Origin of the sequence: Elizabethkingia occulta, assembly GCF_002023715.1 — a bacterium.
In the GTDB taxonomy this organism is placed as follows: Bacteria; Bacteroidota; Bacteroidia; order Flavobacteriales; family Weeksellaceae; genus Elizabethkingia; species Elizabethkingia occulta.
Window position 1 is genome coordinate 230,685 of sequence record NZ_MAHX01000016.1, and the last position, 115,343, is coordinate 346,027.

Sequence of the window (115,343 nt, forward strand, 5' to 3'; positions counted from 1 at the left end):
CTCTTATTTCTTCAGCAGATAATCCTGTTGTGATCCTAAACCTCATTGTACCACAAATATTAAGGAACAATAACATTAAAGATATAAGCGACTAAACTTACTAATAATACAACTCCGTAATGGAGGTTGGTTTTTCCCTGATTAAGCGAAAGCATTACAATAAAGAAGGACAATGCCAGTAATACCATAGACTTCACATCAATACCCAGTACAAGATCTATATCGTACATTAAGCATACCACCACAACAGCAGGAATAGTTAAACCAATACTGGCTAATGCGGACCCTAATGCAAGATTAAGACTGGTTTGTAATTGATTTTTCCGGGCCGCTTTAATAGCAGAGATTCCTTCCGGAAGCAATACTACAGCTGCGATAATTACCCCGACCAATGATTTTGGTGCACCAATATCGATTACCATTTTCTCTATACTTGGAGAAAGTGTTTTGGCAAGCAGTACAACGATTCCTAAACACAGTACAAGAAATACAAGGCTTAAAATCATCTTTTGCGTGGTAACCTTCTCATGTGGCTGGCTTTCGCCTTCGGTAACAAAGTAATCTTTATGTCTTACGGTTTGTACCATAATAAAGGAGCCATATAGAATCAAAGAAACAACGGCTGCAAAGATTAGCTGTGAAGTATTATAATAAGGGCCACGTACACTTGTTGTGTAATTAGGGAGTACCAATGTAAGAACAAGAATAGAGATAAGTGTAATAAGGGCTGTATTTGCAGATTTTTTTCCAAAATACTGCTCATGGAATTTGGCACCACCGATTAGTAAACATAAACCAATGATACCATTCAGAATGAGCATAATTGCCGCAAGGACTGTATCTCTTGGTAAGGTTTCTGCTTCAGGGCCTCCTGCTACCATTAAAGAAATAATAAGAGCTACTTCTATAACGGTGATGGCTATTGCCAGAATGATTGTTCCAAACGGCTCTCCTAATTTGTGTGCAATTGTCTCGGCATGATGTACCGCAGCAAGTACAGAACCGATAAGTAAAACTCCTGCAAAAATTTCTGAAATTATATTATTATTGATTCCGAGCATATAAATTCCCCACGCAAGAAGAGGGAGAATAAATGCCCAGAAAGGCTGAAAGATCTTAATAGACATATTCAATTTGTTATAGCCACAATATACAAAAAATCTATGAATTTAGATGCCTTTTTTGCCGGAAATTATCATGTCAATTAATTTTGACTTTCTGTTTTCCCGTGTTTCCGGTTTCTTAGCATCTGTAATCCAGCGCATATATTCTTTGCGATGTGTATAAGACATCGCATCGTAAAGTTCTTTAGCTTCAGGATGCTTATTGAAAAGTTCCGCAATATCCTCCGGAATTTCCACAATACGCTCTTCCTTGTCTTCCCATAATATGACGGAAACACTGTCTCCGAATGTTTTATTCAAACTTTTTCGTACTTCCTGTGTTAGTCCAAGCATATGACAGGAAGACTTCATTTTGGCAAGGCTTCCACGATATTCAACGGCATCATCAAAAAGAGCTTTTATCTTTACTTGTCCTTTCTTGCCGAATAACTCTTCTGTACTAAAAGGAAAGTCAACATAAGCAGCATTCATATCCTCATGCTGAAGAATAATAGCATCAAATTTTACCTTACCTGCCATAAGAGTCATAAGTGTCTTTCGCGTACTTTTCCATTCTGCTTAAGAGTTGCGCATTTTCTTTTTCCAGAGGTGAAAGTTCTTTGTCTACGTTATTGCTTACAGGTACATACCAGTCTGTATATTCAAAGAAGTTACGGTAGGTTTGTTTCTTGAAAGAATATCCATGACGTGCAAAAATGGTATTACGAAGAATTTCTAAATCCAGTTTTCTTAGATTTTTCAGCTGTTTCTCAGTAAGTTTTTGAGTAGAAGAATTGATTTTGTAAACATCATCGGATGCTGAACGATAAACCTGCTGGGTATAAGTTTGCATTTTGCCGTCATCATCTTTATAAGTTTCCTTTTTCTCTTTAGGTGTTGTCCAGTCTACAAACTCTGTATCCTTACTCAGCATAAAGTTGGGATTGTATACAAACTGCTTTTGGACCAGATCCAGTTTTTTATACGGGGATTTTACACTTGTAGTACTATAGGCTGTCCATTGACCAATTAAAGAATCGTTTCGTGTAAATAGTTCGAATCTCCCATCATCTTTACGATTTCCAGGCTCATCCAGAATAAAAGATATTTTATTGCCCTGATCACTGGTTTTCCCGATTAACGGACGCTGATTTCCCGATACAATACTTTGTGCCCAAACAGTATCTGCTGTAATACGGTCTATTTTAATACTTATTTTTTTGGTCTCTCCGCTTTCATCATCAGGATTTCGTTTGTAGTCCGGATAGAAAGACCCGGTCCAGATACCATACAATTCCTTATGGAACTCCGGAGCCATAACCTTTTCCGGAGCTGCTTTGACAGAATCTTTTTTATTCTCCAAGGAAGTAACCTTAGCTTCCTTTTTGCACGAAAACAGGGAGAGCAAGACTCCGAAAATAACGAGCTTTTTCATATTTATATTTTTTTAGTATTAATAATTCGATGATTACTAAATTGGGAACCCATCCTAGCCATGCAATAATCAGATAGACTTCCATGGGATTGGGCTGAAAAAGATAAACCAGAATAACCTTCCACATTCTCAGGGTTAAAGCAGAAACAGCAAGCGCATAACTTCTGTTCATCCATTGCTGATGGCTCTTAATATCTTTTTTGAAAATTTTTACCATTGCCATGAAGGTGGTAAACCACCATAAACAACCTAAAATTACGAAAGACAATTGTGCCCAGAAGCCTCCGTTGGCACGTATACCCATATATATACCTGAAGGAGCAGAAAATAATAAAAGTCCCGCCACATATACATATCCTGAATATTGGTGGATGGTTTTATGATTCTTACGGGTAGTAAAAAACTGAATGAATCCAGCGAGCAATACGAAAATGCTGCTGTATACATGCATGTAAAAAATGGGCAGATAAAATGGGAGAGTTGTAACCTCAGTCTGTTTAATATTCAGAAAAGAAGCTGTAGGTGAAAAGGGTACATAGAATAATGTAATCCTACACATGAGTAAGAAAAACCAGATGAACAGTCCTATTAACGTCCATTTTGTGATATTCTTAGCAATAAGCATCTTTTTCAATCAGGTGTAACGAATTTACACAAAAAAACCTCACAATATTGTGAGGTTTATATTTTATTTGCAAAAGAACTACTTTACTAAAGTTAATTCACTAATTAAGTTTTTAGCACCTGCAAACTTGTCAATTACCCAAAGTACATATCTAACGTCTACGTTGATTGTTCTTTGTAGTTTAGGTTCAAAAACAATGTCACCGCTTAAAGCTTCACTGTTTCCATCAAATGCAAGACCTATAAGTCTTCCGTAACCATCGATAATTGGAGAACCTGAGTTACCTCCTGTAATATCGTTATTAGAAAGGAAGTTTACATGAAGTTGTCCGTCTTTGTCTTTGTACATACCATAATCTTTCTTTTTGTAAAGATCAAGAAGTCCTTGTGGAAGATCGAATTCTTCGTCACCTTTCTTGTACTTCTTAATCATACCTTCCATTGTGGTATAGTAATTCTGTTTGATACCTGTGTAGTCTCTGTCAGCTCTTTTAGGAAGCGTTTCAATCTTACCGTAAGTTAATCTGATAGTAGAGTTAGCATCCGGATAGAATTTTTTTTCAGGCATAGCTTTCATTAATCCGTCCATGAATAAACGGCTGTCTTTCTGGAAGCCTTCATCAGTTTTAGCATATTTTTCAGCTAATACTTTGTTGTCTCCGATATAGCCTGCAACAAACTTGTAAAGTTTATCATTAGCCAATTTTTCAGCGCTAGGGTTGTTCAGGAAGTTAATTACTGAAGCTGCATCTGCAAAAATTGAAGATTGCGCAATATTCGCAAGTTCTGATGCATTTACAGATTTTACAGTTGCAGAAGCAACATCTGCTGCTACTTTTGACTGATATAAAGATGCCATCTGAGATAGCATTTCTGCTTCAAGTTGAGTATTGAAACCTTCATAAGCCTGCTTAACAGCTGCTTCTAATTTAGGTTTCATAGCCGCCTGAGCAGACGCATCCTGCTTCATGTAGCTTGTTAAAGCATCTCCGATCTGGAAAGAATTTCTGATGTATTTAGCATTTCTTTGGAACTGCGCACCATAATTTTTCTCAATATTTCTGTTAGAAATCTGCTTGTAGTATGCGTCAGTATTTGCTAATACATTTGCATAAACAGCTTTGTTTTCAGCTTTATCAGCCCACTGTTGGTATTTCTTCTCAACCTCTTTTTTATCCCCAATTGTTCCGTTTTTGTAAACAGCTTCAATTGTTCCGGCTCTGTTTTTCCAGTAGTTAGCAACACTTGCATAGTTAGAAGCGTAGGCTAATCTTGTAGCATCGTCTTTATCCATGTGTTTCTTCATAACATCCATAGCTGTTTTAGAAGCCTCAACCCATGCCGGGTAATCTTTGCTTACCATCTGTTCGATCCCGAAAGAAGTAAGGTATCTGTTTGTTGTTCCCGGATATCCTACGATCATTGCAAAATCACCAGGCTTGTTTCCTTTTAGTGATATTGGTAAATGATGCTTAGGCTTTAAAGGAACATTGTTAGCTGAATACTCAGCAGGGTTGCCATTTTTATCAGCATAAACACGGAAAACAGAGAAGTCTCCTGTGTGTCTTGGCCATTCCCAGTTATCTGTATCACCACCATATTTACCAATAGATGAAGGCGGAGTACCCACCAGACGAACGTCTTTGAAATCCTGGAATACAAAATAGTAAAATTCATTTCCTTTGAAGAAATCCTTCACCACTACAGTGTATTTTCCGTTTTCAGAGTTTTCAGACTGGATAGCTTTGATCTCAGCATCGATAATAGCCTTTCTCTGATCAGCACTCATATCATTGTTCAGTTTAGACGTGATACGTTTTGTAGCATCATCCATTCTTACAAAGAATCTTACTGATAAGCCCTTAGAATTAATTTCTTCACCATTATTTTTTGCCCAGAAACCATTGGTAAGGTAATCTTTTTCTGGGGTAGATGCTGCAGCAATAGCGCCGTATCCACAGTGGTGATTAGTGAAAATAAGACCTTGCGGAGATACAATCTCTGCAGTACATCCTCCTCCAAATTGGAGAATAGCATCTTTCAAGCTGGAGTTGTTTACGGAATAAATTTCTTCCGGTGTAAGGTGTAGCCCTTCTTTTTGCATATCTACACCATTCAGTCGCTTAATGAGCATCATTAGCCACATTCCCTCGTCGGCTCTCATTTGTACGAAACTCACCATAAAAGTGAGTAAAAGGAATAATCTTTTCATTATGGTTTATTTTTAACCCCGCTAAAATACGGATAATGAGAAGGAGCAAAAAATTTTCTCCGATAAAATCAGATAATATTTACTTTTGTCTAAACTCTAACTCTAAGTTGATATGAAGAAAATATATATATTGCTTTTTATAAGTATGGCATTTGCACTTTCCGCTCAAAATTACAGAGCTATTTATGAACTGAAATTTAAACCTAACAAGGATAAAGATTCTGTTTTAACAGACTATTATTCGCTGGATATCTTTCCAAAGTTAGAAAAGACAAGCTTTTATAACCACAGCTATTATAAAAATGATTCCATTATGAATGCTTTAAGTGAAAAATCGGAACGGGAAGGTGGTGTTAATATTGATCTTAATTCACTCCCAAAAGCAAAATACCCTTTGGTCTATATAAAAGAAAATACTAAAAAATACTCACTTAAAACTATAGATGGAGATTCGTATAAGTTTCCTGATGAAAGCAAAATGACATGGAAAATACTAAAAGAGTCTAAAAAAATTAAAAACTGGAATTGCCAGAAAGCAGAGACAGAATATTCAGGACGAAAATGGACAGCATGGTATACTACAGATCTTTTATTCCCTGAAGGTCCTTATAAGTTCTCCGGACTTCCCGGGCTAATTGTTGAGATTTCTGATGACAAGAATGATTTTCATTTTGCACTTGAAGCTATTTATAAAAATGCTGAAAAGGTATACTTGCCCTCAGCCTACGAAAAATCTATTGTGGTGGACAAAAGCAAGTATGAGAAAGCTTTGTCTAATTATATTAAAGATCCTGCTTCCAAACTCAGACAAGGAACTATGGTTGACGAAAGTGGAAATCAGTTTCAGATTGCCGGTGGATTTAGCAAAGATTTTATAGATCAAGCTGTAGCAGAAAGACAGAAAAAAATGAAAGAATTTAATAATCTGTTGGATTAAAGATGTGAGATAAGAACAACAATTATTTTATTACTGAAAGAGATTGGGTAATGGAATTTAATACAGCTTTTAAAGCTGATGTATTTCTTAAATATTCTAAATTCTGTAGTAGAAGTAATTATAGAATACTGTACTACAATAAAGTATAATGCAATATTGATAAAATTCAGAAAGGTTCTAAAAATAAAATTTATCGAAAATTAAAGCTCTGTCATTTTGGCAGAAAAAGCGTAACTTTGCAAACTGAACTTAATCCGAAACAGGAGTTGATATTTTTTCAGGCTGTACGATATTGCACTGGACAACAGAATTCATGTTTCAGATTCTCAAATTATAAGAACCGTGCAGGAAAAATATATAGACGAAACCAAGCAAGGGGAAGCCTTTGCAATTGCTGAAAGACCGGAAAACGGTAAGAAGTTGTTTCTGGAAAGCTATGGATGCCAGATGAATTTTTCTGATTCCGAGATTGTAGCTTCGATTCTTAATGAACAAGGATATAATACAACACTAAAAGTTGAAGAAGCAGATCTTATCTTACTAAATACCTGTTCCATTCGTGAAAAAGCAGAACAGACTGTACGTATGCGCCTCTCTCAGTTCAAAAAACAAAAAGAATCCAATCCTAATTTAACGGTTGGAGTACTGGGGTGTATGGCGGAGCGCCTAAAAACTAAATTTTTGGAAGAAGAACATTTGGTAGATCTTGTAGTTGGGCCAGATGCATACAGAGATTTACCCAATCTTTTAAAAGAAACAGAGGGCGGAAGAGATGCAATTAATGTAATTCTTTCTAAAGAAGAAACATATGCAGATATTAACCCTGTACGTTTAGGTGGTAATGGTGTTACTGCTTTTGTAACAATTACAAGAGGTTGTGATAATATGTGCACATTTTGTGTGGTGCCATTTACCAGAGGACGTGAAAGAAGCCGTGATCCTCATTCTATTATAACTGAATGCGTGGAGCTATTTAACAATGGCTATAAAGAAGTAACCCTACTAGGACAGAATGTAGACAGTTACCTTTGGTACGGGGGAGGTCCTAAAAAAGACTTTGCAAAAGCCTCTGAAATGCAGAAGGCTACAGCAGTCAACTTCTCTAATTTATTGGCAATGGTTGCTACAGCTGTTCCGGATATGCGTATCAGATTCTCTACATCCAATCCTCAGGATATGAGTCTGGATGTATTTCATACCATGGCGAAATACGATAATATCTGTAAGTATGTTCACCTTCCCGTACAAAGTGGAAGCGACAATATGCTGAAAGCGATGAACCGTCAGCATACGCGAGCAGAGTATCTGTCTTTAATAAAAGAAGCTAAGAAAATTGTGCCTGAGATCTCTTTTTCACAGGATATGATTATTGGTTTCTGTGGAGAGACAGAAGAAGACCATCAGGATACACTTTCCTTAATGAGAGAAGTAGAGTATGATTATGGTTATATGTTTGCTTACTCCGAAAGACCAGGTACACCAGCACATAAGAAAATGGAAGATAATATTCCTGCCGATATAAAGCAAAAGCGTTTGGCAGAAGTTATCGCATTACAGGGAGAATTATCTAAAAAACGGATGAAATCCTATGTTGGCAGAAAGCATGATATTCTGATTGAAGGAACTTCCAGAAAGAATGAAAATCAATGGAAAGGAAGGAATTCACAAAACGCAGTATGTGTATTCGATAAACTGGAAGGGCAGAAGATAGGTGACATGGTGTCTGTTTTTGTGTATGATAACACTCAGGGTACACTTTTGGGGAGAACAGCCGAGTAAAAATTAAATGAGAAGTCTTTCATACATTATCATTTTAATGTCTTTGATTGGTAGCTACCAGTCAGAAAGTTCTTCTTGTGTACCTGCTTCATTCGGAAAGTATTGTAAAAAGCAACAGGGTGAATGTTTTAAGACAGATCAGCCGTCAGCTCATATCGAAAAGCTAAGACGATTCGTTTCACTCACCTTTTTCAAATTAAAAGAAAATCAACAAAAACAAGATTTTTGCTTCAGAGATGAATATGCTGTTAAAGCCCTTGTTTTTGATAAAAATAACAGAACCGTTTTTTTAAGTTCACCTTTTAAAATAGAAAGTAAGATTTCGAAGATCAGAAATAAAGATTACCTGGATTCAGTGTATAAAATTTAAAAATTGAACACTCTATTTAGCTAAAACATGGTTTGTAAAAAACCAAAAATCTTTAATCTTAAATTAAAATGTCAGAACTTCAGAATATAAAAGCCCGCTTTGGAATTATCGGAAATTATCCGGCTCTAAACAGAGCTCTTGAGAAATCCATGCAGGTAGCACCTACCGATATATCAGTTTTAGTAATTGGTGAAAGTGGTGTTGGTAAAGAATTTATTCCTAAAATTATACATAGCCTTTCGCATCGTAAGCACATGCCATATATTGTGGTAAACTGTGGTGCAATTCCGGAAGGAACTATTGATTCCGAACTATTTGGTCACGAAAAGGGTGCTTTTACGGGTGCTACAACCACCAGAAAAGGTTATTTTGAAGTAGCCGATGGTGGGACAATTTTCCTGGATGAGGTCGGAGAACTGCCATTGCAGACGCAGGTTCGTTTGCTTCGTGTTTTGGAAAGTGGTGAATTTATGAAGGTAGGATCTTCTGTCGTACAGAAAACCAATGTAAGAATCGTTGCTGCTACCAATGTAAATATGATGAAGGCTATTCAGGACGGACGTTTCCGTGAGGATTTGTACTACCGTCTGAATACAGTGCAAATTGATATGCCACCTCTGAGAGAACGTAAAGGAGATATTCACCTTTTGTTCCGGAAGTTTGCAATAGATTTTGCAGAAAAATACAGAATGCCGGAGGTTTATTTAACCGAAGATGGAGTTCATTATATAGAAAATTACTCATTTCCGGGGAATATCAGACAGCTTAGGAATCTTGTAGAGCAACTAACAGTTGTAGAACAGAAACGAGAAATAACATCGGAAGCACTGAGTCATTATATTCCAATGGTGTCCAACGCGCCAATGGTTATTACCCAGCCGAATCAGAATAGTAACAATACTGACTTCAATAACGAAAGAGAGATTATGTATAAAATCCTTTTCGATATGAGAAACGATATTAATGACCTGAAAACACTGACTTCAGAACTTATAAAGAACAGAGGAGCATCGGATCTTAGTAATCAGGAAAAAACTTTGATCAACAGGATTTATACACCTGAGTCTCAACAGGCAGTTGTTCCGAATTCGTTATTGTATTTCGAGAATAACAGCAATACACCGCAGACTCCCACAATAATATCTAATAATGGCGACGATAACTATGAAGACATAGAAGATATTGAGTTGGAAGAAGCAAGACCTGAATCTTTATCATTACAGAATAATGAAAAAGATTTGATTATTAAAGCCTTAGAAAAACATAAAGGAAGACGTAACAAAGCGGCTGATGAACTTGGAATTTCACAACGTACGCTTTACCGTAAAATAAAACAATATAACCTGGAAGATTAAGTGGAGAATTTATCACAACCGAAATACATTATTAACCCTAGCTACCAGCTAAACATCGGAAATGCTTTTTCGGATGGATTGGCACTTTTCAAAAAAGATACTGGCAATATTCTGATTAATTATCTTTTAACGATTATTATGGGAATGATTCCACTATGTAGCCTGTTGGGACTGGGTAATTTCTATAAAGCCTGTCGTAAAATAGAAAATGGAGAGAAGACTGATTCAGGGGATATTTTTAATTTCGATGATGTGATCCCTTATCTTATCTTTGCCGGGATTATGATCTTCGGTGTTTTGGCTTTGCTAATACCTGTAGAGGTTGTAATTCTTGTTTCTGCTGTGCTTACTGAAAGAAATCAGGAACAAGCTCCGGTTTTTGTTTTGATTATGATTATTGCGGTGGTTATCATTATTGCAATTATGATGGTTGTAAGCTCTGTAATGTACTACTATGTTGCAGTGGTTGCCCTTTTCGGTGTAAAAGATTTTTCAAATGCTTTCAAGATTTCCTGGAAGTTGTTCAAGAATAATGCACTATCTTCCATCTTATTTAGTATCGTGATAAGTATGGTAACCTCTGTCGGAATTTTGCTTTGTGGTGTAGGGATTCTTTTAACTTTACCTTTAGCAATTTGCATGCGCTATGCAGCAACAAAAAATATTATGATTAGATTTGAAGAACCAAAAATTGATTATGAAGGCAGCCTTTAAAAATAGATTTAAAATATTGCATTTCGGAAGTTTGATTTTAATATCACAACTTTTGGTTTCCTGTTATTCCTTTACGGGATCATCCTTAAAGCCTGATGTAAAGACAATTTTAATAAAGAATTTCCCCAATAATACTTCTTTTAACCCTAATCTTAGTCAGCAGTTCTCAACAGATCTGCAAAATAGATTTTTACAAAGAACAAATCTGAAAGGTACTACAGACATGCCGGATATTCTTATTGAAGGTGAGATTGTAGATTATCAGCCGTCAACACCAACAGCTATATCAACACCTTCTACATCACAGGCGACAGGAAATGTTCTGATGGCTGCACAAAATAAGCTTACTATTACAGTCAAAGTGCATTATGAGAATGCTAAATATCCGACCGAAAGTTTTGACAGAACATATTCTGATGAAGCTGTATTCAGTAATACAGCTTCAATGCAGGAAATTGAAGGAACCTACGTAAAGGTAGCGACAGACAGAATTATCAATAAAATTTTTAATGATATTGTAGCCAACTGGTAATGATGAATGAAAGAATTTTACATATAATAAAGTTCCCCGAAAGTTTAAAAGCATCGGATATTGGTGAGCTCAGAAGAGAAATATCCAATTATCCGTATGTACAGCCAATCCGGGCTTTATTTCTGATGGCATTACATCAGTTTCAGCCCGAGGCCTATCAGAAGGAACTTGCACTAACAGCGGCTTATACAACTGATAAAAAGATTTTGTACCAACTGATTAATCCTATTTCTTATCAACAGGAAGCAGCAGCAGAAGTACCTGTTCAGAAAGGAACAGCAGAAGTAGCTGTTGCCTCTGTGGAACCAAAAGTGGATGAAATTGAAGAAACTTCAACTGAGCCGGAAAAAGAGCCTGTTTTTGAAGAAAAAATAGAGGGAGTTGTTTCCGAGAATATAGAGTCAGTTGCCGGAATTCTGGATTCAGAGGAAGAAAATATTATAGATCTCCCGAAAGAAATGGAACATACAGAAGAAAATTATCTGTCAGCTCAGACTAGTTTTGCGGGGGCAGATAATTTTCTTCCGGATGTCAAGTTCAGTATACCGGACAATCATACTGAGTATGCCAAGGAGAAAAAGCCGTCTGCTGTTCCTGGATTCCACCATTCATTTGTCACTACAATTACCCAACCGATAATTACAGATGGACCAAAGTCTGTAGACAATCAACAGGAAGAAGAGAAACATATAGACCACTCAACACTTGATTTTGCGGACAATACTCATTTTGATTTCCTGAGCAGACCAGTGGAAGAAAATATTTCTTCTGATATATCGGGTAAAGTTGAAATTCAAGAGACTGAAGATATAAAAGTAGAAGAAGAAAATACTCCTGTAATCATCGACGAAGTTATTGTAGAAGAACCGGTTTTAGCTGAAACTTCGCAAAATGCTCCGGTTATAGATGACGACTGGAAACCAATGAACTTTGATGTTCATATTCCTGATGCATTGATAGGAAAATCTGAAATACAGGTTAAAGAGGAAAAATTACTGGAACCAGAATTAGAAGAAGAGATCATTCCGGAACCTGAAGTTGCAGAAGTTCGTGAAGCAGCACCCGTAACGGAAGAGGTTACAGAAAGCGAAATTGTAGAAGAAGTTTCTGCAACAGAACCTTCTGCAACAGAACCTTCTGAAAGACCTGTAATCAACTATTCTTTCTTTGGTGCAACAGATGCTGATAAAGCACAAGAAGAAGTAGTAAAACCTGAGACTGTAACAGAAGATCTACAAGGTAATAATGAAGAAAAAATGGAAGAGGAAATAATGACTGAACCTAAACAAGAAACAATTGTAACAAGTAATGTTTCTTCATTTATTAACACCTGGCAAAACTGGCTGCATAAAGAAAAGCCTGAGAATGTAGAGGTTGAAAAAAAGAATAAGGCAATTGAGAAGTTTATCGAAAACAATCCAAGAATTAGTGCTTTAAAGGACGAGTCGGATTATGTGATAAGAGATAAAGGTGATGATATTTCGCATCTGATGACGGAAACTTTAGCCAACTTATACTTAGGTCAGCGTTTGTACAATAAGTCTATAAATGCTTTTGAGATTCTCCAGAAAAAATTCCCTGAAAAGAAGAAAGAATTCCAGGAGAAAATTAATTATATAAAAGATTTGAAGTCTGGTAAAATCCAGCAGGAAGATTAGATAAAACAAAAGTCCGGAAGATTTTCTTCTGGACTTTTTTATTGATATCAATATCAGATTATTTTATTTCCGTATCAGGACTTCGGAGCTGCTTTATTTTGCGCCATATTTTTTTTCCATACCGAATACTCAGAACAATCAATAAAATGGTAATAATAAAAGCTATAATAGGTGCAGCTAATGCTAGTATGGACATTAAACTTCCGCCGAATGTTTCCGTGCTTGCTACCATAAAATTACCGGTTCCGCCGGTAGTTGCTGTAGATGTAGCCCTTAGGCCTGCGAATCCTGAACTTATTACACTGGCTGTTCCGCCACCGGCAATTAAGGCCAATGCCCATTGTGGAAATGTACCGAGATGGGTGAATTGGCTTGCAAACAGTAGAGTTCCCGCAATAGAGGCTAAAGGAATATTGATAGTATCCAGTAAATGATCTATAAAAGGTATATAGTAAGCCAGTATCTCTACCATCATAGCAATGCCTGTTGCTATAAGAGTTGGCAATCCGGCTAGCCATTGCCAATTTTCACTCATAGGAATCCAGCCAAAATATGATGCCAGGCTTACTGCGAAAAGAGGCATGAATACTCTGAATCCTGAAGCAGCAGCTAAGCCTATTCCGATAAATGCTCCGAGAATATATTGTAAGTATGAAATATGTTCCGGCATACCATAAATTTTATTAAATGTATGCAAAAAACAAATAGGATGATTAATTTTTACGACAAAGTTTTTTGTAAAAATGTTTCACTTGATCCAGATTTTCAGGAAGTTGTGGAGATGTCCAAAATAACATAATGTGAAAATGTTCCCCAAATTTTTCGTGCAAAAGAGGCTTGTTTAGTCTGTAAACTTCACGAAGTAATCTCTTTACTCTGTTTCTGTATACAGCTTTTTTGAAGTACCTTTTAGAAACGCTTACACCTACTTTGGTTTCGGATTCACTGGCAAGCCATATAATGCGAAGATTACCTGTAGTAATCCATTTGCCTTCTTTAAAAAGGCGGTCTATATCTTTCTTCGCTTTTAACTTTTCCGAAGATGGAAACCCGAATTCTTTCATTTAATTTTTTTTGGCTGATTATTTATTCAGCTATTTTATCTTGTATAAGATATCTTATAACTTCTGATGCTGCGTACAGCCCAAATATAGCGGGCATATAACTAATGGTCCCGTAAAAAGATTTCTTATAATTGCTGCCATCAGTCATCTTCAGACTGTCTTCTCTCTGTATTTCAGTAGAGAAAACACAGCGGAAGCCTTTATTAATGCCTTCTTTTTTTAGTCTTTTTCTAACTTGCTTTGCCAGATAGCAATTACGAGTCTTGCTAATGTCGCGTACCATTACCTTACTTGGATCAAGCTTTCCGCCGGCTCCCATGCAGCTTATTATTTTTATTTTATTTTTTCTGGCGGCTTTAATTAGTGCAAGTTTTGGGCTCACACTATCTATACAGTCTAAAATATAATCGAAATTTCCTGCCTGAATTACTTCTTCCATTCTTTCCGGGTTCAGAAATTCGTTGATTCTGGTTAAGTTTAATTCTGGATTAATATCCAGAATTCTTCTTGCCATTAATTCAACTTTGTCGTCTCCTACCGTTGAGTGAATAGCGGGAAGCTGGCGGTTTATGTTGGTGATATCTATAATGTCGCCGTCCACAATGGTCAGATTACCAACACCTGAACGCGCTATAAATTCTGCTGCAAAGGAACCAACTCCCCCCATTCCTACAATTAGAATATTGGACTTTTTTAGTTTCTCTATACCTGCTTCTTTTATTAGTAATTCGGTGCGCTCCAGCCAGATATCTACCATCTGAAAATTGTTTTTAAATTATAATCTACTATATTTTCCAGTTCCACTATAGAAATATCTCGTATCATTGCAGCTTTTTCATAAAGCTTTTCAATGCTGATATCAGCGGCGTCTGTCTCTAATACGAAAGACTCTTTGGGGATTTGCTGAAAAATTTTTTGCAAAGATAAATTATTCAGAAGTGAAGCTCCAAAAGACAAGTAAAAACCATTTTGCAATAATTGTGTTGCAATGGTTTCTCTTTTATTAAATCCATGGATAATTTTTGGAATACGAATTCCCTTACAAGCCATTATAACCTCGTTATAACGGCGTACACAGTGGATGGTTAGCGGTTTTTGCAGATCTTCTGCTATTACAATTTGCGATTTAAACACTTTTATTTGCTCTTCGATAGATGCATTTACGAAAGAATCCAGACCGCATTCGCCTATGGATAAGCAGTTTGGAGCTTTTGCAGCAATATGTACTTTTTCAATTTCAGACTCCCAATCCTCATTGATATCCTGAGGGTGCAAACCTATGGAGAAGAATTCCGGGAAAAATTCTTCATTAATAGATTTGTTGTAAACTCCCTTATAATCAGGAGTCTTATGGTGATGATGAAAGTCAAATATCATCTTCCAAAATTAAAAAATAAAATAATTGAAAAAAAATTAATTAAACGTTTGTTTAATAATATAAAAGTGAATTAAATTTGCATCCGTAAAATGAGAAAAATAAAAAAACTTAGTGAAAAGCAACTGCATATTTTAGAAGTTGCGGAAAGCCTTATAGCAGAGAAAGGCTTTAAAGGAACATCAGTAAGAGAAATTTGTAGTCAGGCCAATATAAACGTTGCCATGATCTCATATTATTTCGGTTCGAAAGATAAAATGATGTTTCATTTGTATCAGTACAGAGTTCAGAAAGCAAAGGAAAATTTCAGCAATTTTACACAAACGATTTCATCAGCAAGCCCGGCTATGCAAATGAAAGAAATTCTGAATTTTATCCTTGGACAGATCCTTAAATTCAATTACTTCCATGGATTTGTAACTAATGAATGCCATACTGCGGAACCTAATAAAGAATTTCTTCGTGATTTTTACGCATTATGTGTAACTAAATTTGAAGAAGTAGTTCAGAAAGGAATCGTGGTAGGTGAATTTAAAAAGGCTGTAAAGCCTGAAAATCTTCTGGCAACTATTCTCGGGACGATCATATTTAGCATCAGAAACAGAGAATTTTATCAGGCTTACCTGCCTGAGCATAACGAGGAAGATTACTATCAGAAATTAGAAGAACGATTAAAAACCCATTTATACAACACCGTATTTTCATTACTAGGGTATGAAACAAATGACAACTAAAATTCTCCTGTTGGCTGCATTTAGCGCCGCAGGTTTGGAATTTGCGCAAACAGTACAGAAGCTAACCTTGTCCGAAGCTATAGTACTAAGCATGAAAAATAACTCTAAAGTTAAAATTGCTGAAGCGCAACTGAATACAATGGACTCGAAAGTCCAGGAGGCCAAGAATAAAAGATTACCAGATCTGAAACTAAGCGGAAATCTGATGAAGCCATTTAATACAATGGAAATAAAATCAGAACTTCCGTTCCTGAATGGTGGTGGATCATCTCCATCTGCTCCGGATTATGTGGCAATACAGCAGCTAAATCTTGGAATGCCTCTTTTTGCAGGATTCAAGATTAAGAACGGAATTGCTGTTGCAGAATACCAGAAAAGTATTCAGCAGTATCAGTTGGAGAATGACAAGCAGGATATAGCTTTAGCTGCAACACAGGGATTTGTAAATTTATATAAAGCCAAACAGGCTATTAATGTAATCAACGAAAACCTATCCAGATCACATCAGAGAAGTGTTGACTTCGAAAAGCTGGAACAAAACGGAGTCGTTGCGAGGAATGATTTGATGAGAGTGAAGCTTCAGGAAAGTAATGTTAAATTGTCTTTGGCAGATGCTAAAAAGAATGTTAATGTACTAAACTATAACCTTGGAGTTCTCTTAGGATTGGCTGAAGGAACTGAAATAGATCCTGAAATAGGTGGAGACGAGACTCAGGAATTTGTAAACGAGCAAAATCTTCAGGAGCAGTCTTTACAACAAAGACAGGAATATAAAATTCTTTCGGAGCAGGAAAAGGTTGGTAAAGCTAATGTAGAAATTGCGAAAGCAGCATATTATCCGACAGTTTCTCTTACTGCAGGATATATCAATGCATGGATGCCTAATATTTTGCAGATCAATCATATGACGATGGCTGGTTTATCTCTTTCCTATGATCTTGCCAACTTGTATAAGAATAAAGCAACTGTACAAACAGCAAAACTACAACAGGTAGAAATTCAGGAGAACAGAAAAGCGTTGAATGATAAGGTGAAAACGGATATTCATAATGCATTTGAAGATTATCAGCTGGAAAATGAGAAGATTAAAGTTTACGAAGAGGCAGTGGGACAGGCTAATGAAAACTATAAAGTTGTAAAGAACAAATTCGACAATGGTCTTGCAACAACAACAGATCTTCTTACTGCAGACGTAGAGCAGCTTCAAGCTCAGCTTAATCTGGTTTACGGAAAAGCAGATAAAAAATGGTCTTATTTCAATTTACTAAGACAAACAGGAGAAATAAAATATTAATAACGGCAAATAATAAACATAGAAATGTCTGAACAAGTTCCAAATAAAAAGAAAATTAATTCAAAATTTATCGCCATCCTTGCGGTTCTTATTATCGGAGGCGGGGCATTTGGATTTTATAAATATCAGCATGCGCAAGTGCACCAGACAACTGATGATGCGCAGATAGAAACCAATATAACAGCTATCACTCCAAGAATTCAGGCCTTTATAAAAGAGGTAAGAGTAAAAGATAATCAATACGTGAAAAAAGGAGACACTCTTTTAATTCTTGATGCAAGTGATATTAATACTAAGGTAGAAGAAGCAAGAGCCGGAGTTTCTCAGGCTGAAAGCGGTATTACTGCTGCACAGGCGCAGACTGAAGCGTCTACTTCTACATTGCCTATTACAAATAGCCAGGTCGCGGCAATGAACGCTAATATTGATGCTGCAAAAGCTAAACTTTGGCAGGCGACACAGGATTATAACAGATACAGTAATCTTTATCAGGATCACAGCATTACAAAACAACAATTTGAGCAGGCTCGTACAGCAATGTTAGAAGCTCAGGCAACTGTAAAAGGGTTGGAAAGTCAGAGACTTGCAACGCAGAACCAGACACAAGCTACAATTTCTCAAAGTCATGCAGTAGGTTCTCAGGTATCTGTAGCCAAAGCTAACCTGGAGAAAAGTAAAGCGTCTTTAGAGGCTGCAAAAATTAATCTTTCTTATACTGTAATTACTGCACCAGTTTCAGGTTATGTTTCAAGAGTAGATTTGCAACAAGGACAACTGCTTAACCCTGGTCAACAGTTATTTAATATTGTAGATGAGCACATCTGGGTAGTTGCTAACTTCAAGGAAACACAGCTGGAAAAAATGAGAATCGGACAAAAAGTAGAAATTAAAGCAGATGCTTATCCTAATCATAAGTTTGAAGCAAAAATTGGTTCTTTTTCTCCGGCAACAGGAGCTCAGTTCTCGCTTTTACCACCGGATAATGCATCAGGAAACTTTGTGAAAGTAGTACAAAGATTACCAGTATCTATCGAGTTTGTAAACCCGAAAGATCCTATGCTGAAATATCTGCGTCCTGGAATGAATCTGGATGTTGATGTGACTACTAAATAATTTATAAATAAAAGAAACGGAAAATTCTCCGTTCTAAATACCTTAATTGATTAATGGAAAATCCGGATTCTCTGGTAGAATATGGTTTTAGAAGGGCTATTATCGTTTTAATGGCGGTATTGTGTGCCCTTCTCGAAATCGTAGATACTACCATTGTGAACGTGGCTCTGGACTCTATGAAAGGGAGTCTGGGGGTAACACTGGAAGACGTTGCCTGGGTAGTTACAGCGTATGCTATTGCAAATGTAATTATGGTACCCATGACGGCATGGCTTTCTCAGCAGTTTGGTAGAAGAAATTACTTTGTAGCTTCCATCATTGTCTTTACCGCAGCTTCTTTCCTTTGTGGAAACTCTACTTCAATGGCAGAGCTTATTATCTTCAGGTTTATACAAGGGCTTGGAGGTGGTGCCTTACTGGTAACTTCACAAACGATTATTACCGAAATTTTCCCGGTGGAGAAGAGAGGTATGGCTCAGGCCATTTATGGTATGGGAGTTATTGTAGGACCTACACTAGGGCCACCATTAGGAGGATATATTGTAGATAATTTCTCTTGGCCTTATATTTTCTATATCAACATTCCGCTTGGGATTATTGCAGCACTGCTGGCAATGAACTTTGTGAAAAGTCCAAGATATGGTGAGAAACGTAAGCCAAGTGAAGTAGACTGGTGGGGAATTATACTGCTTTCTACATCTGTAGGGTCTTTACAGTACGTTTTAGAGCACGGTCAACAGGACGATTGGTTTAATGATAAGATTATACTTATTCTGAGTATTGTTACTGTATTGTCGGCAATCTTCTTTTTATGGAGAGAATTAACAGCAAAATATCCTATTGTAAATCTAAGAGTATTGAAAAATACGAACCTGGCTGTAGGAACAGTACTTACTTTTGTATTGGGATTTGGTTTATATGGATCTACATTTATTGTTCCTATATACACACAGTCTATTCTTGGATGGACAGCAACCGATGCTGGATTATTATTGGTGCCGTCATCCATTATGACCGGACTTATGATGCCAATTATCGGGCGGTTACTTCAGAAGGGAGTACCCCAGAAATATCTGGTTACCCTGGGGTTTGCAATATTCTTCTTATACAGTCTTGCGATGTATTATGAGATGACTCCATATACTTCTACTGAAGAATTCTTTTGGCCGCTGGTAATCAGAGGAGTGGGACTAGGTCTGTTATTCGTACCGATTACAACATTATCTCTTTCCTCACTGAAGGGTAAAGAGATTGCAGAAGGAGCAGCATTTACAGGAATGATGAGACAGTTAGGTGGTTCATTTGGTATCGCAATTATTACCACATATATAGCGAGAGATTCTCAAAAACACAGAGTAAATCTAATGGCTCATATTGATATAACCAAAGACATTGTTGCGCAAAGAATACAGATGTATCAACAAATGATGATGTCAAAAGGAGCTACGGCACAGGAAGCATTAGGAAGAGCATATAAGCTGTTGGAAGGACAAGTGATGAAGCAGGCAATGGTATTAACCTACGCAGATGTTTTCCTGTACCTTGGTATATTATTCCTTATTTGTATTCCGTTTGTGCTTTCCATCAAGCAGGGGAAATCAAAGATAAATCCTGCCGATGCGGCGCACTAAACAGGTGGCGGAATCGTAATAAACAGATAATAACAGTATAGTGGTTTCTTAAAAAGAGATTACTATACTGTTAAACTATCATAAAAACAATTCTATTGTAAAAAAAATCTTATTTTTGCAGATCGAATAGGCAAACTAATAAGGAAAAGATTCCTTAGGTAAAGCCCGGAAATATTTATGAAAAAGATTCTAACCTTTATTACTCTTGCATTGATCGTTGTTTCTTGTAACAAAGAGTTTGACAACGCAATGAAAAGCGCAGACAAAGAAGTTATTCTTAAAGCAGCTGACAAATATTACGAAAAAAAGAATTGGAAGCAGGCTCTAGCGCTTTACGACAGATTACCAAATCTGCTTGCAGGAACCGATGAGTTAGCCGATATGAGCTACAAACAAGCTTATGCTAATTACTATGACAAAAGTTATAAATTAGCTGGGCACCAGTTTAAAAGCTTTACTGTAAATAACCCGAGAGATCCACGCAGAGAAGAAGCTGCTTATATGTCAGCACTATGTTACCATCAGGATTCAAGAGATTATAATTTGGATCAGGAAAGTACAATTGCTGCGATTAATGAGCTTCAGGAATTCCTGAATACTTATCCGGGTTCGGAAAGATCCAAAAATATTTCCAAGCTTGTAGATGAATTGTCTTACAAACTAGAGTTTAAAGCTTACGAGAATGCCCGTCAGTATTATAAAATGGCGGAATATAAAGCTGCAGATATAGCATTTGAAAATGTATTGGAAGATTATCCTTCTACAAAACTTCGTCCGCAGATCTTTAATTATATGATGAGATCTAAAGAAAGACTGGCTACATTATCTAGCTATGATCTGAAATCAGACAGAATAGAGAATGCTATTTCTTTTACTAAACAGGTGGAACGTGAATTTCCTAACTCCGACAACAGTAAAGATGCTGTGAAAATAAGAGAGTCTCTGGAGCATGAGAAAGAAAACTTTGCTAAACTTAAAGTAGAATACGATAAGAGAAGAGCAGAGAGAGAAGCAAGAATTAAAAAACTTTCAGCTGAACAAGCTGCTGAAATGGAAAAAAAAGCAGAAAATAACCGCAAGGCTAAAGCTGTAAAAGAATATAAAGATAAGGTAAGAGGCTTGCAAAAGGATTCAGCTGTATTAAATACACCACCTCCGGCAGCGACTTTCAAAATACCTAGAAAAAGCAACTAAAATTTTAAATTAAAGTAAATCAGATATGAGCGTTAAAGATTCTAAAGCACCAGTAAACACCATCACTTACGATAAGAATAAGATCGAAGAAAAAGTAGGAAGCATCTACGAAGCTATCGTAATTATGGGTAAAAGAGCGGAGCAGATTAATGCTGAAATCAGAACAGAACTTCACCAAAAATTAGATGAATTTGCTGTTCATAACTCAACTCTGGAAGAAGTTTTTGAAAACAGAGAACAAATTGAGATTTCTAAGAACTACGAAAGATTACCAAAACCAACTTCAATCGCAGTTCAGGAATGGATGGATGGTGATATCTATTTCCGTAAGACAGAAGACAGAAACTAAGCGTTTTACAACGACTTTTATGAATATTGGCAGGAAGATGTTTTTTTAAGACATCTTTTTGTCGTATTATTACTTCAAATTTTTCAGCATGGCGAACAGCTTACACGGAAGAAAAGTATTAGTGGGCGTTACAGGTGGTATTGCTGCCTATAAAATCCATTTTCTGATAAGAGAACTGGTGAAAAACGGTGCAGAAGTGCAGGTGATTATGACAGAGGATGCACACCAGTTTGTTACACCTCTCAGCCTTTCAACCTTATCCAGAAATCCGGTATATACAGATTTTTATAATACAGAAGGAACCTGGAACAATCATGTTGATATAGCACTATGGGCAGATGTAATGCTTATTGCTCCATGTACTGCCAATACACTGGCAAAGATGGCTACAGGATTATGTGATAATCTTTTACAGGCAACTTATCTTTCAGCTAAATGTCCTGTTTTTGTAGCTCCTGCAATGGATCTGGATATGTATGCACATCCTACAACAACTGAAAACCTGAAAAAGATTGAAGGTTTTGGAAACCGGATTATTCCGGCCGAAGAAGGCGAACTTGCAAGTGGACTTACGGGACTTGGCAGAATGGCCGAACCGGAAACTATATTCAGACATTTACAACAACTCTTTAGTACAGAGAATTCAAATTCTTTGCTTAAAGGCAAGAAGGTACTGATTACCGCAGGACCAACTTTTGAACCAATAGATCCTGTGCGTTTTATTGGGAATCATTCTTCCGGGAAAATGGGATTTGCATTGGCAGAAGAAGCTGCAGATAGAGGAGCTGAGGTTATTCTTATTTCTGGCCCGAGCAGTTTGCATACTACGCATCCCAATATTTCATTACACGCTGTAATCTCAGCGAAAGAGATGCTTGAAGAAGTATTTAAGTATTATGAGAATGTAGATGTAGCTATTATGAGTGCTGCTGTAGCAGATTATACACCCAAGTACTATTCGGATCAGAAGATCAAAAAGAAAGAACAAGACTTTATGATAGAGCTTGTGAAGAACCCTGATATTCTGAAGACAATGGGTGAAAAGAAAACTCATCAGTTATTAGTAGGTTTTGCATTGGAAACTCAAAATGAAGTAGAATATGCTAAATCTAAATTGGTACAGAAGAATCTGGATCTTATTATACTGAATTCACTTCAGGATTCTGGTGCAGGATTTAAGAGAGATACCAATAAGATCAGTATTTTTACAAAAGAAGGAGAAAGTAAGGTATTCGACCTTAAAAAGAAGACAGAAGTAGCAGAGGACATCCTAAACGTAGTAGAAGAGAAATTACACTAAACAAATAGCGTAAACGAAGGAAAAATGTTATCTAAAATATTCATTCAGAATTTTGCATTGATAGATCGGCTGGAAGTAGACCTACATAAGGGATTACAGGTGATTACCGGAGAAACAGGAGCTGGTAAATCGATTATTCTTGGTGCACTGCGCCTAATGATGGGCGAAAGGGCAGATCTGAAGTCAATTGCCGATGCCGAAAAGAAAAGTATCGTGGAAGGGACTTTTGTACTGGATGAGGCGAAGTTTAAAAGCTTTTTTGAAGATAACGATCTCGACTTTGAGAAAGAAACACTTATACGCAGGGAAATTGCACCTGCCGGTAAATCAAGAGCTTTTGTCAATGATGTTCCTGTTACATTATCCGTATTACAAGAACTTTCTGAAAGACTAATAGATATTCATTCACAGTTTGAAACATCTAATCTTTTTTCAGAAGCATACCAGTTTGGAATAATCGACGGACTGGCAAAAAATCAGAAATTATTAGCCGATTATCAGTCGGAATTTAAAATTTATACACAGGCAAAAGCCAAACTTTTGCAGTTAGAAAAACGCCTGGCAGAAGGAAATAAAGAGGCAGATTACCATCAGTATCTTTTACAGGAACTGGAAGAAGCACAACTGGATCAGTTGAATCTGGATGAACTTAAAAATGAACTTTCTGCACAAGAAAATGCAGAAACGATTATAGAACAATTATCACAGACCTATCAGCTTTTGCAGCAGGATGAAGCCGGAGTACTTACTATTCTGAACGAAACTAAAGCAAGGCTTTCAAAGATTACGGGATATTCCGAAAACTATGAACAGCTCTCTGAGCGTATCCAGAGTCTATATTTTGAACTAAAAGATATAGCGGATTCTTGTGAAAACGAACTTGAAAAAGTACAAATGAATCCTGAAGCTCTGGCAGAGCTTAATACCAGACTCAATCTGGTAAATACGTTATTGATCAAGCATCAGGTGCAGACTGTAGAAGAACTTGTCAGTATCCGTGATGAGTATGCTAAAGAGCAAAATCTTGCAGAAAACCTGGAAGAACACATCAAAGAACAGCTTCAGTATATTGAACAACAAAAGTCGAAACTCAAAAAAATAGCAGCGGAACTTACTAAAAACAGAAAATCCGGAGCTAAAATTTTTGTAGAAAAAAGTCAGCATATTTTACAGCGCCTTGGCTTAGAAAAAGCCAGAATGGAGGTAGATCTAAGCGAAGATCCTGAGTTTAATGAATACGGGAGCGATACTATTCAGCTTTTATTTCAGGCTAATACGGGTTTCCCTATGAAACCTGTTCATACAGCTATTTCCGGAGGAGAGAGATCCCGAGTAATGCTCGCTGTTAAAAAGATTATGGCTGAAAATTCCGAATTGCCAACCCTGATTCTGGACGAAATAGATACCGGAGTTTCCGGCCGTGTAGCCGAAGAAATTGGAAAATTAATGCATGAGATGGGACAGGATATGCAGCTTATTGTTATCACCCATCTGGCTCAGGTTGCTGCCAAAGGAGATTACAATTATAAAGTAATGAAATCCGAAGTAGGTGGAAAAACGCAGTCGACTATTATTCCTCTGAATCAGGATGAAAAGCTGCATGAAATTGCCCAATTGCTTAGTGGTAGTAAGATCACTGAGGCAGCAATAGAACAGGCAAAAGAACTGATGCTGTAGTTTCGTTTTCCGAAAACTGGCAACGTTGCAGGGTTTTCTCTATTTTTGTACGAATTAATACCCATGAAAAATACTATTCTATTTACTTTCTTATTACTAGGATTATGTTCCTATGCGCAGGAGATTGAAGTTAAAAACCTGAAAAAGCATGTTTATTTTTTGGCAAGTGACAAAATGAAGGGACGTGGAACAGGGAGCAAACAAAATCAAGAAGCTGCAAAATACATCACTTCACAATTTAAAAAATATAAACTGGAGCCTTTAGGAGTAAATGGTTATTATCAGGATTTTGAGGCTAAAGTCAGAAAAGTTAAAGTTGCCGATAGTATCCGACCTGCCAGGAATGTGATTGGTTTTTTAGATAATAAAGCTGCTAAGACTGTTGTTATCGGAGCACACTATGACCATCTTGGAGAAGGAAAACAAGGAAGTTCTTTGGCAAAAGACAGTTATGGTATGATACACAATGGTGCAGATGACAATGCTTCGGGTGTTGCCGGGTTGCTGGAGTTAGCGCGTGTTTATAGCCAAAATAACATAAAAGAACCGGTTAATTTTCTATTTATTGCTTTCGGAGCAGAAGAATTAGGATTGGTTGGTTCACGATATTTTGTGAAAAATCCAACATATGACCTTAGTAAAGTGCTTTGGATGCTGAATATGGATATGATTGGCAGATTGAACAAAGAAAGAGGTGTTTCTGTCATCGGCTACGGAACATCACCTGAATTTGAGACTATTTTCAAAGAAATCAATTCCAATAAGTTTGTGAAATTCTATACGGGCTACGAAGGACGTGGCGGATCGGATCAGACATCTTTCTATGAAAAAGATATACCTGTCCTTTTTTTTCATACTGGGGGGCATGATGATTACCACAGACCTACGGATGATGCTGATAAAATCGATTATGAATCTTTAAAGGGTATTCTGACATTGGAGAAAGCTGTTATCGACGGAAGCTTTAAAGTTGGTAATATGCCTTTCAGAAATACAGATCAGAAAAAATAATTTTCTTGTAACATTTTTTGCAGACTGCTAACTAATTAGGTAAAGCTAATTAACATGTTTGCAAAACTAATTCGTCTGGAATTTAAAAGTTTTTTCAGAAGTCCGCAGTTAGGAGCCGGTATCCTGATGAAGATTGGTATGTTCTTCATCTTCGCCTATATGGCATTAATATTCTTCGGAGGAGCATTTGCCTTATTTTTTGGTGCCAGGAAAGAGGGAGTCAATCCTCTGATACTTTTCAGTAGATTTTTTCTCGTATACTGGGTACTGGACCTGTTGCTTAAATATTTCATGCAACAGCTGCCTGCCAATAATATAAAGCCATTACTTACCCTTAATATTCCTAAGGATAAAATTACAAGCTACACTTTGGTAAAGATTCTTTTATCATTCTTTACATGGGTGTTTTTATTGTTTATGCTTCCGTTTACAGTATTGCTATTAGTGGATGGAGGTTTTAGTGTATTATCAGTACTGGCTGTATTTATTTCTGTAGTGGCACTTATCTTTTCCAATGCTTTTATCAATACATTTATCAATAAGAATAATACATTATTGTATTCTGTTTTTGCGGTTATTATCGTATTAGGCGGATTGCATTATTTTAATGTTATTAATGTATTGAATATTTCTGAAATATTAATCTATTCCGTATATCAGAAATGGTGGTTGTTTTTTATTCCGCTGGTTCTGGTTCTGGTTTTAGGTAAAATGGCTTTTAATTTTATTAAACAGAACCTTTACCTGGATAAAGGTCTGGAAATGAAAAAAGCTGTCGGAAAAACAGAAAATATTGAATACCTGAACCGCTTTGGTGCTATCGGAACATTCATTAACAATGATATTAAACTTATTAAAAGAAGTAAAGCTGCCAGAAGTGCACTGATTGGTGGTTTTCTGTTTTTGTTTTATGGTCTGCTTGTCTTTAACAAAGGTTATTCTTTTAGTTTTATGCAGGTTTTTCTGGGAATTTTTGTTACTGGTGGATTCAATTTAATGTTCGGGCAAAGAGTCCCAGCATGGGATAGTTCCTATTACCCATTGATGATGACACAGAATGTTCCGTATAAAGAATATCTGAAAGCTAAATGGTGGCTTTTTGTTATTGTTACAGCTGTTTCTATGGTATTGGCTACATTCTATGTTTTTTTTACGAGCTGGACGTTCTATTTTACCATTTTTGCCGCAGGGTTGTATAACCTAGGAGTTAACTCTTATCTTACTTTATTAGCGGGAGCATACAATAAAAAACCGATTGATCTGAATTCCGCTTCAAAAGGATTTACCGCTGGACAAAATAATTTTAATATTAAAATTCTTATCATTATTATTCCGCAGATGCTGGTTCCTATGGCCGTATTTGGAATTGTAAAATATTTTGCCGGAATGTCTGCAGCAGTAATAAGTTTGGGTATTCTTGGACTTATTGGATTCCTTTTGAGGGATAAGATTTTTGATCAGATTGTAAAAATCTATAAATCCGAAAAGTATTCTACTCTTGCAGCCTTCAAAAAAGTAGACTAACAACATTATACAGTTTAGCGAATAACTATAAATTAATATCCAAATTCAATAAAATGATTTCAATTCAAAATATATCAAAAGTTTACGGTGCCAATAAAGTTTTAAATATTCATGAGCTTAGTATTCCCAAAGGTGAGACATTCGGGCTGGTAGGAAATAACGGTGCCGGGAAAACTACTTTATTCAGTGTACTATTAGATCTTATAGCTCCTTCATCGGGATTTATCAGTATTGATAATATTAAAGTTAACGAATCTGAAGCCTGGAAAACAAAACTTAGTGCCTTTATAGATGAAAGCTTTCTTATCGGTTACCTTACACCAGAAGAATATTTCTATTTTCTGGGTGAACTGAGAGGGCAGAACATGGCTAGTGTAGATGAATTTCTGAAGCAATTTTCGGATTTGTTTAATGGAGAAATTCTGAATGCCGGAAAATATATCCGGGACCTTTCTAAAGGGAATATGAAGAAAGTTGGCATTGTAGGGGCATTGATAGGGAATCCGGAAATTATTGTACTGGACGAGCCTTTTGCCAATCTGGATCCTTCTACACAGATTAAACTGAAAAATCTGATCAGAAACTGGTCACAGGATGCTAATGTTACATTTCTTATTTCCAGTCACGACCTTTCCCATACAACGGAGGTTTGCAACAGAATTGTAATTCTGAATAAAGGCGAAGTTGTGAGAGACATACAAACCAATCCGGAAACACTGCAGGATCTGGAGAAATATTTTGCAGATCAGATTGTATCCTAAAAATCTAAAAAGTAAATAAATATAAAAGCGGACTCAATACTATTGAGACCGCTTTTATATTTATTTCTTAATATCATTTATGGATAATGAAAGAGACAAACTAAATACTGGATTTATATACTGTCTCCAGATAGGTTCTGATATTATTTTCCATTTCTGTGGCATAAGGGTAGTTGAGTTCTTTTGCTAAATTCTTCCCAAGTTCTCCTACTATATCAGTCATACTAAAAAGAGCTTTCCAGTTTTCTTCAATATTACTTCCGGAAAAAGTTTGCTCAGTTTTAGACCAGAGATCCTGCGACAGATATTTTTTGAAAAGCCTTCCATGTTTATTGGTTGTAATATCCCAATTGTGCTGACTTGCGATATACCATTCCAATAGTGGAACCAAATATTCCGTTCTGATAATGTTTTCTGACATGAATTTTGCATAGAAGATCTCCCCACGTGCCAGGCATTTTGCAACATAAGTACAGTCCCACCAGAAATCAGAAATCAGTTTTTCAAAATCTTTTTCATCTGGTTTTTTGATAATTGAAACCCGATGTGTCGGAGGCTTCATATTTTGGGTAATACCATCTTTGTCCAGCAATATTTTATATCCGATATCCCAGTCTTCGGGAAGCTCTTTATGCTGTATTTCCTGTAGATAAGAAGATTTACGATAAAGCTTGAAATCTACCTTTACAGTGTCTTTATACAAAACCATTTTCATAGCATGTACTCCGTTAAAGCAGCTTTCATCCTCTTCAATCATAGAAATTGGCTGACCAAAAAGATTCAGCCATTTATGATCTGAGATATAAGCTTGGTTGTCTTCAAATATAAGTTCCACGTCCAGATCACTGAAATCGTCGACCGGAGCTAAAGGATTTACAAGAGAACTGGTCAGTATAACTGCCTTGATATCTTCGTTTCCATTAGCCCAGTCTAATATTTTCCGGAGCTTTTCATCCCGAATTTTCATGAGTCTATTGAATGATAAAATAAATTAACCTTATTTCAGGCTGCCCACCATGTCCTCTGGTTTCACCCATTCATCGAACTGTTCAGCTGTTACAAGCCCCAGGTTGATAGCCTCCTCTTTCAATGTTGTACCGTTTTTGTGAGCTGTTTTAGCAATTTTAGCAGCATTTTCGTAACCAATATGTGTATTCAGCGCTGTAACCAACATCAGCGATTTGTCAACCAGCTCTTTTATTCTTGGTTCATTAGGTTCGATTCCTACCGCACAATGGTCGTTGAAAGAAATACAGGCATCAGCAATAAGTTGTGCAGACTGTAGGAAGTTATAGGCCATTACTGGTTTGAAAACATTCAGTTCGTAATTTCCCTGCGTTCCGGCAAATGAAATAGTTGTGTCATTGCCTAATACCTGTGCACACACCATAGTCATAGCTTCATTTTGTGTTGGGTTTACTTTTCCAGGCATAATTGAAGATCCTGGTTCGTTTTCCGGGATATGAATTTCCCCGATTCCGGAGCGTGGACCGGAAGCCAGCAAACGGATGTCCTGTGCTATTTTGAATAAAGATACAGCAAGCTGCTTTAGTGCACCATGAGATTCAACGATCGCATCATGAGCCGCAAGAGCCTCAAATTTGTTTTCAGCAGTTATAAAAGGCAATCTGGTAAACTTAGCAATATATTCTGCTACTTTCACATCATAGCCCTGAGGTGTGTTTAGCCCTGTCCCCACAGCTGTTCCGCCTAGTGCCAGTTCTGCCAAATGCGGTAATGTATTTTTTAATGCTTTCAAGCCAAATTCTAATTGAGCCACATAACCGGAAAATTCTTGGCCTAGTGTAAGCGGAGTAGCATCCATTAGGTGTGTTCTCCCAATCTTTACGATGTTTTTAAAAGCTTCTGATTTTGCTTTTAGTGTATTTTTTAATGTTTCAACAGCCGGAATTGTATGTTCTACAACCTTTTTGTAGGCTGCAATATGCATAGCTGTAGGATAGGTATCGTTAGAAGACTGAGACTTGTTTACATCATCATTTGGATGCACTTCAGATTTCTCACCCAGCTGCCCGCCATTATTTACATGTGCTTTGTTGGAAACAACCTCATTAACATTCATATTTGATTGGGTACCTGACCCTGTTTGCCAGATCACAAGCGGAAACTGATCAAATAGCTTTCCTTCAAGGATCTCATCACAAACCTGAGAAATCATATCCCTTTTATCGGAAGGAAGGACTCTCAGATCTGTATTTGCATAGGCTGCAGCCTTCTTCAGGTAAGCAAACGCTTCTATAATTTCATGAGGCATAGAAGCCTCTGGTCCGATTTTAAAATTATTTCGGGAACGTTCTGTTTGTGCTCCCCAGAATTTATCAGCGGGTACTTTTACCTCGCCCATTGTGTCGTGTTCGGTTCTGTAAATCATTGTGATCTAATTTTTTATAAAGTTAGCTAAAGAACAGATTTTATGCAATTGATAATAATCATGATTGATAAAATAATACTACACGAAACAATGTGTCTATATTGTTGATTTATATTATGTTAAGTATTTATTTGCAATCTGATTCCGCAAGCATATTCCCGAGAAAGTAAGACCACTACCAAAACCTGCCAATACAAGAAGGTCACCTTGTTGCAGTTTCCCATCTTTTATTCCGTTATACCACGCAATGGGAATAGAAGCTGCAGAAGTATTTCCGTAGTCTGTAACACTTTGCAGACATTTTTCTTTTGGAAATTCAAGCTCTTCGCAGACATTTTCCAGTATTCTTATATTGGCACTATGTGGAATCATCCATTTGATATCCTGCAATGATAGTTTATTTTTTTCCAGTAATCTCTGGATTTCTACAGGTAATGTGGATACAGCCCACTTAAAAACAGTTCTTCCGTTTTGGTGTATTTTTCCGTTGTTTATTACGTTTTCTCCATTTATGGTGGCATAGCCTTCCGATTTATAGAGTTCCTTGCCGTATGATCCTTCTGTGATAGTTGTTGAAGAGAAAAGTTGCTTTTGCTTCGACGCCTCTACTATTACAGCGCCGGCTCCGTCTCCAAAAAGGATGCAGGTTGTCCGGTCTGTAAAATCACAAATTTTGGATAATGTTTCAGCGCCAGCTACCAGAATCTTTTTATAACTTCCAGTTGCAATAAGTCCCTGAGCCATAATAATTCCGTATACAAATCCAGCACAACCCGCGGAAATATCTATACAGCCTGCCTGCGGAATATTGAATCTGCTCTGAACCTTACTAGCAACACTTGGAAATTGCTGATCCGGTGTGCTGGTTGCTATAATTATGAAATCGATATCAGCAAGTCCTTTTTTATAATCCTTTTCCAGATTTTCAATGGCCTTGATACACATATCGCTTGTATATTCATTTTCCTTGCTGAAATATCTTGTTTTGATACCTGTTCTGCTCCTAATCCATTCATCATTGGTGTCAATGATCTTTTCGAAATACTTATTTGTGATTTTGTTTTCGGGGATATAAATCCCAATTGATTCAATAGTTGCTTCCATGATTTTATCTTTAAATTATTTAACATACCAATTGGTATGTTAATGATTAAAAAATTTTTATATACATATTTGTTTTATAACACTGTTGTCAATATGGTCGTTTATGTGGGTTAAAAAGCTTTTATCATCTTTTGTAATCGCCATGAATACAGCTCCTTCAATCATGGCATAAATAACCATTGATATTTTATCAGCATCTGTATGGGCTTTAATTTGTTTTTTTAGAATACCGGATTTGATGATTTCTGAAATACTTCGGATGAAAACTTTTGATATTTTTTGAGCTTCATCAAATAGTACTTTATTATTAAACTGAGCGTCTACACCAAGATTTAGCATCGGGCAACCGCCAATTTCTCGTGCGAAATCAAAATAATCGTTTCTAAAATATTCTGTAATTGCTTTAAGCTTCTCTATGCTGCTTTCTTTTGACCCTATTTTTTCTCTTAAAGGCTTTATAATCTTCTCTATATTAAAATGAAAGGCTTTAACGGCAAGATCCTCCTTATTCTTAAAATAAAAATATACAGCCCCTTTAGTAAGGTTAGTGGCCTTAGTAATTTCCGATAATGAAGTAGCTGTATATCCTTTCTTATTAAATACAGGAGCTACTTTTTCAATAATATATTCTGGCGTTTCTTTCATAACACACTGCAAATATAGAAATCTTTTCTTATTCTACATACCAGTCGGTATGTTTGTTTTTCCTAAATAGAATTCCTCCAATTTATAATCATTATAAATATGAGTAAAGCTGGTGATTTTACTCATGTTGGAGATAGTACAGCTTTCATTATTCTTATTTTTACGACTCTAATTTTTCAGAAAAATATTAAAAATGGAATTTCAGTATCAGGAACCATTTCCTATTCTAAAAGACGACACACAATACAAAAAATTGACTTCCGATTATGTAAAGGTTGAGAAGTTAGGTGAAAGAGAAATTGTAACAGTTGATCCTAAAGGCCTAGAACTTTTAGCAGAAGAAGCATTAAAGGATGTTTCATTCATGCTTCGTTCAACTCATTTACAGAAGCTTAAAAATATTATCGATGATCCTGAAGCGACAGACAATGATCGTTTTGTGGCTTATAACCTATTGCAGAATGCGTCTGTAGCAGTAAAGGGAGCTCTTCCTTCTTGCCAGGATACCGGAACAGCAATATGTGTTGCCAAGAAAGGGGAGAACGTTTATACAGGAGTAAATGATGCTGAGTGGATTTCCAAAGGAATTTATAATACTTACCAGAATCAGAATCTTAGATACTCTCAGGTAGTTCCGTTAACGATGTTTGATGAAAAGAATTCAGGATCTAACCTTCCGGCACAGATTGATATTTATGCTGAGGAAGGAGACGCCTATAAATTCTTATTTCTTGCAAAAGGAGGTGGATCTGCTAATAAGACTTTCCTTTACCAGAAGACAAAATCATTATTAAATGATAAGTCTCTGGAGGAGTTTGTTAAAGAAAGAATCATGGATCTTGGGACAGCAGCATGCCCACCATATCACCTGGCATTAGTAATCGGAGGTACTTCTGCAGAAGCTAACCTTGCAGCAGTGAAGAAAGCGAGTGCAGGATATTATGATAACCTTCCGACTGAAGGAAACATTGGTGGCCAGGCATTCCGCGATTTGGAATGGGAGAAGAGAGTACAAAAGATTTGTCAGGAAAGTGCTATTGGAGCACAGTTCGGCGGTAAATACCTTACACACGATGTACGTGTGATCCGTTTACCTCGCCATGCAGCTTCTTGTCCTGTTGGTATGGGGGTTTCTTGCTCTGCAGACAGAAATATCAAAGGAAAGATCACCAAAGACGGAATTTTCCTTGAGCAATTAGAGGTAAATCCTGAGAAGTTCTTACCGGAAACAGCACCACATCTGGAAGAGCCTGTAACGATTAATCTGAACAGACCAATGAGTGAAGTATTGGCTGAATTATCAAAATATCCGATTAAAACTAGGTTGAAACTAAATGGTACTTTAATCGTAGCAAGAGATATTGCCCATGCTAAGATCAAAGAATTACTAGATAGTGGGAAACCAATGCCGGAATATTTCAAAAACCATCCTATCTATTATGCCGGGCCTGCAAAAACTCCGCAGGGAATGGCTTCAGGAAGCTTTGGTCCAACAACGGCAGGAAGAATGGATGTTTATGTAGACGAGTTCCAGGCGAATGGTGGAAGTATGGTGATGCTGGCAAAAGGAAACAGAAGTAAAGATGTAACAGATGCATGTGCAAAATATGGTGGTTTCTATCTTGGTTCTATCGGTGGTCCTGCAGCAGTTCTTGCTAAAGAAAACATTAAATCTGTTGAAGTTGTAGACTTTGAAGAGCTGGGAATGGAAGCGGTAAGAAAGATTGAGGTAGTAGATTTCCCTGCATTCATCATTACCGATGATAAAGGAAATGATTTCTTTGCAAATCTTGCCCATTAGTTCTATATAAAATGAGTATAAATTAAAAATAGATGGTCAAAACCTTTGCTAAAAAGTAAAAAAAGTCTATTTTTGCCCTATAAAATATTTAAGAAATGATTTTATCATCTTTTTATCCATTCTATCAGTTCCTTTGGACAGTGTATTTCTTTACAATGTTTCTGGCTGGTTTTTGGTGTATCTTTATGTTCGCAACTTACATTGTTCCACTTTGGTTAACAGAAGGTTTGTTAGAATACTTCGGAAAGAAGAACAAAAACTTTGATCCCGAAGAAATTAGATACAAAAAGCTATATGAGCAGGAAGGTGTTGAGGTAATCTACCAAAGACCTGCAGGTGAGCGCCCTGCGAATGGACACCATGCACACTAGTTTAAAGCAAAACTATATAAAGAAAATCCGTTTCTCTTCTGAGGAACGGATTTTTATTTTTATACATAAATAGGATCAGCAATAAGCCCTAGAAGATATAGAAAAAATACATATTATTGTGAGATAGTATTCCTCTGGAATACTTACTTTTATGACACGTTTTTTTTTACACCGATTTAGCTCCTCCGGAGCTTTATTCTAATTTTTTATGGTTTTCTCTCATATGAATTTATACAGAAAATATAATACATCTTTATGAATATGAAGCTCCGTTAGGAGCGTTATCTTAATCAGGAAGCTAAAAATCATTCATATAAAAAATTAAAAACTTTAGATTCCTATTGGAAAGGAAGCTTTTATCTTCATATTTGCTTAACTTTTTACTTCACCTCCAACTTTTGTCCCTACTCCTATAGATCCCATGTTTTTTACTTTTTTCTTGTCTCCTGAAAATCCGTATCTTTGCAGCCTAAAATTCTATTATGTCAAAGAGTTTAATTCCGAAGCTGGAAGCTATAAAACAAAGATATAACGAAGTCGCTGATTTGATCATTCAGCCGGATGTTATCTCAGATCAGAAAAGATATTCTTCTTTAAACAAAGAATACAGTGATCTGGGGAAAATCGTTAAGGTTTATGATCAGTACAAATCGGCTTTAGATACGATAAAAGAGTCCGACGAAATTATTGCTGATGGATCAGATAAAGATTTGTCCGATTTAGCTAAAATGGAGAAGCTTGAAGCTCAGGAAAAAATTCCGGGTTTTGAAGAAGAACTGAAAGTATTACTAATCCCGAAAGATCCTGCTGATGATAAAAACATCATTGTGGAATTACGTGCAGGTACTGGAGGAGATGAGGCGGCTATTTTTGTGGAAGATATCTACAGAATGTATTCGATGTACTTTAAAACCAAAGGTTGGAGACATGAGGTAACCGATTCTAATGAAGCTACCAAAGGCTATAAGGAATTAATTATGAAAGTTGAAGGAGAAGGTGTTTATGGTATTATGAAGTTTGAATCCGGTGTTCATCGTGTACAACGTGTACCGGAAACCGAATCTCAGGGACGTGTTCATACCTCTGCTATTACTATTGCAGTTCTTCCGGAAGCTGAAGAAGTGGATGTGGAAATTAATCCTGCAGATATAGAAATGCAGACTTCCCGTTCAGGAGGTGCCGGTGGGCAGAACGTTAACAAGGTAGAAACAAAAGTACAGTTAACGCATAAGCCATCAGGAATCGTAGTTGTATGTCAACAAGCACGTTCTCAGTTGGCTAACCGTGAATTGGCAATGGAAATGCTTCGTGCTAAATTATATGATATCAAACTTCAGGAAGTGGTAGGTGATATTGCAGCACAGCGTAAGACGATGGTATCTACAGGAGACCGTTCTGCTAAGATTAAAACTTACAATTATCCTCAGGGTAGGGTTACAGATCACCGTATTAATAAATCGATCTATAACCTTGATGCTTATATGAATGGAGATATTGGTGAGATGATTGATGCTGTAATCATGGCTGAAAATGCTGAAAAAATGAAAGGAGAAGAAGAAGGCTTCTAAAGATATACTTTTCGAATAAAGATTAAGCGGGCTACATAGCCCGTTTTTTTGTATTCAATTTATACTTAAGTATATTATTTTTTTTATTCGAAGAAATATTGTAACTATGTCGTTCACCAATATGTGATATATTATGAAAAAAATTAACAGAAAAGAGTTAAGCAGTATTGTCGGTGGAGATCTTAATGATCAACAAGGATACTGCCTTATTGATGGGAAATTGCGCCCTTGGCCATGTAATCAGAGGTGCCCAAACAGATTAATTCCTTTATGCCCATATACTGAGGACTAAAAGATTAAACGGACTTTATAGTCCGTTTTTTTATTCTGCATTGATATATTATAAAAGGTTTATGTTTTTATTAATTGGAGAAATTATCGTACCTATGTAGTTCACCAATAAATGAGATATCATGAAAAAAATTGAAAGAAAAAAACTAAGCAGCATCCAGGGAGGCAATAATGTAGGAGGAGGACAGGCATACTGTCTTATTAATGGAAAATTGCGTGCCTGGGGAGGAGGTTGCGATGGCAAATGCCCGGATGGAATGACCCCTTTTTGTGATGTTAGTGGAAACTAATTGAAAATTTAAACGGACTGTATGGTCCGTTTTTAATTGATACTAAAATATTTTGCCAAATGAGCAAAATATTGTATCTATGTAATTCACCAAATAAAGATTTAATATGAAAAAAATTACTAGAAAAAATTTAAGTAATATCCTTGGCGGAAAGGATAATATAGAATTTAGACAAGGCTATTGTATTATCAATGGAACAAAATATCCTTGGGATTGCAATCAAAGATGTCTAAATGGAACAATACCATTGTGTCCTCCTATCGAGGAATAAAAAATTTAAACGGACTTTATGGTCCGTTTTTTTGTGATTTGCAGATTGAATTTCAGTGAAGTGATTCTCTTAGGATTGAATTAGGTATTAAGTAGTAAAACATATCCGGTAATCTGAGCGTGTATTGGTAATATTTTTTAAATTTACGGGCATAAACTTCATGAAATGAGAAGACCCATAACGACGCCGAAACCTGATTTTGATATTAAGCCTTCAGCATTTGAAAATTATAATTTTGAGAAGGACGGACTTCAGATGAAGACTTCGTATTCTGCAGACGATGCCCAGGCTTTGATTGATAAAGAATATTCGGCAGGGATTGCTCCTTATCTCAGAGGCCCATATACAACAATGTATGTTCAGAAACCATGGACAATCAGACAATATGCAGGATTCTCTACTGCAGAAGAATCCAATGCGTTTTACCGTAGAAATCTGGCAGCAGGTCAAAAAGGCCTTTCTGTAGCATTCGATCTTGCAACGCACAGAGGATATGACTCGGATCATGCAAGAGTTGTTGGTGATGTTGGAAAAGCCGGAGTGGCAATAGATTCGGTAGAGGATATGAAGATCCTCTTCAATGAAATTCCTTTGGATCAGATTTCCGTTTCCATGACTATGAACGGTGCTGTACTGCCTATTTTGGCATTTTATATTGTAGCGGCAGAAGAACAAGGGGTAAATCAGGAACTTCTCTCGGGAACCATCCAGAATGATATTCTGAAAGAGTTTATGGTAAGGAATACCTATATCTATCCACCAGCGCCTTCTATGAAGATTATTGCCGATATATTCGAATATACTTCACAAAATATCCCTAAGTTCAATTCTATTTCTATTTCAGGCTACCATATGCAGGAAGCAGGAGCCACACCTGTTCTGGAAATGGCTTATACGCTGGCTGATGGTTTAGAATATGTAAGAACCGGAATACAGGCCGGAATGAATATCGATGATTTTGCTCCACGCTTATCATTCTTCTGGGCTATTGGTATGAATCATTTTATGGAGATTGCCAAAATGCGTGCGGCCAGGTATATCTGGTCCGAGCTGATTGCGCAGTTCAAACCTCAAAATTCAAAATCTCTTGCTCTAAGAACCCATTCCCAAACTTCGGGATGGAGCTTAACAGAACAAGAACCATTTAATAATATTACCCGTACCGCTATCGAAGCCTTGTCTTCAGCATTAGGAGGAACACAATCTTTGCATACCAATGCACTGGATGAGGCTATTGCCTTGCCTACAGATTATTCTGCTAAAATTGCCAGAAATACACAGATTATATTGCAGCAGGAAAGCAAAATATGCGACGTGGTAGATCCGATGGGAGGAAGTTATCTTGTAGAAAGTCTTACCCAGCAGATGATTGATGAAGCCACGAAGTATATTGATGAGGTGGAGAAAGAAGGTGGGATGACTAAGGCTATTGAAGCTGGAATTCCAAAAATGAGAATTGAGGAGGCGGCTGCTAAAAAACAGGCAAAGATTGACAGCAGTGAAGAATTTATCATCGGAGTAAATAGCTTCAGAACCCAGCAGAAACAGCCACAATTTGAAATTCTGGATATTGATAATTCATTGGTACGCCAGAAGCAGATTGAAAGGCTGAACAGCATAAAATCAGGAAGAGATAATCAGGCTGTAGAACAGATTCTCGATGAGATTAAAGAATGTGCAAAAACGGAAAAAGGAAATCTCCTGGCGTTGAGTATAGAAGCTGCAAGAAGAAGAGCTACTTTAGGAGAAATTTCTGATGCTCTGGAAGGAGAATTTGGAAGATATAAAGCACAAATAAAAACCATTCAGGGAGTTTACGCTATGAATGCATCTAAAAATGAATACTTTGCTAAAGCTGTTGAGCTGACACAAAAGTTTGAAGAATACGAAGGACGCAGGCCGCGTTTAATGGTCGTGAAAATGGGGCAGGATGGTCACGATAGAGGTGCAAAAGTAGTAGCAACAGCTTTTGCAGATATGGGCTTTGATGTGGATGTTGCACCATTATTCCAGACACCGGAAGAAGTGGCGAAACAGGCCGTTGAAAATGATATTCATATTTTGGGTGTCTCTTCACTTGCTGCAGGACACAAAACACTGGTTCCACAGGTGGTGGAAGAATTGAAAAAATTAGGTGCAGACGATATTACCATTGTTGTAGGTGGTGTTATCCCTCAACAGGATTATGAATTCTTATACGCAAACGGAGCAGATCATATATTTGGTCCCGGAACCAATCTGCCGCAATGTGCATGTGAGATTCTGGAGAAACTGATTGCTGCGGAATAATTAAGCCTGAATGAAAAAGAGACTTTTAATAATGCTTTTGGTAAGTATATTCTGTTATTTAGCTGGTGGCTACCTGCAGAATATTTACGGATTAGATCCTCCTTACATCTTTTACTGGTCAGGATTTGTGTTGAGAATTTTAGCCATACTTTTTGTACTGACAACCCTTATTGTACACGGGATATCCTTTCTAAAGAATAGAAAGTAATATATCATAATAAAGAGCTGCTCTGAATAAGGGCAGCTCTTTTACTATTTTAGTTCTGTTTTTTTGCATTTGTGCTTACATAAGCAAGAACCCAGTTTTTCTCTTCATCCGTTAATTTAGCTTTTGGGGCCATCTGATCCATAATAGGCTTCCATTTCTCCGCGGTATGATCCTCAGGTTTTGGCAGATCATGACATTTACCACATCGGGTTTCAAAAAGATTTTTGGCAGTTGCAAATTGTTGTTCAGTCAGCTTGTAAACCGGCTTTACAGTACTGGCGGTACCTTGTGTACGTGTACTGCATGAAAATATAAACAACATTAATCCACCTGCTATTATCGCCTTTTTCATATCTTATTATTTATTAATTAGTTATTTAAATGTAAAGGTTTTAGCTTTAAAATCGCCTGAGAAAGCCTGTGTGACATGCATTTGTTATTTAGTCTGAATAAAAAATTGAGATGTATAGCACCTGATAATAAAAAAATATATTGGTTTTTATAAAAATTAATATATTTGCATCTCAAAATAAAGTTTAACCATTTAAAAACAACGAAGTAATGTTCAGATTTCAGAAAAACTCTTCAGCAGGATTGCCACTTATAGTGGTGAGGCTTCGTGGTTTGGTACATTCTTAGAATAACAGTACAATGAAATATCAAAACCCGGAGTCGTAGAGATTTCGGGTTTTTTATTGCGTAATATTTCAAACTTAGTTTCCCCGAATCTCTATTTCAAACTTAATTTTTGTCACAAATTTTAGTGTGATAAACTTTTTCGACTATGTATATAGTTGATTAAGATAATGCGGCCTTAAAATTTGTGGCCAGCATAGCTGATGCATAGCTTAAAGCATTTGCATCATGAATTTAAAGAACAAAACAATGGGAAATTTAAAACTTAAAGGAAAAGATATATTAAAGATTGGATATCCTAATAACCAGAGTGTTAATGTTGCTCTGGAAGTTATGAAAAGAAATTTTGCAACCAAAAACATTCATTATGTAAAATCTCTTTTAAAAGAAATTTTGCTGCATCCGGAAAACTATGAAAAAGACTTAAGTTTCGGACAAATAGCAGAAGCTTTATTATTATCTAAAAAAACTGAAAAACGAATGTTGAATAGCCAAAGAGCTGCATTTCAGGTTTTCGGACACAATATTTCAGAGGAGGCAAAGAATCAGCTTTATACAGCACTAAAATTGCCAATATCGCTTCAGGGAGCATTAATGCCCGATGCACATAGTGGTTATGGCCTTCCGATCGGTGGTGTTCTGGCGGTAGAAAATGCTGTAATCCCTTACGGTGTAGGGATGGACATTGGCTGCAGAATGAGCCTTAGCATCCTGGATACTCCGGTTTCATATCTGGACGGGGCAAGAGATAAATATGAAAAAGCACTGGCAGAACATACCAAATTTGGGATGTATGAAACCCATAAGTCTCATATTGAGCATGAGATTTTTGAAAGAGATACTTTCGGAATGATTCCGGTGCTGCGAAGACTGAAAGCAAAAGCTATTAAACAAATGGGAACATCCGGAGGAGGGAACCATTTCGTAGAATTTGGCGAAGTCGAAATCACGGAGGAAGATGACCAAATAAACCTTCCAAAAGGAAAGTATCTGGGGATTTTATCCCATAGTGGTTCCCGTGGTCTGGGCGCAGAGATTGCCCAGTATTACTCAAGAGTTGCTGTAGAGCAATGCCCGCTTCCTAAAGAAGCGCAGCAGTTTGCATGGCTAGACCTTAGTACTCACATGGGCTTGGAATATTGGACAGCAATGACCCTGGCCGGAGATTATGCTTCAGCCTGTCATGATGATATTCACCGCAGATTGGTTAAAGCCGTAGGTGGGAGAGTGAAAGCTAAAATAGAAAATCATCACAACTTTGCCTGGAAAGAAATTCATAACGGAAAAGAAGTGATTGTTCACCGTAAGGGAGCAACCCCGGCTAATGAAAATGAACTGGGAATGATTCCGGGATCTGTGACAGCGAAAGGGTTTATTGTTCGCGGTAAAGGGAATCCTGATTCATTGCATTCAGCTTCACATGGTGCCGGAAGAGCCCATTCCAGAGGAGCATGCAGAAGTCTTTTCACACAAAGTGATATCAGAAAAGAACTGCAATTAAAGAATGTAACACTAATGGGAGGAAATGCCGAGGAAGCTCCAATGGCGTATAAAGATATTCATGAAGTAATGAATGCACAAAGCGAATTAGTAGATATTCTGGGAACATTTCAACCAAGAATTGTAAGAATGGACAAGTAGCCTTGTGTGAATAACAAAAAAATAAAGAAATGAAAAAGAGATATAAACAACAATATTATGCCTACTACGAAGATTGCCTGGTTGTCTGTCCCTCTTGTGGAAAAGATACGACAGTAAAGAGCAGAAGTGGGTATGATGAAAAAGCAGTGTTGGAATGCCAGTACTGTAATCTCAGAAGGAAGAAGGAAGATTTGGAGTTTTATAAAGCAATCATAAAGCTCAATTGTCCTGCATGTGGTCATTTTATCCACCATATAAAAGGGGGACTGAAAACAAAGCCAGAAAGCCTGCCTGTAAAATGTGAGGCATGTGATTCTGTATTTCAGATTCAGCCCAAAACAGAAAAATATGTACTGAACTATTCTACGAAAGAGGCAGGCTTAATCCGTGATCTGGTGTTTGGATGCCCGTTTTATTTTCAGGAAGATTTCAAAGGAAAATTATTCTGGGCTAGAAATATGGAGCATCTCTTAGAAATGGAAAACTATATCTCTTCTGACCTGAGAACCAGATTGCCATACAAAATGCGTATGGTTGAAAGATTGCCAACATTTGTTAAAGAAGCAAAAAACAGAGACGCTATCTTAAAGATTTTACAAAAATGGAAAAACTCATACAAATAACATCAGGAAGAGGACCTTTAGAATGCCAGTGGGTAGTCGCTAAAATTTTGAAGGTTTTTCTGGAGGAAGTGAAACAAGAAAAAATAGATTATAAAATTATTCATCGTGAAAACGGTGATGAAAACCTGACACTAAAATCCGTAACCCTGCTTTTAAAAGATAAAGAATTAACAATATTTTTAAAAAGCTGGTTGGGGAGTATTTGTTGGGTCGGAAAGAGTACATTCAGGAAGCTGCATAAAAGGAGTAACTGGTATGTTGGAGTATTTGAAATTGAAGATGCAGAAGAAATTCATTTTGATGAAAAAGACATTCAGTTTCAGACAACACGCAGTCAGGGAAGCGGAGGACAGAACGTAAACAAAGTAAATACGGCAGTTCGTGCTACCCATATACCAACCGGAGAAAGTGTTTTTGTACAGGATTCCCGTTCACAGCTGGAAAATAAAAAACTATCAGTTACACGTTTAAAGGAAAAGGTTGTAGCACAGCATATTTTACAAATGCATCGCAGAATGCAGGATACCTGGAGCAATCATATGCAGGTTGAGCGCGGAAATCCTGTTCGTACTTATTCCGGAACGGATTTTAAAAAGAATCATCAAGATAGATCCTTTAAAAAACAAAGGCAATCCCTGAAAAATGAGCTAAAAAATTACAGAAATGAACTTAACTAAAAACAAATATTATTTTCAAGCTTTAGATCATTATCCTTACAGTATACCGGATTGTGTAGAGGCTCTTAATTATGCTTTGTCTTATGATCCTCAGGATGCAGATAGTCTCTGCCTTATGGCCAGAGTGTATTCCGAAATACTAAAAGATTATAATACTGCGAAGGCATACTTTGAGGAAGCCATGAAAAATGATGTAACCAGTATCAGTATACCTCATTTTTATATTAAATGTATGCTGCATAATGAAGACTATGAAGAAGCAGAAAAGCTTATTGCTTATAGTCTTACTCTAAAAGGAATCAATAAAGCAGATATTTTACTCTTAAGATCTATTTTGAAGGAACGAAAGGGGAAAATAAAAAAAGCTATAAAGATACTATCAGAGGTTAGGGAAAATAGCTTTGATGAGGGAATGGTGCATCAGCTTGAAGACCGTAAAAAATTTCTTAAAGGGAAAATATCCCGAAAAAAGAAAAAGAAAGCCTGACAGGCTTTAAAACTGACCGGAAGATTTTCTTCCGGTTTCTTTTTACAGACAGGATTCTGTAAATTACTGTTTCTTTAGTATTTTTGTTGTTCAGACTGAATATTAGTATGGCTAAAGCGCTTTCTACAGAACAGCTTATTAACGGAATCAAAAGCAATAATACCCGATTGCTGGGAAAAGCTATTTCTCTTGTTGAAAGCAAAAAACCGGAACACCGCATGCAAGCGGAAGAGCTTCTGAGACAGCTTATGCCTTTTACCGGGAAATCGGTAAGAGTAGGGATAACAGGAGTTCCGGGTGCCGGAAAATCTACTTTTATAGAAAGCTTCGGAAAATTGGCTATTGAAAAAGGAAATAAAGTTGCGGTACTGGCCATAGATCCAAGTAGTAGTCTGAATCATGGGAGTATCCTCGGGGATAAAACAAGAATGGAAGAGCTAGCTAAAGATCCGAATGCATTTATCCGGCCCAGTCCTAGTGGCGGATTTCTTGGAGGAATAGCTAATACAACATTCGAGACCATGCTAATTTGCGAAGCTGCAGGATATGATTATATATTAATTGAAACTGTTGGTGTAGGGCAGAGCGAAGTAATGGTTGCAGATATTACAGATGTCTTTCTGTTCCTGAAAGTTTCCGGTACCGGAGATGAGTTGCAGGGAATAAAACGAGGTATAATGGAGATGGTAGATATTATTTTCATTAACAAGGCGGACGAAGATAATAACCCGGCAGCGAAGAATGCTAAACTAGAGTTGATGCGTGCCCTTCATTTTATAACACATAAGAATAAAGTCTGGAAAGTTCCGGTTATACTCGGTTCTGCACTAAAGAAGAAAGGACTGGAAGAATGCTATGAAAGGATAGAAGACTATATCCTTCAGAAACATAAGGACAATACTTTTGAGGAAGAACGCCACCAGCAGGCAGAAAAGAGATTCGATTACTGGGTAAAAGAACTTATTCTGAGTAAAACAAGATCATCTAAAGAATTGGAAGATGCCTACAACGAACATAAAAAAAATGCTTCAGAACTGGCAGTAAATCCTATCTCTGAAGCAAAAGATTTTGTTAAGAAGCTATTTAACGAGTAACTTATTTCTCCGCTTTTGTAGCTTTGATATAACCGTCATAGCTGATAGGTTGTCTGTCGTTAGCATTTACAGAAAGAAATGCTCTCCCGTTGTTATAAACATCAATATACAAAGTCTGAATATTTTGTACATCATTAACATTTATAGTATAAGATATTTTCTTCTTACTTTCTTTTTTAGCAATCGTAAACTTTTTAGAACTAAACTTCAGTCCGTTTCGGGAAGTATCCATACTCGGTGTGAAGATTCGGCCAAAATATGGTAGATCCACACTCAGGTCATTTGGCTGTATTTTAAAACCATAACCATAGTTGAGGTCAAACAATGTTGCAGCTGCACCAGCTGGTCTCATAGCACTCATTACATTATTGATGGTTGACTGGTCCATGGGATAGGCTCGTGTGGCAATAAAAGTGTAGCTGTCCTGATTAACTAATTTTGCAACTTCTTCGGATTTAGCAATATCTGTCGGCTTGTTGGATGCAGCACATGAGATTACAGAAATAACGGTTAATGCTGCTAATAGATAGATGTATACTTGTTTTTTCATTTTTTTGGAATTTAAATGATCGTTGCTTTTATTAAAATACTAATTTTATACCAAATAAAGTTCTGATTCAGATTTTATTAAATAAAGTTACACAATTCCTGAATTGGTTTTTGTTTTTTGGAATAGAATTTGAATTTTGCGAAATCACGATAAATTTTACTGCTATGAAAATAACAAGCATTATAGGTGCAGCAGCTATTGCCGCAACTTTTACAGGTTGCGTAACCAATCCTATTACAGGAAGGTCGTCAGTGCAATTTGCTGACTCTAATCAGATCAATACGATGGCTTTACAAGAGTACAAGACCACTTTGTCTAAATCTAAAGTAATTACAGGTGCAGATGCAACACGTGTAAAAACTGTAGGAGCCCGGATTGCAAATGCAGCGAGAAACTATTACAGAAGTATAGGAAGAGAGCAGGATCTGGCAAATTACCAATGGGAATTCAATCTGCTTCAGGACAAACAACTGAATGCATGGTGTATGCCGGGAGGTAAAGTTGCTGTATACACAGGAATATTACCAGTAACTAAAGATGACAACGGTTTAGCTGTTGTAATGGGGCACGAAATATCCCATGCATTAGCAGGACACGGAAACGAAAGAATATCTCAGGCTACATTAGCCCAATACGGCGGACAGTTGGTTGGTGCTTCACTTAGTAATGGCCAAATGGCCAGTATCTTCAATCAGTTATATCCTATGGGGGCTCAGGTAGGGCTTCTTGCATATGGAAGAAAACAAGAATCTGAGGCAGACCAAATGGGACTTTATCTGATGGCTATGGCGGGATACGATCCGCGTACTGCACCAGCATTCTGGCAAAGAATGCAGGATGCTTCGGGAGGTGGAGCTGGTACCCCGGCATTCTTGTCGACCCACCCAAATCCAGTTAACAGAAAAGCAGCGTTGGAGGCAATGATGCCAAAAGCTTTGGAATATTACAGAGCGGCAGGAGGTAAATTATAATAATCACTAATTAATCCTCTTCAAATATATATATTTGAAGAGGATTACTAAATTACACAATATGAAAAATTTAACATTTGTCGGGATTATATTATTGGCCATTGGGGTAGTATTATTCTATCTTAATAATATGGCTCTGGATCTAAGAGTTGTATATGGTGCTTTATGCGGAATCGGTGTAGGTCTTATCTTCGGAGGAATTGTAGGTTATGTAAGCAAAGGATCTGCCGTAAAGCAGGAAAATAAAATGCGACAGTTCAAGCAGCTGCAAAAAGAAAAAGATGAGCTGGAAAAGAAACAGGCTCAGCTAATGCAGGATGCTACACAACAAGAGCAAGAACAACAAAGCCGGAATGTATAACAATCCGGCTTTTATTTTTATTAAATCTGCTTTAGATTAAAACTGATAACCAAGACCTACCATAAACAAGCTTGGTCTGTTGTCGTAGTTTACACCACTACCTGTAACATTGTTGATGAATTTACGTTGGTCTTTAGAGAAAGAACCTTCATAACGTGCATTTACAATCAATTTAGAGATCTTTACATTCGCACCAAACTGATAACCTACAGAAAAGTTCTTGGAGGTATCTTCTTTAAAGTTCTGAAAGGTATCGTTGCTGGATAAGTTTGTAGAGAATACAGGGCCTGTAAATACGCTTAATGGGCCAATAACATCAAAACCTACCATTACCGGAATATCTAATCTGTTACTTTTTGCAGAAAGTTCGACAGAGTTTCCGTTTGCCTCAACGTAAGTAGCCTTACTTTTGAAGTTTGTATAGTAAATCTCCGGCATTACAAATAAAGAAACGATTGGTAACTTTATTTTTGCAGAAAGACCTACATTGAAACCTGCAACATCTTTAGGATTATTAAGAGCCCCTTGTGCAGTAGAACTGATATCACTCCATCTTGAAGATGAGGTGTTGAATAATGCATTGGCTCTTACACCAAGACTAACCTGAGCATGAGCAAATGCTGCCGCACCTAGCATTACCGGAATGAATAATTTCTTCATTACAGAGGTCGATTGAATCTTTGACTTCATAACTTATAAATTTTGCTTTTTTTCTAATAGTGTCTTTCTTAGCTCTTTAAATAAAGCTGAAGAGTAGACGAAGTTTATTAAATGTTCATTATCAGCTGTCAGAATGTTGTGCATAGAGCCTTCCCATTCCTTCAGTCCGTTTCTCAGATAGACAATTTTTTCACCGATTGTCATCACCGAGTTCATATCGTGGGTATTGATAATAGTAGTTGTTTTGTATTCTTCAGTAATTTCTTTCAACAATTCATCAATTACTATTGACGTGTTTGGGTCTAGTCCGGAGTTAGGTTCATCACAGAATAAGTACTTCGGATTATTTACAATAGCACGGGCAATAGCTACCCTTTTTTGCATTCCTCCGGAAATTTCAGAAGGATATTTATTGTTAGCATTTTCAAGCTTTACTCTACCTATAACGTCGGTAACTCTCTTTTTCTTATCCTTAAAGGTCAAGTTTGTAAACATATCCAGCGGGAACATAATATTTTCCTCTACAGTCATAGAGTCAAAAAGAGCACTTCCCTGGAATACAGTGCCTATTTCCGAACGAAGACTTTGTCTTTCTTCACGATTCATTTTAGCAAAATCTCTTCCATCAAAATCAATAATTCCGGAAGAAGGATCGTAAACTCCCAATAAACATTTCAGGAAAACCGTTTTTCCGGATCCACTCTGTCCAATCACAAGATTGATTTTTCCGTCTTCAAAAGAAGTAGAAATGCCTTTTAGTACTTCTACATCACCGAAACTCTTTCTTAAATCTCTTATATCAATCATTAGCTCAGGAATAATTGGGTTAATATTAAGTTCGCTATAATAACAGCTACAATAGTCCATACTACAGCCTGTGTACTGGCACGCCCTACTTCCAGAGATCCTCCTTTAACAAAGTAACCGAAGTAGGCTGGAATAGTAGCAATAAGAAATGCAAATACAGCAGTTTTGAAGAATGCATACCAGATGAAGTAAGTCGGCATATACATTTGTATACCAGTGATATACTCTGCCTGTGTCCAGTTTCCTGTTAGTTCACCCGCCCAGTAACCTCCTACAATACCAAAAACAATACTAATGGCAATAAGCAGCGGATTGAAAACAACACTTGCTACTATCTTAGGTAAAATTAAAAAGTTAGGAGAATTAACCCCCATAATATCCAATGCATCAATTTGTTCTGTCACGCGCATAGTCCCAATACTCGATGCAATATATGAACCTACCTTTCCGGCAAGGATTACACTGACAATAGTAGGAGAAAATTCCAGAATCAAAACTACTTTGGTTGCATACCCGATAAATGAGTTCGGGATAGGAAAGGAAGAAGCACTGAAGTTATTATACATCTGTATGGCAACTACTGCACCTACAAATATGGAGGTGAAAAGTACCAGACCAAAGGAGTTAACCCCAAGATCGTAAATTTCCCGCATTAACAGCTTCATGAAAACCTTCATTTTCTGAGGTTTCTGGAAGGTCTTTCCCAGAAGCATAAAATATTCGCCAATAGCGCCAAAAAGTTTTAACATGCTGCGAAATTAATGTTTTTATTTAAATTAAGATTTTTTGCGTTTGCTGGTTCTATATTAACCGCTGAAGCAATAATCTTTGAAATGTCTTATTTATGGAATGTTCAGATACTTATGAGTCTGTACAGAAGCCTGCCATTCCGGATGTTCTAATATATAGTCCGTAATTTTAGGATACATTTCGTTTCTCTTACTCCATTCACTCTGAAGATAACGTTTACAGTTGTCAGAAACTTTAGCGGACTGCTCTTCTGCAAATTTGAAATCGTTGTTATTGAAAACAATAACCTTTAGTTCGCTGGCTTCTTTGTAAATATCTTCTAATGGTAAACCTGTTTTTTTCGGGGAAAGTGTAATCCAGTCCAAATGCCCGCTCATAGGATAGGCACCGGAAGTTTCAATATGGATCGTACAACCCAGTTCTTTTAATTTTGATGTCAGAATTTCAAGATTCCACATCAATGGCTCTCCTCCTGTTAAAACAATTGTTTTACAGTATTTTGCTGCGGTTTCTGCAATTTCCTCTGCATTCATTAACGGATGTAAGTTCGGATCCCAGCTTTCCTTTACATCGCACCAGTGACAGCCTACATCGCACCCGCCTAAACGAATGAAATATGCGGCTTTTCCTGTATGAGCACCTTCTCCTTGTAAAGTGTAAAAATGCTCCATTACAGGGAGCATTTTACCTTCTTTTAATAAAATATCTTGTTCTTTATTCATTTTCATTAATCATTATACACTGATGTTTTGTAGGCAATCAGGGTATTTTTCATCAGCATAGCTCTGGTCATTGGACCAACACCTCCCGGAACCGGAGTAATCCAGCTTGCTTTTTTCTCACAGCTTTCAAAATCTACGTCTCCTGCAAGGTGATAGCCTTTTTCTGAGTCATCATCTACTCTGGTAATTCCTACATCAATAATTACTGCACCTTCTTTAATCATTTCTCCTTTCAGGAAGTGTGGATCTCCAAGAGCGGTAATTACGATATCAGCTTTTTTTGTATATTCTTCTATATCTTTAGTATAAGAGTGTGTAAGGGTTACAGTAGAGTTTCCAGGGAAGTCTTTACGCCCCATAAGGATACTCATCGGACGTCCTACGATACGGCTTCTTCCGATAATTACACAGTCTTTACCTTTTGTTTCAATATTGTATCTTTCTAATAATGTCAGAATCCCGAATGGCGTTGCCGGAAGGAATGTATCCATTTCCAATGCCATTTTTCCAAAGTTTTCAGGGTGGAAACCATCCACGTCTTTTCTTGGATCGATTGCCATAATGATCTTTTCCTGATCAATCTGCTTAGGCAAAGGTAACTGAACGATAAAACCATCTACATGTTTCGATTTATTCAGTTCATCTATTTTCTCCAAAAGTTCGGCTTCAGGAACAGTTGCAGGAAACTTAACCAGTGAAGAGGAGAAGCCTACTTCTTCACAGTCTTTTACTTTACTGTTTACATATGCTTTACTTGCACCATTGTTTCCAACAAGAATTGCAACTAAGTGCGGAGCACGTCTTTTGTTGGAAAGAATTTTCTGAACTTCTTCCTTTATTTCCTGTTTTACTTCTTTGGATACTTTTAGTCCGTCAAGGATTTGTGCCATTTTTCTTTCTTTTTACTTTATTTAGATTTTTTTATATTTTTAACCAAGTTTACCTAAAATTTATTTATTTAAATCTGATATTGCATTATATGCAGCATTAGCATATTCTTTCATTATGTCTGAAAGTATTGGTTTGAAGTAATTTAAATGTTCATCTGAAATTAAATTTAAATCATCGTCAATCAATTTTTTATCAAATTTTTTTATAGGTGCAGGGTCAAACCTTTTCGAAAAACGATATTTGATAAAATCATCTTTTTTCACAGAGAAAATATTCATTTCCATAATACTATAGGCAAAAACACTTTTTTTTGCAAAACTAATTACTGTAATACCAAAATTAGTTTGGCTTTGTAATGCAAGCTGGGCTGGTGAGCCAGATTTATAAATTATTGGGTTTTGTAATACGATAAGAACGTCTAAATTATTTTGAAGGCAAATATCTTTTAATTGTTCTTTTTTTAAGTAAACATCTTTTTTAAAAGGCTTAAGCATTGCTAACTCTTTTATATCCAGATTTTTTTCAAAAACATTGATGACATTGATTTCAGTGGGTTTAATGTTTATTAATTTTTCTGAAATTATTCCTTTTCCAACTGATGATGTTATCATCGAATCAATATTATAAATAAGACCGACTTTTTGTGAAAATAAGTATGCAGAGGAAAATAATATAATAAAAAGGAATAACTTTTTCATTGCTATTTTTTCGCTTTATAAAAATTAATCAGTCCGTTCGTAGAGCTGTCATGTGATGTAATTTCTGCAGTATTCTCCAGTTCTGGAAGGATTTTATTTGCTAAAGCTTTTCCTAATTCTACCCCCCATTGGTCGAAACTGAAAATATTCCAGATCACACCCTGAACAAAAATTTTGTGCTCGTAAAAAGCAATAAGCTGTCCCAGAGTAAATGGCGTTAATTCTTCAAAAATGAAAGAGTTAGTAGGTGTATTACCTGTGAATGTTTTGAAATTGGTTAAAAAGGCAATTTCTTCTTCATTTTTTCCGGATGCTTTTAGCTCAGTAATTACTTCTTCTTTTGTCTTACCAAAAGCTAAAGCTTCCGTCTGTGCAAAGAAGTTGGACATTAATTTGTCTTGGTGATCACTAAGGTTATTGTTTGCTTTTACATATGCAATAAAGTCAGCTGGAATAAGCTCAGTTCCTTGGTGAATCAATTGGTAGAAAGCATGCTGTCCGTTTGTTCCCGGCTCTCCCCAGATGATAGGTCCGGTTTCGTAATCTACAAATTCGCCATTTCTGTCAACAGATTTACCATTACTTTCCATATCTCCTTGCTGCAGGTATGCTGCAAATCTGTCAAGATACTGGCTGTATGGTAATATCGCATATGAACTTGCATCGAAGAAGTTGCGATACCAAACTCCTAATATACCCATTAGTACAGGGATATTGTTTTTAAATTCTGTATTTCTAAAATGTTTATCCGTGTCCTGTGCACCACGAAGTAATTTTTCGAAGTTGTTGTATCCTACGGCTAGTACAATGCTTAATCCGATTGCACTCCAAAGTGAGTATCTTCCGCCAACCCAATCCCAGAATTCGAAGATATTTTCTTCAGCAATTCCGAAATTCTTTACAGCTTCAACGTTTGTGGAAAGTGCTACGAAATGTTTTGCAACATCTTCCTCTTTTCCTGCTTTCAGGAACCATTCTTTTGCAGAAAGTGCATTGGTCATTGTTTCCTGAGTTGTGAATGTTTTGGAAGCAATGATAAACAAAGTTGTTTCCGGATTCAGATTTTTGACAACTTCAGCAATATGATTACCATCTACATTGGATACGAAGTGTGTGTTTAATCTTGTTTTATAGTGCTTCAGCGCGCTGCAAACCATTACAGGGCCGAGGTCAGAACCTCCGATCCCTATGTTTACAACATCTGTGATTTCTTTTCCTGAAAACCCTTTATGTTCTCCTGAAATAATTTTTTCAGAAAAAACTTTCATTTGGTTCAGCACTCTCTGAACATCTTCATCGATGCTTTTACCATTAACTACAATCTTTTCTTCTCCAAAATTTCTCAGGGCTGTATGAAGTACAGCTCTGTTTTCAGTTTGGTTAATCAGGTCTCCGGTAAACATTTTTTCGATGGCATCCTTCACATGACACTCTTCTGCCAGTGCTAAAAGAAGTTCAAAAGCTTTTTTATCTACAAGGTTTTTTGAAAAATCAAACAGAAGGTTCTCCCTCTGGATAGAAAATTCCGAAAATCTGCTTTTATCTTCTGTGAAAAGCTGCTTCAGATCGAAATCTGTTTCCGCGAAATGTTCTTTTAGTTGTGCCCAGGCTTTGGTTTCAGTAGGATTGATTGTGTTTAAAGACATTTTCGTAATGGTTTTAAGACGCAAATTTACGCAATCGTATTGAATTTTTTACTTTTTTGAGTATGAATAGATTGTAAAGTAAAAGGACTGCATTTGCAGTCCTTTTACTTAGTCATTTACTGTTGGTTTTGGAGATTTTGGCCGTTTCAAGCCTTTAGCGCGAACAAACCATATAATTCCTGCTACTATAAGAGCAAATGGCCATAAATTTAGCAGAATGATAAAAAATTGTTGAATAAGGTAGAATCCGTTGATAATAGATAATTTAGCCTCGTAAAAGAAGTTGGTTTTATATTTTGCATCTATTGATTTGGTATTGGTTACAGCTATTTCTGCTACACGAACATTGGGCTCTTTTATGCTCAGATTCACAGTGCTGTAAGCAATGTTATCTTTCAGGTTGTAAGAATCTATAATATTCTGATTGTGATCTCTTTCGTTGTCATCGCCTTGTTCTACGGTTGTGGATGTAGGTTTAAGCTTATCGATATTGCCTTCTTTTTTCTTCATTCTTTGCTGTTCCAGCTGTGCCATTTTAATGTTTGCTGTTACATCTTCAGCATTGATGATTCTGGAATTTAAAAACAAATTCTGGCTGTTAATCTGTTGAAGGAAATCTGCCAGCTGCATGGTGGGTACTTTTACAACCATATCATTCTGCATAGTTGATTTTTTTACCATAACAGCTTTGTCATCACTCTGGTTATAAGTCTCCTCTGAGAGCAGATTGTTTTTGAGTTCACTGTTAATGACATAACCACCCATTTGCTTCAGCTGATTTTCTATTTTAATAGTTGTATCATAGACGTCTTTAACCTCCATATTTACTGTTGCTGTTTTTACAAACTCTTTGCCTTTTACCTGTGTAGAGGCTGCTAAAGATATGCTATCTGTTGTAGACGCTGAGGCTTCTGCTGAGACCGCTTTTGCGGATTCATAATTTGCATCGGACATAGAAGCAGATTCCTGTTTTTTGCAAGAAAAAACGCTAAGAATAAGTACGGATGCAAGGGTTAGATTTAATGTATTATTTTTCATAATTAGAATTTTTGATCGTTAGCTATTCCAAAGATCCAAAAGTTCTGATCTGGCCACTTGAAAATCAAGCGTAAAATTCTTGTAAATAGATTTTTACTTTTAATAAATTGATAATGAGTGTTTTGTAAAACAATATTTCTCTTCAGTGAGAGTTAAAATATTAAGTAAGCATAAAAAACCGCCCAAAAAAATTGGACGGCTAATTAAATATTTAGTGATTAGTGTATTTAGCTTATCAGGTTTTTGTATTTGCTGCTGTTGTCTATAAGCATCCAAAGGTTGATTAATGCTAAAGGAGCCGCAATAGGTAATCCAGTAGTGTCTTTAAGGTTATGAAGCAGGATGCCTACCATAACGGGAAGGATAATAATAGCGCCCAAAGCTCTTGTTTTTGGGAAGATAACTAATAGTCCACCAGTAATTTCAACAACGGCTACCAAAGGAAGAAGCCAGCCAATTTCCATAATAGCCCCGAATATTTTTTTCTGCTCTTCAGTTAACTGGGGAGTTGGCATAAAGTGAAAAAACTTATCCAATCCGGCCTGAATAAACATTAGCCCAAACAATAGGAAAATGATGAATTTTACGATTTTCATAATTTTGTAATTTAATAGTTTAGACCAAAGTTATAAAAAATAAACTTCACATATTTTGTGAAGTTTATAATTGTATAGGTTTTATGTTGTGAATGACTAAAGTGCTATTTCTATTACTTCTTTCATTTTATTTACATAATGAATGTTTAGATTTTTAAGATATTCTTTCTTTATTTCTTCAACATCTTTACGGTTGGCTTCACACAAAATAACATCTTTGATACCTGCACGTGTTGCGGCAAGTAATTTTTCTTTAATTCCACCTACAGGAAGAACTTTTCCACGAAGTGTAATCTCGCCGGTCATAGCAAGATTCGACTTTACTTTTTTGTTGGTAAAGCTGGAAACCATAGAAGTCAGCATTGCAATACCTGCAGAAGGTCCATCTTTAGGGGTAGCACCTTCAGGTACGTGAATGTGGATATTCTTATCCGTTAGCTGTTCTTCCGTCATACCCAGTTCTTCATACTTAGCTTTGATGTATTCTAAGGCGATAGTAGCTGACTCTTTCATAACATTACCAAGGTTTCCGGTCATTGTTATGGTTGTGCCTTTGCCTTTAGATAATATACTTTCAATAAACAGAATGTCACCACCTACACTTGTCCAGGCAAGTCCGGTAACAACTCCTGGAACATTTGTTGTTTCAGAAAGGCTTTTAGGGCGAGGTACTCCAAGAATTTCATCAATCTTTTCTACAGTAATTTTTGAATCATATTCCTGCTCCATTGCTTTTTGTAAAGCAACCCAACGTACAACAGAAGCAATGTTTTTCTCCAGTCTTCTTACACCGCTTTCCGAGGTATGTGCCTCAATGATATGGGCGATTTCTTTATTTCCCAGTTTTATAGCATCGGATGTCAATCCGTTTTCTTTTAGCTGCTTACTGATAAGGTGTCTTTTAGCGATTTCGATTTTTTCTTCCAGTGTATATCCGGAAATGTCAATAATCTCCATTCTGTCTAATAATGGACGCTGTACAGCACTAAGGTTATTGGCTGTAGCAATAAACATGGCTTTGGATAAATCATATCCATATTCTAAGAAGTTGTCGTAGAAAGAATTATTCTGTTCCGGATCTAAGACTTCTAAAAGAGCTGAGGACGGATCACCGTGTACACCAGTACCAATTTTATCGATCTCATCTAAAACAATGACAGGGTTAGATGTTCCTGCTTTTTTTATAGCCTGAAGGATTCTTCCGGCCATAGCACCAATATATGTTTTTCGGTGGCCTCGGATTTCGCTTTCATCGTGAAGTCCTCCCAAAGAGATACGGATATACTTTCTTCCCAAAGCATCAGCAATGGATTTTCCTAAAGAAGTTTTACCAACTCCCGGAGGGCCGGCAAGACATAAAATAGGAGATTTCATGTCATTTTTCAGCTTCAGGACGGCCATGTGCTCCAGTATTCTTTTCTTGATATCCTCCAATCCAAAGTGAGCTTTGTCCAGAACTTTTTGTGCCTTCTTCAGATCAAAAATATCTTTAGAATAGGTCGCCCATGGCAAATCTGTAAAGAAGTCCAGATAATTACGCTGAACATTGTAATCCGGTGAATTAGGATTTTGTCTTAATAACCTTCCTAATTCTTTCTGGAAATGCTGTTCAACATCCTCATTCCAGTTTTTCTTTTGTGCTTTTTCACGAAGTTCGTCAGCATCGCCTTCTGGACCACCTCCCAATTCTTCCTGAATAGTTCGGATCTGCTGGTTAAGAAAATATTCTCGTTGTTGTTTATCCAGATCGCGACTGGTTTTCTGATGGATCTGATTTTTTAATTCTATTTTCTGGAAATCTTCAGATAATAGCTCATAGCATTTGGCTGCGCGCTGGTATAGATCTTTAATTTCTAATAGCTGCTGCTTGGTCTCGGTTGGAAAACTTGCGTTAGAGCATATAAAATTGAGTAAGTCCGCTTCTCCGGTAATATTTTTTACAGCAAAGTTTGCTGCATTAGGTATATTGGGATCGATTTCTATAATGCGCAAAGAGATATCCTTGATGTTATCTATTAAAGCAGCAAACTCCTGCCTGTCTTTTTTAACTTCTGTATCTTTTAATCTGGTAATTTCAGTGGTAAAATAAGGTTCTTCGGTCAGCACCTTTTTTACTTTGCAACGGTCTACCCCTTTAATAATAGCTGTAATGTTTCCTTCAGGAAGGTTAATAATCTTCAGAATTTTACCAAGAGTACCAATTGAGTTCAGCGAAGATGGTGTAGGCTCTTCTTCTGACGCATTTTTTTGGCTTACTACTGCGATAAGTTTGCCCTGTTTGTGTGCTTCCTGCAGTAGTTTAATTGATTTTTCTCTTCCTGCTGTAATAGGCATAATTACTTTAGGAAAAAGAACGATGTTGCGAACTGCAAGTAATGGGAAGATTTTTTGGTTTTTCTCAGTTTCTTTGTCTATACTGTCTTTTATTTCCTCTTCAATAATGTTGAAACCGTCTTCTAAAAAATCTTCGATTTCTAATATTTCTTTGTCGCTCATACTATGTCAGTTTGTCATAAAAAAATAAACTCCGTTTCAGCTTCATAGATAAACAGCTGAATTTTCGAGAGTAGGTAAGATGGCACAATAGATATGCCATTGTGAAATATATATTTTTTTTAGGACAAAATTTCTGCTTTCAAATTTATTGAGGTATACTAAAAAAAATTCTTTATTCCATTAAAAATGTTTATTTTCGCACCTTGATATTCAATAAAAGTTTACAAATAATTTTAAAACGAAAATACATTATTAATGGCAGTTTTAAGTGAAATTAGAAAGAGGCCTTGGATCCTGATAGGTTTTTTAGCCATCGCGCTTTTGGCTTTCCTGGTTAATCCCGATAGCCTAAACAAAGTTTTTGGTAAAGACCCAAATGTTTTAGGAAAAGTAAACGGAGAAAAAGTCACCCGTGAGGAACTGGATGATCAGATTTTTCTTTTACAACAACAGTCTCAGGGACAGCCTAGAGAGGCTTTAGAAGAGCAGGCATGGCAAATGATTATTCAGTCCAAACTAATCAAACAACAGTTTGAAAAGATGGGGCTGAAATTAACGGACGAAATGTTCTGGAATCAAATCCAGTACGATCCGATGTTTGCTCAGAACCCTCAATTGGTAGACGAAAAAGGGAACTTTAAAGTTCAGGAGCTTAAAAAAGAAATCGAGGCTATGAAAGCCCAGAACCCGGAGCAGTATGCTAACTGGCTTAAAATGAAAAAAGGTATTGAATACCGTATCATGGCAAGGCAGTTTTTTGCAAACGTTACTGCCGGAGTTACTGCCAACAATAAAGAAGCGGCTGAAATCTTGAAAGAAAGAGATCAGTTAGCGAATATTGATTACGTGAAAGTAGATTATGCTGCATTTGGACGTGTCAATAATGTAAAAGTTACAACTCAGGATCTTGCAGACTATATTAAAAAACATCCATTAATGTTCAAAGCAGATCCAAGCAGAAATATTGGGATTGTATTGTTCCCGGCTAAACCGAGTGCTCAGGATGAAGCTGCTACTCAGACTGAAATTAACAAACTGAATACTCAGGGTGTTGATATGGGAGCCGGAGTTGAAAGTTTTCAGAATACCAAAAACGACTCAATGTTCGTTACGGTTAATTCTGATGTCCCTTTCAATTCTCAGTTCTTAGCATTGGCTCAGCAGCCAGAAGAAATCAGAAGTTTCTTAGGAGGTGCAGCTGTAGGACAGTCATTCGGACCATACAAAGTACAGGACCGTTACTATGTTGTTTCTAAATTAGTTGGAAAACAGCCTAGCGATTCTGTAAAATCAAGACATATTCTTATTGCTTTCAAAGGAAGCCCGGCTGATCAGGCAGGAAAAGAGAAAAGAACAAAAGAGCAGGCGAAAAAACTTGCAGATAGTATTGGCGTTGTTGTAAAAGCTAACCCTGCTAAATTTACTGACTTCCTTAAGTTTTCAGCTGATCCGGGATCTGCTGCACAAGGAGGTGAATTAGGATGGACTACTCCAGAAACTCCATTTGTTCCTGAATTCAAAGCTTACTTAGCTGCAAATCCAAAAGGAGCTACAGGAGTTGTTGAAACTCAATTTGGTTATCATATCATCAATATCGAAGATAAGAAACCTGGAGCTATGGGCTACAAAGTGGCTAATCTTGTAAAAGAGATCAAAGCTTCTGATAAAACAAATAGCACTGTATACACTGAAGCAAATAAATTTATTCAGGATGTACAAGGTAAGAGCTTCAATGACTTTAGCAATATTGCAAAGAAAAAGAACTATACTTTTGCTAACCCGAAAATGGCAAAACGTTTCCAGGGACAAATCCAGGGAATCAATACAGATAAAGATGCAGATGTATTGGCATGGGCATTTGATAAAAAAACAAAAGCAGGAGATACTAATATCTTTACGACAAGTAATGGTGATTATGTAGTGGCTTACCTGAACGGAAAACAAGATGCAGGTCTTGCTGATCCTGAATCTGTGCGTTCAGAAATTGAACCAATTGTAAAGAACCAGCTATTAGCTAAAAAGATTATTGAAAAGATCGATGCTCAAAAGCCTTCTTCATTGGATCAGGTGGCAAAACTTTTCGGAGTTGCTAAAGAAAGCGGACAAATTAATATCCTAAACCCTGCATTAAGTGGTGGAATGGAGCCTAAAGTTGCAGGTGCTGCATTCGGAGCAAAAGCAAACCAACTTTCTAAACCAGTTGAAGGTGTTGCCGGAGTATATGTAGTAGTTAAGAAATCTGTTGCTGAAAACAAACAAGGTGGAGATGCGAAGTCAATTGCTCAGGCATTGATGCAGCAGGGGGCACAGATGTACGGACAGGCTTTATTAAAGAGTCTACAGGACAAAGCTGATATCAAAGATTACAGAATCGAGATTTATAACAAGGCAGCTGCGGGCCAGCACTAAACAAATAAAGATATTCTGACAACATAAAAAGCAACCGTTATCGGTTGCTTTTTCTATTTATTGAATAATTTTTCATACTTTAAAAAACCTTATATTTGCTCATTAAAATATATATTCGTGAAAATTTCCAAAGAAGTTAAAGCAGGACTTATAGCAATTTTGGCCATCGTTGGTTTTGTTATTCTTTTTCAGTTTATGAAAGGTAAGAGTTTATTCTCAACAGATGATAACTACTATGTAAAATACGACAATGTAGAAGGCCTCGCAAAATCAAGCCCTGTATCCATCAATGGATTGAAGGTAGGTCAGGTTATAGAAATTAAGCCGATGACCCAGAGTAATGGTCATATTTATTTTGTGGTGAAAATTAGTGTTAATAATGATTTTGTGTTCTCAAAGAATTCAAGTGTTGAAATTTTTGAACCAGGCCTAATGTCCGGTAAAGAAATCAGAGTTAATCTGGCATATAACCAACCATACGCTAAAAATGGTGATACTCTGAGAGGAGCTTTCAAACAATCTATGATGAATAGCCTTTCATCTCAGGTAGGGCCGGTAAAAGATAAATTAACATCCGTATTATCCCGTCTTGATTCTGCTGTAGCAAGTACCAACAAAATTATGGATGATGAAAACAGAAGAGAGATCAAACTTCTTCTGAAAAATCTTAATGGAACGGTTGAATCATTCAGAATAACATCACAACAGACCAATAAACTTTTGGCTGGTAGTGAAGGAAGGCTGAACAATGTGCTGGATAATGCTAATAAAACAATGATTACAGCGAATAATACTGTAGATAAATATGGTAAGGTTGCTGAAAGCATTAATACAAAACAGCTGAATGATGCAGTTGCTAAATTAAGCGAAACATCTGATCAGCTTAACAAGGTTATTGCAGGGATAGAATCCGGAAAAGGATCTTTAGGAAAATTGACCAAAGACGAGGAACTGTACAATAACCTTAATAAGTCTGCCGCATCGCTTAATGCATTGATGGAAGACCTTAAAACAAACCCGAAACGTTATATTAATATTTCGGTATTTGGTAAATCTGCTAAATAATATTAAATTTAGATATGCAATATATTAGTAACATTTTGTTTCTTATCCTCCTGATAGTAGGTTTCGGACTTTTCTTTAAGAGCCTTAAAGAGCTTGTGCGCAATGTTAACCTGGGAAAGGATATCGATCGTTCAGATAATAAAAATGAACGTTGGGCTATTATGGGTCGTGTGGCGCTTGGCCAAGGCAAAATGGTTAAAAGACCTGTTGCAGGGATATTGCATATTTTGGTTTACTTAGGATTTATAATTGTAAATCTTGAGCTTATAGAGATTTTTGTAGACGGACTTTTTGGTACCCACCGTTTCCTTGCCGGAATATTGGGGGCTGGATTTTACAATGTGTTTACTTCAGTTTTAGAAATTATGGCTTTTCTTGTGGCGGTTTCTATTGTTATATTCTTTATCAGAAGAAACATTGTACACGTTCGACGTCTTAATATGAAAGAACTTCTCGGCTGGCCAAAGAATGATGCCAATTGGATTCTTGTTATAGAATTTGCACTGATGATGGCATTCTTTAAAATGAATACTGCAGATTGGGTTTTACAACAAAGAGGAATTTTACCTGTACATGGAAATTTCCCTGTGAGCTCTCATCTGTTTGCACCAATATTTAATAATTTTAGTAATGGTTTTCTAATCTTTACAGAAAAGGCAGCATGGTGGTTTCACATTATAGGAGTATTCTTCTTTATGAACTACTTGTATTACTCTAAACATTTGCATATTCTTTTTGCTTTTCCCAATACATGGTTTGCAAATCTTCAGAAGAAAGGGAAATTCAACAATCTTGATTCTGTAACAAAAGAAATAAAGCTAATGATGGATCCTAATGCAGATCCTTATGCAGCTGCACCTGCCGATGCAGATCCGAATGCTGTTCCGGATAAATTCGGAGCAAATGATGTGTTCGATCTGAACAAAGTACAATTACTTAATGCTTATTCGTGTACAGAATGCGGTCGGTGTACAGCTGTTTGCCCGGCAAATATTACGGGGAAAAAGCTTTCTCCACGCCGTATTATGATGGCGACGAGGGACAGGCTGGAAGAGGTTGGCAAAAACATTAATAAAAACGGGAAGTTTGTAGACGATGGTAAAAAGCTTTTGGACGATCATATCTCTCGTGAAGAGCTATGGGCATGTACGACTTGTAATGCTTGCGTAGAAGCTTGTCCGGTACTTATTGATCCGCTTTCCATTATATTTGAAATGAGAAGGTTTATGGTAATGGAACAGTCTTCGGCACCTCAGGAACTTAATCTGATGATGACGAATATTGAAAACAATGCTGCACCATGGCAATACAATCAGGCAGACAGATTGAACTGGGCAAACGAAAGCTAATATAACAATGTAAAATATAACAATGTAGCAATATTGGTAAACAGTTACATTGATAAATTGGTAAACTAAAAAAAATGGACTTCACTATAAAGACAATGGCTGATTATATGGCTGAAGGCAAAGCTCCGGAAGTATTATTCTGGGTAGGTTGTGCCGGAAGTTTTGATGATCGTGCTAAAAAAATAACAAAAGCTTTTGCAAAACTTCTGAATAAAATAGGAGTAGAGTTTGCTGTATTGGGACAGGAAGAAAGTTGTACAGGGGATCCTGCAAAACGTGCAGGTAACGAGTTTGTTTTCCAGATGATGGCTCTAACTAATATAGAAGTCCTAAACGCATACGAGGTTAAAAAAATTGTAACAGCTTGTCCACACTGTTTTAATACTCTGAAAAATGAATATCCGGAATTGGGTGGTCATTATGAAGTATTGCATCATACACAATTCCTAAAGGAGTTAATGGCTGATGGAAGACTGAAAATAGAAGGCGGAAGTTTTAAAGGAAGAAGAATTACTTTCCACGATCCATGCTATCTTGGTCGTGCAAATGATGAATATGAGGCACCAAGACAACTCCTTGAAAAACTAGATGCTGAGCTTGTAGAAATGAAGCGTTGCAAAACCAACGGGTTATGTTGTGGAGCGGGTGGTGCACAGATGTTTAAAGAGCCCGAAAAAGGTAATAAAGACATCAATATAGAAAGAACAGAAGAAGCACTGGAACTGAAACCAAATATTGTAGCAACGGGTTGCCCGTTCTGTAATACAATGATGACAGATGGTGTGAAGCATTTTAATAAAAATGAAGAAGTTCAGGTAAAAGATATTGTTGAGCTTATAGCTGAAGCAGAAGAATTGTAAAATTAAATTGTATTGTGATGAAAATTGAATCTTCAGAAGTTGTAGAAACAAACGATTACAGAGTTATTACTTATCCCGCAAGCAGAGCATTTACGGCTAAAGAAGCTAAAGATATTACAGAAAGAATTTATGATTTTTTAGGCGGATGGAAAGCTCATGGAAAAGAGCTTGAAGCTTCTTTTAAAATCGAAAAAAATCAATTTATTATTATCTGTGTAGACGAAGAAAAAGAAATGGCTTCTGGCTGTAGTATAGATGCTTTGGGTAAGCTAATGCATGAAATTGATGCAGATTATCAGTTAGGACTTTTCAACAGAATGAAAGCTTGTTATCTGGAGAATGGAGAAGTGAAGACATTAAAACTTACAGATTTCCGTTCCAAAGTTAAAAATGGAGAAATTGGTGATGACGTTGAAGTTTTTGATTTTTCTAAAAATACTTATCTGGATTTCTTAAGCAATTTTTTACTTCCGCTTAAAAAAAGCTGGGCAGGCCATATTGCCTAAACTATAGCTGTTAGTTTTGTATATGAAGAAATGGCAATTTTTTTTCGGGTTAGCATTTGTTTTTTTGCTTGTGACGGCATGCAGGCAGGATGATGGTGTACACCAGAATATTGATCAGACGATCAATTTTTATTTTCAGGATACTAAAGGCAATGATCTTATTATTCCGAATGATCCTACAGGATATGCCAGTAGAATTACCTTTATAGATAATTTGTCTGTTACGGGTAATACTGCAGTTTCGGGTATAACACCAGGAGTTGATGATGCCAAGAAGAATTATTTGCAATATATTGCAGGAGCAATAAGACAGGGATTGTCTGATTCAACTGCTACAAGTAAGAAGTATACATCTCAGATTCTTATTAATTATAATAAAGTCACTAATGATACAAAAGTGATGGCACGGGATACATTGGATATTGTCTATTTCTGGACCCCCTCACTATTCAATGTTTCCTCCATTAGTATTAATAAAAAAGTTGTCTTTAATGGATCCGGTGGCCAGCAAAAGAATGTCACAATTACCAAACAATAATTTTCCGTTATAATACACACATCTTTTCAGAATTTTATAATTTACAGCATGGTTTTTTTAACTTTGCAAAACAATTCATATTATGTTACAAGTTAATTTTTTGCGTGATGAAAAAGCACGCGTTTTAGAAGGTTTACAAAAGAGAAATTTCAAGAACCCTGAATTGGTAGATTTGGCTGTGTCCACTGATGACCAACGTAAGAAAATTCAGTTTGAACTTGACTCACAACTTTCCGAAATGAACAAAATCTCGAAAGAGATTGGTGCTTTAATGAAAGAGGGCAAAAAAGAAGAAGCTGAAGCAGCGAAGCAAAAGACTACGGACATTAAAGAAAGAAGTAAAGAACTTCAGCATGAATTGAATGAGGTTGAAAAATCACTTTTGCATATCCTTTACCAGATTCCGAATATCCCTAATGAGCTTGTGAAAGCTGGGGTGTCTGAAACTGATAATGAAATTGTATTCCAGAATTGTGATGTTGAAGGTTTAGGTGAAGGAGCAATCCCACATTGGGAACTTGCAGCTAAATATAACATCATCAATTTTGAATTGGGGGTGAAGATTGCCGGAGCAGGATTTCCTGTTTATTTAGGCAAAGGAGCACGTTTACAACGTGGATTAGTACAGTACTTTCTGGATAAGAATACTGAAGCCGGATATATTGAAGTAAATCCTCCACATGTAGTAAATGAAGCTTCTGGATACGGAACTGGTCAGCTGCCTGATAAAGAAGGCCAGATGTATTACATCAATGAAGATCAGCTATACCTTATCCCTACTGCGGAAGTGCCGGTAACTAATCTTTACAGAGACGAATTATTGGAAGAAAGACAATTGCCTATTCTTCATACAGCATTTTCTCAGTGTTACAGAAGAGAAGCCGGATCTTACGGTGCGCATGTAAGAGGATTAAACAGACTGCACCAGTTTGAAAAAGTAGAAATTGTAAGACTTGAAAAGCCTGAAAATTCTTATGCAGCTTTAGACGGAATGGTAGAGCATGTAAAAGGTATTCTTGAAGATCTTGGACTTCCTTACCGTATTCTTAGACTATGCGGTGGAGATACCGGATTTGGAGCTGCAATGACATATGATTTCGAAGTATGGAGTGCTGCACAGGAGAAATGGTTAGAAGTAAGTTCAGTATCTAACTTTGAATCTTTCCAGGCTAACAGACTTAAGTGTCGTTATAAAGCGGATGGTAAGACTCAGTTGGTACATACACTAAATGGTTCTGCTATGGCATTGCCACGTATTATGGCTGCAATCTTAGAGAATAATCAGACTGCAGACGGAATTGCTATTCCGGAAAAATTAAGAGCTTATACGGGATTTGATAAAATCTAATCAGATTCAATGATATACAGAAAGCGACCCGATTAATAATCAGGTCGTTTTCTTTTTATAATTAACAAAATAAATTTTAGTGTGAATGTTCTTCGGAACTGTGTCCCGGAGTATGACAGCTAGCAGCATCTTTAGATATACCCATAGCCTCAGAAGCAGGAGAAAGATATGGAATACCTATTTCCATACCACGGAGAATAAAAAGTCCGCCAAGAATAATCATAACGATAGGAATCACTTTTAAAACTTTTATTCTTAAAGCCTGATTCATTAAATTTCCAACCAGTACGACTGCAAACATAAACGGAAAAGTTCCGAGTCCGAAAATTCCCATAAAAGCAGCTCCCTGCCATACGCCACCAGCAGCCAGTGAAGCTGTAAGTGCCATATAGACCATACCACATGGTAAAAGGCCATTCAGCAATCCTGTAGTAAAACGGGATTTGTAATCTGCTTTCTGTAATAACCGGCCCAGATTAATCTTCACTTTTAACAATGCTTTATTGATAAAAGGTATTCTGGAAGCAAAGTCCTTTCCACCGAAAGAAAATAAAGCCATAATAATAAGCATAATTCCAACGGAAATGGTAAGAACCTGTTGGAACCCGGCCATTTCAAATCCTTCACCTATTATGCCCAAAATGGCGCCTAAAATAGTATATGTAAGTATACGTCCAAACTGGTAAGTCAGATTTTGCAAATAGAAATTGGTCTGCTGCTGTTTAGTCAGCCCCATAGAAAGAGCAATAGGACCGCACATCCCGATACAGTGAAACCCGGATGCAAAACCTAATCCTATAGCTGATATGACTAATGCGAAGTCCATATAAGGTTATAATCTATCTGATATGCTTTACCGGAATTTTCTTTCCAGTTAAGTTTTAATGTATAAGATCCATCTTTTAATATACCTGCTTTAGCCGGTATAAAAATAGAATTATTACTGTCTAATTCTGTTTCCTTTTTAATATCCAGATTAGAGTCCTCAGTTCTGAACAGGAAAAACTTGAATTTTGAATTAGCATTGCTAAACTGCTTTGGAAAAGTAATTCTTATTCCATCAGTATTCTGAGTATATACAGGTTTTTCAGTTAAACCAGCAGCAGCTGTTTTAGCGTCGATTACATCCTGGTATATTAATTCGTCTTCATAGTAGTTTTCGGATACCATTTCCGAGGTCTGATAGCCTCTTGTATAGAAGAATATCATTCCAAGTATAAAAGCAATAAAGCCTGCTAATGCAAGGACCATCCCATGTCCCCAAGTGAATTTAGATTTCATAATTACAACGTCATTTTAAATGGTCCCTCGAAGTAGGTTTCATAAGAGTCGATAAGGGCTCCTTTCTGGTCATAAACTCCGATAACTATATTTTGTTTTGAAAGGTTTATCTCTTTTGAAGGGAAGGAGATATTAATTGTTCCTTTAGTAGAAACATCTCGCTTCATAATAATTTTGTTAACCCCGCCGATTACTTCAATTTCTCCATTTTGTGGCGAAATTATTTTAATAGTAACAACCTTGTCTTCGTTACTTTTATTTAGAAGGGTATAATTGTATACATTGATAGTGCGGCTGTCTTTTACATAATAAGTAGATCCAGCAGGTTTTATAAATTTGCCTTCAACTGAAGAGCGGTTAAGAATTATGAATGAAGATCCTATAACAAGTAAAAGCAGAACTGCTGCGTAAGCTTTCATTCTCGTTGTGAATTTAAATTTCTCTCCTTTCTCTATTTCATCTTCAGAAGCATAACGGATAAGTCCTTTTGGAAGGCCTACTTTGTCCATTACTTCATCACAGGCATCAATACATGCTGTACAATTGATACATTCCAACTGCTGGCCATTACGGATGTCAATACCTGTCGGGCACACAACAACACATTGTCCACAGTCGATACAGTCTCCTTTTCCTGCTGCTTTACGGTCTTCACCTTTTCTCCATTTAGAGCGGTTTTCACCACGTTTAAAATCGTAGAATACGTTGATGGTTTTTTTATCAATCAATACTCCCTGTAATCTTCCGTAAGGACAGACCAGTGTACATACCTGTTCTCTGAACCATGCAAATACAAAATAGAATGCAGCAGAAAAAAGAATCATAACAAGGAAATTATCGTAATTTTTAACGGGTCCCTCTTTCATTATTGCCAAAACCCTTTCATACCCTACAATATAAGAGAACATTAAATGGGAAATAATCAATGAGATAAGAATGAAGATACTCCACTTCAGTCCGCGTTTCCAGATTTTCTCTGTATTCCATGGCTGTGCATCAAGACGCATTTGTTTGTTTCTGTCTCCTTCTATAAGGTATTCTATTTTACGGAAAACACTTTCCATAAAAATTGTCTGAGGACATATCCAGCCGCAGAATATTCTACCGAAAACAACGGTGAATAGTGTGATAAAGATTAATCCTGTAATAGCACCTATTGTCAGAATAAAAAAGTCCTGAGGGTAAAATGGCTGTCCGAAAATAAAGAACTCACGATCAAGAATGTTGAATTTCAGAACCGGGTTACCATTTATTTTCAGGAATGGTAAAACAAAAAAGACAATTAACAGGAGTGTACTTACAATGTTTCGGTAGTTGGTGTATTTTCCCTTTGGTTTCCTAGGGAATACCCATTTCCGTTTACCGGTGTTATCCATTGTACCTACAGAATCCCGAAATGTTTCGGCTTCTACAACGTAAGCCTGTTCAAAATCTGATTTTTGTTTTTCTGTTGCCATAACTCAGTCCTATATAAAAAATAAAAAGTAATAGCTGGGCTATTACTTTCTTGGTGTTCCTTTAACCCATGGGGCGACTTCTCCTTGAGGAGCGGCTCCTCCTTGTGCTTGCGTAATCGGAGGTATCTCCTGATTAATGTGGTAAATGTATGCTGCAATTTTTTCAGCATCTTTTCCTGTAATTACACCTTCTTTAATAAAGGCTCTCATCGCAGGGTTATTAGGAGATCCGTTTTCGTCCATCCAGAAAACATTGTGGAAAACGTCTTGTTCTTTAACGTTAATCCAGTAGTCATCTGTTAAGTTAGGACCAATTCCTCCTTTACCACCTTGTCCGTGACATGAAGCACAGTTAGAGTCAAATAACTGTTGTCCTTCAGGGATATTCGCAGGGTCATATTTTGCAGTTTCTACTGTAATCTTAGGAGCTGTTTTCTCATACTCTGCAATTGCAGCTAACTGTTCTTTGTATTCTTTTTCGTATTCTGCTACCGGGTGTGCATAGTCAGTAAATGCATAAGCAGAAACATACACTACGCAGAATATACATCCGAAGTAGAATAGACCTAACCACCATTTTGGAAGCGCATTGTCTAATTCTGTAATACCATCGAAACCGTGGTCGATGATCATATCCTGCTCTTCAGCATTAGATTGCTTTTTGAATGCAGAAGCCCACAATCTTTTGTAGTATGGAGTCTTCTTGTCTTCAAGATAAGCTTTCTTCTCTTCCTCGGATAACTTTTGAAAACGATTGTTTTCTATAAGATCACCAATTCCGTTTGCTATAAATACCATGATTCCGGCAATAATAATAGTAGCCCAGAAGTATGGAGAGCCAAAGAAAGAAGTGTTTTGCACAAACATATTGTAAACAATGATTAGCAAAGCCACCACAATTACAAAGTTTACAAATACGGGCGTTCTTGGTTTCATATCGTTTTTTTCTTAATGTAGATTATTATTGATTTCGTCACCATCTTCCAATGGTGCATTTTCTCTGTCCCTGTAGTATTTTTTAGGTTTTTTAAAAACCACATATACCAATCCTATAAAGAACAATACAAATAATATAAGCGCCAGAGTCTGGTATAACCCTACATTTTCGCCGTTGCTTAGTATGTCTTTAAAGTTCTGAGGGATCATTTTAATATTATTTTTTAGTTGTTGCTTGCTGTCTGTACATCTGTAGTCTTAATGTCAGTACCTAATCTCTGAAGGTATGCGATAAGTGCTACAATTTCTCTCTTCTCTATAGGAACAAATTTGTCTCCTTTAGCAACTTTTTCTTTATCTACCTGATCTTTAACATCCGCAGCTTCAGATAAAATTTTCTTAACGATTACTTTAGCCTGGCTATCTGCCCATGCATTAGCTGAATCTATCTGTCCTTTAGTATAAGGTATATCAAATGAATTCTTCATTAATTTCATTTTGTCTACCATATGAGTACGATCCAACTCGTTTGTAATTAACCAAGGGAAACGTGGCATAATAGAACCTGGAGATGTTGATCTCGGGTTATACATGTGTTTAAAGTGCCATGAATCCGGGTTCTTATTCCCTTCTCTTTGTAAATCCGGACCAGTTCTCTTAGATCCCCAAAGGAATGGGTGATCGTATACGAATTCACCAGCTTTGGAATACTGACCATTTTTACCATCAAATCTCACAATCTCATCACGGAAAGGTCTGATCATCTGAGAGTGACAAGCGTTACATCCTTCACGGATATATAAGTCACGCCCTTCTAATTCTAACGGAGAATAAGGTTTAACCGCAGAAATTGTAGGAACGTTTTTCTTTATTGTTAATGTAGGGATAATCTCTACAGCACCACCAATAGATAGTGTAATGAATGCTCCGATAGAAAGTAGAACCGGCATTCTTTCAATCCATAAGTGAACAGGCTCACCAGCTTTTCTGTCATTACCAATTTTGGCTAATGCAGGAGCTTCTGCAGGAACTTCTTTTTGGAAAGAACCTTGTCTAACAGTTTTGAAGATATTCACTACCATTAGGATTGCACCTGTTAAATACAGGGAACCTCCAAGGAATCTTAATTTGTAGTAAGGAATAATCGCTGTTACAGTATCCAACCAGTTTTTGTACATCAAAGTACCATCCGGGTTAAATTGCTTCCACATCAAACCTTGTGTGAAACCAGAGATATACATTGGTACTGCATAGAAGATAACTCCTAATGTACCTAACCAGAAATGCCAGTTAGCTAATTTTATTGACCAAAGTTTAGTTCTCCATAAGATTGGAACCATGAAGTAAATAACCCCAAATGCCATAAAGCCATTCCATCCTAGTGCACCTAAGTGTACGTGACCAATTACCCAATCGGTAAAGTGACCAATTTTATTTAATGTTTTTGTTGCTAATAATGGTCCTTCGAAAGTTGCCATACCATAACATGTAACAGCTACCACGAAGAATTTAAGTACCGGATTCTCTCTTACTTTATCCCAAGCTCCTCTTAGTGTTAGTAATCCATTTAGCATACCTCCCCAAGACGGTGCGATAAGCATAATAGAGAAACCTGTTGCTAAAGCCTGAGCCCAACCTGGTAAAGCTGTATACTGAAGGTGGTGAGGACCAGCCCAAAGGTATACGAAGATTAGAGACCAGAAGTGAATAATAGATAATTTATAAGAGAATACTGGTCTGTCAGCAGCTTTCGGCATAAAGTAATACATCATACCTAATACTGGTGTTGTCAGTACAAATGCTACTGCATTATGACCATACCACCATTGTACGATAGCATCTTTTACCCCTGAATATACTGAATATGACTTCCAGAAATCTAATGGAACTTCTAAGTTGTTTACGATGTGAAGTAAAGCTACCCCAATCCATGTTGCAAGATAGAACCAAATGGCTACATATAAGTGTCTTACTCTTCTCTTAGCAATTGTACCAAACATATTAAGACCGAACACTACCCATGAAATAAGGATAAGTATATCTACAGGCCATTCGTGCTCAGCATATTCTTTTGAAGTGTTGAAGCCCATTGCAAAAGTAACCCAGCTTACAACAATCATAATCTGCCAAGTCCAGAAGTGTACCCATGAAAGTGTATCACTGTACATTCTGGTTTTCAGTAGCCTTTGCATACTGTAGTATGCGGCACAGAAAAATGAATTACATACAAAAGCCCAGATAACAGTATTGGTGTGCATCATTCTGATTCTACCAAAACCAAGTGCTCCTTGTGTATTAATTAGTCCCTGAATATTTCCGCTTTTCAAACTCTGAATCGTTGTATCATCTGTACCGAAAAGGAATTCCGGTAATTCAGGGTAGAAAAGCATCAGAGCTGCTGTAAGCCCTAATATAAATCCTGCTATACCAAATACAATCGTTGCGTACAAGAATGCACGGACGATATTATTGTCATAACTAAACTTTTGTGTCTCCATTTTATAAAATCGCTATTTTTTATCTATTTTTTCGTCTTCTTCTATCTCGTCCTCTGGTTGTTTTTTCTCCTGATCTTTCTCCTTCTGGATCTCAGAATCAAAAAGCATTCTTACAGCAGGGGATTCGTCGTCTTCAAACTGCCCGTTTTTGGCTCCTATAATAAAAATAATTAAGAAGATAACAGCCAACGAAACGCTGCATATAATCATTAAATATAGAATGTCCATAAGTTGTGCAAATATATGAAACAATTGCTTCTGCAAATTTACATATTATCTATGAGATTAGTCATTGAACGTTAAAAAGCGTTAATTTAAAACGTTTCTAAATAACAAAAGCGTATATTGGACTTTTGACTATACTCTGCGTGACCTGAAATATTTTAGAGATGTAAGCCATGTTGTTGCAGACGTAAAGATGACTACGCTAATAGAGCTCGCAGGCATAAGGATGGCAGCTACAAGAGGCGACATTTTTCCTATTACAGCAAGCGTGAGGCCTACAACATTGTAAAGTAGACTTATAATGAATGTTGCTTTTACAATGTGGATTGCATCCTTCGAGAGACGGAAGAAATCCGGCAGGAAGCCAAGCATATCACCATTCATAATAATGTCGGATGACGGAGTGAACGAGTTGCTGTCATCTGCAATGGCAATACCTACATTACTTTGTTTTAGTGCACCGGCATCATTCAGGCCGTCACCAACCATTGCAACCTTTTTATGCTGGTTTTGCAACGACTGGATATATTCCAGCTTTTGTTCAGGGGACTGATTAAAGTGAAGGTCATTGATACTGCAGATCTGCTCCAGATTAGCTCTTTCTGATTCATTGTCACCGCTCAGGATGTGTTTCTCGTATCCTGGCAGATCAGTAAATAGTTCTTTAAGACCTGTTCTGTATTCGTTCTTGAAAATATATTTACCTAAAATAGCACCGTCTTTAGAGATGTAAACAGCAGTTTCTATCGTGTCTGAAGTTGTTCCTGTGAATTTTGCAGAACCTATTTTATACAAGTGGCTGCGAACTTTTGCTTCATAACCTTTTCCTGATATTTCAACAAAGTCTTCTGTCGGATAATAAGGATCCTGAATATCCAGAAAATCGTACAGGGATTTAGACAGTGGATGATTAGAATTCTTAAGAAGAGTCTTGATATTTTCCTTATCAAAAATACTTAGTTCAATGCCTTCAAAATTAATATTTGCTCTTTTGTTATAGGTAATTGTACCTGTTTTGTCAAAAACCAGAGTATTGATTTTTGCCATCTTTTCTACTGTTAATGCGTCCTTTACATACATTTTGTGACGTCCCATGATACGCATGATGTGCCCCATAGTAAACGGAGCAGAAAGTGCCAATGCGCAGGGACATGCTACGATAAGGATGGCACAGGTAACCTGAAACATCTTTTGCATATCTACAGTAGACCAGTAGATTCCGGCAAAAAGAGTGACTGCTAATATGATAATAGTAAAGTACTTGCTAATTGCATTGGTAAGTGTATCTAATCCGGTTTCATGCTTTTTGAAAGCTTCCTTGTTCCACAGTTGAGTAAGGTAACTCTGGTCAACATTTTTAATAACCTCCAGTTCCAGAACAGAACCCTTTTGTTTTCCTCCTGCAAATATTTTATCTCCTGGTTTTTTACTAATAGTAGCCGCTTCACCAGTGATAAAACTGTTGTCGATATTACCCTCACCATTGATAAGGATTGCATCAACAGGTATAATTTCTTCGTTTCTTACCAAAATTCGGTCACCTATATTGATTTCGGAAAGAAGGATGTTTTTCTGTTCTCCACCAAAATCAACTTTTGTAACTGCTATCGGATAGAAGGATTTATAATCTCTGTCGTAGGACAATGCATTATATGTTCTCTGCTGGAAGATTTTTCCGGACAGCATAAAGAATAAAAGCCCACAAAGGGTATCGAAATATCCCGGTCCGTAATTCGAGAAAATCTCATAACAACTTCTGAAGTATAGAACAAGAATACCAATAACAATAGGAATGTCTATCGTAATTCTTTTATTTTTCAGTCCGTACCATGCCGATTTGTAGTAATCGGAAGCGGAGAATATAACAACTGCCGTTGCCATCATAAACATTAACCAACGGAAAAGGGGTGTGTAGTGCTCTAACCATACATCGTCACGTCCAAACCATTTGGACCAATATTCAGGAAGGGAAAAGAACATACCATTACCAAATGCAAATCCGGCAATAGCAACTTTAATTACTAAGCTTTTGTCAACTTTTTCAGTCTTTCTTTCAGCAGTTTCAAGATTGATTACTGGTTTGTAACCAAGATTAGAAAGGAACTGAGCTAGTTCACTTAATTTTAATTCTTCATGATTAAAGGATATCTGTACCGTTTTCTTAGTGAAATTCACTGTAGAATAATGTATAGAGCTATTTAATGTCTGTAAGCTTTCCAGTAACCATATACATGAAGAACAATGGATTACCGGAATTTTGAAGGTTACTAAAGAAGTGGCGCCTTCAGAAAAATCTACAAGACGGTCGAAAACTTCTTTTGTGTCCAGATGGTCAAAAGGAGCTGTATCATCACTAGGTCTTATCCCGGCTTTCTTATTCAAATCATAAAAACCGGTAAGATTATTCATATTGAGGATCTCATATACAGACTTACATCCGTTGCAGCAGAATGTTTTTTCGTCAAAGCTTATGATCTCTTTGTCAATGTCCTGTCCACAATGGAAACAGCTTTCCTTCATTTTATTATAGCTTTAGCATGCAAAATTATGACAAAAACTTTTGAGGAGCAGTTTAATTACGCTAAATTTGTCTGATTATTATCATATTAGCTTTCAAAAAGATGCCAGATTCTAAATTTCAACAGATTGAGACAGCTTTTTTAAAAACTTTCAATGAAAAATCTTTCAAAGAAAATCTTTCTAAAGAAGATTTTGAAAGATATCTTAAAGGTAAAGAAGTTCTAAGTCTTAAAAAAGGAGATACTATTTTTGACGAAGGAGATTTTCCACAAGGTGTCTATTTTATTGACAGAGGGACAGTTAAGCTTTCCAAATCAGGTTTTTTCAAAAAAGAACAAATTCTAAGGTTTTGCGTAGAAGGAGATTTAGTGGGATATCGTTCCCTTCTTTGTGATGAGCCGTTCGGAGCAACAGCTGAAGCAATGGAAGATGCTGAGATTACTTTCCTTCCTGCCGAGACCTTCAATCATCTTTTAGAAGCAGACCCAAAACTTTCTTATGCTATGCTGCAGAAGATAGCTTACGAACTGGGTGAGGCATCTAAAACAATTACTTTCTTGGCACAGAAAACAGTGCGCGAAAGACTTGCGGAAGTATTATTGTTATTAGAACAAAAGCTTGGAACCGATCCTGAAGGTTTTATCAAAATATCATTAACAAGAGAGGAAATTGCCAACCTTGTAGGGACAGCAACAGAAAGTGCTATCCGGTTAATTTCCGAGTTCAAACAGGATGAACTTATCAGTGTAGACGGAAGAAATATAAGAATTCTGAATCACGATAAATTAAAAAAGCTGGGACACGTATCTATTTAGTCCCATTCAACCTTAGCACAAACAAATATGTCAGTACACAGCGAAATTAAAAGGGTGACAACTGAGTCATTCCGTAAAATGAAGTTTGACAACGAGAAAATCACCATGCTTACAGCATATGATTTTTCTATTGCAAAAATGGTAGATGCAGGTGGTGTAGATGCTGTATTGGTGGGCGACTCTGCATCTAATGTAATGGCCGGACACGAAACTACTTTGCCAATTACACTGGACCAGATGATCTATCATGCACAGAGTGTAGTACGTGGTGTAACCCGTGCGCTGGTTATTGTAGATCTTCCTTTTGGTACTTACCAATCTGATCCACAAAAGGCACTGGATTCTGCTGTAAGAATCATGAAGGAATCCGGAGCGCATGCTATAAAACTGGAAGGTGGTGCTGAAGTAGCCGAATCTATCAAAAGAATTGTTAATGCTGGTATCCCGGTAATAGGACATTTGGGGCTTACGCCACAATCTATTTATCAGTTCGGAACTTATAAAGTAAGAGCGAAGGAAGAAGCTGAAGCTCAGAAATTGATTAGCGATGCTAAACTATTGGAAGAATTAGGATGTTTTTCTGTTGTATTGGAAAAAATTCCGGCTTCTCTGGCAAAGCAGGTAACCGAAAGTATAAACATCCCGACAATTGGTATTGGTGCAGGACCTGACTGCGATGGGCAGGTGTTGGTTTTCCATGACATGGTAGGAATGAATAAAGGTTTTAGTCCTAAATTCTTAAGAAGATATCTTGATCTTTTTGATGAAGTGGCTGGTGCTGTAGGGCAATATGTGAAAGATGTGAAATCTCAGGATTTCCCTAATCAGCAGGAAAGTTATTAATACATGACAGAATCTCAGATCGTTTATGAGGATAATCATCTTTTGGTGATTAACAAACAGGTAGGGCAATTGGTGCAGGGAGATAAGACTGGAGATAAATCCCTTCTGGACGAAATTAAAGATTTTATAAAAATAAGAGACCATAAACCCGGAAATGTTTTTCTGGGTTTAGTGCATCGTATAGACAGACCAACTTCTGGTCTTGTTATTTATGCCAAAACCAGCAAAGCCTTGTCGAGGCTGACGCAGATGGTGAAGAACCGTGAAATTGAAAAGACGTATTGGGCGATCGTACCTAAAGAAATGGTTCCTTTGGAGCAGAAGTTGGTACATTACCTTCGTAAAAATGAAAAAAATAATAAAGCCACAGTTTTTGAAAAAGTAACTGAAGGAGCAAAAGAAGCACGCCTGCATTATAAAGTAATCAGGACTTTGGATAATTATTATCTTTTAGAAATCGACCTGGAAACAGGAAGGCATCATCAGATCAGAGCTCAGTTGGCTAAAATTGGGATTCCGATAAAAGGCGATCTGAAATACGGAGCTCCAAGGTCTAATCCCGATGGTGGAATTCATTTACATGCCAGAAAGCTTAGCTTTACTCATCCGGTAACAAAAGAAGCGATTGAAATCATTGCACCAACCAACCCTCAGGATAAAATCTGGCAAGCCTGCGAAAAATAATTTTTTACACGAAAATAAATAAAAACTCTAATCTTCAAGATTAGAGTTTTTGTTTTTAGATATTTTATCTTTTTAAATCTTATATTCCAAAATATTATCTTCTGTATATAATTTTAAAAGATTTAAAATTAAATTAATTTGCATTTTTGCAAATTAATTACCTAAATTTGTCCCCTGTTTTTAAAATTTGATCTAAAAATGACGTTTGTTGTAAGACAAGCTATTGCTGAAGACGGCAAATACGCGCAAATGATTTGTGATGAAATGGAGAATTCCGCGAAACTTCGCGGAACGGGGATTGCTAAGCGTACACCGGAATACATTCAGAAAAAGATGCAGGAGGGGAAGGCTGTAATTGCTTTTTCTGACGATGGCTTATGGGCCGGGTTCTGTTACATAGAAACCTGGACAGGAGAGTTTGTTGCAAACTCAGGATTAATTGTTAATCCAAGATACCGAAAGTTTGGACTGGCACGGGATATTAAGCATGCTATATTCAATCTTTCCCGTAAAAAATATCCGGAAGCTAAAATATTTGGATTAACCACGGGGCTGGCTGTAATGAAGATTAATAGCGAACTAGGATACTGGCCGGTAACTTATTCGGAACTGACTCAGGATGAAGATTTCTGGAGTGGTTGTAAAAGCTGCGTGAATTATGATATCCTGATGAGTAAAGAAAGAAAAAATTGCCTCTGCACGGCAATGTTATATAAACCTAAAAAATCTCAAAACAATGAAGAAGAAAGTAGTCTTAGCCTATAGTGGCGGTTTGGACACGACTTATTGTGCTTTGTATCTGTCGAAAACATTAGGGTACGAAGTTCATGCTGTAACTGTAAATACAGGAGGATTTACAGCTGAAGAAATTCAGACGATCGAGCAAAAAGCTTTATCGTTAGGAATTGCTTCTTACAGATGTGTAGACAGCGTAGTGGAATACTACGAGTCTTGTGTTAAATACCTGTTATTCGGAAATGTGTTGAAAAATAACACTTATCCGTTGTCCGTAAGTGCAGAGAGGACAATTCAGGCTAAGGTAATCGCAGAATACGCATTGGAAGTAGGTGCTGAGGCTATTTGTCATGGTAGTACCGGAGCTGGTAATGACCAGGTTCGATTTGATGTGGTTTTCAATATTCTGGCGCCAGAGATGGAGATTATAACACCTATCCGTGATCTTAAACTAAGCCGTGAAGAGGAAATAGACTTCCTGAAGGAACACGGAGTAGATATGAATTTTGAGAAAGCTAAATATTCAATTAATAAAGGATTATGGGGAACTTCAGTAGGAGGAAAAGAAACCCTTACCTCTCATGAATATTTACCGGAAGACGCATTTCCTTCTCAGGTTAAAAAAACTGAGCAGGAGCAACATACTTTACTTTTTGATAATGGCGAATTAGTAGGAATAGATGGTGAAGTTTATAACCATCCTACTAAAGCCATCAAAAAGCTGGAAGAACTTGCAGCTCCTTTCGGAATCGGAAGAGATATCCACGTAGGAGATACAATTATCGGAATAAAAGGACGTGTAGGCTTTGAAGCTGCTTCGGCATTAATAGCGCTAAAGGCACATCATTTATTAGAAAAGCATACGCTTTCTAAAAACCAACTGGTTGTGAAAGATCAGTTAGCTGTAATGTATGGAAACTGGCTGCATGAAGCAATGTTCCTGGATCCTGTGATGCGTAATATTGAAGCTTTCTTCAAAAGTTCTCAGACCAGTGTAAGTGGTAAAGTATTTGTAACCTTTATGCCTTACCGATTTGTTTTGAACGGAATTGAATCACAATTCGATTTAATGTCCGGAAAGTTTGGCCAGTATGGAGAGATGAATAATGCATGGACAGGTGATGATGTAAAAGGCTTCTCCAAAATTCTGGCGAATTCATTAACAATATACCACCAGACAAATCCGGGATATGGAAAATAAAATTAAAGCCGGAATTGTTGGCGGAACAGGATATACAGGTGGAGAATTAATCCGTTTGTTATTAAATCATCCTTACGCAGAGTTGGCTTTTGCATTGAGCAGAAATGCAGCTGGTAAAAAGATATACAGTGTTCATCAGGATCTTTTGGGTGAAACAGAAATGGAATTCTCTTCGGAATTACAGTCCGCAGACATACTTTTCCTGTGCTTACCACATAAAGAGAGTCAGCCTTGGCTGGAGAAAAATAAAGTTTCTTCGGAAACAAAGATTATTGATCTTGGGAATGACTTCCGTTTAGAAGGGGAATTTCAGGATAAAAGCTTTGTCTATGGTTTGCCGGAGTTTCAAAAAGAAAAAATAAAAGGTGCTAATGAAGTTGCTAATCCGGGGTGTTTTGCTTCTGCAATTCAGTATGCATTATTGCCTTTAGCGAACAAGAAATTATTGAACCAGATTTTTGTAACTGGTGTAACGGGAAGTACAGGCGCTGGCGTAAAGCTACAGGATACAACGCATTTCTCGTGGCGAAATAATAATATATCGGCATATAAAACACTTTCCCATCAGCATCTGGATGAAATAAAGCAGACGCTTGAAAGTGAAAACAAGAATACTGTTGGAGTACATTTCGTACCATGGAGAGGAGACTGGCCAAGAGGAATTTTTGTAAGTGCAACATTAGAATGTGATCATTCTCTGGAAGAACTTTATCAGGCTTATGAAGACTTCTATAGAGACCAACCTTTTGTGAGTGTATCCAAGGAAGCTATTAATATGAAGCAGGTAGTAAATACCAATAAGTGTGCAATTCAGTTGGAAAAACAAGACAATATGCTTGTCATACATTCAGCAATTGACAATCTTTTAAAAGGAGCTTCAGGACAGGCAATTCAGAATATGAACTTAATGTTTGGTTTTGAAGAGCAAGCCGGATTAAAACTAAAACCTTTAGCATATTAAAACCTTAACCACAAAAGAAATAAAAGCAATTTCTTCAAAAAATAACAATTTCTAAAGTTTAAAACAGTAACCTTTTTTGAGCTTTAGATTAACTTAAAAGGTTATTTTTTCTTTTGTCGCTTTTGTGGTTTAAAAAAATAACAAAAATGAATTTATTTGACGTATACAGCCTTTTCGATCTTACGCCGGTAAAAGCAGAAGCTTCTTATCTGTGGGACGATAAAGGTGAAAAATATTTAGATTTATACGGCGGACATGCTGTAATTTCAGTGGGACATTCACATCCACATTATGTAAAAACAATTTCTGAACAATTACAGAACATTGGCTTTTACTCAAATTCAGTAAACATTCCGATTCAGAGCCAGGTAGCAGAATTATTAGGTAAATTAAGTGGTTACGATGATTATCAGTTGTTTCTGTGTAATTCAGGTGCTGAGGCCAATGAAAATGCATTGAAACTAGCTTCTTTCCATAATGGCAAAAAGAAAGTAATAGCTTTCAGCAAAGCTTTCCATGGTCGTACCTCTGCTGCGGTAGCTGCTACAGATGATGCAAGTATTGTTGCACCGGTTAACGAAACGGATAATATATTGTTTGTAGAGTTCAATAATGAAGAAGCATTGGAAAAAGCCTTTGCTGAAAATGAAATATCATCTGTAATTATTGAAGGAATCCAGGGAGTAGGCGGAATTCAGATCCCAACAGACTCTTTCCTTCAGAAAATAGAGAAATTGTGTCAGGAACATAATGCTGTTTTCATTCTGGATGAAATACAATCAGGATATGGAAGAACAGGTAAGTTTTTTGCACACCAGTTTTCCGGAGTAAAGCCAGATATTATTACAACAGCAAAAGGAATGGGAAATGGCTTTCCGGTAGCGGGAGTACTTATTTCTCCAAAAATACAGGCTAAAAAAGGAATGCTGGGGACTACTTTTGGTGGGAACTATTTAGCATGTGCGGCTTCTTTGGCAGTGTTACAAATTCTGGAGCAAGAAAATCTTATTCAAAATGCTCAGGAAATGGGTGACTATCTTGTTGAGCAGGTAAAAGATTTACCAAAAGTAAAGGAAGTTCGTAGTGTTGGATTGATGACCGGAATAGAATTGGAAATGCCATGTGCTGAAGTACGTAACAACTTGTTATGGAAACATAAGATTCTTACAGGAAATGCTTCTAACAAAAATACACTCAGAATTTTACCGTCGTTAGCGGTTTCCAAAGCGGAGATTGATCAATTTGTTAATGCTCTAAAAACTGAACTCAATGGCTAAATTACAGAAATTTACTTGTGTAGACGATGTCCCCAATCTGGAACAGGCGCTGCAGGAATGTATAGATATTAAGAATAATCCGCTGGGAACACCGGATTTTGGAAAAAACAAAACTGTAGGACTGGTTTTTCTTAATCCTAGCCTTCGTACACGTATCAGCATGCAGAAAGCATGTCAGAATCTTGGTTTAAACTACATTATCATTAATGCAGGACAAGATGCATGGACATGGGAGCTACATGATGGTGCTGTAATGGACGGAACTACTGTGGAGCATATTAAAGATGCTGCAAAAGTGTTAAGCGAATATTGTGATGTTATTGCTATTCGTTGTTTCCCTGCTTTCAAAGATAAAGAGGAAGATACACAGGACAAGGTATTGAATCAGTTTATTCAACATGCTACAGTTCCGATTATCTCTTTAGAATCGGCAACCCGACATCCGCTGCAGAGCTTTACGGATATGCTGACGATAAAAGAGAACTGGAAAGAAGAAAGAAAACCTAAGGTTGTAATAACCTGGGCACCTCACGTAAAATCTATTGCACATTCAGTAGCGAACTCGTTCTGTGAGTGGGTAAAAGAAATAGATGCAGATGTAACTATTACTTTCCCGGAAGGTTATGATCTGGATACAGAATATACCGATGGATTAACGATTACGAACGATCAGGATGAAGCATTAAAGGATGCAGATTTCATTTATGTAAAAAACTGGTCTTCATTCAGTGATTACGGGGCTACTCCTGAAGTAAAAGGAGATTGGTTGCTAACACTGGAAAAGCTGAAACAAACCAATAATGCTAAAGTAATGCATTGTCTTCCGGTAAGAAGAAATGTGGAAATTAGTGATGAGGTACTGGACAGCGAAAACGCATTAGTATATCAGCAGGCAGGAAATCGTCTGATTACTGCACAATGGGTACTGAAGAATATTTTATAATAAAGAAACCTCATGGGTTTCCAAAATCTATGAGGTTACAAATAATAAACCATAACAAAATTGTATGAAGCAGCCACTGCATATTATTAAAATCGGGGGAAATGTCATTGATGACTCGGAAAAACTTTCTGCTTTTCTGAGAAACTTTTCTGGTATAAAAGAGCCCAAGATTCTGATACATGGCGGTGGGAAAATAGCAACGGAGTTAGCTGAAAAAATGGATATTCCGCAACAGATGATAGACGGACGCAGAGTTACGGATGCAGAGACGCTAAAGCTTATTACAATGGTTTATGGAGGGCTTATCAGCAAAAATATTGTGGCAGCCTTATCTGCAAATGGAGATACAGCTATAGGGCTGTCCGGAGCAGATGCTAATAGCGTACTGGCTAATAAAAGACCTGCTAATCCTATAGATTTTGGTTTTGTAGGAGATGTGGCTGCGGTTAATTCCGAAAATATTGATAAGATATTGCAGGCGGGATTCGTTCCGGTTTTTTGTGCAATTACACATGATGGAAACGGTCAGTTACTGAATACCAATGCAGATACCATGGCGTCTGCAATTGCTACGGCTATGAGCGGAAATTACGAAAGCTTTTTGTATTATTGCTTCGAAAAGAAAGGCGTGCTGGAGGATGTAGAAAATGAAGACTCCATAATCCCCGAAATCAACCCTTCTAATTATGAAAAACTAAAAGAAGAAGGCAAGATCTTTCAGGGAATGATACCGAAACTGGATAATGCATTTTCGGCAATACAGAAAGGAGTTAGAGCAGTACATATCTTACAGGCAGAAGATCTTTCTTCTTTAATTTTAACCAAAAGAGCTTATGGAACAAGAATTACTGCATAATGAAGTGGAAAATTTATATCAGGAGGTATTAGCACTTCTGAAGAGACTTATAGAAACACAATCTTTTAGCAAAGAAGAAGATCAGACGGCGCAGATGATCGGAGATTTTCTTGAAACTAAAGGAGTAACATATAACCGGGAGCAAAATAATATTTGGGCGAAGAATCTATATTTTGATGATGCCAAACCAACAATATTATTCAATTCCCATCACGATACGGTAAAGCCTAATCTTAGTTATACGAATGATCCGTTTAAAGCTATCGAAAAAGATGGAAAGCTTTATGGATTGGGAAGTAACGACGCTGGTGGGCCATTAGTATCTCTTATTGCTACTTTTCTTTATTTCTATGCTCAGAAAGATTTAAAGTATAATATTATTTTATCGGCAACAGCAGAAGAGGAAATTTCAGGTGTGAATGGAGTAGAGTCAATTCTGAAACATTTGGGTAATCTGGAATTTGCGATTGTAGGAGAGCCTACAGAAATGCAATTGGCAGTAGCTGAAAAAGGGCTTTTAGTACTGGATTGTGTAGCAAAAGGAACTCCATCGCATGCTGCTCACCCGAATAATGATAATGCTATTTATAATGCAATTGAAGATATTGAGTGGGTAAGAAACTACGAGTTTCCGAAAGAATCTCCATGGTTAGGAAAAGTTAAGATGACTACCACGGTGATTAATGCAGGATCTCTACACAATATGGTTCCGGATGAATGCAGATTTACAATAGATGTACGTGTTACAGATCAGTACACCAATCAGGAAGTGTATGAAACGATTAAAGCCCATCTGAAATCTGAGGTTAAGCCAAGATCTCTTCGACTAAATTCATCGTCGATATCTGAAGAGCATCCAATCGTAAGAGCCGGATTGGAGTTAGGAAGAACCTGTTATGGATCTCCTACATCATCAGATCAGGCTGTAATACCGTTTGCATCATTAAAGCTGGGGCCGGGATTATCTACCAGGTCACATAGTGCAGACGAGTATATTTTCCTTCACGAGATAAAAGAAGGAATAGAACTATATATTAAAATTCTGGAAAAAATTATTTACTAAAAAGATTTTGTCAGGGTTTCAAACCCTTAGCAAGATGATTAGATAAAAGCAATATCCTTCGACAGGCCCAGAATGACATTGTCTGTATACCGTCAGGCTGAGCCCGTCGAAGCCTTGAATAAATGAAATTTAATTCCTTTGTTGTGGGCAATTCATGACATAGTTATAAAAACAAAATAAGCAAAATGAAACTTTGGGATAAAAATATTGATGGCAAAGAAGCTGAACACGCTAAGATCATTGAAAAATTTACGGTTGGAAACGATCGTGATTTCGATTTGCTTTTAGCAGAATATGATATAAAAGGAAATCTTGCTCATGCCGAGATGTTATCCCGTGTTGGACTTTTAGAAGAATCCGAATGGAAACTGATAGAGAAAGAACTTCTTATCATGCTGGAAGAGGTAAAGAAGGGTAATTTTACAATTGAAGATGGAGTAGAGGATGTACATTCTCAGGTAGAATTTAACCTTACTCAGAAAATTGGAGATGCAGGCAAAAAGATTCATAGTGCCAGATCCCGTAACGATCAGGTTCTTGTTGATATTAAATTATATCTGAAAGAAGAGATTAAAGAGATTGCAAAGCTGTCTGAACAATTATTTGGAACATTGCAGTCTTTAAGCGAAGCTCATAAGGATAAACTGATTCCGGGGTATACACATTTACAGATTGCAATGCCTTCTTCATTTGGACTATGGTTTGGGGCTTATGCAGAAGCTTTGACCGATGATCTGGAGTTATTGGTAGCTGCTTATAATGTATGCAATAAGAATCCTTTAGGATCAGCGGCAGGATATGGATCTTCTTTTCCGATTGATCGTGAATTTACAACAGAGAAATTAGATTTCGAAACCTTAAATTACAATGTTGTTTATGCACAAATGACACGTGGGAAAACTGAGAAAATTCTGGCAATGGCAATGGCTAATCTTGCAGGTACGCTTAGTAAGTTCTCTTATGATGTATGCTTGTATATGAACCAGAACTTTGGATTCATTAGCTTTCCAGACTCTCTAACAACGGGAAGCTCTATTATGCCACATAAAAAGAATCCGGATGTATTCGAACTGGTAAGAGCAAAATCTAACAGAATTCAGTCTTTACCGAATGAATTAACCTTAATGATAAATAATCTGCCATCTGGTTACCACAGAGATTGGCAGCTTACAAAAGAAATTATTTTTCCGGGAATAGAAACTCTAAAAGACTGTCTTCAGATTTTAGACTTTATGCTACAGCATATTGTAGTAAAAGACGGAATTCTAACTGATGAAAAATATAAATACCTATTCAGTGTAGAAGCTGTAAACCGTGAAGTACTGAATGGATTGCCTTTCCGTGAGGCCTATAAAAAAATTGGCCTGGAGATCGAAAATAATCAATTCCAGGCCAGTACATCTGTAAATCATACGCACAAAGGCAGTATAGGTAATCTGTCGACTGAAGAAATCAGAGAAAACTTTTATAAAGTTTTCAATAAAATTAATTAATAAAGTTCTTCCGGATGCGGAATTTTAAATGCCGTTTCCTTCTTCACCTCTGTCATTACAATACTACTATGGTATTGGCCGATGTTTGGTAAGTTGGAAATGGTATCAATAATGAACTTGTTATAACTTTCAATATCTGTTGAAACAATCTTCAACATATAATCATAATTTCCGGAAACACTGATTGTTTCTATAATCTCGGGAATATCCTTAATAGCATCTTCAAATTTTAATAAAGCAAATTTAGACTGCTCTTTCAGGGTTACATTGCAATAAGCTGCAACTTTTAAACCTACTCTCTGGCGGTCTACCAATGCAACATATTTGCTGATGATTCCTGCTTCCTCCATATTTTTAATTCTTTCGTAAGTTGGTGTGAAAGAAAGTTGTATACGGGAAGCGATTTCCTTGACGGATAGCTTTGCATCCTGCTGAAGGATATCTAAAATTTGTCGGTTCTTATCGTCGAGATTATATTTCATTTTGTATTTGAATTAAAATGAAAAGATAGTGATTTTATCTTTTATTAATCAAATTACCATCAGAAAAAATATTATTGTTTCATTATGCCCCCATTATCCTCTTTTGGAGTGTCCTGATTCAACATATTCTGATCCACTTTTGCTAATTTGTTTCTTGTAGGTATTTTATAATTAACGGAAATTCCAAAACTTCTGCTGTCATATCTGCTATTCAATATAACTCCCGGATTTTGGTTCGTCGTACGGAAGGACATTCTGGTACCATTTAATACATCATTAGCATATAATGATACTGTTAGCCTGTCTTTGTTGAATTTCTTGGTTAATGTAAGATCCAAACTATTATTAATAGGGTACAATGGCATGAAGTAATAGTAATTACCTTTTGTCAGATAGCTGAAGTTAGCATTAAGCTTAATATTCTTAGGTAAGATGAACTGCCCGGAAATATTAAATATCCACATTCCTTTTTTATCCTGAATATCCTTGATATCCTGGAACTGATACCCTGCATAAACATAAAGTAGATTAATCTTATCAGGATTAAAGTTAAACTTCATAATCTCGCTTAATGGCTTTGTGAAAAGCATAAAAGGAATAGGAACCCCAAAATTGAAATTATGTTGTGTAATACGATCTACGTTTTTATTGCTTTGTGATATTCTGTCTCCATCTCTCTCTACATACTGAATTACCTGGTTCTTTACAATTCCCATGTTATAGCTTAGGAAAGCATAATCGAAAGCGCTGATTTTCGCTTCAAAATTATCATATATAGTAGGGTTAAGGAAAGGATTTCCTTTGAAGTCCACATTCGGTCCCTGATAATTGGTATTGTTAGGGTTTAGGAATGATATACTTGGTAAGCTGATTTTTTTATTATAGTTCAGATTAAAGTAGATTGATGGCTTAAAGTTATACTGAATACTTGCATTTGGGAATACTTTGAATTTTTTGAAAGGTGTAAGAGGTGTATTAACCCAGTTTTTATTATCATCTAAAATCAGAGTTGTTCCACTAATATCATAATCTTCAGCACGCGCTCCAACGATGAAATCAAATTTCTTATACTTTGCCATTACTTCAGCATAAGTAGAAGCCGTTTGTCTTTGATAATCTAAATTGGTAACCTTAGCAGACTGGGTTACATAATCTAGTTTTTCATAAAGTCCACCAAAACTAATTTTCCCACCATTTAAAAGTTTAATTGGCTGAGAGTAATCTATTCTGAAGTTGTATATATTCTGGTCCGAATTATTCTCAGGATAAAATATGGTTGAAGAAGCAGGCTTTATAAAATTAGAGAACTGGTTAAAGTTACTTCTGTAATTGGTATAAGTAAATTTGAAATCTAGTTTCTTGTCTTTGTCACTAAATTTTTTCTGATAAGTAGCTACAGCTTCATTTCTGTACGTTTTACTCTTACTGTTACCTGTATTTTCGTATAATTGGGTCATGTTGTTCACAACTTGTTTACCTGAAGCTTCTAAATTACTGTCGTTATTATAAGAGTTAAAATCGTAGTTGATTAATAACCTGTCTGCTCCGATATCAAATGTTAAAGCAGCTTTAGCAAAGTTACTTCTCTGAAAACGGTCCGCATAATTACTGAATATATCATCAGTCTGTGTAGTATTAAAAGACTCACGGTAACTTTGTCCGGCACTGAACTGCCATCCGAAAACTTTGTTTCTTGAGTTAAGAACTATACTGTTATTGGTTTTACTTCTGAATTTATCATAATTCGAAAAACGGTAGCTTCCTGAATAAGTTGCTGTAAGGTAACTTTTGGCACTTTTACTGGTAATAATATTCAGAATAGCACCACCGGAAGTTGCAGGGAATTCTGCACCTGGTTGGGTAATTACTTCTATTTTTTCAATAGAATTAGCAGGCATCCCTTCCAAAAAGGCTGTTAAATCATTACTTGATATATTAAGAGGACGTCCGTCCATAAATACAGCCAGAGGTTTTCCCTGATACATCATTCCTGCAATATCGGTAACAACCATTCCCGGAAGTTTCTTTATCCCTTCCAAGGTTGTTCCTGAATTAAGATTGGGCTGTTCAGAGAAATCGAAGATCGTACGATCCGGTTTCTGTTCTACGGCTTTTTTGGTTTTGGTCATGCTCACCCCCTGGATTTCCTTCTCTCTGGATTTCTCTTTTGAACCAGTTTCCTGGGCAAACGCAGAAATACCTAGAGTCAGCATTCCTAAAATAATAATTTTGTTCTTCATACTGTTATCTTACTTTTTATCAATATGACTTAAGAATTACAGTATTGTTACAGTTGGGAGTTGTTAAAGTTTCTTAAAATTCAAACTATAGTGAATAAAATGGACTTCAAGGTAGTTTTAGGAATGCTGGTTTTATAGATTATTTTACATCCTGTTCAGTTCTTCAGTATTTCCGGACTGGCGATTGCTGGTTTTTATCTTATCATTACCGAATTTATAATTCAGAGAAACTCGGAAGCTTTGATTATCCCAAATATTTCTGAAACTTTGTTTTACACCATTCATCATCTGATAACTATAACCGATTCCGTTAAATATATTGCTGCCAACAAGGCTTATTATCAGTTTCTTATCGAAGGCAAGATATTTAAAAGATATGTCAACAGTTGAATAAGCTTTGCTTGTAAAATTATTATATACACCTCCAAAATCCTGAGTATAAGTAAGATTAAAGAAAGCTGTTTTTGGTTTGTTTAATGTAAAATCATTGCTTGTAGAGAAATCTGCAGTCCAGCCTTTATAGCGTTCAGGTCCGATGCTAAGCTGAGTATTGCTGTAGCTAAGGTTGAAGGTGTTCATACTGGACAACCATTTCACAGGTTTCCAGGTAAAAGTTTCTGCCAAACCGAATGAATTAGCATCTACATAATTCATCCAGACAAAATTATTGTTCATAGTGGCGGGATCTATTAAGGAAGCCTGGCTGATTCCATTTTTCAGACTTGAGAAATACACCCTGCTGTCCAAGTTTTTGTAGGTGAAAGTAAGTTCAACATTGTCCGTAAAAGCTGGTTGTAAAAATGCATTACCTTCATTATAACTATTGCTGTTGTTAATGGTTCTGAATGGATTCAGGCTTTCATAAGAAGGACGGTTAATCCTTCTGGAGTAATTGAAACTAATGCTTGTTTTATCAGCAATAGAATACATTGCATATAGCGTAGGAAATAATTTTATGTAGTTGTTTTTATGAGTATTATCTAATTCACGGGAATATCCGGTGGTTTGGGTAGCTTCCATTCGTAATCCTGCCTGTAAATTCCACTTGCCAATTTTTTTGCTTCCGGAAACGTATAAAGCTTCGTTATTTTCTCTGTATCTGAAGTAGTTTGAGATATTGGTGTCCGGTACCATTTCGCTGTTTACCTCCTTATAGGCAGCAATATCATTGGTAGTTTTTACAGTAGAAAATCGACCTCCAAAGCTAAGATTGACAAATTTTAATGGAAGTTCTGTGTCAATTTTTGCTGAGAAATTCTGAATCTGGCTTTCAGTATTATTAAGCCCTGTAAATTGGCTTCCCTGTACTATTTCGTTATTTGGTTTGTATGTAGCATAAGAAAATGGTCGGTTTCCCGGACCATTATAATTTACATAATCCAGGTCCATAGTAATCTTTTTTCCTAAAGTATCCAGTTTGTATTCGGAATACAGGTTATAGACTTGTTGCTGAGATTTGACTCGTTGAAAAGATGAAGTAGAGATATACTTTTGCAGCGCTCCAGCCGAATCATAAATATTTGAAAAACTTGGTGTTCCGTTATTTTTAGTATCGAAAAGGCTTGCATTGAATTTGGTACCAAGAGTTAACCTTTCGTTTACCTTATAATCCAGAGCGGCTTTTACTGCATAGTAATTATTTTTAAAATCTGTAATTCCGCGATTTTCCCAATGAGCATCAGGATAATAAAGATCGTTGTTCCAGTTTCTTAAAAATCTTCTGTCGCCTAAATCTATAGATGATTGTAGTGTTATTTTATCCTTCTGAAGGTTGAAGGCGGCATTGGAACGCCAAGTGTTTCGTCTTGATCTCTGATATGAAGAGCCAACGTTAGCGTTCCAGCTGTTAACCTTCATTTTTTTCGTAACGATATTGATTATACCACTGTTTCCCTCAGCACTATATTTAGCTGGTGGAGTGGTGATTACTTCAATCTTTGACAAATTCTCCGCACTAATACCTTCCAGGTAGCGGCTAAGCTGTTCACCACTCATATAGACTTCTTTATCATCTATTAATACAAGGACTGTACTTTTTCCTACAATAGAGATCACATCGTTATTTATTTTTACATTCGGAGTGGCTTTCAGGGCATCCAATGCTGTTCCACCAGCAGCGGCAACAGAGTTACCGATATTAAATATTAAACGATCAGGCTTTCTTTCAATCAGTTTTTTCTTTCCTTCCAGAACAACTGTTTCTACTGTTTTTACTTTGGTGGTATCCTGTATATTTTGTGAAAATGCTGTACATGAGATTAAAGTGACAGCTAATACGTATATCTTTTTCATGAGTATTGTTTTATAGAATGACAATTACAAGTGTGTTTTTGTTACATTAATTATTCTTTATTTGTTCAGAAAACCTTTTAGTTAGCTCTGTTTTTTTCTTCGAATTTGATATCTTTCTGAGCTCCTTTTACTTTTGAATTTCCGAAGGTATAATTTACACTCAGACGTAGCGTTCTGCCATCCCAGTAATTGTTGAATGACTGTTTATTATCAGAGAAAGATTTATCAGCACGATATCTTTGAGCAAAGATGTTGGATACACTGGCATTAATCTGCAATTGCTTGTCCATTAGGGAAACTCTTATTCCGGAAGACAGGTCAGAAAAGTTCTTGAATGATGAATTGACATTTTTAAAAGGTAAGGTCTGATTATAGTTTAGGAAGAATACAATTGTTTTCTTTGCATTTAGGGTGAAAGTATTGTTTGCAGAATAATTGAAGAATGTCCCACTCTTGGTTTCAGCTTGTATATTGAATACAGAAGAATTTTGTAATGTAGCCGTTGCAGAGATACTGGTTTCCCACCAAGGTAAAATCTTATCGGTATAGCTGGCATTCAGACCATAAAAATTATTGTTATAGTGATTTAGGTAGGTGCTGCTCTCATTAATCCCATCAAGAAAAGAAACTTGTCCGAAGGCATTTGTTAATCTTAGATAATAAATACTCACAGATAATTTATTGTTGTAGGTATAGGCAAGTTCTGTATTGTTGATGTATGCAGGCTGTAGTAATGGATTCCCTGAAGCATAAGAATTTGGATTACTATACCAGCGGAAAGGATTCAGATTACTCATATCTGGGCGGTTAATCCTACGGGAATAAGCAAGGCTAAAGGCATTCTTACCTTCTTTATAAGCAACATATGCTGATGGGAACCATTGTCCGTATCCATATTTAGTGCGCTCATTCGTTGCAGGAGTATAGGCGTCCACATGTGCATCTTCGTAACGGATACCAAATTTTGTTTCCCAATTTTTTCCAAAGCTCTTTGTAAAGCTGAAATAGGCTGCATAATTCTTTTCATCATACTGAAAGAAATTAGTTCTGGACTGATCGGAAACAGGAGTGTGATTGATAATATTGTAATAATTAAGATCTGATGTATTTTTGAACTGATTGAATTTTACTCCGGTTTCTATGGTTCCGAAAGAAAAAGGAAGTTCTAAATCTGCCTGCCCGGAGAAGATTTGCGGTTTTAGTTTAGAAATAGTCTGTACGTTTTCGGTTGTCTGGTTCGAAGCTTTGAAAGTGGAGAAATCTACAATTGTATTAGAGTTGTTTTCGTAATAATTTCCGGTAAAACTTAGTTTTTTGCCTAGTGTATCTAATTTTAAATCGTAATAAACGGATAACGTCTGCATTCGGTTTGTTTCGCAATGTTTTGTTGGTGTGCTCAGCGTCTCGGTTGGTTGCTCTCCTTTAAAATAGGACGTGTTATTGAAGATATTCATATCTGGTGTTTGACGAGTGTAAAGATAATTCAGTCCAATTTCAGAGTTCTTACTAAGTTTATAAGAAAGATTAAGGCTTGGAGAAAACTCTTTCCACATATCTTTGCGTACTGTACGGCTATAGCTTGATGTAGCACCGATAATATCATAATTTTCTTCCGTACGTTTTGCAGTATTGGTATAATTACCCTTCAGGCTCATGCTAAACTTTGAAGTCTGATAATTGAGTGTTGCATTGCCTAATCCACCGGAATAAGTTCTCTGAACAAATGTTGAACCTACATTACCACTAAAACCCATGTTAGGATTCTTTTTCAGAACAATATTGATTAGCCCGCTGTTTCCCTGTGCTTCATATTTAGCCGGAGGAGTTGTAATCACTTCTACTTTAAGTATATTTTCTGAGCGGATGGTTTTTAAATAACTCATTAATGCATCTCCGGAAAGATTTAGCATACGGCCGTTAATCATTACGGATACACTACTTTTTCCTACAATTGATATAAGACCTTTATTTTCGTCTACATTCATCATAGGAACATTACTCAGAGTCTCTACAGCATCCATTCCTTGTGAAGCCATCGATGCCTCAACATTGAAGACTAAACGGTCTGCTTTTCTTTCAATCAGTTTTTTCTTTGCCTGAATAGTTACGGCTTTTACTGTTTGTACTTTAGTGGTATCCTGAGTTTTCTGAGCGAATGACAAGCTGTATAATAAAGTTGCGATGAATATAGAGGTCTTTTTCATAGTTGTTTTTTTATAAATAATATTTTATCTGATCGTTTTGATATGCCAAAGGTATAGTGTGTGAACACCCTCTGAAATAGCATTTAGACGAAGCAGGGTATTTACGGGATGATTGTTTTTTTCGTCGATGAAAAAAGCAGGTTTGTCGAAAATGGCTATTGGAAAATGTTTTACTAGCATTAAATTTGAGCATGAAAAAGAACCAAATTATATTTCTGCATATCTTTTATTGGGTACTCAATATCACTTCTAATATTTTGATTCCTCTTATTGCAGGCTATAAAAAAATTATAGTACTAGATTTTACTTTTTTGGCTGTTAGCTTTGTAGCTTTTTATATCAACTACTTTTTTATTGTTCCTTTATTTTTTGATATAAAGAGATTATATTTAACCATAGCAGGTTTTTTTATAAGTGTATTTTGTTTTGCATTGTTAAGGTACTCTGTGGAAGAGGTACTTTTAAGAGCTTTAACCGGCCATGGAAATTATCATGAAAAGACAACACTTTTATTTTACTTTTATGATAATATATTTTACAGTACTGCTACAATCTTCTTTAGTACCTCATTTTGTCTTTTTAAATTTTTTTCACGATCAGAAAAAGAGAAGTATGAATTAATAGAAGAAAAGAAAAATGCGGAGCTCCAAGCATTGAAAACCCAGATAAATCCACATTTTATATTTAATTCACTCAATAATATTTATTCGCTGGTGTATCAGAATTCCGATAAGGCATTACCTGCGTTGGAAGAGCTAAGTCAGTTGTTGAGATATAGTACAAAGGATCTGGAGAAGGACTTTATTCAGCTGGATAAAGAAGTAGGCTATATGGAGAGTCTGATTGCTTTGGAAAAGCTTAGGATTAAGAATCCAGAGCTGATATTATTTAATAAAGATCTCAAAAATCCGAAATTATCAATCTCGCCAATGCTATTGGTGCCATTCGTTGAAAATGCCTTTAAACATGGCGATATTAATGGCAAAGGAATGGAGTTGAAAGTGTCCGATGATAATGGTAGATTGCATTTCTATCTCAGAAATTCCAAGAAGCAGAGGATGAAAGATTTTTCATCGGGAATTGGCATTGGGAATGTAAGAAAGAGATTGCAATTAATCTACCCGGATAATCACTGGTTAGAAATTACGGAGACTGAAGATACTTTTATTGTAGATTTGAAAATTGATTTGAATACAAACAAATTGACGGCATATTAGATATGGAGAAAATTAAATGTATTGTTGTAGACGATGAACCTCTGGCGGTTTCTCTGTTGAGCAGCTATGTTCAGAAAGTTCCGTTTTTGGAACTGGTTTTTAGTTCAGAGAATCCTTTAGAAGCATTAGATTTTATTCAGAATAATGAAGCTGATCTGGCATTTTTAGATATTCAGATGCCGGAGCTTACCGGAATTAACTTCATGGAAATTGCAGGTAATAAGTTAAAGTATATCCTTACAACTGCTTATGCTGAATATGCTTTGGAGGGCTATGAATATAATGTAGTCGACTATTTGTTAAAACCAGTTTCGTTTGACAGACTTTATAAAAGCGCACTGAAGGCTCAGGAACGACTTTCTAATAATGAAACTTCAGCAGGTCAGTATTTTTTTGTAAAATCTTCCGGCCAGCAGCACCGCATTAATTTTGATGAGGTATTGTATATTGAAAGCCTTAAGGATTATGTGAATATAAAAACAGAACATCAGGAATATATAGTGCTGGACACACTAAAATCTTTTGAGCAACAATTACCTGATACTTCTTTTATCAGGGTTCATAAATCTTATATCATAAATCGGGATAAGATAAAGACGGTCAACATTAAGTCTGTAAACCTTATTTCCGGAGGCGAAATTCCCATTGGCGAGAGTTATAAATTAAATTTTTTGAAAAAGTTAAAGTAATTTTGCTTTTGGTTCGTCTTCATAAATATGGACTCGCTATATTTGAATGAAATGGCTGAAAAAAAAACTGCTTCACTGTCAGAAGTCGTAAAGGATTACGGCTCACAATTGTTTCGCTTTATCAAAGGAAAAGTGAGCAAAACTGAGGATGCAGAAGATATTTTGCAGGAGGTCTGGTATCAGACCAGCCGTTTAACGAATATAGATGATCTGGAAAATGTGGGTGCCTGGCTGTATTCGGTAACCCGAAATAAGATTACCGATAATTACAGGAAAAAGAAAAGTGATTCTCTGGAAGACTACACTTATGAAGATGAAGACGGAAGTTTCAGCATTAAAGAAATTCTTTTAGCAGATGATTCCAATAATCCGGAACTAAAAATGTTTAAAGACATTTTCTGGGACGAATTAATGAAGGCGCTGGATGAACTACCAGATAACCAACGGCGGGTATTTTTTCAGAATGAAGTTGAGGAAAAAACTTTGCAGGAAATTGCAGACGAAGAAGGTGAGAATCTAAAGACTATTATCAGCAGAAAAGGATATGCTGTAAAACACCTTCGCAAAAGATTAAAACATTTATACAACGAACTTAAGGACTAAGTATATGGATCGTAGATTTAGACATAGAAATAAAAAGAAATTTTGGTTAATCTTTCCGTTAATTATCGGATTGATATTTCTGTTGGTCTGGTTAGTACAATGGCTATGGAATTTATTATTACCAGAAATACTAGGGGTAAAAGCGATTACCTTCTGGCAGGCCTTCGGAATCATGGTTCTGAGTAAAATATTATTTGGTGGCTTCCGCTTTAGAGGCGGAGGTGGCGGAAGAAATTTTAAAGAGAAAATGAAAAGACGAATGGAAGAGTTTTCAGATGAAGACAAGGAACGCTTTCGTGAGGAATGGCAAAAACGGTTTGGAGACCGATGCCGATTTAAATAATATTGAAGCCCGGAACTTTTAAGTTTCGGGTTTTTTATTTGTTTTATAACCTTATCTAAAGTGTAATCTATATGTGGCTTGTAGTTCTATATTATAATATAGATTATTATAGTTTCTTAAAAAGAAAATTAAGAAAATCAACTTCAACATGATATAAAATAAAAGTTTATCTATATATAAGTATATGTTTTTATAAGAAAAAGCAATTGATTAAAATGATTATAAATTACAAGAGATATTTTATGTTAAATTGTAGTTTGATGAATTATTTTTAGCTTAGTTGGGTTAAACAATTAAAAATTATTTAAAATGAAAAAATCATTATTAATTGCAACGATCGGAGTTGCAGGATTTATGAGTGCTAAAAGCGTAGAAATAAAAGAAAGTAAATTAGAATCAAATCTAAATCCATCTGAAGAAGCCATCTGGTATCCTGTAAAAATTACTTCTTCATGTGGCTATACGGAATATATAGAATTAGGTAATTCTGATATCAGTTGTCTTGAAGTAGAAATTAACAGAATGGAGGATGACTGTGATGCTCCTGTTGAAGCATGGGGATGGGCATAAAAAAGATGGGAGTACATTTTCTTATATTATTATTTTTTGGAAGTCTCATTTTCGCCCAAAATAAAAATGCTTCAGATATAGAAGTAAAATATTTATATAGTTTTTCAAGAGATACAACAAATTTGAATGAGAGAATTGAAGAGATTATGATCTTAGATCTGAATTCAAATTCGTCAATATATTATAGTGATGCTTTCTTACAACGCAGAAGATCTTTAGAAGCTGAATTAGCAAATGCTAAAGCGACGGGGCGAATGGCAGAGATTAATGCAGGGAGCCTAGCTAAACCTAAAGTAGATTATCTTGTATTTCGTGACAAGGATAAAACAACTGTAACAAGTCGTATAGGACGTGATTATTTCTCATTTGAGACTGAACCTTTAAAGTGGAGTACTCATTATAAAGATGAAAAAGAAATTTTGGGGTATAAGTGTAAGAAGGCAGTAACAATTTTCAATAAAAGAGAATATATCGCATGGTACACAAGTAGCATCCCAATTTCAGAGGGTCCATATAGATTTAAGGGATTGCCGGGTGTTATTTTGGATATTCAAGATACTAAAGGTTACGACAAATTCAAAGTTATTGCAATTACTAAAAAGCAAGTTGAAATATCTTCAATTCAAAATGGAATTCCAGTAACAAGAAATGAGTACCTAAAAAAGCGAGAAGAATTCAAAAATAACCCGACTCCTGGGAAAGCAATGGATATAAGTAAACGAACTCAATTAGAAAATGCTATTAAAAAATTTAATAATACTTTAGAAAGGTAGTATTTTAAATCCAAAAACATGAGGCTGTCCGAAAAGGACAGTCTTTTTTATTTGAATTTATTTACAGGGTTTTTAATGTTTGTTGGAAAATTTATTTAATTAATTTTTCGTTTGTTACAGGGCGTTTGGTAAATAAATTGAAATTATTTTCAAAAATTTTAAAGTAAAACAAATTCTTTATTCGTCTTCAATACAAAGGCCTTTATTATTAAACTTTAAAATCAAAAAAAATGAAAAACAAAATGCGTTATATATTGCCTAAACTGATCGGAATTACCGTGATCGCAGGTTTAGCAACACTGATTATAGGTATGGTTTTTAAATTACTTCTGGCCGTTACCTTAATCGCAGGAATAGGAACTCTCGTAGCTTCAAAATTCAGAAGAAGGAGAGAAAGATACTTTGAACCTTATCAGGAAAATTTGCCAATAGGCTTTAATCCCTCAAACAATAGTGAATTTGCTGTAAGACCAAACTATAGAAATTCAAGAACAGAAAATATCGCTATTATCCCAATTAACTAATTTATTAAACTAAAAAAAATAACAATGTATACAAGACATCATAACAACGAAGATTTTAGAAACAAAAAAGATTTCTGTAATGGAAAATTCGACCGCAAATTCGATAAGTTCCGTGAAGGTTTCTTCAATAGCAAGCACCCAATGAAGGAAATGTTTGCTGAAAAAATCAGCAGCTTCAAGCCTGTAAATATCTCTGAAAATGAAGAATATTACGCGCTTCAATTATTTGCTGCCGGACTGAAAAAAGAGGCTTTTAATATAGCGATAAAAGACCGGGTACTGACTATTTCATATAAAGCGACTGAAGACAAGGAGAAAGCAAATTATATCTATCAGGAAGTATATGCTTCATCTTTTGAGCGTTCTTTTAAGCTTAATGAGAAAGTTGCATCCGAAAATATTTCTGCTGGTTATGAAGATGGTATTCTTACCGTAATCCTGCCAAAGGATCTTGAAAACAACATCCCTGCACAAGAGATTAAAGTGAGTTAATTCCTTCAATCCATAATTCTATATTATTTCAAAGAAAAAGCCTCGCATTTGCGAGGCTTTTTTATTTCAATGAGAAATTATTAAATTAATTATTTCCCTTGTTGTTTGATTAGGTTCAGTGCAGATCCTGCTTTGAACCACTCAATTTGTCCTGCATTGTAAGTATGGTTAGCAACAATAATGTCTTTAGAACCATCAGCGTGAACAAACTCTAGTGTCAATGGCTTACCTGGAGCAAACTGATCAAGATCTAAGAAGTTAATTGTGTCATCTTCCTGGATTTTGTCATAATCTTCTTTATTAGCAAAAGTTAATGCTAACATACCTTGCTTTTTAAGGTTAGTCTCGTGGATACGAGCGAAAGATTTAACTAATACAGCTCTTACACCTAAGTGACGAGGCTCCATAGCAGCGTGCTCTCTTGAAGAACCTTCACCGTAGTTTTCATCACCAACAACAATCGTTGGAACTCCGGCAGCTTTGTAAGATCTTGCAGATGCAGGAACTTCCATATGCTCACCGTTTAATTCGTTCTTTACGTTGTTAGTTTCCATGTTGTAAGCATTAACAGCTCCGATCAACATATTGTTAGAAATATTATCTAAGTGACCTCTGTACTTCAACCATGGACCTGCCATAGAGATGTGGTCAGTTGTACACTTACCAAATGCTTTGATCAATAATTTAGCACCTGTAATGTTTTTGCCATCCCAAGGTGTAAACTCTTCTAATAACTGAAGTCTGTCGGATGTAGGAGCTACAATAACCTCAACATTTGAACCGTCTTCAGCAGGAGCGATATAACCAGCGTCTTCAACATCGAAACCTTTGATTGGTAATTCATAACCTTGAGGTTCGTCTAGAAGAACTTCAACACCATCCTTGTTAACTAATTTGTCTGTTCTCGGATCGAAATCTAGTTTACCAGCGATAGCAAGCGCAGTTACTAATTCAGGAGAACCTACGAATGCATAAGTATTCGGGTTACCATCTGCTCTCTTAGAGAAGTTTCTGTTGAAAGAGTGAACGATTGTGTTTTTCTCTTGTTTTTCTGAACCTTCACGAGCCCATTGACCGATACATGGTCCACAAGCATTAGCGAATACTTTACCACCAATTTGAGCAAAAGTATCCAGGAAACCATCTCTTTCTACTGTATATCTTACTAATTCGGATCCCGGAGTAATAGTATATTCAGCAGCAGTTACCAAGTTTTTGTCAATTGCCTGCTTAGCGATAGAAGCAGCTCTTGAGATATCTTCGTAAGAAGAGTTTGTACAAGAACCGATCAAACCAACCTCAACTTTAGTTGGCCATCCGTTTTTCTCAGCAAGTTCTTTCATCTGAGAAATTGGAGTATATAAATCCGGAGTGAAAGGACCGTTTAATGCCGGCTCTAATTCATCCAGGTTGATTTCAATAACCTGATCGAAGTATTTAGCGGGATCTGCATAAACTTCTTTATCAGCTTTTAGATTATCAGCTATAGCTTCAGCACCTGCAGCAACAGCTTCTCTTCCTGTAGCTCTTAGGTATTTAGCCATGTTTTTATCGAATTCAAAGATAGAAGTTGTTGCTCCAATCTCTGCACCCATGTTACAGATTGTACCTTTACCAGTACAAGAAAGTGATTCAGCACCTTCTCCAAAGTATTCTACGATAGCACCAGTACCTCCTTTTACAGTAAGGATACCAGCAACTTTCAGAATTACATCTTTAGGAGAACACCATCCGCTAAGTTTACCGGTTAATTTTACACCGATCATTTTAGGGAATTTAAGCTCCCATGCCATTCCTGCCATTACGTCCACAGCATCTGCACCACCAACACCAATAGCAACCATACCTAAACCACCTGCATTTACAGTGTGAGAGTCGGTACCAATCATCATTCCTCCAGGGAATGCATAATTTTCTAAAACTACCTGGTGAATAATACCAGCTCCCGGCTTCCAGAATCCAATACCATATTTGTTGGAAACTGACTGAAGGAATTGATAAACTTCGTTGTTTTTATTTTCTGCTTCTTGAAGGTCTTTGTCTGCTCCAACTCTAGCCTGGATAAGGTGGTCTGCGTGTACCGTAGAAGGAACTGCAACCTTCTTCTTTCCAGCCTGCATAAATTGTAATAAAGCCATTTGTGCTGTAGCGTCCTGCATAGCAACTCTGTCCGGAGCGAAATCTACATAAGATTCTCCGCGTTTGAAAGCTTCTGGCTGTTGAGTGGAAAATAAGTGGGAACATAAAATTTTCTCTGAATAAGTAAGAGGTCTTCCCATAAACTCTCTTGCTGCGTTTACTCTGTTGTCGAAATCAGAATAAACTTTTTTGATCATATCCAAATCAAAGGTCATATGCTACAAAGTTTTATTCGTTAGTAAATCACACATTTGGTGTGAAAAAGTATACAAAAATACGAATTTTATACGGGCTTTTAAGGTGAATCTTATTTAGATTGGTTATAAATATAGTGTAAATTGCCTGTTTTGCATTATATTTACGCTGAATTAAAATTGCTATGGAACACATTGATGATACCTCTATAATGACTCCTAATCCACAACAAAGCTTTCCTCCGAAAACGTGGCTGGTAGAGTCTGTATTGGCTACCGTATTTTGCTGCCAGATTCTTGGGATTATAGGAATAATTAATGCCGCTTCGGTGGAATCTAAATTCTACAGAGGTGATGTTTTAGGTGCTCAGAAAGCATCAAAACTGGCAAAGCAAATGGTAATATGGTCTGTGATTTCATGGTTTATTATTGCTGCGATTGTAGTGGCATTTTATGTCTTCACAATTGTGCTTTCTACTACAACAGGTGAATGGAAATAATAAAAAAGTATAAGTTCCTTTCTATAGCCGTATTGCTTCTGCTATGCGGGGTAGGAGTTTATATCTTCTATCGATATAATCCTGAAACTTCAGGATTCTTTTTACAATGCCCTTTTAAATTACTGACGGGGTACGACTGTCCCGGATGTGGATCACAAAGAGCTTTACATGCTTTATTGCATGGAGATATAAACGGAGCTTTTGGTTATAATCCTTTATTTATAATAGCAATTCCGTATGTTATTACAGGCCTTATCTTTAATCAGGATAAAGTGAAAGCCAAATATCCAAAGCTTAGAAAAGCACTGTTTGGACAAAAGGCCATTTATGTTATCCTTTTTATTGTTATTTCTTTCTGGCTTCTGAGGAACTTATAAAAAATCTTAAAAATTTGTCCGACGCAGGAAGTTTTCTCAAATTTGTGAGTAAACACAACGCAAATGAATAAAATATTTGCTGTAATAATTTTGTTTTTTTTATGCTGTATAATTGCTTACGGACAGCAAAATAAGGTAATACAGACTACTTCCAATAAGAATGATATTCCGGAGCTGATCCCAGTTTTCAGAAACGGGAAGTATGGTTATATCAATACTACAGGAAGGCTTATAATTCCCACAAAATTTAATCTGGCTTTATTTTTTACCGAAGATTGCAATCTTACACAGTCACCAAATGAGAAGATTAGACTGTATGGTAAGCAGAATTATGCTACAGTAGAGATAGATAAAATTGCTTATCGGATTGACAAAACAGGTAAAGCCTTATATCGGTATAAGAATGAAGATCTGGGACGCTGCAAAAAAGATTTTCAAATGCCTGCATATACGATCTACAAGAATGGTGAGAATTATGGACTTGTAAAAAAAGACCTTCAAGGCGCAGCAGATCTGTCGCAGGTTTATATAATACCGCAATACCAGTATTTGTTTGTCATGGATTCCGATGATCAGGAGAATCCGATGATTATTGCAATAAAGAATGATAAATTCGGAGTTGTAGATAAAAATAACAACGTTATTATTGGTTTTGAATATGAAGATATTAAGAAGAATATGTCATGGAAAGAGGCTCATTTATTTGAGGTAAGCCAGGACGGAAAGAAATACTTCTTTATGGACAAAGCATCCAATAAATATCAGATTAAAACACGAAGCCAAAATTAGAAATTGATAAATATTAAAACTGGCTTAACTTTATAGTATAATACTCTTCGATAGTTAGTCAAGCTCACTATAGACTTAACTCAGAGTGACATTGTTTATCCAGAATATCTTTCTTTTATAGGTGTCAGGCTGAGCCTGTGGAAGTCTAACATGTCTTGAATTAAAATTAAAACAGGCTCTTAGTTCTTATGTAAAATTAACGGGCTAAATGATTAATATTCTGCTGTGTTAAAATTTTTTAATATCAGAAATTTGCTTTAGCTTTGTTCCCGGAAAAAGGGGTGCCTCTAAGAGGCTGAGATTATACCCTACGAACCTGGGCGGGTAATGCTGCCAAGGGAAACTAAGTAAAAATGACCTGGTCATTTTAGGTGCATCCTTTTATTCCACAACTAATATGTGAGAATGAAAGGATTATTTTTTTTATCAGCACTAAGTGCTGCATCAATAGCTTTTGCGCAAAGCAAACAAGATACTATTCGGGAAATAGATGAGGTTCGGGTTATCAAGAGACTTCCCATAACGAAAGATATCGTTAATGTAGAAAAAGACTTAGGAAGAAAAAATTTGGGACAGGATCTACCTTATCTTCTTAAAAACCAGACATCTGTAGAAACAACAACCGATGCCGGTAACGGTGTAGGATATACAGGTTTAAGAATCAGAGGTGTAGATGGTACTCGTATCAATGTAATGCTGAATGGTGTTCCGTATAACGATAGCGAATCTCAGGGAACTTTTTTTGTAAACATTCCGGATGTTACATCTTCAGCTTCCAATGTAATTATCCAGCGTGGAGTTGGAACATCTACTAACGGAGTAGCTGCTTTTGGAGCAAGTGTTAATATTATTGGACGCGATCCGGAAGAGCAGCCATATTTCTCTACTCAAAATTCTATGGGTTCATTTAACACACATAAACATTCCTTTGAAGCTGGTACAGGAAGTTTACTAAATGGTAAACTCTCCTTTATGGGACGTTACTCTATTATAAAATCGGATGGTTATATAGACAGGGCGTTTTCGGATCTTAATTCCTATAATTTTGTCGGTGTTTATAAGGATGGAAATACAAAGATCCGTTTTCAGACTTTTGGTGGAGATCAGCAGACTTATCAGGCTTGGAACGGAATTTCTAAAGCTCAGTATGAGATCAATCCACGCTACAATCCATCAGGAGAAATTTATGATAAAGATGGCAAAGTCATAGGTTTCTATAAAAATGAAACGGATAACTACAAGCAACAGCATTATCATTTATTATGGGAACAGCGTTTCAACGATAACTGGAAACTAAATACTACCTTGCACTATACACGTGGGTTGGGATATTATGAAAACTATAAATCCAATCAGAAATTCAGTAAATACGGAATTCCTCCATATGTGATAGGAACAGAAACTGTTACAAGCGGTGATATGATCCGCAGAAAGTGGTTGGATAACGATTTTTATGGTATTGTATCGGAACTGAATGGTAAGGTAAACAATTGGGATCTTAATTTTGGTGTAGTTGCTAATCAATATTATGGCAGGCATTACGGACAAATTATAAGCGGATCCAATCTACAGCAAATTGATCTTCCAATTGAATATTACAGAAATAACGCAACTAAAAATGAGATCTCGGGTTATGCCAAAGCTTTGTATAAATTTGGCGACTTAGAAATGTTTGGTGATCTGCAATTGCGAAATATTACTTACCATTCCAATGTGATAAAAGCGAGTGCTGAGGAAGCTCCGACATTTGATAAAAAGTTTACATTCTTTAATCCTAAAGTTGGATTTAATTATCATCTGGATGGAGGTACTCTATATCTGTCCTATGCAAATGCTCACCGTGAGCCGGTAAGAGATGATATTGTAAATGCTCCCGATGTAAAACCTGAGACGCTTCATGATTTTGAATTGGGATATAACAAAACTTTCAATGGATTATCAATAACGGCGAATGCTTATTACATGCTGTATAAGGATCAATTAGTTCTTATCGGAGCTATCAATGGAGTAGGAGCTTCACTGCGAAAAAATGTAGGGAGAAGCTACCGTGCCGGAATAGAATTGGGAGCGGGATATCAGTTCTCAGAGAAGTTTAATGCTTTACTGAATGCTACTTTTAGTCAGAATAAAAACAAAGATTATATCGTTCAGCTTTCAGAAACCGAGACCGAAAATCTAGGAACAACGAATACCTCTTTCTCTCCGAACTTTATAGGAAACCTTACTCTAAACTATCTTCCGGTTAAAGACTTACAATTTTCTCTGGTGAATAAATTAGTTGGTTCTCAGTATTTAGATAACACGAATGCGCCGGAGAGTAAAATAAAGTCTTATTATCTGTCAGATTTTATAGCGAGTTACCAGGTTGCATGGGGTAGAACTGATATAGGTTTCAGTCTTTTGGTGAACAATATATTTAACCAAAAATATATTAATAATGGTTACTCCGGTCCATTCTATTATGCACAGGCGGGAGCCAATTTCCTGGCAGGGATCTCTTTAAAATTTCACTAAATCATCTTCTATATTAATTTACTTTATTATGGCTGCAGCACGCATTTATGCGTGCTGTAGTTTTTACTAGGATAAGATAGATAAGATATTGAATGATTATATTTTAAAAAATGCAAATGACTCTCTACTTCCATTTTGCAGTCCTGTAATAAAATAATAAATTTGCCCATGATGAATATTGCACAGCAAATCATACATGATTTACAAAGCCGAAAGAGAGTAGAACTTTCTGGCTTAGGGACATTGAACCTCATTACCAAGCATGCAGAAGTAGATGAGGCCAATGATAAAATTCTCCCGCCGAAACAGGAAATAGAGTTTATTGCAGATAAAAAAGCCGTAGAAAATAGCTATACCAGTCACGCTCAGGAATGGATAAGAGAACTGATGTCAACAGGAGAAGTCCAGGTTAAAGGTCTGGGCAAATGGATGAATAATGCCGGGAAGGTTATTTTTTTTCCGGAAGAAAAAATCCTGAGTAACTCTTTTTATGGTCTTGAAGAAATTTCATTACCAAAAGTTACCCGCATTCAGCCAGTTGAAAGTTTACAAAACGAAGCTAAGAAAGCCAGTGATTATAAAGCAAACAGATCATGGATCTGGATACTTTTAGCACTTGGTGGTGTAGGAGCTATTGCTTATTTCGGAATTACACAAAAAGAAGAAATTTTCGGAAAGAAATCTTTTGATGATGCGCAACCGAAGAAAGTACATGTGCCTACTAAAGAAGAATTGTTGCAAAAACAACAACAGGAAGCTTTGAAGCTGAAGACGGATAGTATAAAGGCAGATAGTATAAAAAAAGATTCAATAAAAAAGGCAGCTCCCCACTGGAGTTCAAAAGATAAAAAATGGAGAAAAAGAAAAAAGCACTAGAGTCATTAACTGTAATGACCAATATTGTATTGCCAAATGAGACAAACTCTTTGCGCAATCTTTTCGGAGGAGAATTGCTTGCAAGAATGGACAGATGTGCTTCTATATCGGCATCCAGACATAGTGAGCGCAGAGTAGTAACCGCTTCTGTAAATCACGTTTCCTTTAATGCACCTATTCCGGAAGGAAGTGTTGTAGTTCTGGAATCTAAAGTTTCCCGTGCATTTTCTACTTCTATGGAGGTATATGTAGATGCATGGCTGGACGATCCTATTCACAGAAAGAAAATTCATACTAATGCGGGAATTTATACATTCGTAGCAGTAGATGAATTCAATAAACCTGTGCCTGTGCCTGAATTGGAACCAGAAACAGATGAAGAAATTGAGCGCTATAAAGCTGCTTTACGTCGTAAAGAGCTAAGCTTAATCTTATCCGGAAGAATGAAGCCTACAGAATCTGTAGAGCTGAAAAAGCTTTTTTCAGGAGAGATTTAAATCTTCTAAATAACAAAAATGGTCCGGCAGATTTAATATTTAAATCTGCTGGTTGTTTTATCTCCATTCACTAATAAACTCCCAATTGTAATGTCAGCACCCTTAATACTCTTATTGGACAAAAACCACCCCCTTATTGTGGAACAGCTTTCGGCAAAAGGATTTCAGTTTGAAGAAGATTACACTTCTTCTTACGATGAAGTTTTATCCAAAATCCATCTTTACGACGGTATCATTATCCGTAGCCGGATTCCTGTAAATGCCAGATTTCTGGAAGCAGCAAAAAAACTGAAATTTGTGGCCCGTGTAGGAGCCGGAATGGAAAATATAGATACCCCAAAAGCAGAAGAGCTGGGTATTGCATTAATCAATTCGCCGGAAGGCAATAGAGACTCCGTAGCCGAACATGTTATCGGAATGCTACTTGTCCTGATGAATCGTTTGTTCATAGCCTCGTTGGAGGTTAAAAACGGAATATGGCTGCGTGAGGAGAATCGTGGAGATGAACTGATGGGGAAAACCTTTGGTATTATTGGCTATGGTAATATGGGAAAGGCTGTCGCTAAAAGATTATCAGGATTTGGAGTGAAAGTTATCTTTTATGATATTCTTCCTGATCTTGGTGATGAATATGCTACACAAGTTAGTTTGGAAACTTTGCAGAAAGAAGCTGATATTATAAGTCTTCATACTCCACAGACCCCAGAGACTCATTATCTAATAGATGAAGACTTTATCCGTAATATGAATAAAGACTTTTACCTGGTAAATACTGCAAGAGGAAAACATGTGAAAACCTCGGCATTAGTAGAAGCTTTAAAAGAAGGAAAAGTAAAAGCTGCCTGTCTGGACGTTCTGGAATTTGAAAAAGCATCTTTCGAAAATATTCAGACTTTAGAGAATTCCGATTTAGACTATTTGTTAAATTCCGAAAAAGTAATTGTTACACCACATATTGCTGGTTGGACTGTCCAAAGCAAAATTAAGCTTGCGCAATTTATTGTTGACAAGATTTTACAATTAAATTTATAAATTGCCGTTCCTTAATTCAAATGTTATTTATGAAGAAGTATAGTGCTCTTTTTTTACTTTGCACCTTAACCTTTACCGCTTGTAAAAAAGAAGGTGGAAAAGCGCAGTCTAATGATGAAAAATACGAAAGTAAGCTTCCCAACTATGGAAGTGTCAATTTAAAAGAAGTTTTCTCTCCCGAAGATTCTAAACTTGCAGATAGGAATGCAACAGTTCAGGCTATAGATGGTTATTATAAACATGTATGGGAAAAGGGAGATCTTAGCGGTGGTGTTTTAGTTGCTAAAGGAGACGACATTCTGTATGAAAAATACAGAGGATTTGCTCGTGAGCATAATACCGTTCCAATTACGAAAGATGTAGCATTGCACGTGGCATCGGTTAGTAAGCCGATTACTGCTATGGCTGTGATGAAGCTGATAGAGGCAGGTAAATTAAAACTAAACGAACCACTTACTACATTGTTTCCGGGATTTCCTTATCCGGAAATTACCGTAGAAATGCTTTTGAAGCAGCGTAGTGGATTACCTAAATACGAACATTTTCTGGAAGATGCAAAAGTGCCGAAAGCCAATTATATCAGTAATAAATTTATTCTGGATTTTATTATTAAAAATAAACCCGAATTAGCCAGAAAACCAGATACCGGATTTATGTATTGCAATACCAACTTTGCATTGCTTGCTCTGGTTGTAGAGAAGGTTACAGCAACGCCTTTCCCGGAGGCTATGCAGGAGATGGTTTTCAAGCCTTTAAAGATGAATAATACTTATATCTTTCAGGAAAAAGATATTCCTACAGCAGGACAGTCTTTCTATAACAATGGAAAAAGATTGTTTCCACTGGATTATCTGGACCTGATTTATGGTGATAAGAATGTTTATACGACGCCCCGGGATTTGTATAATTTTTCCAAAGCTTTATTCTCTAAAGATTTTTTAAAACCAGAGCTTATGAATCTTGTATTCCAGCCATATTCTAATGAAAAAGCTGGTGTAAATAATTATGGTATAGGTTTCAGAATGAAAATCTTCGATAATGGAGAAAAACTCACTTATCACAATGGATGGTGGCATGGTTCCAATGCTGTATTCGGGCATTTGTTGAAATCTAAAGTAACGATTATAGCCATCGGAAATAAATATTCTTCCAGAGTTTATTCTACTTTAGCTTTATCTGGATTATTTGAAAATTTTCCGTTTGAAAGAGAGCGTTTGAGTAAAGAACTGGACAGACTTCCTGTAGATGAAAAACCTTCTGACGCAGGGGAATAGAAAATTGCTAAATTTGCCGTATGAGAAATGCCTTCTTTTTGTTATTTATAATTCTCTTCTTTTCCTGCGCAAGGGTGGGAGCACCTGTTGGAGGAGAAAAGGATAAAACACCACCAAGGGTTGTATCTTCAAAACCAGATTCTTTAGCAAAGAACGTTTCGACGGATCTTAAAGAGCTAAGGATTGATTTTGATGAGTATATTACCCTGAAAGATGCATCCAAGCAATTGGTTATTTCTCCGCCTATAAAGAAATTAAAAAAGATTATTCCGTCTGCTATGGCGAATAAGTATATCCTGATCCAATGGGAAGATACACTGAAGGCAAATACAACCTATAATTTCAATTTCGGAAATAGTATTGCAGATAATAATGAGGGGAATGTACTTCCATATTACAACTTTGTTTTTTCAACAGGGAATACTATAGATAGCCTTTATATAAGTGGTAATGTAGATGATGTTCTCACACCAAGGAAAAAGAATAGTAAGGATACCAATACAAACGATAAAGAGAAACCTCTTGTTGTAGGCTTGTATAAAGCAGATGCAAAAGATTATAAAGAAAAGCCATATTATATTTCGAGAGTAGATCCGGATGGGTATTTTGAATTAAATTATCTGGCTGCCGGAGATTATAATCTTGTTGCTTTTCAGGATGATAATCAGAACAGTATTTACGATTCCGGAAAAGAGAGAGTTGCTTTCTTACCAGAGCCTCTGCATTTGACAGAACCTAAAAAAGGATTACGTCTGTTGCTGTCTCCGCCAAAGAAAAAATTCAGATTTGTTGAAACCAAACCAATTCCTGGAGGCCTTAATATGGTTTTCGAAGGGAAACCGGATGATAGTCTTCAGATAAATCAAGTAGGATCAGCTCTTTCTGATTTTAAAATACAACGTAAACCTAAATCGGACTCTGCATATATATGGATAAATCCAAAAGGAAATGATTTCAAAGAGTCTTCAACGAATGTGAAATTCTCTTTCTACAACAATGTGAAGAAAAAGGTTGATACTGTTTCAACATATTATAAAGTAAATACTAAAGACGAGTTAACACTAAACAATAATTCCGGTACAACACTTCCTCCGGGAAGCAATCTGAGGCTTAAAGCTAATATGGCCTTGGATAAAGTGGATTTTGCACAGTGGGAACTGAAAGCAGATAGTACTACTGTAGTGCCATTCCAGGCGCAAATTTCTAAAACAAATCCGTTTGAAATTCAGGTTGATGCCCAGCTTCTGGCCGGAAAAAAATATAGCCTTAGAGTAGGGAAAGAAAGTGTGTCCGCATTCTATTTTAAAAATGCAAAGCCAATTATATTCAATTTTGATGTTGGTAAAAGCGATGAATATGGGTCTTTAGTTTTCCGTTTAGCTAATGCTCCTACTGCACCATTCTGGGTTCAGTTGCTGAATGATAACTTTGATGTTGTAAAAGAACAGAAGGTTGAAGGTAAAACAGAAATAAAATTCGAAAACCTGAAAGCAGAAACTTATTCTATAAGGATATTGGTAGATAATAATAAAAACGGAGTGTGGGACGGTGCAGATTTCGAAAAACATATCCAGCCGGAAGAAGCATATCTGTATCGTAAAAAAATGACCGTAAAACCTCTTTGGGATAAAGTAGAAAACTGGGATCTGAAAGATACATCTGTAAATGATAAAGAAGATCAGGAGGATTCATTAATGCCTTCGGGAGCAGGAATTAAGAGTATAGAAGAACAGGAAAAAGAAAAAGCCAAAGAGAAGGCTAAAGATAAAGACGATAAGACGAAGAAAGAGCAGAACGATCTGTATCAGAAACAACAACAGCAGTTACAAAACCCGGGATATCAGCGATAGCCTATGATAAAGAAAATCTTGTTCTGGGGATTTGTTGTATTAGTTGTTATCCAGCTTATTCCTGTAAACAGAACCAATAAACCTGTAAATAAGAAAGATAACTTTGTCAGTCTGCAACAATCTCCGGCAGATGTTACGCAGCTTTTACAGCGTGCCTGTTATGATTGTCATTCTGATGAGACGAAGTATCCATGGTACTCTTATGTTGCGCCTATTTCGTGGACGGTAAAAGACCACGTAAATGAGGGTAAAGCACGGTTGAATTATTCTGAATGGAGTCAGTACAATAAAGATCAGAAGACAACTATATTACAGAAATCTGTTTCTACAATAGAACAACGTTCTATGCCAATGCCTGCATATATATTAAAGCATCCGGAAGCAAATCTGAATAATACTGAAAGAAATACACTCACTGAGTATTTTAAGAAGCTACTGACTGATAACAAGTATTAAGCGCTTTATTAGTCATAGCTACGGTATATTTTTATAAATTTGACTTATAAAATTAACGCATTAGCTTTTTTAAATTAACATACACCACTTTTTAGGAGTTATTATTATATAACCCCTATTTCTTCTATTGTTAAATTTAAAAGTTATAAACGTGAAAAATTTCTTCGAAAGCCCTTTCAAAGGGAAAATCATAAAAGATCATATCCAAAATCCTAATATCATTGCCGGTAAATATTCTTATTATTCAGGCTATTACCACGGATATTCATTTGACGATTGTGCCCGCTATTTGTTGCCAGACAGAGATGACGTAGATAAATTGATTATAGGATCTTACTGTTCTGTGGGAACTGGTGCTAGTTTTATAATGGCAGGCAATCAGGGACACCGATATGACTGGATATCCAGTTTTCCATTTTTTTATATGAATGAAGTGGAAGCCTTTGAAAACAGCATAGATGCCTTTAAAAATGCAGGTGATACAATAATAGGAAACGATGTATGGATTGGAGGTGAAGCGATGATTATGCCGGGAGTAAAAGTAGGGGATGGTGCCGTAATAGGCAGCCGTGCATTAGTGACAAAAGATGTAGAGCCTTATGCTATTGTTGGAGGTAATCCTGCAAAACTGATTAAAAAAAGATTTAGTGAAAACCATATAGCAATATTGCTCGAAATAAAATGGTGGGAATGGGATGAAGAGATTCTTGTAGAAGCAATGCCTATACTTTGCTCCGGTAATATTGATTTATTATACAAGTTTTATAAGAATATCTGAAAGTAAAGGGCTTCTGTATCAGCTAGTTAATTACTTTTAAGACCATGAATTCAGATGAAGACAGAAAGCTTATTAGCATTTTCATTTTTTTGACTAAAAAAACATCATAGGTTTCTAAAACCTATGATGTTTATATATTCCGGCTGTTTCAGAGTCGTTTATAAGTCTACTGCAATCTGTATTTTTCAAAAAATAGTTTTTGCGATTCAAAAGCAATTTCATTCAGGTCAATCTCATTTTTTTTAACCCAGATCGTATCAGAAATCTCATGCTCTTCGAGTACAACATCAAACTTTTCTGTCACCTCATATTCAAAGAAAAGATCCATAGTATGGTATAATATATCCTTGTAGGGATAAGTATTGGGGATACTACAGATGTATTTCAGTTTACTTTCGTCAACTTCTATCTGCATTTCTTCGAATAATTCCCTGCGGCAGGCATTCTCTGCTGTTTCTTCAAAATCTATAAATCCGCCGGCAAGATCCAGTTTTCCATGGGAAGGTTCCTGATTTCTTCGGGTTAGCATAACCTCGTCGCCGCATTTTATTACAACAGCAACAGCAGCAGCAGTATTATTGTAAAAAACGAAGTCACAGGATGCACAATGCATTTTCCTTCCGTTAAAAGTAAGACTCTCTTTTCCGCAGTTCGGGCAGAATTGTAGATTTAGCATATTATTCTATATGATGTTTATTGTTTCGCGGGTGAAAATCAATAATAGCAGTCCTTAGGTTCTCTGTCTCCAGATGTGTATATACCTGGGTAGTTGTAATACTGGAATGACCCAATAATTCCTGTATAAATCTAAGATCGGCTCCATTTTGTAATAAATGTGTAGCGAAAGAATGCCGGAATGTATGCGGAGAAATACTTCTGTAAATCCCTGCTTTTGCAGCCATTTCTTTGATCATGATAAATACCATTACTCTCGATAAAGCTGTTCCTCTGGTATTCAGAAAAGCTACGTCTGTACTTTTTGGAGCTACACGCATGTGGCTTCTGGTATGTTGAATATAATTCTGAAGAATTTTTTGCGTATAAGGAGCCAACGGAACAAACCTTACTTTCTTACCTTTACCCTCAACCCTGATATAAGATTCATTAAAATTGATGTCGGATAATTTAAGATCAATTAATTCTGAAACACGGAGGCCGCAGCCATAGAGAACTTCGATGATACAAAAGTTCCGCTGTCCAATATCAGTACTCTGGTCAATAACTGAAACTAGTTTTTCCACATCATCAAAACTAAGGGTATCCGGCAGATATAAACCCAACTTTGGTCCCTCCAGTAAAGATGTAGGATTTTCCTGTATCAATTCTTCTTCGAAGAGATATTTATAAAAAGCTTTTGTAGAAGATACCCAACGAGCCTGAGTTCTTTCACTAATGCCTTGTTTAGACTGATATTGCATAAAGTCTAATAAATGATCATAAGTGATATCTTCTGGTGAAAAATCCTCTAAAAATTCCTGAGTATACTCAGCCAGTTTTTTTAGATCTCTGATATAAGCGTCTAAAGTATTGTTGGAAAAATTTTTCTCGAATTTTAAGTATTCTGCAAAGTTTTTAATTTGTATATCCCAATTCTTTTTTTCATCCATGTGTGTGTTTTTGATATTATTTTTATATTATATTCTCAAGTTGTGTGTCGTGTATTTGTAATATTTCAACTCCTGCTTCTTTCAGGAATTTTAACCCAGCATCATCCGAATAGGCATCAATGTATACCAAACGTTTTATACCGGACTGGTGTATAAGCTTACTGCATTCCTTACAAGGAGATAGCGTAAGATATAATGTGGCCCCTTTACATGATTGTGTAGAGTTCGCCAATTTCAGAATTGCGTTAGCCTCTGCATGAAGAACATACCAATGTGTTTTTCCTTCTGTATCTTCGCAACAATTTTCAAATCCTGAAGGTGTTCCGTTATAACCATCCGAAATGATGGTACGGTTGTTCACGATCAGCGCCCCTACCTGCTTTCTTTTGCAATAGGAAAGTTTGGCCCATTCTTTAGCCATACGGAGATATGCGATATCAAATTTAGTAATTTCACTCCCCATTAGAAATTTGGTTTTCTCTTCTCCATAAACGCAGCAACTCCTTCTTCTTTATCTTCCAGTTCGAATAATTTTCCGAAAGATTTTATCTCCTTTTCAAATCCGTTTTCAGAATATGAAGCATTTACGGCAGCAATAGCTTCTGTAATAGCAAGAGGTGAGTTTTTGGAAATTGTTGAAGCCAACTCTTTTGTTTTATCCATCAGTTCAGCTAATGGAAAAACATCATTCACCAATCCTATTTCTTTAGCTCTTTGGGCAGGAATCATTTTTGCAGAGAAGATAATTTCGTTAGCAATACCTTTTCCCACCAATTTTGGAAGCCTTTGCGTTCCACCATATCCCGGGATAAGACCTAAAGTAACCTCTGGTAAACCCAATCTGGCAGTTTCAGACGCATAACGGATATGGCAAGCCATTGCCAATTCTAGTCCTCCACCTAATGCAAAACCATTAATTGCTGCAATAACCGGTTTTTTTAAATTTTCTATCTTATCAAAAACATTTATATGTCCTTTTCTGGACATTTCCTCTGCCTGATCAGCATTATAATCTGAAAATTCTTTTATGTCAGCTCCGGCAACAAAAGATTTTTCACCACTTCCGGTAATAATAATAACCCGGATTTCCGGATTTTCCTCAGCATGGGAAACAGCCTCATTAATCTCCTGCAAAGTCTGTCCGTTTAGTGCATTCAGACTCTCAGGGCGATTAATTTCTATCGTAAAAATATTGTTTTCCTGACGTGTGTTAATGTTCATATTAGCTTCTTTTTGTAAGAATTATATCTCTAATTTTTGAAAAAAAATAAAGAATATTAGTTAAAAGTAATAAAAAAAACCAAACTACAAAATATGAGTTTGGCTTTATCTATAAAAAAATGATATTTTATTGGGTTGAATGTTGCATCTGGCTGGCGTCTATAGTTACCCCAAGGCTGGCTGCTATTTTTATCCCCAGATCAATATTGGCTCTGAAAAAATGACATAACTGTCTGTTGATAATAAGATCTTTTTTCTCCCCTTTTATACCTTTCATATGTTCTACGATATTATGGATAAGATTTTTTCTATCCTCATCATTCATCGCTTTGGAATATAAAAGTCCGGGCTGAGTATAATGATCGTTATCATCCTTATTTCTGTCAAAGAATGCTACATGTGCACTGTCCAATTCCTCTTCGAAAGGTTTATATGCCGGATCCGGAGTTATATTGTCGAAGCTATTCGGGAAATAATTGGGTGCATCTCCACCGTTGTCTCCCATAGCCATATAACCATCTCTCTGGTAGTTGTTTACCTGGAAAGGACATGCGTTTACCGGTAAGTGATGGGAATTGACACCAACTCTGTAACGGTGAGCATCGGCATAAGAGAACAAACGCCCCTGAAGCATTTTGTCCGGAGAGAAACTTATTCCGTCGATAAGATTGCTGGGAGCAAATGTACTTTGCTCAACATGGGCAAAATAGTTTACAGGAACCTCATTCAGTTCCATAATACCAACATCAATTAATGGATATTCGCTATGTGGCCATACTTTGGTAACATCGAACGGATTCCAACGGAAGTTTTTAGCCTCTTCTTCAGTCATTACCTGTATTTGCATTGTCCATTTAGGGAAATTTCCATTGTCTATTGCATCTACAAGATCCTCCTGAGCGAAATCCGGGTTTTTACCTTTCATTTCGGCAGCCTCTTCATTGTTAAAGTTTTTGATTCCCTGCTGGCTTTTGAAATGGAATTTTACCCAATGCCTTTCGTTCTTTTCATTGATCATCGCAAAGGTATGAGAACCATAGCCATGCATATGTCTGTAGCCATGAGGAGTTCCTCTGTCAGACATCAGTATTAATACCTGATGTAGAGATTCAGGATTCAGAGACCAATAGTCCCACATTACGGTATGATCTTTCAGGTTAGTTCTTGGTACTCTCTTTTGGGTATGTATAAAGTCCGGGAACTTCTTTGCATCTTTAATAAAGAATACCGGAGTATTGTTTCCTACCAGATCCCAGTTACCATCTTCAGTATAAAATTTCAGAGCAAATCCTCTTGGGTCTCTTTCTGTATCAGCGCTTCCTTTTTCTCCGCCAACAGTAGAGAAACGGGCAAACATCTTGCATTCGTTTCCAACTTTAGAGAAAAGTTTTGCACGGGTATATTTACTAATATCACCAGTTACAGTAAATTTTCCGTAAGCACCGGAACCCTTGGCATGCACAATTCTTTCAGGAATTCTTTCTCTTACAAAATGAGCTAAATTCTCCTGTAAAATAAAGTCTTGTAATAAAACAGGGCCTCTGGAACCAACAGTTTGTGAATCTTCATGATTGTAGTATGGTATCCCGGCTGCGTTGGTAAGCTTCTTTTTATTTTCCATAACTGTATTTTTATTTAAGTATTTTTGGATTAGTAAAATTAGGCATTTTATCAAAAAGAAAATAGCTATATTTGTTATACTTTTAATTTATATATTCTATGAATATCCAACAACTTGAATACTTGATCGCTGTTGACAAGTATAAACACTTCGGTAAAGCAGCGCAGGCATGTTTTATAACACAACCAACATTGAGTGCGATGATTCAGAAATTTGAAGAAGAGTTGGATATCAAGATTTTTGACCGTACAAGCCATCCTATTCGTACAACGGATGCTGGTCAGCAAATTATAGAACAAGCCAAAAAGATTATAGATGATGTTATGGAACTCCGTAACAGAGCCAATCTTCTGAACAATATCGTATCGGGAAAAATTAATCTTGGAATTATTCCGACAGTATCTGCATTCCTGCTGCCTAACGAGATCTTTGATTTCCTGAGAAGAAATCCTAAGATTGAAATGAATGTGAAGGAAATGACAACAGAGAATGTAATTAAGGCACTGAAATCTGGTGAAATTGATGCCGGGATTATTTCTACACCTTATGCAGCTGCAGATGAATTCTTTAGCGACTTTCTGTACAACGAAGAATTATTGATTTATTCTTCTAATAAAGATCTTAACAAAGACGGAGACAGCTTCATCATCCCTGAAGATATTGATCTGGAAGACGTATGGTTATTATCAGAAGGAAATTGCCTTCGCACGCAGGTAGAAAATATCTGTAAATTAAAAGAAAATGAACTGAAGCCATCCAATCTGGATTTCAAAGCATCCAGCGTTAATACTTTAGTTCAGATGGTAGACAGAGTCGGTGGATTGACTGTTATTCCGGAAATGGCAGTAGACCATCTTACAGAAGGACAAAGAGAAAAGGTATTCCATTTCAGAAAACCTTACCCAAAAAGAGAAATAAGTCTTATTTATTATAAACCAACATACAAGCAAAAACTTCTGGATGAAATGACGGATTCTATTCGTGAATCACTGAAAAATAAACTGAA

General features: G+C 36.5%; 113 protein-coding genes (2 of these 113 cut by a window edge). 69 read left to right on the top strand and 44 right to left on the bottom strand.

Translation table 11 applies throughout. The features are described 5' to 3' along the window. The 6 genes from BAZ10_RS11765 to BAZ10_RS11790 form a co-directional block, all read right to left on the bottom strand. Positions 1-46, bottom strand: the start of a protein-coding gene (locus BAZ10_RS11765; protein ID WP_059325718.1) for a hypothetical protein. It extends 407 nt beyond the left edge of the window; 46 of the gene's 453 nt are visible here — the first part of the coding sequence; it begins with the start codon at positions 44-46; its stop codon lies off the left edge, out of view. Positions 47-59: 13 nt separating this feature from the next. Further along, positions 60-1,127 (bottom strand): calcium:proton antiporter, encoded by a 1,068-nt coding sequence (locus tag BAZ10_RS11770; RefSeq protein WP_078772214.1) that lies wholly within the window; start codon positions 1,125-1,127, stop codon positions 60-62. A gap of 42 nt (positions 1,128-1,169) precedes the next feature. Continuing rightward, positions 1,170-1,643: a YdeI/OmpD-associated family protein gene (locus BAZ10_RS11775; protein WP_078772478.1), complete on the bottom strand. Its 474-nt coding sequence runs from the start codon at positions 1,641-1,643 to the stop codon at positions 1,170-1,172. Next, complete coding sequence (locus tag BAZ10_RS11780; protein ID WP_165689662.1) at positions 1,633-2,538, bottom strand: YARHG domain-containing protein; 906 nt, start codon at positions 2,536-2,538, stop codon at positions 1,633-1,635. The genes BAZ10_RS11775 and BAZ10_RS11780 overlap by 11 nt, the downstream gene beginning before the upstream one ends. Next, complete coding sequence (locus tag BAZ10_RS11785) at positions 2,477-3,163, bottom strand: DUF2306 domain-containing protein (RefSeq protein ID WP_078772216.1); 687 nt, start codon at positions 3,161-3,163, stop codon at positions 2,477-2,479. Before BAZ10_RS11785 ends, BAZ10_RS11780 begins: the two co-directional genes overlap by 62 nt. Before the next feature lie 78 nt (positions 3,164-3,241). After that, positions 3,242-5,374 carry a S46 family peptidase gene (locus tag BAZ10_RS11790; protein ID WP_078772217.1) on the bottom strand — a complete coding sequence of 711 codons (2,133 nt, stop codon included), beginning with the start codon at positions 5,372-5,374 and terminating at the stop codon, positions 3,242-3,244. Between the two features lie 112 nt (positions 5,375-5,486). Between BAZ10_RS11790 and BAZ10_RS11795 the strand changes: the two genes are divergently transcribed. The 7 genes from BAZ10_RS11795 to BAZ10_RS11825 all read left to right on the top strand — a co-directional run bounded on the left by BAZ10_RS11795 (position 5,487) and on the right by BAZ10_RS11825 (position 12,719). Beyond that, positions 5,487-6,311 carry a GLPGLI family protein gene (locus tag BAZ10_RS11795; RefSeq protein WP_078772218.1) on the top strand — a complete coding sequence of 275 codons (825 nt, stop codon included), beginning with the start codon at positions 5,487-5,489 and terminating at the stop codon, positions 6,309-6,311. A 342-nt stretch (positions 6,312-6,653) separates the two neighbouring features. After that, positions 6,654-8,090: a tRNA (N6-isopentenyl adenosine(37)-C2)-methylthiotransferase MiaB gene (miaB, locus tag BAZ10_RS11800; protein ID WP_078772219.1), complete on the top strand. Its 1,437-nt coding sequence runs from the start codon at positions 6,654-6,656 to the stop codon at positions 8,088-8,090. A gap of 7 nt (positions 8,091-8,097) precedes the next feature. Continuing rightward, the gene (locus tag BAZ10_RS11805) at positions 8,098-8,460 is read left to right on the top strand and encodes a hypothetical protein (protein ID WP_078772220.1); all 363 of its coding nucleotides are present in this window, start codon (positions 8,098-8,100) and stop codon (positions 8,458-8,460) included. 68 nt (positions 8,461-8,528) lie between these two features. Continuing rightward, complete coding sequence (locus tag BAZ10_RS11810; protein ID WP_078772221.1) at positions 8,529-9,815, top strand: sigma-54 interaction domain-containing protein; 1,287 nt, start codon at positions 8,529-8,531, stop codon at positions 9,813-9,815. Then, the gene (locus BAZ10_RS11815) at positions 9,816-10,529 is read left to right on the top strand and encodes a hypothetical protein (protein WP_078772222.1); all 714 of its coding nucleotides are present in this window, start codon (positions 9,816-9,818) and stop codon (positions 10,527-10,529) included. Continuing rightward, positions 10,513-11,061 carry an LptE family protein gene (locus BAZ10_RS11820; RefSeq protein ID WP_078772223.1) on the top strand — a complete coding sequence of 183 codons (549 nt, stop codon included), beginning with the start codon at positions 10,513-10,515 and terminating at the stop codon, positions 11,059-11,061. Before BAZ10_RS11815 ends, BAZ10_RS11820 begins: the two co-directional genes overlap by 17 nt. Beyond that, positions 11,061-12,719, top strand: coding sequence for a hypothetical protein (locus BAZ10_RS11825; protein ID WP_245803807.1), 1,659 nt, complete (start codon positions 11,061-11,063; stop codon positions 12,717-12,719). Before BAZ10_RS11820 ends, BAZ10_RS11825 begins: the two co-directional genes overlap by 1 nt. Positions 12,720-12,777: 58 nt before the next feature. Here the strand turns inward: BAZ10_RS11825 and BAZ10_RS11830 are convergent, their stop codons facing one another. The 4 genes from BAZ10_RS11830 to BAZ10_RS11845 are packed head-to-tail and all read right to left on the bottom strand — an operon-like array spanning position 12,778 to position 15,160. Continuing rightward, entirely contained in the window at positions 12,778-13,389 is a 612-nt protein-coding gene (locus BAZ10_RS11830; protein ID WP_078772224.1) for a DUF4126 domain-containing protein, read from the bottom strand. Between the two features lie 43 nt (positions 13,390-13,432). Then, positions 13,433-13,783, bottom strand: a complete 351-nt coding sequence (gene rnpA / locus BAZ10_RS11835; protein WP_078772225.1) for a ribonuclease P protein component — start codon at positions 13,781-13,783, stop codon at positions 13,433-13,435. Positions 13,784-13,805: 22 nt separating this feature from the next. Further along, on the bottom strand, positions 13,806-14,540 hold the full coding sequence (locus BAZ10_RS11840) for a tRNA threonylcarbamoyladenosine dehydratase (protein WP_078772226.1): 735 nt from the start codon (positions 14,538-14,540) through the stop codon (positions 13,806-13,808). Continuing rightward, the gene (locus BAZ10_RS11845) at positions 14,534-15,160 is read right to left on the bottom strand and encodes a TatD family hydrolase (RefSeq protein ID WP_078772227.1); all 627 of its coding nucleotides are present in this window, start codon (positions 15,158-15,160) and stop codon (positions 14,534-14,536) included. Before BAZ10_RS11845 ends, BAZ10_RS11840 begins: the two co-directional genes overlap by 7 nt. 90 nt (positions 15,161-15,250) lie before the next feature. Between BAZ10_RS11845 and BAZ10_RS11850 the strand changes: the two genes are divergently transcribed. From BAZ10_RS11850 to BAZ10_RS11900, 11 genes are all read left to right on the top strand, one after another. Then, the gene (locus tag BAZ10_RS11850) at positions 15,251-15,892 is read left to right on the top strand and encodes a TetR/AcrR family transcriptional regulator (RefSeq protein WP_034871777.1); all 642 of its coding nucleotides are present in this window, start codon (positions 15,251-15,253) and stop codon (positions 15,890-15,892) included. Next, positions 15,873-17,186, top strand: a complete 1,314-nt coding sequence (locus tag BAZ10_RS11855; protein WP_078772228.1) for a TolC family protein — start codon at positions 15,873-15,875, stop codon at positions 17,184-17,186. The genes BAZ10_RS11850 and BAZ10_RS11855 overlap by 20 nt, the downstream gene beginning before the upstream one ends. Positions 17,187-17,210: 24 nt before the next feature. Continuing rightward, on the top strand, positions 17,211-18,299 hold the full coding sequence (locus BAZ10_RS11860; RefSeq protein ID WP_078772229.1) for an HlyD family secretion protein: 1,089 nt from the start codon (positions 17,211-17,213) through the stop codon (positions 18,297-18,299). A 53-nt stretch (positions 18,300-18,352) separates the two neighbouring features. Continuing rightward, positions 18,353-19,930 carry a DHA2 family efflux MFS transporter permease subunit gene (locus tag BAZ10_RS11865; protein ID WP_078772230.1) on the top strand — a complete coding sequence of 526 codons (1,578 nt, stop codon included), beginning with the start codon at positions 18,353-18,355 and terminating at the stop codon, positions 19,928-19,930. 177 nt (positions 19,931-20,107) lie between these two features. Then, positions 20,108-21,124 carry an outer membrane protein assembly factor BamD gene (bamD, locus tag BAZ10_RS11870; protein WP_078772231.1) on the top strand — a complete coding sequence of 339 codons (1,017 nt, stop codon included), beginning with the start codon at positions 20,108-20,110 and terminating at the stop codon, positions 21,122-21,124. A gap of 25 nt (positions 21,125-21,149) precedes the next feature. Then, positions 21,150-21,473, top strand: a complete 324-nt coding sequence (locus tag BAZ10_RS11875; protein WP_009086749.1) for a DNA-directed RNA polymerase subunit omega — start codon at positions 21,150-21,152, stop codon at positions 21,471-21,473. An 88-nt stretch (positions 21,474-21,561) separates the two neighbouring features. Then, positions 21,562-22,773, top strand: a complete 1,212-nt coding sequence (coaBC, locus tag BAZ10_RS11880) for a bifunctional phosphopantothenoylcysteine decarboxylase/phosphopantothenate--cysteine ligase CoaBC (RefSeq protein ID WP_078772232.1) — start codon at positions 21,562-21,564, stop codon at positions 22,771-22,773. A 24-nt stretch (positions 22,774-22,797) separates the two neighbouring features. After that, positions 22,798-24,450 carry a DNA repair protein RecN gene (gene recN / locus BAZ10_RS11885; RefSeq protein WP_078772233.1) on the top strand — a complete coding sequence of 551 codons (1,653 nt, stop codon included), beginning with the start codon at positions 22,798-22,800 and terminating at the stop codon, positions 24,448-24,450. A gap of 63 nt (positions 24,451-24,513) precedes the next feature. After that, entirely contained in the window at positions 24,514-25,461 is a 948-nt protein-coding gene (locus BAZ10_RS11890; protein ID WP_078772234.1) for a M20/M25/M40 family metallo-hydrolase, read from the top strand. A gap of 54 nt (positions 25,462-25,515) precedes the next feature. Then, positions 25,516-26,985 (top strand): DUF5687 family protein, encoded by a 1,470-nt coding sequence (locus BAZ10_RS11895; RefSeq protein WP_078772235.1) that lies wholly within the window; start codon positions 25,516-25,518, stop codon positions 26,983-26,985. A gap of 53 nt (positions 26,986-27,038) precedes the next feature. Beyond that, a complete protein-coding gene (locus tag BAZ10_RS11900) occupies positions 27,039-27,746 on the top strand; it encodes an ABC transporter ATP-binding protein (protein WP_078772236.1) in 708 nt (235 codons plus the stop codon). Positions 27,747-27,846: 100 nt separating this feature from the next. Here the strand turns inward: BAZ10_RS11900 and BAZ10_RS11905 are convergent, their stop codons facing one another. The 4 genes from BAZ10_RS11905 to BAZ10_RS11920 all read right to left on the bottom strand — a co-directional run bounded on the left by BAZ10_RS11905 (position 27,847) and on the right by BAZ10_RS11920 (position 31,887). Next, on the bottom strand, positions 27,847-28,713 hold the full coding sequence (locus BAZ10_RS11905; RefSeq protein WP_078772237.1) for an AadS family aminoglycoside 6-adenylyltransferase: 867 nt from the start codon (positions 28,711-28,713) through the stop codon (positions 27,847-27,849). 30 nt (positions 28,714-28,743) lie between these two features. Beyond that, the gene (gene fumC / locus BAZ10_RS11910) at positions 28,744-30,138 is read right to left on the bottom strand and encodes a class II fumarate hydratase (protein WP_078772238.1); all 1,395 of its coding nucleotides are present in this window, start codon (positions 30,136-30,138) and stop codon (positions 28,744-28,746) included. 114 nt (positions 30,139-30,252) lie between these two features. Continuing rightward, entirely contained in the window at positions 30,253-31,242 is a 990-nt protein-coding gene (locus BAZ10_RS11915) for a ketoacyl-ACP synthase III (protein WP_078772239.1), read from the bottom strand. Between the two features lie 57 nt (positions 31,243-31,299). After that, positions 31,300-31,887 (bottom strand): TetR/AcrR family transcriptional regulator, encoded by a 588-nt coding sequence (locus BAZ10_RS11920; RefSeq protein ID WP_078772240.1) that lies wholly within the window; start codon positions 31,885-31,887, stop codon positions 31,300-31,302. 193 nt (positions 31,888-32,080) lie between these two features. Between BAZ10_RS11920 and BAZ10_RS11925 the strand changes: the two genes are divergently transcribed. The 6 genes from BAZ10_RS11925 (at position 32,081) to BAZ10_RS11950 (ending at position 38,976) form a co-directional block, all read left to right on the top strand. Continuing rightward, the gene (locus BAZ10_RS11925; RefSeq protein WP_078772241.1) at positions 32,081-33,688 is read left to right on the top strand and encodes a fumarate hydratase; all 1,608 of its coding nucleotides are present in this window, start codon (positions 32,081-32,083) and stop codon (positions 33,686-33,688) included. Between the two features lie 95 nt (positions 33,689-33,783). Beyond that, a complete protein-coding gene (locus BAZ10_RS11930) occupies positions 33,784-34,059 on the top strand; it encodes a hypothetical protein (protein WP_078772242.1) in 276 nt (91 codons plus the stop codon). Positions 34,060-34,541: 482 nt separating this feature from the next. Next, complete coding sequence (gene prfA / locus BAZ10_RS11935) at positions 34,542-35,627, top strand: peptide chain release factor 1 (protein WP_024567866.1); 1,086 nt, start codon at positions 34,542-34,544, stop codon at positions 35,625-35,627. 413 nt (positions 35,628-36,040) lie between these two features. After that, positions 36,041-36,208: a hypothetical protein gene (locus BAZ10_RS19085; protein WP_165689661.1), complete on the top strand. Its 168-nt coding sequence runs from the start codon at positions 36,041-36,043 to the stop codon at positions 36,206-36,208. A gap of 436 nt (positions 36,209-36,644) precedes the next feature. Beyond that, a complete protein-coding gene (scpA, locus tag BAZ10_RS11945; protein ID WP_078772243.1) occupies positions 36,645-38,768 on the top strand; it encodes a methylmalonyl-CoA mutase in 2,124 nt (707 codons plus the stop codon). A 10-nt stretch (positions 38,769-38,778) separates the two neighbouring features. After that, the gene (locus BAZ10_RS11950) at positions 38,779-38,976 is read left to right on the top strand and encodes a hypothetical protein (RefSeq protein ID WP_078772244.1); all 198 of its coding nucleotides are present in this window, start codon (positions 38,779-38,781) and stop codon (positions 38,974-38,976) included. A 49-nt stretch (positions 38,977-39,025) separates the two neighbouring features. On the opposite strand, the gene BAZ10_RS11955 is transcribed toward BAZ10_RS11950, so the two are convergent. Next, on the bottom strand, positions 39,026-39,328 hold the full coding sequence (locus BAZ10_RS11955; protein ID WP_078772245.1) for a hypothetical protein: 303 nt from the start codon (positions 39,326-39,328) through the stop codon (positions 39,026-39,028). 533 nt (positions 39,329-39,861) lie between these two features. Here BAZ10_RS11955 and BAZ10_RS11960 point away from each other — a divergent pair. From BAZ10_RS11960 to meaB, 5 genes are all read left to right on the top strand, one after another. Then, positions 39,862-41,253: an RtcB family protein gene (locus BAZ10_RS11960; RefSeq protein ID WP_078772480.1), complete on the top strand. Its 1,392-nt coding sequence runs from the start codon at positions 39,862-39,864 to the stop codon at positions 41,251-41,253. Between the two features lie 29 nt (positions 41,254-41,282). Further along, positions 41,283-41,876 (top strand): hypothetical protein, encoded by a 594-nt coding sequence (locus BAZ10_RS11965; RefSeq protein ID WP_078772246.1) that lies wholly within the window; start codon positions 41,283-41,285, stop codon positions 41,874-41,876. Beyond that, positions 41,855-42,553, top strand: coding sequence for a peptide chain release factor H (gene prfH, locus BAZ10_RS11970; protein ID WP_078772247.1), 699 nt, complete (start codon positions 41,855-41,857; stop codon positions 42,551-42,553). The genes BAZ10_RS11965 and prfH overlap by 22 nt, the downstream gene beginning before the upstream one ends. Further along, positions 42,540-43,040, top strand: coding sequence for a tetratricopeptide repeat protein (locus BAZ10_RS11975; protein WP_078772248.1), 501 nt, complete (start codon positions 42,540-42,542; stop codon positions 43,038-43,040). Before prfH ends, BAZ10_RS11975 begins: the two co-directional genes overlap by 14 nt. 107 nt (positions 43,041-43,147) lie before the next feature. Next, on the top strand, positions 43,148-44,134 hold the full coding sequence (meaB, locus tag BAZ10_RS11980; protein WP_078772249.1) for a methylmalonyl Co-A mutase-associated GTPase MeaB: 987 nt from the start codon (positions 43,148-43,150) through the stop codon (positions 44,132-44,134). A gap of 1 nt (position 44,135) precedes the next feature. On the opposite strand, the gene BAZ10_RS11985 is transcribed toward meaB, so the two are convergent. Next, entirely contained in the window at positions 44,136-44,684 is a 549-nt protein-coding gene (locus tag BAZ10_RS11985; protein ID WP_078772250.1) for a DUF4251 domain-containing protein, read from the bottom strand. A 164-nt stretch (positions 44,685-44,848) separates the two neighbouring features. On the opposite strand from BAZ10_RS11985, the gene BAZ10_RS11990 reads away from it, so the two are divergent. Continuing rightward, positions 44,849-45,655 carry a M48 family metallopeptidase gene (locus tag BAZ10_RS11990; protein WP_078772251.1) on the top strand — a complete coding sequence of 269 codons (807 nt, stop codon included), beginning with the start codon at positions 44,849-44,851 and terminating at the stop codon, positions 45,653-45,655. A 61-nt stretch (positions 45,656-45,716) separates the two neighbouring features. After that, positions 45,717-46,016, top strand: coding sequence for a hypothetical protein (locus tag BAZ10_RS11995; RefSeq protein ID WP_034871752.1), 300 nt, complete (start codon positions 45,717-45,719; stop codon positions 46,014-46,016). A 36-nt stretch (positions 46,017-46,052) separates the two neighbouring features. Here BAZ10_RS11995 and BAZ10_RS12000 read toward each other — a convergent pair whose 3' ends face one another. From BAZ10_RS12000 to lon, 10 genes are all read right to left on the bottom strand, one after another. Next, positions 46,053-46,706, bottom strand: coding sequence for a porin family protein (locus BAZ10_RS12000; protein ID WP_078772252.1), 654 nt, complete (start codon positions 46,704-46,706; stop codon positions 46,053-46,055). Positions 46,707-46,709: 3 nt separating this feature from the next. Beyond that, a complete protein-coding gene (locus tag BAZ10_RS12005) occupies positions 46,710-47,483 on the bottom strand; it encodes an ABC transporter ATP-binding protein (RefSeq protein WP_009086770.1) in 774 nt (257 codons plus the stop codon). Beyond that, positions 47,483-48,232: an MlaE family ABC transporter permease gene (locus tag BAZ10_RS12010; RefSeq protein WP_009086771.1), complete on the bottom strand. Its 750-nt coding sequence runs from the start codon at positions 48,230-48,232 to the stop codon at positions 47,483-47,485. The genes BAZ10_RS12005 and BAZ10_RS12010 overlap by 1 nt, the downstream gene beginning before the upstream one ends. Positions 48,233-48,325: 93 nt before the next feature. After that, entirely contained in the window at positions 48,326-48,955 is a 630-nt protein-coding gene (locus BAZ10_RS12015) for a 7-carboxy-7-deazaguanine synthase QueE (protein WP_078772481.1), read from the bottom strand. A gap of 5 nt (positions 48,956-48,960) precedes the next feature. Beyond that, a complete protein-coding gene (locus BAZ10_RS12020; RefSeq protein ID WP_045182929.1) occupies positions 48,961-49,845 on the bottom strand; it encodes a bifunctional 5,10-methylenetetrahydrofolate dehydrogenase/5,10-methenyltetrahydrofolate cyclohydrolase in 885 nt (294 codons plus the stop codon). A 60-nt stretch (positions 49,846-49,905) separates the two neighbouring features. Beyond that, entirely contained in the window at positions 49,906-50,544 is a 639-nt protein-coding gene (locus BAZ10_RS12025) for a hypothetical protein (RefSeq protein WP_035589875.1), read from the bottom strand. Between the two features lie 2 nt (positions 50,545-50,546). Then, on the bottom strand, positions 50,547-52,190 hold the full coding sequence (gene pgi, locus BAZ10_RS12030) for a glucose-6-phosphate isomerase (protein ID WP_078772253.1): 1,644 nt from the start codon (positions 52,188-52,190) through the stop codon (positions 50,547-50,549). 108 nt (positions 52,191-52,298) lie between these two features. Further along, on the bottom strand, positions 52,299-53,228 hold the full coding sequence (locus BAZ10_RS12035; protein ID WP_078772254.1) for a DUF4349 domain-containing protein: 930 nt from the start codon (positions 53,226-53,228) through the stop codon (positions 52,299-52,301). Between the two features lie 227 nt (positions 53,229-53,455). Further along, positions 53,456-53,824, bottom strand: a complete 369-nt coding sequence (locus BAZ10_RS12040) for a DoxX family membrane protein (protein WP_059156026.1) — start codon at positions 53,822-53,824, stop codon at positions 53,456-53,458. Positions 53,825-53,920: 96 nt separating this feature from the next. After that, positions 53,921-56,320 carry an endopeptidase La gene (gene lon, locus BAZ10_RS12045; RefSeq protein WP_078772255.1) on the bottom strand — a complete coding sequence of 800 codons (2,400 nt, stop codon included), beginning with the start codon at positions 56,318-56,320 and terminating at the stop codon, positions 53,921-53,923. 255 nt (positions 56,321-56,575) lie between these two features. Between lon and BAZ10_RS12050 the strand changes: the two genes are divergently transcribed. From BAZ10_RS12050 to serS, 7 genes are all read left to right on the top strand, one after another. Next, the gene (locus tag BAZ10_RS12050) at positions 56,576-58,729 is read left to right on the top strand and encodes a peptidylprolyl isomerase (protein WP_078772256.1); all 2,154 of its coding nucleotides are present in this window, start codon (positions 56,576-56,578) and stop codon (positions 58,727-58,729) included. A gap of 117 nt (positions 58,730-58,846) precedes the next feature. Then, a complete protein-coding gene (locus BAZ10_RS12055; protein ID WP_078772257.1) occupies positions 58,847-59,794 on the top strand; it encodes an MlaD family protein in 948 nt (315 codons plus the stop codon). A gap of 14 nt (positions 59,795-59,808) precedes the next feature. Further along, positions 59,809-61,143 carry a (Fe-S)-binding protein gene (locus BAZ10_RS12060; RefSeq protein ID WP_078772258.1) on the top strand — a complete coding sequence of 445 codons (1,335 nt, stop codon included), beginning with the start codon at positions 59,809-59,811 and terminating at the stop codon, positions 61,141-61,143. Between the two features lie 74 nt (positions 61,144-61,217). Beyond that, entirely contained in the window at positions 61,218-62,003 is a 786-nt protein-coding gene (locus BAZ10_RS12065; RefSeq protein WP_078772259.1) for a (Fe-S)-binding protein, read from the top strand. A 17-nt stretch (positions 62,004-62,020) separates the two neighbouring features. Continuing rightward, a complete protein-coding gene (locus tag BAZ10_RS12070) occupies positions 62,021-62,509 on the top strand; it encodes a hypothetical protein (RefSeq protein WP_078772260.1) in 489 nt (162 codons plus the stop codon). A gap of 22 nt (positions 62,510-62,531) precedes the next feature. Further along, on the top strand, positions 62,532-63,047 hold the full coding sequence (locus BAZ10_RS12075) for a hypothetical protein (RefSeq protein WP_078772261.1): 516 nt from the start codon (positions 62,532-62,534) through the stop codon (positions 63,045-63,047). Between the two features lie 82 nt (positions 63,048-63,129). Next, positions 63,130-64,395 carry a serine--tRNA ligase gene (gene serS / locus BAZ10_RS12080; RefSeq protein WP_078772262.1) on the top strand — a complete coding sequence of 422 codons (1,266 nt, stop codon included), beginning with the start codon at positions 63,130-63,132 and terminating at the stop codon, positions 64,393-64,395. A gap of 76 nt (positions 64,396-64,471) precedes the next feature. Here serS and BAZ10_RS12085 read toward each other — a convergent pair whose 3' ends face one another. The 8 genes from BAZ10_RS12085 to BAZ10_RS12120 form a co-directional block, all read right to left on the bottom strand. Further along, on the bottom strand, positions 64,472-65,221 hold the full coding sequence (locus tag BAZ10_RS12085; protein ID WP_034871737.1) for a sulfite exporter TauE/SafE family protein: 750 nt from the start codon (positions 65,219-65,221) through the stop codon (positions 64,472-64,474). Further along, entirely contained in the window at positions 65,206-65,676 is a 471-nt protein-coding gene (locus BAZ10_RS12090; protein WP_078772263.1) for a FixH family protein, read from the bottom strand. Before BAZ10_RS12090 ends, BAZ10_RS12085 begins: the two co-directional genes overlap by 16 nt. Before the next feature lie 2 nt (positions 65,677-65,678). Next, positions 65,679-67,133: a cytochrome c oxidase accessory protein CcoG gene (ccoG, locus tag BAZ10_RS12095; protein ID WP_078772264.1), complete on the bottom strand. Its 1,455-nt coding sequence runs from the start codon at positions 67,131-67,133 to the stop codon at positions 65,679-65,681. A 42-nt stretch (positions 67,134-67,175) separates the two neighbouring features. Beyond that, entirely contained in the window at positions 67,176-68,069 is an 894-nt protein-coding gene (locus BAZ10_RS12100) for a cbb3-type cytochrome c oxidase N-terminal domain-containing protein (protein WP_045182959.1), read from the bottom strand. 12 nt (positions 68,070-68,081) lie between these two features. After that, the gene (locus tag BAZ10_RS12105; RefSeq protein WP_021347422.1) at positions 68,082-68,279 is read right to left on the bottom strand and encodes a cbb3-type cytochrome oxidase subunit 3; all 198 of its coding nucleotides are present in this window, start codon (positions 68,277-68,279) and stop codon (positions 68,082-68,084) included. A 14-nt stretch (positions 68,280-68,293) separates the two neighbouring features. Continuing rightward, positions 68,294-70,567, bottom strand: coding sequence for a cytochrome-c oxidase, cbb3-type subunit I (ccoN, locus tag BAZ10_RS12110; protein WP_034871734.1), 2,274 nt, complete (start codon positions 70,565-70,567; stop codon positions 68,294-68,296). Positions 70,568-70,579: 12 nt separating this feature from the next. Further along, positions 70,580-70,777: a cbb3-type cytochrome oxidase assembly protein CcoS gene (ccoS, locus tag BAZ10_RS12115; RefSeq protein WP_317191845.1), complete on the bottom strand. Its 198-nt coding sequence runs from the start codon at positions 70,775-70,777 to the stop codon at positions 70,580-70,582. Positions 70,778-70,924: 147 nt separating this feature from the next. Then, the gene (locus BAZ10_RS12120; protein ID WP_078772265.1) at positions 70,925-73,312 is read right to left on the bottom strand and encodes a heavy metal translocating P-type ATPase; all 2,388 of its coding nucleotides are present in this window, start codon (positions 73,310-73,312) and stop codon (positions 70,925-70,927) included. A 101-nt stretch (positions 73,313-73,413) separates the two neighbouring features. Between BAZ10_RS12120 and BAZ10_RS12125 the strand changes: the two genes are divergently transcribed. The 11 genes from BAZ10_RS12125 to argH all read left to right on the top strand — a co-directional run bounded on the left by BAZ10_RS12125 (position 73,414) and on the right by argH (position 84,183). Next, entirely contained in the window at positions 73,414-74,127 is a 714-nt protein-coding gene (locus BAZ10_RS12125) for a Crp/Fnr family transcriptional regulator (protein ID WP_009093794.1), read from the top strand. A 27-nt stretch (positions 74,128-74,154) separates the two neighbouring features. Then, positions 74,155-74,970, top strand: coding sequence for a 3-methyl-2-oxobutanoate hydroxymethyltransferase (gene panB / locus BAZ10_RS12130; RefSeq protein ID WP_078772266.1), 816 nt, complete (start codon positions 74,155-74,157; stop codon positions 74,968-74,970). 3 nt (positions 74,971-74,973) lie between these two features. Continuing rightward, entirely contained in the window at positions 74,974-75,654 is a 681-nt protein-coding gene (locus BAZ10_RS12135; RefSeq protein ID WP_078772267.1) for an RluA family pseudouridine synthase, read from the top strand. Positions 75,655-75,852: 198 nt separating this feature from the next. Further along, complete coding sequence (locus BAZ10_RS12140) at positions 75,853-76,419, top strand: N-acetyltransferase (RefSeq protein WP_078772268.1); 567 nt, start codon at positions 75,853-75,855, stop codon at positions 76,417-76,419. Next, positions 76,391-77,590, top strand: a complete 1,200-nt coding sequence (locus BAZ10_RS12145; protein ID WP_059156012.1) for an argininosuccinate synthase — start codon at positions 76,391-76,393, stop codon at positions 77,588-77,590. The genes BAZ10_RS12140 and BAZ10_RS12145 overlap by 29 nt, the downstream gene beginning before the upstream one ends. Continuing rightward, a complete protein-coding gene (argC, locus tag BAZ10_RS12150) occupies positions 77,580-78,551 on the top strand; it encodes an N-acetyl-gamma-glutamyl-phosphate reductase (RefSeq protein ID WP_078772269.1) in 972 nt (323 codons plus the stop codon). Before BAZ10_RS12145 ends, argC begins: the two co-directional genes overlap by 11 nt. 146 nt (positions 78,552-78,697) lie before the next feature. Continuing rightward, positions 78,698-79,828 (top strand): aspartate aminotransferase family protein, encoded by a 1,131-nt coding sequence (locus tag BAZ10_RS12155; protein ID WP_078772270.1) that lies wholly within the window; start codon positions 78,698-78,700, stop codon positions 79,826-79,828. After that, positions 79,821-80,771: an N-acetylornithine carbamoyltransferase gene (locus tag BAZ10_RS12160; RefSeq protein WP_078772271.1), complete on the top strand. Its 951-nt coding sequence runs from the start codon at positions 79,821-79,823 to the stop codon at positions 80,769-80,771. The genes BAZ10_RS12155 and BAZ10_RS12160 overlap by 8 nt, the downstream gene beginning before the upstream one ends. A gap of 64 nt (positions 80,772-80,835) precedes the next feature. Next, positions 80,836-81,627 (top strand): acetylglutamate kinase, encoded by a 792-nt coding sequence (argB, locus tag BAZ10_RS12165; RefSeq protein WP_078772272.1) that lies wholly within the window; start codon positions 80,836-80,838, stop codon positions 81,625-81,627. Next, a complete protein-coding gene (locus BAZ10_RS12170; protein ID WP_078772273.1) occupies positions 81,605-82,690 on the top strand; it encodes a M20 family metallo-hydrolase in 1,086 nt (361 codons plus the stop codon). The genes argB and BAZ10_RS12170 overlap by 23 nt, the downstream gene beginning before the upstream one ends. 185 nt (positions 82,691-82,875) lie before the next feature. Next, entirely contained in the window at positions 82,876-84,183 is a 1,308-nt protein-coding gene (gene argH, locus BAZ10_RS12175; protein WP_078772274.1) for an argininosuccinate lyase, read from the top strand. On the opposite strand, the gene BAZ10_RS12180 is transcribed toward argH, so the two are convergent. The 4 genes from BAZ10_RS12180 to BAZ10_RS12195 all read right to left on the bottom strand — a co-directional run bounded on the left by BAZ10_RS12180 (position 84,180) and on the right by BAZ10_RS12195 (position 91,401). Then, positions 84,180-84,665, bottom strand: coding sequence for an Lrp/AsnC family transcriptional regulator (locus tag BAZ10_RS12180; protein WP_009086825.1), 486 nt, complete (start codon positions 84,663-84,665; stop codon positions 84,180-84,182). The two genes, argH and BAZ10_RS12180, sit on opposite strands and share 4 nt — an antisense overlap. Positions 84,666-84,736: 71 nt before the next feature. Further along, positions 84,737-86,905 (bottom strand): outer membrane beta-barrel protein, encoded by a 2,169-nt coding sequence (locus tag BAZ10_RS12185; protein WP_078772275.1) that lies wholly within the window; start codon positions 86,903-86,905, stop codon positions 84,737-84,739. A 144-nt stretch (positions 86,906-87,049) separates the two neighbouring features. Then, positions 87,050-89,197 carry a TonB-dependent receptor domain-containing protein gene (locus BAZ10_RS12190; RefSeq protein ID WP_078772276.1) on the bottom strand — a complete coding sequence of 716 codons (2,148 nt, stop codon included), beginning with the start codon at positions 89,195-89,197 and terminating at the stop codon, positions 87,050-87,052. A 77-nt stretch (positions 89,198-89,274) separates the two neighbouring features. Next, the gene (locus tag BAZ10_RS12195) at positions 89,275-91,401 is read right to left on the bottom strand and encodes an outer membrane beta-barrel family protein (RefSeq protein ID WP_024568544.1); all 2,127 of its coding nucleotides are present in this window, start codon (positions 91,399-91,401) and stop codon (positions 89,275-89,277) included. A 191-nt stretch (positions 91,402-91,592) separates the two neighbouring features. Here BAZ10_RS12195 and BAZ10_RS12200 point away from each other — a divergent pair, with 191 nt between their 5' ends. From BAZ10_RS12200 to BAZ10_RS12235, 8 genes are all read left to right on the top strand, one after another. Continuing rightward, positions 91,593-92,618: a sensor histidine kinase gene (locus BAZ10_RS12200; protein ID WP_078772277.1), complete on the top strand. Its 1,026-nt coding sequence runs from the start codon at positions 91,593-91,595 to the stop codon at positions 92,616-92,618. A 2-nt stretch (positions 92,619-92,620) separates the two neighbouring features. Continuing rightward, the gene (locus tag BAZ10_RS12205) at positions 92,621-93,307 is read left to right on the top strand and encodes a LytR/AlgR family response regulator transcription factor (protein ID WP_024568545.1); all 687 of its coding nucleotides are present in this window, start codon (positions 92,621-92,623) and stop codon (positions 93,305-93,307) included. Positions 93,308-93,334: 27 nt separating this feature from the next. Then, on the top strand, positions 93,335-93,910 hold the full coding sequence (locus tag BAZ10_RS12210; RefSeq protein ID WP_078772278.1) for an RNA polymerase sigma factor: 576 nt from the start codon (positions 93,335-93,337) through the stop codon (positions 93,908-93,910). A gap of 4 nt (positions 93,911-93,914) precedes the next feature. After that, positions 93,915-94,253, top strand: coding sequence for a hypothetical protein (locus BAZ10_RS12215; protein WP_078772279.1), 339 nt, complete (start codon positions 93,915-93,917; stop codon positions 94,251-94,253). A gap of 309 nt (positions 94,254-94,562) precedes the next feature. Further along, positions 94,563-94,823 carry a hypothetical protein gene (locus BAZ10_RS12220; RefSeq protein ID WP_078772280.1) on the top strand — a complete coding sequence of 87 codons (261 nt, stop codon included), beginning with the start codon at positions 94,563-94,565 and terminating at the stop codon, positions 94,821-94,823. Positions 94,824-94,828: 5 nt separating this feature from the next. Next, the gene (locus tag BAZ10_RS12225) at positions 94,829-95,596 is read left to right on the top strand and encodes a GLPGLI family protein (RefSeq protein ID WP_165689660.1); all 768 of its coding nucleotides are present in this window, start codon (positions 94,829-94,831) and stop codon (positions 95,594-95,596) included. Between the two features lie 230 nt (positions 95,597-95,826). Further along, positions 95,827-96,120, top strand: a complete 294-nt coding sequence (locus BAZ10_RS12230) for a hypothetical protein (RefSeq protein WP_024568547.1) — start codon at positions 95,827-95,829, stop codon at positions 96,118-96,120. Positions 96,121-96,144: 24 nt separating this feature from the next. Then, on the top strand, positions 96,145-96,612 hold the full coding sequence (locus tag BAZ10_RS12235; protein WP_078772282.1) for an Hsp20/alpha crystallin family protein: 468 nt from the start codon (positions 96,145-96,147) through the stop codon (positions 96,610-96,612). Positions 96,613-96,701: 89 nt separating this feature from the next. Here BAZ10_RS12235 and BAZ10_RS12240 read toward each other — a convergent pair whose 3' ends face one another. Further along, entirely contained in the window at positions 96,702-98,966 is a 2,265-nt protein-coding gene (locus BAZ10_RS12240) for an aconitate hydratase (protein WP_078772283.1), read from the bottom strand. 164 nt (positions 98,967-99,130) lie between these two features. On the opposite strand from BAZ10_RS12240, the gene BAZ10_RS12245 reads away from it, so the two are divergent. From BAZ10_RS12245 to catB, 11 genes are all read left to right on the top strand, one after another. After that, a complete protein-coding gene (locus tag BAZ10_RS12245; RefSeq protein WP_059325645.1) occupies positions 99,131-99,445 on the top strand; it encodes a CD225/dispanin family protein in 315 nt (104 codons plus the stop codon). Next, a complete protein-coding gene (locus BAZ10_RS12250; RefSeq protein WP_078772284.1) occupies positions 99,436-99,822 on the top strand; it encodes a DUF2752 domain-containing protein in 387 nt (128 codons plus the stop codon). The genes BAZ10_RS12245 and BAZ10_RS12250 overlap by 10 nt, the downstream gene beginning before the upstream one ends. Before the next feature lie 63 nt (positions 99,823-99,885). Continuing rightward, positions 99,886-100,611, top strand: a complete 726-nt coding sequence (locus BAZ10_RS12255) for a WG repeat-containing protein (RefSeq protein WP_078772285.1) — start codon at positions 99,886-99,888, stop codon at positions 100,609-100,611. A 405-nt stretch (positions 100,612-101,016) separates the two neighbouring features. Further along, entirely contained in the window at positions 101,017-103,125 is a 2,109-nt protein-coding gene (locus tag BAZ10_RS12260; RefSeq protein ID WP_078772286.1) for a TonB-dependent receptor, read from the top strand. 168 nt (positions 103,126-103,293) lie between these two features. After that, positions 103,294-104,001 carry a hypothetical protein gene (locus tag BAZ10_RS12265; RefSeq protein ID WP_078722485.1) on the top strand — a complete coding sequence of 236 codons (708 nt, stop codon included), beginning with the start codon at positions 103,294-103,296 and terminating at the stop codon, positions 103,999-104,001. Further along, positions 103,977-104,498: an acyl-CoA thioesterase gene (locus BAZ10_RS12270; RefSeq protein ID WP_078772287.1), complete on the top strand. Its 522-nt coding sequence runs from the start codon at positions 103,977-103,979 to the stop codon at positions 104,496-104,498. Before BAZ10_RS12265 ends, BAZ10_RS12270 begins: the two co-directional genes overlap by 25 nt. Before the next feature lie 90 nt (positions 104,499-104,588). Continuing rightward, entirely contained in the window at positions 104,589-105,530 is a 942-nt protein-coding gene (locus tag BAZ10_RS12275; protein WP_078772288.1) for a 2-hydroxyacid dehydrogenase, read from the top strand. Between the two features lie 29 nt (positions 105,531-105,559). Then, on the top strand, positions 105,560-106,804 hold the full coding sequence (locus BAZ10_RS12280; RefSeq protein WP_078772289.1) for a serine hydrolase domain-containing protein: 1,245 nt from the start codon (positions 105,560-105,562) through the stop codon (positions 106,802-106,804). Between the two features lie 20 nt (positions 106,805-106,824). After that, positions 106,825-108,654 carry an Ig-like domain-containing domain gene (locus tag BAZ10_RS12285; RefSeq protein ID WP_078772290.1) on the top strand — a complete coding sequence of 610 codons (1,830 nt, stop codon included), beginning with the start codon at positions 106,825-106,827 and terminating at the stop codon, positions 108,652-108,654. Positions 108,655-108,657: 3 nt separating this feature from the next. Beyond that, positions 108,658-109,110, top strand: a complete 453-nt coding sequence (locus tag BAZ10_RS12290; protein WP_078772291.1) for a heme-binding domain-containing protein — start codon at positions 108,658-108,660, stop codon at positions 109,108-109,110. 151 nt (positions 109,111-109,261) lie between these two features. Continuing rightward, positions 109,262-109,888: a type B chloramphenicol O-acetyltransferase gene (gene catB / locus BAZ10_RS12295; protein ID WP_078772292.1), complete on the top strand. Its 627-nt coding sequence runs from the start codon at positions 109,262-109,264 to the stop codon at positions 109,886-109,888. 166 nt (positions 109,889-110,054) lie between these two features. On the opposite strand, the gene BAZ10_RS12300 is transcribed toward catB, so the two are convergent. From BAZ10_RS12300 to BAZ10_RS12320, 5 genes are all read right to left on the bottom strand, one after another. Then, positions 110,055-110,564, bottom strand: a complete 510-nt coding sequence (locus BAZ10_RS12300; protein ID WP_078772293.1) for an NUDIX domain-containing protein — start codon at positions 110,562-110,564, stop codon at positions 110,055-110,057. Between the two features lies 1 nt (position 110,565). Beyond that, positions 110,566-111,495 (bottom strand): site-specific tyrosine recombinase XerD, encoded by a 930-nt coding sequence (xerD, locus tag BAZ10_RS12305; RefSeq protein ID WP_078772294.1) that lies wholly within the window; start codon positions 111,493-111,495, stop codon positions 110,566-110,568. A gap of 22 nt (positions 111,496-111,517) precedes the next feature. After that, positions 111,518-111,958 (bottom strand): deoxycytidylate deaminase, encoded by a 441-nt coding sequence (locus tag BAZ10_RS12310; RefSeq protein ID WP_078772295.1) that lies wholly within the window; start codon positions 111,956-111,958, stop codon positions 111,518-111,520. Continuing rightward, positions 111,958-112,716 (bottom strand): enoyl-CoA hydratase/isomerase family protein, encoded by a 759-nt coding sequence (locus BAZ10_RS12315; RefSeq protein WP_078772296.1) that lies wholly within the window; start codon positions 112,714-112,716, stop codon positions 111,958-111,960. Before BAZ10_RS12315 ends, BAZ10_RS12310 begins: the two co-directional genes overlap by 1 nt. 127 nt (positions 112,717-112,843) lie before the next feature. Beyond that, positions 112,844-114,337 (bottom strand): catalase, encoded by a 1,494-nt coding sequence (locus BAZ10_RS12320; RefSeq protein WP_078772297.1) that lies wholly within the window; start codon positions 114,335-114,337, stop codon positions 112,844-112,846. A gap of 98 nt (positions 114,338-114,435) precedes the next feature. Between BAZ10_RS12320 and BAZ10_RS12325 the strand changes: the two genes are divergently transcribed. Next, on the top strand, positions 114,436-115,343 hold the 5' portion of the coding sequence (locus tag BAZ10_RS12325) for a hydrogen peroxide-inducible genes activator (protein WP_009086889.1). 46 nt of this gene lie beyond the right edge of the window; only the first 908 of its 954 coding nucleotides appear in the window; it begins with the start codon at positions 114,436-114,438; its stop codon lies off the right edge, out of view.

Bases quoted from the DNA above. Each gene is read 5' to 3' on its own strand.
- BAZ10_RS12315 (WP_078772296.1), bottom strand. From the start codon at position 112,716: ATGAACATTAACACACGTCAGGAAAACAATATTTTTACGATAGAAATT.
- BAZ10_RS12105 (WP_021347422.1), bottom strand. From the start codon at position 68,279: ATGATCCCTCAGAACTTTAAAGACATACTAAGCAACGGCGAAAATGTA.
- BAZ10_RS11820 (WP_078772223.1), top strand. From the start codon at position 10,513: ATGAAGGCAGCCTTTAAAAATAGATTTAAAATATTGCATTTCGGAAGT.
- BAZ10_RS11900 (WP_078772236.1), top strand. From the start codon at position 27,039: ATGATTTCAATTCAAAATATATCAAAAGTTTACGGTGCCAATAAAGTT.
- BAZ10_RS11795 (WP_078772218.1), top strand. From the start codon at position 5,487: ATGAAGAAAATATATATATTGCTTTTTATAAGTATGGCATTTGCACTT.
- BAZ10_RS11860 (WP_078772229.1), top strand. From the start codon at position 17,211: ATGTCTGAACAAGTTCCAAATAAAAAGAAAATTAATTCAAAATTTATC.
- meaB (WP_078772249.1), top strand. From the start codon at position 43,148: ATGGCTAAAGCGCTTTCTACAGAACAGCTTATTAACGGAATCAAAAGC.
- BAZ10_RS12230 (WP_024568547.1), top strand. From the start codon at position 95,827: ATGAAAAACAAAATGCGTTATATATTGCCTAAACTGATCGGAATTACC.
- BAZ10_RS11975 (WP_078772248.1), top strand. From the start codon at position 42,540: ATGAACTTAACTAAAAACAAATATTATTTTCAAGCTTTAGATCATTAT.
- BAZ10_RS12220 (WP_078772280.1), top strand. From the start codon at position 94,563: ATGAAAAAATCATTATTAATTGCAACGATCGGAGTTGCAGGATTTATG.
- BAZ10_RS12070 (WP_078772260.1), top strand. From the start codon at position 62,021: ATGAAAATTGAATCTTCAGAAGTTGTAGAAACAAACGATTACAGAGTT.
- BAZ10_RS12140 (WP_078772268.1), top strand. From the start codon at position 75,853: ATGACGTTTGTTGTAAGACAAGCTATTGCTGAAGACGGCAAATACGCG.
- panB (WP_078772266.1), top strand. From the start codon at position 74,155: ATGTCAGTACACAGCGAAATTAAAAGGGTGACAACTGAGTCATTCCGT.
- BAZ10_RS12100 (WP_045182959.1), bottom strand. From the start codon at position 68,069: ATGAAACCAAGAACGCCCGTATTTGTAAACTTTGTAATTGTGGTGGCT.
- fumC (WP_078772238.1), bottom strand. From the start codon at position 30,138: ATGATTTACAGAACCGAACACGACACAATGGGCGAGGTAAAAGTACCC.
- ccoN (WP_034871734.1), bottom strand. From the start codon at position 70,567: ATGGAGACACAAAAGTTTAGTTATGACAATAATATCGTCCGTGCATTC.
- xerD (WP_078772294.1), bottom strand. From the start codon at position 111,495: ATGGATGAAAAAAAGAATTGGGATATACAAATTAAAAACTTTGCAGAA.
- BAZ10_RS12205 (WP_024568545.1), top strand. From the start codon at position 92,621: ATGGAGAAAATTAAATGTATTGTTGTAGACGATGAACCTCTGGCGGTT.
- ccoS (WP_317191845.1), bottom strand. From the start codon at position 70,777: ATGATTATATGCAGCGTTTCGTTGGCTGTTATCTTCTTAATTATTTTT.
- BAZ10_RS11770 (WP_078772214.1), bottom strand. From the start codon at position 1,127: ATGTCTATTAAGATCTTTCAGCCTTTCTGGGCATTTATTCTCCCTCTT.
- BAZ10_RS12265 (WP_078722485.1), top strand. From the start codon at position 103,294: ATGATGAATATTGCACAGCAAATCATACATGATTTACAAAGCCGAAAG.
- BAZ10_RS12320 (WP_078772297.1), bottom strand. From the start codon at position 114,337: ATGGAAAATAAAAAGAAGCTTACCAACGCAGCCGGGATACCATACTAC.
- lon (WP_078772255.1), bottom strand. From the start codon at position 56,320: ATGAGCGACAAAGAAATATTAGAAATCGAAGATTTTTTAGAAGACGGT.
- BAZ10_RS12250 (WP_078772284.1), top strand. From the start codon at position 99,436: ATGGAAATAATAAAAAAGTATAAGTTCCTTTCTATAGCCGTATTGCTT.
- BAZ10_RS11950 (WP_078772244.1), top strand. From the start codon at position 38,779: ATGAAAAAGAGACTTTTAATAATGCTTTTGGTAAGTATATTCTGTTAT.
- BAZ10_RS11850 (WP_034871777.1), top strand. From the start codon at position 15,251: ATGAGAAAAATAAAAAAACTTAGTGAAAAGCAACTGCATATTTTAGAA.
- BAZ10_RS11915 (WP_078772239.1), bottom strand. From the start codon at position 31,242: ATGGAAGCAACTATTGAATCAATTGGGATTTATATCCCCGAAAACAAA.
- BAZ10_RS12240 (WP_078772283.1), bottom strand. From the start codon at position 98,966: ATGACCTTTGATTTGGATATGATCAAAAAAGTTTATTCTGATTTCGAC.
- BAZ10_RS12195 (WP_024568544.1), bottom strand. From the start codon at position 91,401: ATGAAAAAGACCTCTATATTCATCGCAACTTTATTATACAGCTTGTCA.
- BAZ10_RS11805 (WP_078772220.1), top strand. From the start codon at position 8,098: ATGAGAAGTCTTTCATACATTATCATTTTAATGTCTTTGATTGGTAGC.
- BAZ10_RS12155 (WP_078772270.1), top strand. From the start codon at position 78,698: ATGAATTTATTTGACGTATACAGCCTTTTCGATCTTACGCCGGTAAAA.
- BAZ10_RS11890 (WP_078772234.1), top strand. From the start codon at position 24,514: ATGAAAAATACTATTCTATTTACTTTCTTATTACTAGGATTATGTTCC.
- BAZ10_RS12085 (WP_034871737.1), bottom strand. From the start codon at position 65,221: ATGGACTTCGCATTAGTCATATCAGCTATAGGATTAGGTTTTGCATCC.
- BAZ10_RS11865 (WP_078772230.1), top strand. From the start codon at position 18,353: ATGGAAAATCCGGATTCTCTGGTAGAATATGGTTTTAGAAGGGCTATT.
- BAZ10_RS12285 (WP_078772290.1), top strand. From the start codon at position 106,825: ATGAGAAATGCCTTCTTTTTGTTATTTATAATTCTCTTCTTTTCCTGC.
- BAZ10_RS11785 (WP_078772216.1), bottom strand. From the start codon at position 3,163: ATGCTTATTGCTAAGAATATCACAAAATGGACGTTAATAGGACTGTTC.
- BAZ10_RS12145 (WP_059156012.1), top strand. From the start codon at position 76,391: ATGAAGAAGAAAGTAGTCTTAGCCTATAGTGGCGGTTTGGACACGACT.
- BAZ10_RS11825 (WP_245803807.1), top strand. From the start codon at position 11,061: ATGATGAATGAAAGAATTTTACATATAATAAAGTTCCCCGAAAGTTTA.
- BAZ10_RS12120 (WP_078772265.1), bottom strand. From the start codon at position 73,312: ATGAAGGAAAGCTGTTTCCATTGTGGACAGGACATTGACAAAGAGATC.
- coaBC (WP_078772232.1), top strand. From the start codon at position 21,562: ATGGCGAACAGCTTACACGGAAGAAAAGTATTAGTGGGCGTTACAGGT.
- BAZ10_RS12290 (WP_078772291.1), top strand. From the start codon at position 108,658: ATGATAAAGAAAATCTTGTTCTGGGGATTTGTTGTATTAGTTGTTATC.
- BAZ10_RS12280 (WP_078772289.1), top strand. From the start codon at position 105,560: ATGAAGAAGTATAGTGCTCTTTTTTTACTTTGCACCTTAACCTTTACC.
- argB (WP_078772272.1), top strand. From the start codon at position 80,836: ATGAAGCAGCCACTGCATATTATTAAAATCGGGGGAAATGTCATTGAT.
- rnpA (WP_078772225.1), bottom strand. From the start codon at position 13,783: ATGAAAGAATTCGGGTTTCCATCTTCGGAAAAGTTAAAAGCGAAGAAA.
- recN (WP_078772233.1), top strand. From the start codon at position 22,798: ATGTTATCTAAAATATTCATTCAGAATTTTGCATTGATAGATCGGCTG.
- BAZ10_RS12245 (WP_059325645.1), top strand. From the start codon at position 99,131: ATGGAACACATTGATGATACCTCTATAATGACTCCTAATCCACAACAA.
- BAZ10_RS12190 (WP_078772276.1), bottom strand. From the start codon at position 89,197: ATGAAAAAGATATACGTATTAGCTGTCACTTTAATCTCATGTACAGCA.
- BAZ10_RS12135 (WP_078772267.1), top strand. From the start codon at position 74,974: ATGACAGAATCTCAGATCGTTTATGAGGATAATCATCTTTTGGTGATT.
- BAZ10_RS12015 (WP_078772481.1), bottom strand. From the start codon at position 48,955: ATGAATAAAGAACAAGATATTTTATTAAAAGAAGGTAAAATGCTCCCT.
- ccoG (WP_078772264.1), bottom strand. From the start codon at position 67,133: ATGGCAACAGAAAAACAAAAATCAGATTTTGAACAGGCTTACGTTGTA.
- BAZ10_RS12170 (WP_078772273.1), top strand. From the start codon at position 81,605: ATGGAACAAGAATTACTGCATAATGAAGTGGAAAATTTATATCAGGAG.
- BAZ10_RS11925 (WP_078772241.1), top strand. From the start codon at position 32,081: ATGGAATTTCAGTATCAGGAACCATTTCCTATTCTAAAAGACGACACA.
- BAZ10_RS11775 (WP_078772478.1), bottom strand. From the start codon at position 1,643: ATGGCAGGTAAGGTAAAATTTGATGCTATTATTCTTCAGCATGAGGAT.
- BAZ10_RS12035 (WP_078772254.1), bottom strand. From the start codon at position 53,228: ATGAAAAATAATACATTAAATCTAACCCTTGCATCCGTACTTATTCTT.
- prfA (WP_024567866.1), top strand. From the start codon at position 34,542: ATGTCAAAGAGTTTAATTCCGAAGCTGGAAGCTATAAAACAAAGATAT.
- BAZ10_RS12075 (WP_078772261.1), top strand. From the start codon at position 62,532: ATGAAGAAATGGCAATTTTTTTTCGGGTTAGCATTTGTTTTTTTGCTT.
- BAZ10_RS12010 (WP_009086771.1), bottom strand. From the start codon at position 48,232: ATGTTAAAACTTTTTGGCGCTATTGGCGAATATTTTATGCTTCTGGGA.
- BAZ10_RS11875 (WP_009086749.1), top strand. From the start codon at position 21,150: ATGAGCGTTAAAGATTCTAAAGCACCAGTAAACACCATCACTTACGAT.
- BAZ10_RS12050 (WP_078772256.1), top strand. From the start codon at position 56,576: ATGGCAGTTTTAAGTGAAATTAGAAAGAGGCCTTGGATCCTGATAGGT.
- BAZ10_RS12180 (WP_009086825.1), bottom strand. From the start codon at position 84,665: ATGAAATATAATCTCGACGATAAGAACCGACAAATTTTAGATATCCTT.
- BAZ10_RS12215 (WP_078772279.1), top strand. From the start codon at position 93,915: ATGGATCGTAGATTTAGACATAGAAATAAAAAGAAATTTTGGTTAATC.
- BAZ10_RS12000 (WP_078772252.1), bottom strand. From the start codon at position 46,706: ATGAAGTCAAAGATTCAATCGACCTCTGTAATGAAGAAATTATTCATT.
- BAZ10_RS11895 (WP_078772235.1), top strand. From the start codon at position 25,516: ATGTTTGCAAAACTAATTCGTCTGGAATTTAAAAGTTTTTTCAGAAGT.
- BAZ10_RS19085 (WP_165689661.1), top strand. From the start codon at position 36,041: ATGAAAAAAATTGAAAGAAAAAAACTAAGCAGCATCCAGGGAGGCAAT.
- BAZ10_RS12185 (WP_078772275.1), bottom strand. From the start codon at position 86,905: ATGAAGAACAAAATTATTATTTTAGGAATGCTGACTCTAGGTATTTCT.
- BAZ10_RS11920 (WP_078772240.1), bottom strand. From the start codon at position 31,887: ATGAAAGAAACGCCAGAATATATTATTGAAAAAGTAGCTCCTGTATTT.
- BAZ10_RS11905 (WP_078772237.1), bottom strand. From the start codon at position 28,713: ATGAAAATTCGGGATGAAAAGCTCCGGAAAATATTAGACTGGGCTAAT.
- BAZ10_RS12025 (WP_035589875.1), bottom strand. From the start codon at position 50,544: ATGAAAAAGTTATTCCTTTTTATTATATTATTTTCCTCTGCATACTTA.
- BAZ10_RS11830 (WP_078772224.1), bottom strand. From the start codon at position 13,389: ATGCCGGAACATATTTCATACTTACAATATATTCTCGGAGCATTTATC.
- BAZ10_RS11990 (WP_078772251.1), top strand. From the start codon at position 44,849: ATGAAAATAACAAGCATTATAGGTGCAGCAGCTATTGCCGCAACTTTT.
- BAZ10_RS12255 (WP_078772285.1), top strand. From the start codon at position 99,886: ATGAATAAAATATTTGCTGTAATAATTTTGTTTTTTTTATGCTGTATA.
- BAZ10_RS12065 (WP_078772259.1), top strand. From the start codon at position 61,218: ATGGACTTCACTATAAAGACAATGGCTGATTATATGGCTGAAGGCAAA.
- BAZ10_RS12200 (WP_078772277.1), top strand. From the start codon at position 91,593: ATGAAAAAGAACCAAATTATATTTCTGCATATCTTTTATTGGGTACTC.
- prfH (WP_078772247.1), top strand. From the start codon at position 41,855: ATGGAAAAACTCATACAAATAACATCAGGAAGAGGACCTTTAGAATGC.
- BAZ10_RS11845 (WP_078772227.1), bottom strand. From the start codon at position 15,160: ATGATATTTGACTTTCATCATCACCATAAGACTCCTGATTATAAGGGA.
- BAZ10_RS12160 (WP_078772271.1), top strand. From the start codon at position 79,821: ATGGCTAAATTACAGAAATTTACTTGTGTAGACGATGTCCCCAATCTG.
- BAZ10_RS11855 (WP_078772228.1), top strand. From the start codon at position 15,873: ATGAAACAAATGACAACTAAAATTCTCCTGTTGGCTGCATTTAGCGCC.
- BAZ10_RS12005 (WP_009086770.1), bottom strand. From the start codon at position 47,483: ATGATTGATATAAGAGATTTAAGAAAGAGTTTCGGTGATGTAGAAGTA.
- BAZ10_RS12060 (WP_078772258.1), top strand. From the start codon at position 59,809: ATGCAATATATTAGTAACATTTTGTTTCTTATCCTCCTGATAGTAGGT.
- BAZ10_RS12260 (WP_078772286.1), top strand. From the start codon at position 101,017: ATGAAAGGATTATTTTTTTTATCAGCACTAAGTGCTGCATCAATAGCT.
- BAZ10_RS11930 (WP_078772242.1), top strand. From the start codon at position 33,784: ATGATTTTATCATCTTTTTATCCATTCTATCAGTTCCTTTGGACAGTG.
- BAZ10_RS12275 (WP_078772288.1), top strand. From the start codon at position 104,589: ATGTCAGCACCCTTAATACTCTTATTGGACAAAAACCACCCCCTTATT.
- BAZ10_RS12225 (WP_165689660.1), top strand. From the start codon at position 94,829: ATGGGAGTACATTTTCTTATATTATTATTTTTTGGAAGTCTCATTTTC.
- pgi (WP_078772253.1), bottom strand. From the start codon at position 52,190: ATGTCTTTAAACACAATCAATCCTACTGAAACCAAAGCCTGGGCACAA.
- BAZ10_RS12270 (WP_078772287.1), top strand. From the start codon at position 103,977: ATGGAGAAAAAGAAAAAAGCACTAGAGTCATTAACTGTAATGACCAAT.
- serS (WP_078772262.1), top strand. From the start codon at position 63,130: ATGTTACAAGTTAATTTTTTGCGTGATGAAAAAGCACGCGTTTTAGAA.
- scpA (WP_078772243.1), top strand. From the start codon at position 36,645: ATGAGAAGACCCATAACGACGCCGAAACCTGATTTTGATATTAAGCCT.
- BAZ10_RS11840 (WP_078772226.1), bottom strand. From the start codon at position 14,540: ATGGTAGATATCTGGCTGGAGCGCACCGAATTACTAATAAAAGAAGCA.
- BAZ10_RS12300 (WP_078772293.1), bottom strand. From the start codon at position 110,564: ATGCTAAATCTACAATTCTGCCCGAACTGCGGAAAAGAGAGTCTTACT.
- BAZ10_RS11985 (WP_078772250.1), bottom strand. From the start codon at position 44,684: ATGAAAAAACAAGTATACATCTATCTATTAGCAGCATTAACCGTTATT.
- argH (WP_078772274.1), top strand. From the start codon at position 82,876: ATGAAACTTTGGGATAAAAATATTGATGGCAAAGAAGCTGAACACGCT.
- BAZ10_RS11965 (WP_078772246.1), top strand. From the start codon at position 41,283: ATGAAAAAGAGATATAAACAACAATATTATGCCTACTACGAAGATTGC.
- BAZ10_RS12125 (WP_009093794.1), top strand. From the start codon at position 73,414: ATGCCAGATTCTAAATTTCAACAGATTGAGACAGCTTTTTTAAAAACT.
- BAZ10_RS11810 (WP_078772221.1), top strand. From the start codon at position 8,529: ATGTCAGAACTTCAGAATATAAAAGCCCGCTTTGGAATTATCGGAAAT.
- argC (WP_078772269.1), top strand. From the start codon at position 77,580: ATGGAAAATAAAATTAAAGCCGGAATTGTTGGCGGAACAGGATATACA.
- BAZ10_RS12020 (WP_045182929.1), bottom strand. From the start codon at position 49,845: ATGGCACAAATCCTTGACGGACTAAAAGTATCCAAAGAAGTAAAACAG.
- BAZ10_RS11960 (WP_078772480.1), top strand. From the start codon at position 39,862: ATGGGAAATTTAAAACTTAAAGGAAAAGATATATTAAAGATTGGATAT.
- BAZ10_RS12310 (WP_078772295.1), bottom strand. From the start codon at position 111,958: ATGGGGAGTGAAATTACTAAATTTGATATCGCATATCTCCGTATGGCT.
- BAZ10_RS11955 (WP_078772245.1), bottom strand. From the start codon at position 39,328: ATGAAAAAGGCGATAATAGCAGGTGGATTAATGTTGTTTATATTTTCA.
- BAZ10_RS11790 (WP_078772217.1), bottom strand. From the start codon at position 5,374: ATGAAAAGATTATTCCTTTTACTCACTTTTATGGTGAGTTTCGTACAA.
- BAZ10_RS12090 (WP_078772263.1), bottom strand. From the start codon at position 65,676: ATGAAATCTAAATTCACTTGGGGACATGGGATGGTCCTTGCATTAGCA.
- BAZ10_RS12210 (WP_078772278.1), top strand. From the start codon at position 93,335: ATGGACTCGCTATATTTGAATGAAATGGCTGAAAAAAAAACTGCTTCA.
- BAZ10_RS12235 (WP_078772282.1), top strand. From the start codon at position 96,145: ATGTATACAAGACATCATAACAACGAAGATTTTAGAAACAAAAAAGAT.
- BAZ10_RS11995 (WP_034871752.1), top strand. From the start codon at position 45,717: ATGAAAAATTTAACATTTGTCGGGATTATATTATTGGCCATTGGGGTA.
- BAZ10_RS12040 (WP_059156026.1), bottom strand. From the start codon at position 53,824: ATGAAAATCGTAAAATTCATCATTTTCCTATTGTTTGGGCTAATGTTT.
- BAZ10_RS11780 (WP_165689662.1), bottom strand. From the start codon at position 2,538: ATGAAAAAGCTCGTTATTTTCGGAGTCTTGCTCTCCCTGTTTTCGTGC.
- bamD (WP_078772231.1), top strand. From the start codon at position 20,108: ATGAAAAAGATTCTAACCTTTATTACTCTTGCATTGATCGTTGTTTCT.